Source organism: Terriglobia bacterium (assembly GCA_020073495.1).
Classification (GTDB): Bacteria; Acidobacteriota; Terriglobia; order Terriglobales; family Acidobacteriaceae; genus JAIQFD01.
The window spans coordinates 1-115,343 of the sequence record JAIQFD010000002.1 but is presented as its reverse complement, the minus strand read 5'-3'; the positions used below and the strand labels follow the sequence as shown (position 1 = coordinate 115,343).

The window sequence follows — 115,343 nt, the reverse complement described above, 5'->3', positions numbered from 1 at the left end:
GCCATCGCGCGCGCGCTGGTGAACCGCCCCTCGATCCTGCTGGCCGACGAGCCCACGGGCAATCTCGACAGCCGCACCTCGATCGAGATCATGGACATATTCCAGCGGCTCAACGACGAGCGCGGCATCACCATCGTGCTGGTGACGCACGAGCACGACATCTCGCAGTTCGCCCGCCGCGTCCTCATTTTCCGCGACGGCAAGATCCGCAAGGACGAGCAGGTCCTCGAGCGCCCGCGCGCCGCCGAGGTGCTGAATACCATGCCCACGCTGGAGGATTGATATGGACCTGATGTCCACATTGCGCATCGCGCTGCGCGCCCTGGCGCGCAACAAGATGCGCTCCATCCTGACCATGCTGGGCGTCATCATCGGCGTGGCCGCGGTGATCGCCGTGGTCGGCATCGGCCAGGGCGGCGCGCAGAAGGCCCAGGAGCAGCTCGCCGCCATGGGCTCGAACCTGATCTTCGTTGGTAGCGGCACGGTGACCCGCGGCGGCCTGCACATGGGTCACGGCAACACCAAGACTTTGATCTACTCCGACTTGACCGCAATCCTCAAGGAGTGTCCCGCGGTGAAGAATGCTGCGCCGGGTGTGGGCACCGGGGCGCAAGTGGTCTTCGGCAACGACAATTGGGGAACCCAGATCAGCGGCACCTCGCCGGAGTTCTTCGAGGTCCGCAACTGGGCGGTCGCCCAGGGCACCGAGTTCACCCAGCAGGACGTGGAGATGGCCGCCAACGTCGCCGTGGTCGGCGAAACCGTGCGCAAGAACCTGTTCGGCTCCACCAACGCCCTCGGCCAGACCATCCGCATTAAGGACATGCCCTTCAAGGTGGTCGGCGTGTTGGAATCCAAGGGTATGTCCGCGGCCATGGGCAACGACCAGGATGACGTCGTGATCATCCCCTACACCACCCACCAGAAGAAACTCACCGGCGACACCTGGCTGCGCTACATCATGGTTTCGGCGGTCTCGAAGGAAGGCAGCTACACCGCCGAGCAGCAGATCACCAGCCTGCTGCGCGACCGCCACCGCATCCGCCCCGAACAGGACGACGACTTCTTCGTCCGCAACCTCGCCGACCTGGCCGAGCTTCGCGACCAGCAGAACCGCGTCATGACCTTGCTGCTGCTCTCCATCGCCAGCGTCTCGCTATTGGTGGGCGGCATCGGCATCATGAACATCATGCTGGTATCGGTCACGGAGCGCACGCGGGAGATCGGCATCCGCATGGCCATCGGCGCCACCGAGACCGACGTGCAGAAACAATTCCTGCTTGAGTCAGTGACGCTCAGCCTGCTGGGCGGAACGGTCGGCATCCTGACCGGCGTGGGCGCCACCCAGGTCATCGTCACCGTCTTCGGCTGGCCGGTGCTGGTCTCGCCCGTTGCCATCGGCGTCGCCGTCTTCTTCTCGATGGCGGTCGGTATCTTCTTTGGCTTCTATCCGGCCCGCAAAGCCGCTCGACTCGACCCCATCGAGGCCCTGCGCTACGAGTAAGGAGTCGTTGGTCTTCGGTCGTTCTTCGTTGGCTTCTCTGCTCATCTCTCTGAAACTTTTGCAAGGGATACGTGTCTGATGAGAGGGGGAATCCAGCGTCCGGACCATACATAGATTGCAGCCATGCTGATCAAGAAGCCGTCTGATATCCCGTCGTCCGAGATCACGCCCAGAAGCTCCTACCTGGACCGGCGCAAGTTCATGGCCGGCATGGGAGTCGCGGGGGCGGTGCTGCTGGCCGGGCCGAGGCTGCTCGAGTTCGTATCGCCAGAGTCCGCGCTCGCGGGGACCAAGCTCCCCGGCCTCAAGACCACCATCAAGACCGACGAGAAGCAGACGCCGTACAAGGACCTCACCACCTACAACAATTTCTATGAGTACGGCGTGAACAAGGACGACCCCGCGCGCGAGGCGTACCGCCTGAAGCCACAGCCGTGGAAGGTCTTGGTGGAAGGTTTCGTCAAGAAGCCGCTCGAATACGACATTGACCAGCTCATGAAGATGGCGACGCTGGAAGAGCGCATCTACCGCCACCGCTGCGTCGAAGGCTGGTCCATGGTGATCCCCTGGGTCGGCTACTCGCTGTCGAACTTCATCAAGCAGGTGGAGCCGGCGTCGAAGGCCAAGTACATCGAGTTCGTCACCCTTGCCGATCCCGCTCAGATGCCCGGCGTGCGCCAGGCGGTCCTCGATTGGCCCTACGTAGAGGGTCTGCGCATGGACGAAGCCATGCACCCGCTCGCCCTGCTCTGTTTCGGCCTGTACGGTGAAACGTTGCCCAACCAGAACGGAGCTCCCGTCCGCGTCGTGCTGCCCTGGAAGTACGGATTCAAGAGCTGCAAGTCCATCGTGAAGATCCGCTTTGTGGACCACGAGCCTAAGACCGCGTGGAACAAGGCCGCGCCCAACGAGTACGGCTTTTACTCGAACGTCAACCCGAACGTGGACCATCCGCGCTGGAGCCAGAAGACCGAACGCCGCATCGACGGCAGCGGCTTCTTCGCCTCCATTAAGAAGCGTGAGACGCAGATGTTCAACGGGTACAGCGAGGTCGCCGGCCTGTATAGCGGCATGGACCTGAAAAAATATTATTGAATTGTCATCCCGAGCGAGGACGCGCCGAACCGCGCGCGTCCGAGTCGAGGGACCTGCTTTGATCTCTATGAAACGCGTCCCAATCCTGAAAGTCGCTGTCTTCCTCGCTTGCCTGGGGCCGCTGGTGCGGCTGGTGTGGAAGGGCGTCCAGGGGACGCTGGGCGCCAACCCCATCGAGTTCATCACACGCTCCACTGGCGAGTGGGTCCTGGTCTTCCTGATGGCGACGCTCGCCATCACGCCGCTGCGCAAGCTCACCGGCATCGCCGACCTGATCCGCTTCCGCCGAATGCTCGGCCTGTTCGCTTTCTTCTACGGCGTGCTCCACCTGACGACCTACGTCTGGCTCGACCAGAACTTCAATTTCGCCGGCATGGTGCCGGACGTCTACAAGCGTCCCTTCATCACCGCCGGATTCAGCGCATTTGTCCTCATGCTGCCGCTGGCGTTTACTTCGACGCGCGGCTGGATCGGCCGCCTGGGCGGCAAACGCTGGCAGACGCTTCACCGCTTGATCTATTTCAGCGCCCTGGCGGGCGTGATCCACTTCCTCTGGCTGGTGAAGCGCGTGACCGTCAAGCCGCAGACGTATGCTGTCATCTTCGCCATCCTGATGCTGTCCCGCCTGGCCTTGTGGATCGTGCCGGCCATCGGACGCAGCCGTACGGCGCGTCCCGCTTCGCCGGCCCTGAGCCCGCAGGCCGACTAGCGCGGGCGCATTAGAATAGTGGCCATCGCCGCCACCTCCATCGTCGCCCCGCACGACCAGTTCGCCGCCCTCATCGCCTTTCTGCGCGGCGACGACACCCAGTTCGCTCACGCGGACCTGTCCTTCGCCATTCGCCACGGTCTTGCGCCGCAGCTTTATCGGCGCCTCCCACAGCTTCGCCCCCGCCTCGAAGAACGCTTCCAGCAGAACCTACGGCGCTCGCTGCTGCTGAGTTCGGAGCTGCCTCGCTTGCTCGACGCCCTCCCGCCCGCGCTCGCCTTCAAGGGCCCGGTCCTGGCACAGCGTCTGTACGGCGACGTCGCCGCGCGCGAGTATTGCGATCTCGACCTGCTACTTCGCCCCGACGACATCCCAGCGGCCATCGCCACGCTCGGAAAGATGGGCTTCACCGCCGCGCTGCCGCTGGAGCCCTGGCAGCTCCAGGCGCATCTGCGTTCCGGCTGCGAGTACGCCATGTCGGACGGCCGCATCCATGTCGAACTCCACTGGCAATACGTTCCGCGACAATTCGGCGATGTCTTCGACCTGGATCAACTTTTCGCCCGATCGGCAAAGGTTCGCATCGGCGACCGCGACATACCCGCGCTTTCGCCAGAAGACGATCTACTCATGCTGACGGTCCACGCGACCAAACACGGCTGGAACAAGCTGGCGCACGTCGCGGATATAGCCGCCCTCCTGCGCGCATGCTCAATGGACTGGGACTATGTGAAGGGGGAAGCCTTGGACCGCCGCACCGGCCTGGGATTCTGCATCGCCTGCATGCTTGCGGACTGGTGCGGTGCCCCTTTGCCGGAGGACGTTCGCTCTGTCGCTGCAAACGATCGTGAAACCAAACCTCTGGTGGAAATAGTGAAGCGCAATTTCGAGAACGGCGCTGACCTGGACGAGGATCTCGCCGCCCGGCACCGGTTCATCCGAGCGTCACGCGATACCTCCGCGGAGCGGCTCGCCTACCTGCTGCGCTATGCGTTGATCCCCACGCTGGATGACTGGAATTACGTCCGCCTGCCGTGCGGTCTGCGCTGGCTCTACCCCGCAGCGCGCCTCGTGCGCCTCGCCACAAAATCCTCCACGGTGTCATCCTGAGCGAGCGCGCCCCGTTTTGGGCGCGCGAGTCGAAGGATCGCTACCTAAGAGACAAAGGGCCGGGGGCTCCGCCTCTGTGTTCCTCTGTGTTCGCTGTGTCTAGGTTTTCGTAGCCGCCGCGGTCAACTGATCGGTCTTGACGTTCCGCAGGAACTCCGCCGCCGCCTCCGGCAGCACCGTGTTGATGAACATCCCCGATCCAAGCTCGAACCCTGCGACCCGCGTCAGCCGCGGGATCACGCTCAGGTACCAGTGGTAGTACTTAACGCCGGAGTTCTCGTGCGGCGCGGTGCGGATGGTGTAGTTGAAGTCCGGGTTCTCCAGTCCGACGTACAGCTTCGCCAGGACGGCGCGCAGCACGTGTGCCAGGTCCTCGATCTCGACCGGGTCGATCGCCCCGAAGCTCGCCATGTGCCGCCGCGGATAGATGTAGGTGGCGAACGGCGTCGCCGACGCGAATGGTTCCCCCACCACGAAATGATCGGTCGCCATCACGATGCGCGATTTCTCCGCGATTTCCTCCGCCAGTCCCGAGCAGAACATGCACTCGCCGAACTCGTCGTAGTGGCGCAACGCCTCGTACAGGCGGTAGCGCACCTGGGAGGAGATCACTGGCGTCGCGATCAGCTGCGAGTGCGGGTGCTCCAGGCTGGTGCCGGCGCCGGCGCCGTGGTTCTTGAAAATGGTGACGTTCTCCACGCGCGGGTCCGCGCTGCACTCGTCAAACCTGGATTTGTAGCAGCGGATGATGTCGGCGACCTGGTCGTCGGCCAGCAGCGCCGTGGTCGCCGCGTGGTCCGGCGTCTCCACGATCACATCGTGGATGCCGACCCCGTTCATCGTCCGTCTCGACCGATGCACGTTGAACGTGGGCTGCCCTTCCCGCGACAGCGCCGCGAACTTGTTCGGCACCACCCGGCATCGCCAGGACCCGTTACCGTCGGGCACGTGCATCACCTCCGGCGGCGCCAGCTTCTCGTTCCCCGGGCAGAACGGGCACTTCTCCGAATAGTGCGGCAGCGGCTTGATGTCGCGTTTCACGCACAATTCTTCCGGCCGTTTCGCACGTTCCGTGGCCATGATGACCCATTCTTTGGTGAAGCGGTTCTGCCGTAGCTCGGGCATGGATCCCTCCTTCTTTCCAGCCGCGCAGCATACCAAAATCCCGCCTTGTCGGCGTGTGATTCCGCGCCTGGTGCCGTGTGACGAGGGCGACATCGGCGCCTCGCTCCCCCAATCCGACAACCCCCGAGCGAATCTGTGCTCGTACGCCGGTGTAGAATCCTCTGAAAGCGATGTCAGACCGAGTTCCTGTAGGGATCCTGGGCGCGACCGGAATAGTCGGCCAGCGGCTCATCCAGTTGCTCGAACGCCATCCGTGGTTCGAGGTGAAGTGGCTTGCCGCCTCGGAGCGCTCCGCCGGACAACCATATCGCGATGCCACGCGCTGGCGCCTGAAGACGCCGATGCCGGAGTCCGTCGCCGGCCTGGTGGTTTCCCCGGCCACGCCCGAGGGCGCACCACACATCGTCTTCGCCTCGCTCGACGGCGCCATCGCGCGCGAGCTGGAGCCGCAGTTCGCCGATGCCGGCTGCGCCGTGATCTCCAACTCCAGCGCGATGCGCATGAAGCCGGATGTGCCCCTGGTCATCCCCGAGATCAACCCTGACCACCTTCGCCTGATCGAGGCGCAGTCCTGGCACAAGAAGTCGCGCGGCTTCGTGGTCACCAATTCCAACTGCTCGGCGATGGGCCTGGCGCTGGCACTGGCGCCCATCCAGAAACACTTCGGCCTGGAAAAGGTCTTTGTGGTCACGATGCAGGCGGTGAGCGGCGCGGGATACCCGGGTGTCGCCTCGCTCGACATCCTGGGCAACGTCATCCCCTATATCGCGCAGGAAGAGGAGAAGATGGAGGCCGAGACCCCGAAGATGCTGGGTTCGGTCAACGGAGCCGCCGCCGTCCCCGCCGATTTTGTGATGAGCGCGCAGTGCAACCGCGTGGCCGTCGAGGACGGGCATACGGAATCGGTGTCGGTAAAGTTGAAGCGGCCGGCGACGGCGCAGGAGATCATCGCCGCCTGGAGCGACTTCCGCGGCATCCCGCAGGAGAAGCGCCTGCCCAGCGCGCCCCAGCAGCCCATTGTCTATGATCCTGCTCCCGACCGTCCGCAGCCGCGCTTCGACGCCGACCGCGGCGCGGGCATGGCCATCAGCGTCGGCCGGCTGCGTCCGTGTCCCCTGCTTGATTGGAAATTCACCGTCCTGTCGCACAACACCATTCGCGGCGCGGCCGGTGCGGCCCTGCTCAACGCAGAACTCCTGAAGGCGCAGGGCTACTTCGAATGATCGTGATGAAATTCGGCGGAACGTCCGTGCAGGACGCTGCCGCCATCGAGCGCGCCGCCGAGATCGTGCGCTCGCGCCTCGGCCTGCGCCCGGCGGTGGTGGTCAGCGCGCTGGCGGGGGTAACCGACTCGCTGCTCGCCATGGGCAAGGCGGCCGGCGCCGGCGACCGCGACCTGGCGCTCGACCTCTCCCGCCAGCTCCGCGAGCGCCACTACACCGTCGCCGGCGAAGTGCTGGGGACCGGCGTCTTCACCCAGTTCCACTCCGAGCTGGAATCGCACTTTGACGCGCTCGACGAGCTGCTCCGCGGCATCGCCGCCGTCGGCGAACTCACCGACCGCACCGCCGACAATATCGCTTCCTTCGGCGAGCGCATCTCCAGCAAGATCGCCACCGCGGCCTTCTCGCTGCGCGGGATCGATGCAACGCATGTGGACTCCTCCAAGGTCATCGTCACCGACCAACGCTTTGGCCGGGCGGTCCCCGACTTCGAGGAGACCAACGACCGCCTGCGGCGCGAGGTCAAGCCGTTGATCGAGAAAGGGCGCGTGCCGGTGATGGGCGGCTTCATCGGCGCTACGCCCCAGGGCGCCATCACCACCATCGGGCGCGGCGGCTCGGACTTCTCCGCCGCCATCGTTGGCGCCGGGCTCGACTCGGCGGTCATCGAGATCTGGACCGATGTGGACGGCATGATGACCACCGATCCCAACCTCTGTCCCGGCGCGCGCCGCATCAAGGTCATCAGCTTCGACGAGGCCGCCGAACTCGCCTATTTCGGCGCCAAGGTCCTGCACCCGGCGACTCTACTGCCCGCGGTGCAGAAGAACATCCCGGTGCAGGTGCTGAATTCGCGGAAGCCGAACAATGAGGGCACGCGCATCACTTCGCGCGCGCCCCATTGCCGTAACGTCTTCAAGGCCATCGCCGCCAAGAAGCGCATCACCATCGTGGACGTGGTCGCCACCCGCATGCTGGGCGCGCACGGCTTCCTGAAATCCATCTTCGATGTTTTCGACAAGCACAGTTGTGTGGTGGATGTGGTTTCGACCTCCGAGGTCAGCGTCTCGCTCACCGTGGACTCCAACGAGGCCATCCCCGCCATCGCCGCCGACCTCGACAAGCTGGCCTACGTGAAATACGAGGGCCGCAAGGCGATCGTCTGCCTGGTGGGCGAGAACATCCGCGGCACCTCCGGCATTGCGGCCAAAGTTTTCTCTGCGATTTCCGACATCAACGTGCGTATGATTTCGCAAGGCGCGTCGGAGATCAACATCACCTTCGTGATCGACGAGGACGACGTCCCCGAGGCCGTCCGCCGCCTGCACGACGCCTTCTTCAGCGATCCCGACCCTGAGGTGTTTGAGTGAAGATCTGGGTGCTGGGCAAGGGCAAGACCGGCAGCATGGTCGCCGAGATCGCGAGCGAGCGCGGCCACGACGTACGCGCCCTCGACAGCAAGGAGAACCCGCACGCCTCGGCGCTGACCAAGGAAGCGCTTAAGGGCGTGGACATGGTCATCGACTTCACCACCCCGGACGCGGTGGTGGAGAACATCGAGGCCTGCTGCCGCGCCGGCGCCGACATGGTCGTCGGCACTACCGGCTGGGGAGAGCAGATGACGCACGTCCGCCAGCTGGTGGAGCAGAGCTACATCGCCTTTCTCTTCGCCTCCAATTTTTCCGTGGGCGTGAACGTCTTCTACGACATCGCGCGCGCCGCCGCCGCCGGACTGCAGCACGGCTACACCGCCAAGATCGTCGAGCGCCATCACGCCCAGAAGAAGGATGCGCCCTCCGGCACCGCGGTGAAGATCAAGAAGATCCTGCAGGCGGTCAGCGGCGACGAGGTGGAGATCACCTCCCTGCGCGAGGGCGACATCGTCGGCACCCACGTGATCCTCTTCGACTCTGCATACGACACCATGATGCTCATCCACGACGCCAAGTCCCGCCGCGGCTTCGCCGAGGGCGCCGTCCTGGGCGCCGAGTGGCTCAAGGGCAAGGAAGGCTTTTTCGATTTCAAGGATGTCTGGCAGCAGGTCCCCGCCAAGAAGCGGTAGGGTTCCTTCGTGACCTTCGTGCCTTCCTTTGTGTCCTTATGTATTGAGTTTTTTCTTTCGCACGAACCAGCGGCACCACTGGCAAACACCGTTCCGCCCCGGTGTATCCTAGTAACAGAGCGAAAGTGGCGGAATTGGCAGACGCACCAGACTTAGGATCTGGCGGGGAAACCCGTGGGGGTTCAAATCCCCCCTTTCGCACCAATGGTTTACTGGACCATGGCGGCCGGGGAGCGGCGGATGGTGGCTGTTCCGGTGGCTGTTGGTTCTGACCGTTCCACGCCCGCGCGCAATAGGCGTCGTCCAAACTGGAAGAGGGGCGTTAGAAAGAACCGTGCGCGAAACCAACGGTTTTCGCCCACTGAGCTTCCGCATTGACTCGCCTACCTCGGCAACCTAACATGGGCGGCCAATTGGGGGGGCCTTGGTCGGGCGAATCGTTTCCCACTATCACATCTTGGAGATGCTCGGTGGCGGCGGCATGGGTGTGGTTTACAAGGCCGAAGACACCACGCTGGGACGCTTTGTTGCTTTGAAATTCCTCCCGGAAGAACTTGCCCGGGATCCCCAAGCGCTGGAACGCTTCCGTCGGGAAGCGCGAGCCGCTTCCGCGCTGAACCATTCCAATATCTGCACCATTCATGAGATCGGAGAACACGATGGTCAGCCGTTCATCGTCATGGAGTTTCTCGATGGCAAGACGCTGAAGCATACAATCGCCACCCGGCCGTTGGAACTGGAGCGACTGCTGGAAATCGGCATCGAGGTGGCGAATGCACTGGATGCCGCCCATGCCAAAGGCGTCATCCATCGCGACATCAAGCCTGCGAACATCTTCGTGACCGAGCATGGACACGCCAAGGTTCTAGACTTCGGCCTGGCCAAGGTGATCCAGCCCAGGTTGGAACCGGCAATGGCGGCCGCGGCAGCGACGGCGGTCGGCGAGGAGCACTTGACCAGCCCGGGTACTGCCGTGGGCACTGTGGTCTACATGTCGCCCGAGCAAGTACGGGGCAAGGAGTTGGATGGACGGACAGACCTATTCTCCTTCGGCGTCGTACTTTACGAAATGGCGACAGGAGTCCTGCCCTTCCGAGGCGAGACCTCTGGAGTCATCACCGAGGCGATTCTTAACCGTACGCCGGTGTCTCCTATCCGCCTCAATCCCGATCTGCCGCCCAAGCTCGAAGAGATCATCAACAAGGCTCTGGAGAAAGACCGGAAGCTCCGCTACCAAAACGCCTCAGACTTGCGAGCCGACCTGGCGCGTCTGAAGCGCGACAGTGATTCCGGTCGCACCATCGCGGCTGCCGTGCCCGAGGTTCCGGCGCCAGCACCGCCTATGGAAGTGTTATCCGGATCGACGGGGGCGGTGACACCCGCATCGACCCAGCCTGCGAGCGGCAGCAGTCCGGTTAGCGCAACCGTGACCCCAGCGATCGGTGCCGTCACAACGACCCCTTCTACTGGTACTTCCACCGTCACCACGGCAAGTGGCACCGTTCCGCTGCCTCCTGGGCAGCCCCAGCCAATAGGTCGAAAATGGCTTATTCCCGTTGTCGCTGCGGTTGTCGTGGTTGCCGCCGTGCTTGCCTGGTGGCTTTTGCGCGGCCGCGTGGCCGGTCCCAGCGCAGGGCACAAGGCCCTCGCCGTGCTGTATTTCAATAACCTCTCGCAAGACCGCTCGCTCGACTGGTTGGACCGGGGCCTGACGGAGATGCTCACCACCAATCTGGCACAAGTCCAAGGCCTGGATGTGCTCTCCACCGAGCGTGTGGAAGGCTCGCTCCAGCGCATCGTCGGCAAGAAGGACACCACCATGGACCCGGGGCTCGCGCAGGCGGTGGCGCGCGACGCTGGTGCCGACGCCTTCGTCAGCGGCGCCCTGCTGAAGGTTGGGCCCGCCCAACTCCGTCTTGACGTCCGCGTGCAGGACACCCGTACCGGCCAGATCCTTTTCTCCGACAAGCTGGAAGGGGAAAGCGTTCAAAACATCTTCGGAATGGTGGACTCCCTCACCGCGCGCATCGCTCGCCGTTTTCTGCCCGCCGGTAGTCTGCCCGAGAACGCCCCGGCCATCGAGCAAGCGTCCACTTCCAACATCGAGGCCTACCGTCATTACCAATTGGCACGCGAATACGACCGTCGTTTCCTTGCTGACGACGCCATACGCGAGCTCGAGGAAGCCGTGCGTCTCGATCCCCAGTTTGCATTGTCTTATCTGCTGCTGTCCGGTCAGTACGAGACCGAGGGAGACCTGGCCAAGGCGGACGAGATGGCCCGCAAGGTTGACCAGTTCCAGTCCCGCTTGCCGCGCCGCGAGCAGCTTTTGTTTCAGGTCAACAAGGCCTATCGTTCCCGCGACGGGCAAGCGGTGATTAAGGCTTTCGAATCTGTGGTCGCGGAGTTTCCACGCGATACGGATTCGCGCGCCAACCTGGCTGACTGGTTGCACCAGTTCAATCAGGATGAACGGGCCTTGGGCATCCTTCGAGACGGCCTGGCGGCCGAACCCAAAGACGAAGCCCTACTAAACGAGCTCTGTTACGTGCAGGCCAGGCGGGGCGACCAGGCCGCCGCGCTCGACGCGTGTACTCAGTACAGCGCACTTCGCCCCGGTGATCCCAATCCTTGGGATACTCGTGGCGATGTCCTTCACCGGTTCGGGCGTGATGACGAAGCCGTCGCCGCCTACCGCAAAGCTCTGGAGCTTAAGCCGGACTTTCAGGCTTACGTCGAGTACCTGAAGCTGGCTCTGGTTTACGCTGATCAGGGGAAATATGCGCTGGCGGATGCGGCCTTCCTGGAGTACGCACAGCGCACCACGCCTCTGTCTCGCTTGTACCTGCCCGTGTTCCAGGGGCAGTTCCACCAGATGCGTGGTGATCTCGACGGTGCCTTCGAAAGCTACCACAAAGCGGTCTCGCAGCTCGCTCGTGCGGGCCAATCCCTGGGAGCCGGCGAGGCTCTCTATTCATTCGCCATTCTGGCGACGCTCATGGGCGATAGCTCTGGCGCGCTGTCCTTCGCGCGGCAGCAGAAGCTCTATGGTGAAGAATTGCAGTCCGTGTCGTTCTTGGAAGCGATTCGTGGAGAGCAGGCTGCCTCGGAGCGCAGCCTCCAGCAGTTAGCGACCGAGCATCCCTGGATTGGTCGCCATGCCCTGGAACGCCAGCGCGCCTACAACGACATGGCCGTCGCTCTGGTTCACAGCGACGCCCACGGCGCGCTGGCCGCCATAGCTCGCCTCCCCAACCAACAGGTGGCAGACGTGCTGTTTGCTAACGCGCGCGCGCACTTGCTGTTGAAGGATTATGCCTCCGCCGAGCAGGAGTTTCGACGCGCCTTTACAGAGGGAACTCAGCGAGGCAACTACAGTGATATGCGCCGCCAAGTTCCTCTCGTGGCGCTGCTTTGCCCCTTCTATCTGGGCCAACTGTACGAAGCCACCGGCAAGCGCGACCAAGCCGTGAATGAATATCAATCGTTCCTGTTGCACTTCGAGAGTTCCCATACCCGACTGCCGCAGGTCGCTGAAGCTCGTGCTGCGCTCAAGAGATTGATGCCTTGAAGAAGGCCAGGCCTTTACATCCTCTTCGGCTCTGCTTGCCGAAACCATGTGACTTTCGAAGAGAGGAGACACCCTCTAGCATCCTCTGGGCAAGCAGAAGATTGCAGCAGGGTCGCTGACAGGCTTCTTGCTGTTTTTGTGCAAGAATTTTCATCCTTGCCGGCCCGACAGATTCGCATTCTTACTTCGCCAAAGACATTTCATGAGAACTTGGTTCCGCAGAATCAATGTCTTGACACGAGCTTGTCGTTGTCCTGTATAGTGGCCTCCCGATTTGGCAGTCCGGATGCAATCATTCTTCTCAATCTCTATCCACAGGTTCCCAAGTCTTAGGTTCGCTGACCCACCCCGGAGGGTCCAGATGCGCGCAGTCCGCACGCTGCTTTGCCTGATCTTCAGCTTGGCGTTGTTCGCCGTCAACACAGCCGCCGCCGACTTGCCCACCTCGTCGAAAAGTTCCGCCCCAGCGAAGGCGATGCCACCCAGCGCGAAAAGTGTGGTGCAGAATCTGGGCAGGCTGCCACTCCGCTTCGAGCCGAATCAGGGGCAGACGGATGCGCGGGTGAAATACATGGCGCACGGACCGGGCTACACGCTCTTTCTGACCAAGGACGAGGCGGTGCTCACCCTGGCAAAGCCGATCAAGGGTGAGAAATCCGAGCGACACAGGATCGATCCTGACGATGCCGAGGCGGCTCCGCCGGAATTCGAGACCTCCGTGGTCCGCATGCGCCTGGTCGGCGCCGACCCGGCCGCCACGGTGCAAGCTGCGTCGCCGCAGGCAGGCACGACCAACTACTTCATCGGTAACGACCCCAAGAAGTGGCACACCAAGGTTCCCGGTTACGACCGCGTGTCCTACAGCTCGGTCTATCCCGGGATCGATCTGGTCTTTTACGGCAACCCGCAGCGGCTGGAGTTTGACTTCACCGCCGCTCCCGGCGCCGATCCCAGCAAGATCCAATTGGCCTTCGAGGGCGCGGATACGATCGAGAAATCCGCCTCCGGTGATCTGCTCATCCACGCCGGCAGCCAGACCGTCACCGTGCACAAGCCGTTGGTCTACCAGGCGGACACGAGCAAGCCGATCGACGCACAGTTCGTAGTGCGCGCGGACAACCGGGTCAGCTTCGCGCTGGGCGCGTACGACCGCTCGAGAGCGCTGACCATCGACCCGGTGCTGACGTATTCGACCTATCTGGGCGGCAGCGGGTCCGACATCCCGCTGGGGATCGCGCTGGATGCTCAGGGCGACATCATCATCGCGGGCACCACGATCTCTCCAGATTTCCCCATCCAGAACGCTTTGTATCCTGAACCATTGGGCAACTCCGATATTTTTGTGACCAAGCTCGACCCACTGGGCAGGAAGCTGGTCTACTCCACCTATGTGGGCGGCTCCGGCGCCGATGGAACCTTTTCCAACTTCGGCACAAACATGTTGGCGGTGGACGGCTCCGGCAACGCCTACGTCGCCGGGCTGACGCAGTCGCACGACTTCCCCACGATGGGCCCCATCCAGGCGAACCACGGTGGCGGCGACAACGACGCGTTCGTCTTTGAACTCAGAGCGGACGGGCAAGCGCTGCTGTTCTCCAGCTACTACGGGGGCACCGCCAACGATTATGCGATCGGCATCGCTCTCGACGCGGCCGGCCACATTATCCTGGGCGGAAACACGGACTCAACGGATTTTCCGCTGGTGGGCGCCCTGCAATCCCAACCAGGCGAGGCGGGACTCTACACCCAGACCGACGGCGTGAACTGGAACGCATTCAATAACGGTCTGACGGGAACGGACGTCTGGGCCATCGCCGTGGATCCCACCAACCACGCCACCATCTACGCCGGCGCCAACGGCGGCGGTGTGTACAAGAGCACCGACACGGGGGCGCACTGGACGGCTACTAATACGGGTATCAACACCGGCTTGAGTGTCCGGGCGCTCGCCGTCGATCCCGTCACCCCCACGAACGTTTACGTGGGAACGCTCACCGCATTCTCCCGGAGCACCAATGGCGGGGCGAGTTGGACGACGACGCTCAGCCGCAACATCCGCTCCATCGTCGTGAACCCGGCCTCGCCCAACATTGTGCTGGTCGCTGCCAATGGTGGCGTTTGGCGCAGCACGAATTTCGGGGGCTCGTTCACCCATGTTGCCGGCACGTCGGGCACGTGGTTTTGGCTGGCAGTCGATCCCAGCAATGCCAACCGCGTGTTAGCGGCGGCGGGCGCGGGCGTGTTCGTCAGCACCGACGCCGGGGCTACATGGACATCGCTGGGCAGCGGCTTGCCCACGGCGCAGGTGATCGCCGTCGATCCGTTCTATCCGAATACTCTTTATGCATCCGTGCTCAACGGCACAAACTTGACGCCGAACGGCTTCTACCGGAGCATCGACGGTGGGGCGACGTGGCCGCTGCACAGCCTCGACGGCTCCAACATTACGGACATCAGGCCCTCGCCCACCGTGCCCAACCGGATCTATGCAACGCGCCGCGGCAACTCGGTGGTGAAGAGTACCGACAGCGGCGCAAATTGGTCGTTCGAACTGAGCCAGGCTGGGTTCCGCGGGATGGCGGTGGTGGCGGGCTCGCCCGACATCCTTTATGTCGGCACGACAGCACAGGATGGCTGGGTGGCCAAGCTGGCGGCAGGCGGCGCGGCAGTGCTCTATTCCACCTACATCTCAGGCAACCGCACCGACTCCGTGCTTGGTGTCGCAGCCGATCCGTTCGGGTGTGCGTCGGTGGCCGGGGCGACTCAATCGGACGAGGGCTTGCCGATCGTCAATGCCTATCAGGGCGTCAACCCGAGCGGCAGCTCATGTTTCGTCACCAAGATCAACCCGGCGGGTTCCGCCTACGTCTTCTCCACCTATCTGGGCGGCACGGTGCTGGATCAGTGCTTCGCCGCGACCGCTGATTCCGCCGGAAATGTGTACGTGACCGGGAGCGGAGAATCGCCCGACTTCCCGACAGTGAACGCGGCGCAACCCGGCTTTGGCGGGTTCTTCGACCTGTTCATCACCAAGTTCTCTCCCGGCGGTTCTGTGCTGTACTCCACCTTCTGGGGCGGCTCGGGCGACGAAGACGGACGCAGTTTGTTCGTCGACGCATCCGGAAGCCTGTACTTGACAGGTGACACCGGATCGTCGAATTTTCCGGTCACCGAGAACGCCACCCAGCCGTATCCAGGTTTCAACTCCGAAAGTGGTGGCGAGAATGCGGTCGTGGTCAAGCTGACTTCGAACGGCGCGGTACAGTTCTCCACGTATCTTGGCGGCAGCGGATTCGATAACGGCGATGCGGTCGTAGCCAATGCGACCGGCGACGTCTACGTCGCGGGCCTGGCCACTTCCCAGGATTTCCCGCTGGTCAGCCCCTTCCAATCGGTGGACAACACAGTGGGCGGGGGAACGAACTTCATCAGCAAGATCGCCTTCTTCCCTCCGGCGGTGCTCCTGAGCAGCCACGCCTTGAATTTCGGTCCGGTGATCCAAAACCTCACCAGCCCGCCGCAGATCGTCACGCTCACCAACACCGGTTCCGGGCCGCTGCACATTGAACACCACGCGCTCAGCGGGCCGGTGAACCCGGGCAGCCCGTTCTTCTATACAACCAACTGCGGCGACGTGGTGGCCGCCGGAGCGATGTGTAGCGCCTCGTTCACCTTCACGCCGCCGGGCCTCGGGATCTTCAACGACCAACTGAATATCAGGGATGATGCGCCTGATAGCCCGCAGATCATCACCTTCACCGGCACCGGCATCCCCACCTTCGCGGCGGCGATAGTTACGCCCGCCGCCCTGCACTTTGGGAACGTGGGAGTGAACTTCACCAGCCCAGGTCAGGACGTCACCATTACCAGCACCGGCACCGCGCCGCTGTTGTTCAACAGCTTCACCACCAGCGACCCGCAGTTCGCCATCAGCAACAACACCTGCCCGCCTTCGCTGAATCCGGGGCTCTTCTGCACGGTTACCGTGACCGTGACCCCGGCGGCAACCGGTCCCGTCTCCGGCACGCTGTACATCAGCGACAACGCACCTTACAGTCCGCAGGCCGTGAGCCTGGACGCCAACGGCACCCAGAGCGTCACCGTCACGCAGCCCTTGAGCCCGACCGATCAGAATACTTTCAACTTCCCCGGCACCACGTTCAATTATGGGATCCAGTATCCGCCGGGAACGGATTTCGCCGGTGTGACGGCCGCGGTGACAGCGGCTTTCGTCTCCACCCCCGATTTCCATACCCGCATCGCGCCTTCGTTTCCGGGCGCCCAGTGCATCGTCTACGACGGCAGCAGCGGCAGTTGCACCGTCTTCCAGGTGAAGTGCACGCCCAGCCCCTGCCCCAGCGCTCCGCAGCCGAACATCACCGTCAAGACGGCCTTTGACAGCTCCCAGCCGATCGTCAATCCCGGCTTCCTCCAGGCGCCGTCAGGGACGAACAACTGGCACAACATCTTCACCGCCTTCTACCTGCCCAAGATCGACGGCACCATCAAGGGCAATACAGATCAGTTTTCTGATTTCGTGGTCGTGGACCTCGGACCCGCCCCGGGAGTGCCGGCCGGCACCTTCCTGGGCTTCCTGGCGCCACTGGGGCCGGCCAACGCCCGGGTGTTTTCGCACGGCGCCACCATCCCCATCACGTTCCGGGTCGTTCCTTCGAGCTCGGTTACCTCCCCGCCGAATATCATCTCGGTGCAGTCGTTCGTGACCAATGCCACAGCCAAGCTCACGCTGGTCACCGGCGTGACGCCGGAGCCTGTGCACCTGGCGAACACCCATGGCACGCCGCCCAATATCTTTAAGTACAACTCGGCGCTTCACGCCTACGAGTTTTACCTGGATACGACGGGACTGCCGGCGGGACAGTACCAACTGACCGTGTTCTCGAACTCGTTCCCGGCGCAACAGGTCACGTTCACATTGCAGTAAGCGTTTGCGGCAAGACGAATGGGGGCGCGGTTCCGCGCCCCTGCTTTTTTTCGCGCGGGCAAGCCGATCACATCAACTTGCTCGCGTCTGCGTAGATGCCATTGAGCTCTTGGTCTTTGGCGATGGCGTCCGGGCCCGCATCCGTCTTGATCTCATCGAGCAGCCGGACCGCCTTGCGATAGTGCAGGGCGGCATCGGCCGCGTGGTTCTGCAGCCGCAGCGCCGTCGCGATGCCAAACTCGCTGCGTGCCATCAGGGCGCGGGCTTCGAGCTTCTCCGCCCGCCCGGTGGCGCGCTCCAGTTCCTGCCGCGCTTTCGCATAGTCCTTCGCCGCCAGGTAGGCCTCACCGAGCTCGACCGCGCAGCGCACCGAGAGATATTTCAAACCCATGGTGTCCGCCTCCGGGCCCAGAGATCGTAACGCGGCGATCGCCGCTTGGGGGCGGCCTTCACGAATATCGACATGGGCGAGCCGCACCTTGGCCGCGAGCGCGTGCTCGCGGTCCTTGGCGCGGACGGCGGCTTGCAGCGCTTTTTCGTACGATGAGCGAGCGCCGCGGTTGTCGCCATTCGCCATGGCCATATCGCCTTGCGCGTCGAGCGCGATGGCCGCGGCGGCGTCATTCTGGATCTCGCGGGAGAGCGCCAGCGATTCCTCCAAAGCTCCGCGCGCGTCGCTGCTTCTTCCCACCTCCGCCAGGGCCTCGCCGTAGCCCGCCAGGATCTCCGCCATCCATGGGCTGCGGTCCTTCAAATCGCGGAACGTCTTCAGCGCCTCCTGCTTGGCCTTCAGTGCCGCACCGAAACGGCCCTGGTACCCGAACACCGTCCCTAGGCTGTACGACTCGATGGCCGCGTCGCGTGTATTCCCCGCACTGCGCTGCAGGTCCAGGGCGCGCATATACGACTTCAGCGCCTGGTCGAACTGCCCCATCTTGTTCGCGGTCTCGCCCAAGTTGTGGAGCGTCTCTGCGAGTTCCGGAGCCTTCAGCTTCTCTCTTATCTGAAGCGCCTGCTCGTAATTGGTCCGCGCGTCTTCGTATTCGCCCTTAGCTAGGTAGACGTTGCCGATAGAATCCAGACAGAGAGCCTGCTTTGCCTCATCACTGACCTCTCTCTGCGCCTGCAAGGACTGTTTGTACAGCTTCAGTGCTTGATCGTGTTGACCACGATCTTCATAGAACTGGGCCACATCGATGAGAGTATCCCCAATTCCCTTCCTGTCCCCGATTTCTCGGCGGATCCGCAGTGATTCCTCGTAAGCCTGCTGCGCTTCACGCGCGTGTCCCAGCCGGTTTTGGACTTGTGCAATTTGGTCGAGACTCGCGGCCATTCCCCGCTTCTGACCGATCTTCCGCTTGATCTCCAGCGACTGCTGGTAATTGCTGAGCGCATCTTCGGGCCGGCCCATGAGCTTGTATGCGATCCCCGTCGCTTGGAGAATGTTCGCTTTCTCCTCCTGGTTGTCGAACTGCACCGCCAGATTGAGCGCCTTACTCAAGTAGTCGAGGGACCCTTGGGGATTGCCGCTCTTGATCTCGGTCCGCCCGGTCGCCAGCAGCCCGTCCACATACTTCGGATCCTGCGCCAGCACCCTGCCGTAGTGCAGCTTGGCTTTGTCGAACGCTCCCGTGGACTCGTAGAGGCCGCCGAGCGTGAACTGCACGTCGAGATCGTCGGGCGCGACCTGCGCCAGGTTCTCGTACGCCTGGATCGCCTTGGCGTTGTCGTTGGTGATGCGCGCGTGATTCGCCTGGATGAGATAGCGTTCGCGCTCGTCGAGCTTGTCGCTAAGGTCCACAGCCTTGCGCGAGGCCGTCTCCGCCTCGCTGTCGTAGCCCAGGGCCGACAATGTCTGCGCCAGCTTGGAGTAGGCGAGGGCGAACTCCGGGTCCTCCTTGGTCGCGGCCTCGAAGCGCTCGCGGGCTTTCAGATTGTCGACCTGTCGCGCAAGCTGCAGTCCCTCGTTGAAGTAGCGGACTGCCGACACGGATTTCGACGACGGCGCAAAGACCTTTCCGCGGATCGACTTGGCCGCTTCGCCCGACCCCAGAGTGTCGCGGATCTGCTGTGCCAACTGTCCGACCGCCGCCAGCAGCTCCTTTTCGTTCGGCGCCTCTGCCTTCAGCGTGGTCGAACGGTCCCGCTTGATGTCGCGCAGCGTCGCATCGATACGGATCTGCTCCCCTACTTTGACGAATTGCCCGGAAATAACGGTCTCTGCGCTGCTGAAGTCGGCGAGGCGCCGTGCCGTGGCAGGATCGACACCTTCATCGGTGCGGATCTTCAAGTCTTTTGCGATCTGCTGCAGTCTGTCCTGGGAAACCAGGTGCAATTGTGCCGACTGGCCGACGTCGGTGGTCAGCATGTCCGCCAGGCTTGGGCCCAGCCAGTCGAGCGACCCATCGCTCGAGGCGTTCCGGAACGGCAAGATCGCGACCGACACCACCGGGCCCGACGCCGCCTCCTGGGTGGAGTGCTCTCCGCCACCGGTGATCCGCTTGGCATACTTCATCCCGAACGCCAGCGCGATGCCGAACGCGCTGATCATCATCCACTTCCACGGCTTGGCATGCTTGGCCCCTTCGAGCACGCCCGGCGGCTTGGGTTTGTACACAACCCGTCCACCGCCCCGCCACACGTCCAGGTCGTGCAGGATTTCGGTCGCTTTCTGATATCGGTCCTTGGGATCGCGCTCCAGACACTTGCTGACGATCGCGCTCAGCCCCTCCGGAACGTCCGCGTCCACTTGCGACGCCGGCACCGCCCGTTCCTGGTTGCGCTTCATCAGGCTGGCGATGGCGCTGTCCGCCTTGTAGGGCATCTTGCCCGTGAGCAGTTCGTAGATGATCAGCCCCACCGAGAACAGGTCGGAGCGCGCATCCAGGTCCTTGCCCAGCGCCTGTTCCGGGCTCATGTACTCGATGGTGCCCACCAGGGCGCCGGTCTGGGTCATGCCGGACGACTCCACCGTCCGCGCCAGCCCGAAGTCCATCACCAGGATGCGGCCCTGCGTGTCGCGCATGATGTTCTGCGGCTTCAGGTCGCGGTGGATGACGTTTTCGGCGTGCGCCGACGCCAGTGCGCGGCACACCTGCTGCATGATCTCCACCGCCTCCGCCGGCGGCAGCTTGCCCCGCTCCTTGAGGATGTGGTGCAGGTCCTGGCCTTCGACGAACTCCATGGTGATGAACTTCATCCCCAGGTCTTCGCCCATGTCGTAGATGCGGATGACGTTGCGGTGCGTGATCTGCCGCGCCAGGATCAGCTCCTGCTTGAAGCGTTGCAGGATGGCGGGATTGCCGGCCAGCTCCGGCCGGATGACCTTGAGCGCGACCAGGCGGTCGAGTGCGTTGTCGCGCGCCTTGTAGACGGCGCCCATGCCGCCCTCCCCCAGCACCTGCACGATCTCGTAGCGCCCGGCCAGCACTGCGCCCGGTTTCAAGGTCGGTGGGGGCGCGATGGATGGGTCTAGGGCGCGGGCGGGTGCAGCACCCGCACCGCCGCCCGCCGGTACCAGGGTGGGCGCGTCTGCCGCCGAGCTCGGGATCGGGGTCTGCACCGCCTCGGGGACATACGTCGCGCCATCCGGATCTGGAGGTAGCTTTCTTGGGTCGTCCATGCGTCAACAGGCCGATGCTTCAGGACTCGGCAGGTTCCACCGCGTGTATGCCTGTAGGAAGTCTGCGGACAGTGGCGGAAGTTTGCTTTTCTTTGCGCCGCATGTCAACTGGGAAAACCCGCTCCCGCTCTAGTCCGGGTCGGTTTGCTTCGCAGCGTAAAGTGGTGGCTGTTCGTTTTCAGATTCCGTGCGTCTGGACGCAGCCCTGTGCGCCAAGCGAACCCGTGACTGATGGACCCTGTCACGCCGCGCAATTCCGTGCGTTTGCCTGCGCGACCCAAAATCAGACTTAGGATCTGGCGGGGAAACCCGCGGGGGCTCAAATCCCCCTTTCGCACCACCCCTAGTTCACTCCAAATCTGCAATCTGAAATCCACAATTCTCACCTTCAGATGACTTGCTTATTGCAAGTCATGCTGGTATCGTGTCTCCCAATGTGGGCGGGAAACTTAAGCTAAAACGACGTTCCGGCTGCCCGGTGAGTATCTCCCTCGAGGTATTCGGAGACCGCTGGTCGCTGCTGATCATCCGCGACTTGATGGTGCGCGGCTTCCGGACCTTCAAGGAATTCCAGCAGTCGGGCGAACGGATTGCGACGAATATCCTCTCGGAGCGTCTAAAGAGGCTTGAAGCGGCCGGCATCATCACGGCGGCGGCGGACGTGAAGGACCGGCGAAGGGCTCATTACCGCCTGACTGAAAAAGGCATCGATCTCGCGCCGCTGCTGTTGGACTTGCTTATTTGGGGGGCTCGGCACGAAAACTCGGGAGCAAATTGCGCCCTCATCGAGAAACTCGCGATGGATCGGGAACAGGTGCTCGCGGAAGTCCGGCGGCGCTGGCGGGACAGGGACCCGCTCCCGCTGCTCCCCAGGTCCGGGGGCTGGCAGTGGCCATGATTTGTCCGATGTGGGGCCTGAACTCTCATCCGCGAGCGTGCGCTTGCGCGCTTCCCGGATGGAGCCTGGCGACTCAAAACTCAACCTAGCCGACTCATAGAAGAGAAAAGGAGACAAAGACCATGGAATCCAAACCTACGCACGAACAAGCACAACTCCACCTGCAAGTCTTCGAACAGCGCCGCGAGGCCCGGTTGCGCCAAGCCCGCGACTGGTTCTTCAAGAATTACTTTCCGGAGACCGTAGAGGAGTCCATGAAGATCGCGGCTCCCGGAACGGAGAACGGCACCTTCGTCATGATGGTGCTCAGCTACTGGGAGCAAGCCTGCGCGTTGCTCAACTACGGGCTGCTGCACGAGGACCTGTTCTTCGAGACCAGCGGAGAATTCTTCGGGGTCTTCGAGCGGGTGCGGCCCATCCTGGCCCAAACCCGTCAACAGTGGGTGAGCCAACAGTTCCTCGCGCACACGGAAAAGGCAGCGCAGCGATATGAGACTTGGATCGAGACCCGCTCTCCGGGCCATATCGCCGCTATGCGCCAATTCATGAAGCAATGGCGGGCCCAGGTCGCAAAGGCCGCCTAAACCAACTCACGATCACCAGGGACCGAGCTTGGCTGTCGGGGAGCACGATCGTGCTCCCCGACAGGGCTCGCATATCGCCATCATCTTCGATGCGGGATCCGAAGGCGATTGAGTAAGAGAGGACGGACGCTTCTGCGCCCACTTGAATACTGATGAGAAGGAGAAACACATGAGCGGAGTACGAGTCCTGGTTGGCACGCGCAAGGGCGCATTCATCCTTACGTCGGACGGAAAGCGCGACAAATGGGACATCAGCGGCCCCCTCTTTGCGGGCTGGGAGTTGTACCACCTGAAAGGTTCGCCCGTCGACCCGAACCGTATCTACGCATCTCAGACCAGCGGCTGGTTCGGCCAGATCATCCAGCGCTCCAGCGACGGCGGCAAGACGTGGGAGACGCCCGGAGGCGAAAAGATGCCGGAGCCCGGCGGGCCGCCTGCCGGGCAAAGCAATAAATTCGTCTATGACACATCGAAAGAGACCGGCAAGCCTCTGACCACCCATCAGTTTTACGACGGCACCCAGCACCCGTGGGAGTTCAAGCGCGTTTGGCATCTCGAGCCCTCGCTTACCGACCCCGACACTGTGTATGCCGGTGTCGAGGACGCCGCCATCTTCCGCTCGACAAACGGCGGCACGACCTGGCACGAACTCGCGGGTCTGCGCGGCCACGGCACAGGACCCAAGTGGTCGCCGGGCGCCGGTGGCATGGGCCTGCACACCATAATCCTGGACCCAAGCAATCCCAAGCGGATGTACATCGCCATTTCAGCGGCGGGCGCGTTCCGCACCGACGACGCCGGCGCGACCTGGAAGCCGATCAACCGCGGGCTCCGTTCCCAATACATCCCCGACCCGAACGCCGAGGTCGGCCACTGCGTGCACCGCATCGCCATGCACCGCTCGCGCCCGGGCGTGCTTTTCATGCAGAAGCACTGGGACGTCCTGCGCACCGACGACGCCGGCGACAACTGGCACGAGGTCAGCGGCAACCTGCCCACCGACTTCGGCTTCGTGATCGACGTCCACGCGCACGAGCCCGAGACCATCTACGTGGTCCCCATCAAGAGCGACGGGGAGCACTTCGTGCCCGACGGCAAGCTGCGCGTCTACCGCAGCCGCAAGGGCGGCAACGAGTGGGAGCCGCTGAGCAAGGGACTGCCGCAGCGCGACTGCTACGTGAACGTGCTGCGCGACGCCATGTCCGTCGACACGCTCGATCCCTGCGGCGTCTATTTCGGCACCACCGGCGGGCAGGTGTACGCGTCGGCCAATGGCGGAGACAGTTGGACCGCGATCGTTCGCGACCTTCCCGCCGTGCTCTCCGTCGAGGCCCAGGCGCTGCCATGATCCGGGTCATACTCCCGGCGCACCTGCGGACGCTCGCGAAGGTCGAGGGCGAGGTGAAGCTCGAGGTCGCCGGTCAGATCACGCAACGCTCGGTGCTTGACGCCCTCGAGGCGAAGTACCCCATGCTGCGCGGTACCATCCGCGACCACGTAACCCTGAAACGCAGAGACTTCCTCCGATTCTATGTGTGCGAAGAGGATTGGTCGCTCGAATCGCCGGACACTCCGCTGCCCGAGGTGGTCGCCTCGGGCACGGAGCCCTTTTTGATCATCGGGGCCATTGCCGGCGGGTAGGTGAGCGTCCGCTCTAGTGCCGCTCCGGCAGTACGAACCCCACCCCGCGTTCCTCGTTCGCCGCCTTCGTCGCTTCCACATCGAGGTCGCCGAGAGCGACCTTCTTCGCGTGCCGCTCAGTAAAGATCCAGAGCGTCTGCCCGACGATGCCGTAGTTTTGGATCTCGCTGCGGTGGCCGTCGCGGTAGACCAGGATGGTGGGCGGTTCGGCGCGGGTCGGGCGCGCTTCGACGGGCGGCGAAGGTGGATTGTTGCGCGCGGCCTGCTCTTCCCTGAGCCGATCGACTTCGTCGGTGAGCCTCTCGATCTGCACCCGCAGCGCACTGTCGTCGTAGTTGGCGGCCGGCACTTGCTGCGCCACGGGGTAAGCCTGCATCCCGTAGTCAAAGCTGGGCCAGAAGATGGGCGGCGCCACGAAGAACTGGCTGCGGCAGAAGGGATCGAAGAATGCGCCGTTGAAGCAGCCACTGTTAAGGATGAATCGGTGGCGGTGGAAATTGCGGAACCCACGATTCACGATGATGGGACCATGGCGGGATCCGGGTGACGTTCTGAACCCGAAACCGGCCGGAGCTCCGGCCCTGCGCGGAGCACCCATCATCCGGGTTGCCGGCCCCATGCGAGGGGCCACGTGCACCGGACCTCGCGCGGAAACGCCCCTCATCTGCGCTTCGAGAGTGGGAACCAGGAGCGCGGCGGCCAATACGGCAATGACCACCCGGCGGTGCATATACAAAGTCTAGCGCAATCCAGGGGCCCCGGGCAGCCATTCGTCCCAGCATTCTTCACCCCCGGCGAGTTACACTCTTGCGCGAAGGAATCATGACTATGACCATGCCCCCGCAGCCCAACATCACTCTGAAGAACACGAGCGACTATCGCGAAGGCTATTCCAACAGCGTCCAGATCCGCGTCAGCGTCTGGGACTTCTTCCTGGTCTTCGGCACGCTGCAGCAGCAGACGCCCACCGCGGTCGAGATCACCAATTTCCAGGGTGTCTATCTCAGCCCGCAGCAGGCCAAGGCGCTGCTCACCATCCTGCAGCAGAATGTCGTCAATTACGAGAAGACGTTCGGCGAGATCAAACTCGATCCTCGCCTGGCCCAGCCCGGCGTGGTGAACTGAGGGGATACTTCGGTGCGACGGGATTTGTCGAGAAACTAGAAACGAGAAGCTGGAAACTCTTGCGCGCTCGCTCTCTTCCCCTCGTCTCCACGTTTGCCCTGATCTTCTGCGCGATTTTCCTCGCGCACGCGCCCCTGCTCCGCCTGCCCTACTATTGGGACGAAGCGGGCTACTACGTTCCCGCCGCGCACGACCTCCTCCAGACCGGCGCTCTGATCCCGCACAGCGTCCCCAGCAACGCCCACCCGCCGCTGGTCATGGCCTGGCTGGCCCTCTGGTGGAAGCTTTCCGGCTTCGTACCCGCGGTCACTCGTACTGCGATGCTGCTTCTCGCCGCGCTGGGGCTGACTGCGGTCTTTCGCCTTGCGCACTCCGTCATGAACCCAGGGGTTGCCGTCGCGGCCACCCTCTGCACCGCGCTCTATCCCGTTTTCTTCGCCCAAAGCTCGATGGCCCACGTGGACATAGCCGCAGCCGCGCTCGGCTTGTGGGGCCTGGCCTTCTTCATCGAGGACCGCCGCGTCCCCTGCGTTGCCGCCTTTTCCCTGGCGGTGCTCGCCAAGGAGACTGCTGTCCTCGTTCCGGTCACGCTGGCATTGTGGGAGATCGGCTGGTGGATGGCCGAACGCTTGGGACGCGTTCGCTCCGCCATTGCGCCTCGGCAGCGTGCCGGGTGGGAGTCGCTCGCCTTGCTCCTGGTCCCTTCAGCCGTGCTCTCCGCCTGGTTCGCCTATCACTATCACCGCACCGGCTATGTCTTCGGCAACCCGGAATTCTTCCGCTACAACGTCTCTGCCACGCTTCAGCCCGTTCGTATCCTGCTCGCCACCTTGCGCCGCCTGTGGCAGGTGACCGGATACATGAACCTGTTCGTGCTGACGGTCGCGGGCGCTCTGGCCATGATGCTGCCACCGCTGCCCGAGCCCGCGGCCGCTGTCGGGCCGGTCACGCGTCCCAGGATCCTGCCGCACATCCAGGCCATCTTCGCGCTCGTCGTCCTCGCCCACGTCTTCGCCCTCTCGCTGATCGGAGGCGCGGTGCTGGCGCGCTACATGCTGATGGCCGTCCCCTTGGTCATCATCCTTTGCGTTTCCACGCTGCGCCGCCGCGTGCGTGGATGGCCGGCCATCATCGCTCTGGTCTGCGCAGCTTTTCTGCTGGGACTGTTCGTCAATCCGCCCTACCGCTTCCCCATGGAGGACAACCTCGCCTACCGCGACTACGTCCTGCTGCACAAGTCGGCGGCGGACTTCCTGTCGGCGCATCACGCGACTGCGCGCGTGCTCACCGCCTGGCCGGCGACGAATGAGCTGGAGAAACCGTATCTGGGATACGTGAAATCCGCTGTCCCCGTCGTGCCCGTCGAGGACTTCTCCGCGCCCCAGATCGCGCGCGCCGCCCACGACACTTCCCTGTTCGACGTCGCCTACGTCTTCTCTACGAAGTACGAGGCGCCCTCGCAGCCCGCGCTGCTGCGCTGGTGGGAGCGCACCCAAGAACCGTATTTCGATTATCACCGCGATCTGCCGCCCGGGCTCATCGCGCGCGCACTCCGCGGGCGCATCGTCTGGCAGCAGGAAAGAAAAGGACAGTGGGCAGCCGTGATCGCCCTGGAGCGCGTCGAGAATGCGGAAAAAGAGCGAGGCCCTGGATTCAGGGTCGCGATTTATGATGGGTCAGAGCCGTAGCCCTGGGTTGACGATGGATAGTTTCTGACGAGTGCGCCGGGATTTACTAGCGTCCGCGCCCGCCGCGGAATCCGCCCCGGCCGCCGCCGAAGCCGCCCTCGCGACGGCCACCGCCGCCGCCTCCGCCGCTGCGTTCCAGCCTCGGCCGCGCCTCGTTGACCGTGATCGCGCGTCCGCCCAGTTGCGAGCCGTTCAGGCCCTGGATCGCATTCCCCGCCTCGGTGTCGCCCGCCATTTCCACGAAGCCGAAGCCCCGCGGCTGGCCGGTGTCCCGGTCGCGGATCAGGGTTACCTTGTCCACCTGCCCGTACGCCTCGAACGCAGCCCGCAGTTGTTCCTCATTGACGTTGTAGTCGAGATTGCCAACATAGATGTTCTTCATTTCGATGTTCCTTCCGAGTGTGGGACTGACATTGCGTTCTTTTCGACGAGTCAGGCAGGGCGAGATCGCTTCTCGCGTGTCTATGCAGGTCAGGAATCGAAGCGCAAAGGCGGCACAACACTACCAGTTTTGTACCTGATTGGCAAAATATCCGTGCCCGGTTCGGGAGCCCCGGCTAACCCAGGGCGGTCTAGCGGTCGTCCCCGAGTCACGACGCTGAGATCCCGTTCCTCCATTTCTCCGATCTCCCGCATACAATGAAGCCAATGCCCTCCTGGCTCACCCATCTCAACCGCGAGATCGTCGCTTGCGAGCTCTGCCCGCGCTTGCGCCGGCATTGCGAAAAGGTCGCGCGCGAGAAGCGCCGCGCCTACATGGACTGGGATTACTGGGGTAAGCCCGTGCCGGGCTTCGGCGACCCGGACGCGCGCGTGCTCGTCCTCGGACTCGCTCCCGGCGCCCACGGCTCCAACCGTACCGGACGCCCCTTCACCGGCGACGGCTCCGGCTACTTCCTCTACCGCGTCCTGCACAGCGCTGGCTTCGCCTCCCAACCTGCTGCGACACATAAAGATGATGGGCTGAAGTTAAAGGATCTGTTTATCACCGCGGTGGCCCGCTGCGCTCCTCCCGGCAACAAGCCGACGCCCACGGAGCTGGCCAACTGTGCGCCCTTCCTCGACCGCGAACTTGCCGGCCTGAAGAAGGTCACGGTGGTGGTCGCGCTGGGCAAGATCGCCTTCGACCGCTACCTGGCTGCGCTGAAGCGCGCCGGCGTGCTCAACTCCCGCAGTGGCCTCACCTTCGCCCACGGCGCGCGCTATCGTCTGCCCCACGGCGTGACGCTGCTTTGCTCCTACCATCCGTCCTTGCAGAACACCAATACGGGCAAGCTGACCGAAAAGATGCTGCTCGACGTCTTCCGCGCCGCCGCGCGCATCGCAGCTCGCGGAAAACGTGCGACCACACCGACTGGCGCCGCTCCGCGGTAGCGTTCCCACATGAACCGTTGGCCCGATCCCCCGATCCCGGCGGTCCCGGCGATTCTTCCGGGGTGGCTCACCCGCCAGGATTACAAATCTTTACATTTTCTGCGCAATCTCCGGGTTTACGCCATCAGGAAGGCACATGCTGGAGCTGCTCAGAACCCGGGTCCCGATGTCGGCGGTGGGGGCACGCCTGGTGACGGCGCTCCACGAGGCGGTTTACCTCGGCTCCACGTACTCCTGCCTGTCGCTGCTGGCGGCATGTGTTGCTTCCCTTCTCGAGCTGAACGGGACCACCCGGCTCGGCCGATGAATTCGCCGGTGACTCGTTGATCGGAGGTCTCCGTGGATCTGCTTACCGTCGTAGACCAACTTCTCTCGGCATCTTTTGCCGCCATGGTGCTGATCGTCGTCCTGCTCAGTGCGCTGCTGGTGGTGGACCTCCGCAGCGAGTAGCCCGCGCGATGGGATCCTTTCGCCATTCCAATTCCCCGATCACTCGATCACCCAATCACTCGATCTTGGTTGCGATCCCGCGCGCACTCGGATAAAAAGGTGCTCATGCCCGTCGAATGCTTCACCGCCAGCCGCTTGACCCACGGAAATCTGATTTTCCCCACCCGCATCGAGGTGGACCCGGAACATGTCCTGCGCATCAAGCCCAGGTTGTTCGGCCAGACCGAAGAGAGCATCGCCATCGATAAGGTGGCTTCGGTGCAGATCAGCACCGGGATCTTCTGGTCGAACATCCGCATCGATTCCAGCGGCGGGACAAATCCTATCCTGAGCCACGGCCATACCAAGGCCGACGCCATCCGCATCCGCCAACTCGTCGAGCAGTATCAGAAAGGCCGCTGAGAAGACGCAGAGGCGAGCCGCGACAGATCAGGCCCCCCTCCCCCTCCCCCTCGATATGTCGAAACAAAGGAGTTAGGGGCGGAAATATGTCAGATATGTCAAAGAGCAGTAGCTAGTAGCTGGTAGCTAGTAGCTGGGCGGAAATGCACCCGACACATCCAGAGTAGCACTGTGGAGAGGAAGGTCCGCTGAATGGGGCAGTGGAAAGACGTGTGGAATCAGGGGGTTAGGAGGAGGAAAAATAAAGTTCTTGCAATAGCTGGGAGCTATAAGTATATCCGGAGCCGGCGGTCAAGAAAAGCTCACCACAGGGGCACGGAGCGCGCAGAGAAAAGTCGTCGGCAACACGCCTCACCACGAAGGACACGAAGGCAGGCACGAAGGGCACGAAGGAAATCTCACCACAGAGACGCACTACACGCACAGCAAACGACCGACAACCATTTCACCGCAGAGGGCGCAGAGGACGCGGTAGGAACTAGAAAAATCAAAGATTCAACACAAAGGACACAAGGGCAGGCACGAAGGGCACGAAGAAAATCTCACCACAGAGGCACGGAGCGCACAGAGGAATTCGTGGAATCGGGAGCCCGCGCAGCGGGCGGCGGAAGGGCAGCCCCGGTTTCTAGCCTGCCTTGAGCGAAGCCGAAGGGGCGTTCCCGGCGATTCAGGCGATTCCGGCGATCCCAGGGGCTGCGCCCGTGTGGGGCACCCCCTCACTTGTCTGGGCCTCCCACGATTTGAGGAGGAACTTAAGGCCTAGTGCTTCGTCGCTTCGGGAACGATTGGCGCAGCGGCTTGGCTGGAGTCCTTGCGCTTTTTCGCGTGCTTCGGATACCGATTGCAATCGTGCTTATTGAATGCATCTTGAGTGTCCCGCGAGGGCGTTTTGGCGGCAGCTAGAAAGCTTCGGGACGGGCGTAGCCACCAACAGCCCTTACAGCTCCAGCCGATGAAGCCGGACGATTCCAGCCAGGCCAGCGCCCGCTTGCCCCGTTTGGCGGGCATTTTCTTTTTGGGCATGGGACCATCCTGTCACCTCCCACGACTTCCCGCCACGTCAAACTGCACCACTACCTGGTTTTGCCGTATGCGTAAGCGCCCCTGGGCCACCCGCCGGGCTTCCGCACTAATTTGCTTTCCTGGCGCGCCGTTTTTCAATCCTGAAGAATCCCATGCCCCCGCGCCACAGCTTCCATTCCCCTGACGTGCCGCACTTCGGGCAGGTGATCTCAATCAGTGGCACTGAGGGTTCCATCCCTTTGAAATCAAGCTCGCAAGCCTCGCCGCATTTCTCGCAAATAACGTGCAGGTAATCGCCGCTGGGTACGATCTTGTACATGGCCGGTTGCTGGTATTGCATTTGGCCTCCGTCCGAAGCCCCTCAAACTATTCTAAGCCGGGTCCGAAGCGTTGATTGGATAAGAGCGAAGGCTCCGACGTTACCCTAGCGTGTCTTTGGATTGAGGTCTGAAGACGCTGGGGAAGAAGGAGCCTTCGATGCTGATTATAGGATGCGATTTTCATCCCAGCTGGGAACATATTTGCTGGCTGGACCCGGAGAGCGGGGAGACGGGGGAGCGGAAGCTGGTGCATGGCGACGGCGAGGCGGAACGATTTTACCGGTCGCTGACGGGAGCGGCTCTGATTGGGATGGAAGCGACGGGCAACTGCCACTGGCTGCAGGACCTGCTCACGGAGCTGGGGCACGAGGTGTGGATCGGGGATGCGGCCCAGATCCGGGCCAGCTACGTGCGGAAACAGAAGACCGACCGGCGGGACGCGGCGCACATCCTGAAGCTGCTGGTGGAAGGGCGCTTTCCGCGGTTGTGGGTGCCGGACCGCGCGGCGCGCGACTTGCGGCAGTTGCTGATCCATCGCCACAAGCTGGTGGAGATCCGCGCCCGGGTGAAGAACGGTCTGCAGCACTTGGCGATGAACCAGGGAGTGCAGAAGAAAGGCAGGCTGTGGAGCGAGGCCGGGATGGAGACGCTGCGAGCGCTGCCGCTGGCGCCCTGGGCAGCGCGGCGGCGGGAAGACCTGCTCCGATTGTTGACTTCGTTGGACCAGCAGATCGCACCGCTGGATCGGGCGGTGGCCGAGGCCGCCCAGCAGGACCCGAGCGCCCGTCTGCTGATGACCCAGCCGGGAGTGGGACCGAACACGGCGCTGGCCTTCGTGCTGACCATCGGGGACGTCGCCCGCTTCCCGCGCGGCAAGCAGGTGGCCAGCTACCTGGGACTGATCCCGCGCGAGCACAGTTCGGCGGGGCGGCAGAAGCTGGGAGCGATCAGCAAACAGGGCAACCGCATGACGCGCATGCTGCTGGTGGAGGCGGCGCATACCGCGATTCGCTACGACCCGGAGTTTCGTCGCGACTATCTGCACCGCTGCCACTGCCGCCCGAAACAGGTGGCCAAGGTGGCGGCGGCGCGCAAGTTGGCGGTCAAGCTCTACTGGATGTTGAGAAACAAGAACCCGCATCCGGAGAGCGTTGCCATCGAGAGCAGCCCGCGGGTGGCCCTGGCCGGCGCAAGCTAGGCCGTAGGTGTTGATTGGGCGCTCTCGCATCCCGCACCAGGGCGGGATGTCCGCATAGAAGAATCATGGGCGCAGTCAGGCCCGAATCGATGGTTGGTGCAACGACCGCAGGATGATTCGTAACGTGGAATCTGCCAGACGGCTTCAGACCTCACTCCACGGACGAACAACTCGGTGCTTGCGCACCGAACCGGTTACGTGTCTCTTGACAACGCCTTCGCTCTTATCGAGGGCCACCCGCCACTGTCCAAAAGGCTTGCTCACCGCCCTTGTGAGGTTTAGAACCGACTGGAGGTGGAGGCATGTGGCTTGACCCATGGCTAGAAGCCGACAGAGAAGACTGGCGACAAGCCTCCTATGAGGCGGCAGGCATACTCTTGATACTCGCCGTACCTTGGCTCTTTTTCTGGTTTCTCGCGGGCAGCTGGAGCCGACTTTGCGAAGGGCGTGAGGACGAGGTTCTCCTGGTTGTATCTGTCCAATTGCTGGGTGTCCTCGCTATCTTTCTGAACGAGGTGAAGAAGAAAACGCAAGAAAAGTGGCGGGCCGGGACGAAAGGAAGAGGCCAGGGGCATTTGAATTTCAGGGGGTGATTTGACGAGGGCCGACCACAGACCTCTCGCGCAGCCGGCGGCTGGAAGTAGCCTGCCACAGTCTGCCCTGAGCGGAGTCGAAGGGGCGTTCCCGGCGATTCCGGCGATGTCGGCGATTCCATGGGCTGCGTTCGTGTGGGCCACCTCTCACGTGTCTGGGCCACCCGCCCATCGTTGTTCCGAAAACAGAACAAATTGCTCTTCGTCCTTATCCTCACGAAGTAGGGAGTCTATGAATACGGAAGTCTGCCAATTGGGCTCCGGGACCGCACGTGCAAAGGAGGTGCGCATCGCGCTCAAAGCCTATGGAGAGCCGAGTACCGGAATTTCGGAAGCAGGTCGGGTTTGCGCTTCGACTCGTTGTTGTTCTCGTATTGGGTGCTCTTTGGGTAGCTTACATTTGGTGGTGGCTCGCGGGGGTTGGTCTATTGGTTAGCATAGCTATCCTCATCCTTCACCCGTTCGTTTACCCGGTTCTCTACGTTCTCGTTTGGATCGATCTCGCCTTCAATAACCGACCCGGTCCTGTCCTGCCTGGGTACTGGGACAACTATCCAGATCGGTACTTCAACTGGTGTTGGAGATGCCTAAGATTCGGATTTCCGACACTTCGACGTTGGCTCTTGGAAGGCTTTCATTAGTCAGGCCAACTGAAGCTGGAAGGATGGAGAACGCTTATTCTTGGAAGGACAGGCCACCCGCCCGCCTTCCCTCTTAACGAGGGCCACCACCGGTGCCAGTTCTTTCCTTCACCCTCCTGAGTCGCTAGAATGCCAGCACATGGCTGACACCGGGAACGCGCCAGAAACCCCGACGGAGCACTCCGCGCCTTCTGTGGCAGAAGTCGAATACAGAAGCCTGAATGCATACTTCGAGAAACTCGTAAAGCTGACATACATCGCTATTGGCGTCGTGCTCGCAGCGGTCGGATTGTTGATCTGGAAAAACGTCTCGGAGGTGAAAACGGAAGCAACCGACGCCATCGCCGCAGCAAAGAGCGGCGCAGATCGTCAGATTGCAAAGATTGAGAGCGAGGCGGCTACAATCGCTCGTTCTGAAGCTCAGAAACGCATCGACGAAGCGTTTGAAAAGGGCAACGTGCAGCAATTGATTGAGCGCGCAGCAAAAGAGAAGGTAGGCACCGCCGTTGAGCGCGAAATTAATCAAAATCTTGCCCAGAGGATGAAGATCCTCCAGGATCAAATCACCGAGACGGGCGAAATCTCTAACGCGGGTGCCCGTCTCAGGTTAGGGTTTCGCCCTGCACTCGACACGTTGACTAAGAAGGCGGAGAGTCCGAACCCAGCCGTTCGAGAGTACGCCAAGTCCACCATCAGAATGATAGGGGCCGATTACGAAAATGTCCTCATCGAAGGGGTGCCCTCTGGAGAGGCCCGAAAAAAGATGCTGGATAATTGGATTACCCCAGCGCCAACAACCGTGAAAGGGGTAGTGGAAGTCATCCGCCATTCGGGCAATGCACACGCGGTAGCTGCCGCATTCCTCGCATTGCGAGAATTGACAAATACTCAGTTCCATATCTTTGATCTACCCGCTGTCGAGGATTGGTGTGCCCAACACCGGCCAAAATGCGACTGAGAACCCGGCGGTTGGGCCACCCACACCTCGGAGAGGCCGGGCCAACCGCCGAGTTCTTTTCTCGATTAGCGCTTGACGTCGCAGCCCCCGGCGCGATAATTGACACCTCGTAGCGATAAGCGTAAATCGTTGGCCGTTGCAGCCCCCGACCATGCAGCGCGTCTTGCGTGTGTTAGTCCTCGGTTCCCACGGTCCGCTTCTAGCCCTGGAGGCTGCTCTTGAGAATCAGAGAAATCGAAATCCGCAACTTTCGTTCCTTGCGCCACATAAAGCTAGAAAACCTCGGTGACTTTGTTATTTTCATCGGTCGGAACGGCTCAGGTAAGTCCAACATTCTAGAGGCGTTGGAACTGTTCTTCGCCGACCTAAACCTTACAACCGACGTCGAGAAACAGGCAACTCCAGAGCTGTGGTTTGATAAGCGCACCAACACGCCTATCGATATGCGAGTAGTTCTCGAGGTCGAGAAGGCAGAAGAATGGGATGGGCTAGATCGCATCTTCTCGAAAGAGGTATTGGCCGTCCTCAAGCTGGACACGCCTCCACAGCAGGGCAGAAAACTGACGATTCGAAGACAGATTGTTGGTAAGGTCTGGAAGAATGTCGAAATAACTCTCGAGAATGTGTTCCATTTGGCAGACGGGAAAATCGTTTTCAAGAGAGTCCTCACGAACGTACCTCAGGCAAATCCAGAAGGAACGCCGGCAGTTGTCGGAGTCCAAGTAAGTACCGAGGGGCCACTTGAACCGGAAGCCGCTCAGGCTCTACTCAAGTGTCTTACCACCGAACTGAAGAACCAGTTCAAGATGATTCGCGGCCCCCGTGAATCCACAGAACGTCCTGCAGCCCCGGCACGTGCGGCGATTTTGGACGCGGAAAGCAAGACGTTTTTCACAACCTTGGCCCTTGAGAAGGATCGGGCGAAGGAGGAACTATGGAATGAGTACGCAGACGATTTCGAGAGATTTTCCGGACGTCGCTTGCAAGTGAGGGGAACGGAGATCGAATTCCGCCACCGGGACCTGGCGCTGCCGCTTGAATTTAGCGGGAGCGGTGACCAAGCGTTACTCATCCTCATGCGGCAGTTCCACCAACCCCACAAGTATTTCTACGGCATGGAGGAGCCGGAAACACGTTTACACCACGACTACATACGCAAGCTCTTCAAGTATCTGCGCAGGGTAGCTGGCGACTGGCAAATTTTTGTCGCAACCCATTCTCCAGTCTTCGTGGATAAGGCGTTCCTCAATAACACGTGGCTTACCCGATGCGAGGGAAAGCAAACAAAGGTTGCGCGTCTGGAGAACGACCAGTTACGTGAAGTCCTTTTCGAATTGGGTATCAGACCCAGCGATTTCTTCTTCGCCAATGAAGTGTTGTTTGTTGAGGGCCGGTCGGAAGAGGTATTTATTCCATCGTTAGTGGAAAAAGCTCGTCTGGACTTCACTAACGTTAAGATTATGCCTTTAAGGGGCAAGTCTAAGTCCAAGTATCACCTGAGCGTCTGGTTAGAGGCTGCGAAGGACGCGGGAATTCCAGCATTTCTCTTGCTGGATAAGAATGCTCAGGCCGAAGCCGAAGAAGTAATAAACGCACGTAAAGTTGATCGGGATAATTGCAAGATACTTGATAAGGAAACTTTACGGGCCGCGCGAGACTGCGATATTGAAGACTTGTATCCGAAAGATTTGCTCAAGGCGGCCCTGCAGTCCTTCTACCCGGAAATCAACCTGGAAAAACTCACATTGAACGAAGACGAGCCCGTCGTGTCGAAGATTACGGCTGCACTCAATGGGGATGGGTGGAAGGCGCGAGTGGCTAGCTATGTAGGAGACCGGCTTAAGCCCGAACACATAGAAAACGAATTTCGCGACGTCGTGGGATTTCTTCGCCGCATTCCCGACACCATACAGTAGTGCCGTTCTGTTCCGAAACGTAGGAATCTCGCGCAGGCCTTCGCTCCCCCGTTTGCCCTCCTTCCCTTCCCTCCCTTAAAATCAAGGATTGTCCCACCTTAGGAAGGAACCTCTAGAGTGAGCCCCGAGACCAAAGAACAGAGTTGCGAGCGCGAGATCGCGGTCGAGATCCCCGCCGACATCGTCAAGAAAGAAACCGACGCCACCCTCCTGCAATTCGCCAAGCATGCGCGCCTGCCCGGCTTCCGCCGCGGCAAGGTGCCGGCCAGCGTCATCCGCTCCCGCTTCGCCGAGGACATCAAGTCCGAGGTCGTGGACAAGCTGGTGCCCAAGTATTTCCGCCAGGAGGTGGAGAAGCAGGGCCTGACCGTGGTCTCCCAGCCCAAGGTCACCGACCTCAAGCTGGAAGAAGGCCAGCCGCTGCGCTTCAAGGCCACCTTCGAAGTCCTGCCCCCCATCGAAGTCGCCGGATATAAAGAGGTGCGCGCCGAGAAGCCGGAGATCGCGGTCAGCGACGAAGAGGTCGAAAAATATCTCAAGCAGCTCCAGGAGCAGCACGCCAGCTTCGCGGCCATCGAGGGACGCCCGCTGCAGGACGGCGACTTCGCCCAAGTCTCGCTGGAGAGCCGGCCCAAGGAAGAGACCGAGGACGCCAAGCCCTCCAACCTGGACGACGTCCTGGTGCAGATCGGCGGGGAGAGCACGGTCAAGGAGTTCACGGAGAACCTGCGCGGCGCCAACGCCGGCGACGAGCGCACCTTCGACGTCACCTACGCCCCCGACTTCCAGGACGAGCGCCTGCGCGGCAAGACCATGAGCTACACCGTCCAGGTGAAGGCCATCAAGCAGAAGAACCTGCCCGACATCAACGACGACTTCGCCAAGGAAGTGGGCGAGTTCAAGGACCTGGCCGAGCTGAAGGCAAAGGTCCGCGACCAGATGGAGCACGAGAAGCAGCATCACGCCGAGCACGAAGCCAAGGACAAGCTGATGGACGAGCTGGTGCGGCGCAACGATTTTCCCGTCCCCGAAGCCCTGGTCGAGCGCCAGATCGATCTGCGGCTGGAGCGCGGACTGCGGGCGCTGGCCGCCCAGGGCATGCGTCCCGAGGACATGAAGAAGATGGATTTCACCCGTCTGCGCGCCGGTCAGCGCGAGAACGCGGTGAAGGAAGTGAAGGCCTCGCTCATCCTGGAGCGCATCGCCGACGCGGAGAAGATCGAGGTCTCCGCCGAGGAATTGGAGAAAGAAGTGCAGGCCCTGGCCACTCAGTCCAAGCAGCCGGCGGAAGCGGTCCGCGCTCGTTTGACACGTGATGGAGCGCTGGATAGAATCCGCGATAGGATCCGCAGCGAGAAGACACTCGAGTTCTTGTACAGCAGGCCGGCATGATGCGGCCTGCGTCCGCCCTCCCCCAGCCCTGGAAGTGTGTGGCCGGGGTGTCGGCGAACGAAGTGTAGGCAGTTGAAATGAGGGAGCATATGGCCCTGGTGCCAATGGTCATCGAGCAGACCGCCCGCGGCGAGCGCGCCTACGATATCTATTCGCGGCTGCTGCGGGACAACATCATTTTTCTCGGCACGCCCGTGGATGACCAGATCGCCAACCTGATCATTGCCCAGCTCCTCTTCCTGGAAGCCGAGGACGCGGAAAAAGACATCGCGCTGTACATCAATTCTCCGGGCGGCTCCATCACCTCGGGCATGGCCATTTACGACACCATGCAGTTCATCCGCCCCGACGTCACCACCATCTGCATCGGCCAGGCGGCCTCGATGGCCGCGCTGCTGCTTTGCGCCGGCGCGCCGGGCAAGCGCTATGCGCTGCCCAACTCGCGCATCCTGATCCATCAGCCGTCGATGGGCGGCCTCTCCGGCCAGGCCACCGATATTGATATCCACGCGCGCGAGATCCTCCGCATGCGCGAAATAACGAATCAGTTGATTGCGAAGCACACCGGCCAGCGCCTCGACAAAGTCGAAAAAGACGTCGAGCGCGACTTCATCATGAATGCGCAGCAGAGCAAGGAGTACGGCATCATCGACGACATCATTTACCAACATAAGTGATGAAGACGTGCGGTAAAGGAGTATCCAGGTGAAAACGCGGTCGGGAACGGACGAAACGTTACGCTGCTCGTTTTGCCACAAGAGCCAGGACGCGGTGGCCAAGCTGATCTCGTCGCCCAGCGACTATCCGCGGGCGTACATCTGCGACGAGTGCGTGGCGGTGTGCAACTCGATCCTGGAGGACGACCGGACGGAATCGCACGCGGCGGCGGCGCCCAACCATCTGCCCAAGCCACAAGAGGTCAAGACCTTCCTCGACGAATACGTGATCGGGCAGGAGCAGACCAAGAAGAAGCTGGCGGTCGCGGTCTACAACCACTACAAGCGCATCCACATGAACCGGCAGCGGGCCGGGGAGGTGGAGCTGTCGAAGTCGAACATCATGCTGATCGGGCCGACGGGGACGGGCAAGACGCTGCTGGCGCAGACGCTGGCGCGCATGCTCGACGTCCCGTTCGCCATCGTGGATGCGACCACGCTGACCGAGGCGGGCTACGTCGGCGAGGACGTGGAGAACATCATCCTGAAGCTGCTGCAGGCGGCGGACGGAGACGTGGGGCGGGCGCAGACCGGCATCATCTATATCGACGAGGTGGACAAGATCGGGCGCAAGGACGAGAACCCGTCGATCACGCGCGACGTTTCGGGCGAGGGCGTGCAGCAGGCGCTGCTGAAGATCCTGGAAGGGACGGTGGCCAACGTGCCGCCGCAGGGCGGGCGCAAGCATCCGCACCAGGAATTCACGCCGGTGGACACCACCAACATCCTCTTCATCTGCGGCGGAGCGTTCGTGGGGCTGGAAAAGATCGTGGGGCGGCGGGTGGGCAAGAAGGCCATGGGCTTCCTCAGTCCGGAGCAGGAGGAACAGCAGCCGGCGGCGCAGCAACCGGCGGGGCCGAACAAGCGCGACACCGAACTGCTACAGCAGATCCAGCCGCAGGACCTGATCAAGTTCGGGCTGATCCCGGAGTTCGTGGGACGGCTGCCGGTGGTCGGCATCCTCGACGATCTGGACGACAGCGCGCTGATCGAGATCCTGACGCGTCCGAAGAACGCGATCATCAAGCAGTACCAGCGTCTGTTCGACTTCGAGAACGTGAAGCTGAAGTTCTCGCAGGAGGCGCTGCGTGCCATCTCGCGCGAAGCCATGAACCGCAAGGTGGGGGCGCGCGGACTGCGCATGATCCTGGAAGAACTGATGCTCGACCTGATGTATCACCTGCCCAGCCAGAAGAAGGTGAAAGAGTTCGAGGTCACGAAAGAGATGGTGGAGAAGCGGGACGTCTCCATCGCGATGATGGAAAAAGCTGGCTAGGAGGTAGCCCAGGGTTTTGACCCTGGGGCGCGAGAGAAGCGAGCGATCAGAGGTAGCCCAGAGCTTAAGCCCTGGGTCGCGAGTGAAGCGAGCGATGATGGTAGAGAAGCGGGACGTCTCGATCGCGATGATGGAAAAGGCGGGATAGCGCATAGCGCATAGTACAGAGCGCATAGAGCAGAGAGGCCGTGCCGGGTGGCACGGCCTTCTTGTGTCAATTGCAATCCCGGTGCCTGCCGCGCAGGACCCAAGCTGCAAGTGGTGGGGTGCGCAGTTTTCCGATTGTGAGAACAAGTATGCCGCGCGAATGACCGGCCTACAGCCCCGCTATTTGCCGAGAACCTGTTGAGTCCTAGCCCGCAAAGTCATTGCGTTTGATTGACAAGGAGGGACGAAATGGGTGTGGGGAAACCACATGGTTTCGGACACGCTACGTCTCTGGTTGCCGGGAATCCCGCTTCCTAGAGTCTCCCCTGCTCGACTAGTGAGCCAAGATACACGAGAAAAAAAGCGGCTATGCCGGATTCTTAGATTGGTTCATTTGATTGACGTCCCTTCATGCCGACGTGTTCATCCCCCACGTTGTTATTGATTTTCGAAGGAAGCAATCATAGACTGAGTCGCCAAAGAACGTGGAATCATGTCCGTTAGGAAAACCGCGATGCCCCGCCGGTGGCTCTTGGTTTTCGTCGGTTCGCTCTTGGTCGGGTTTGGGTTCGCTCAGCAATGCCCCCAAGCTCCTGCGCTGTCACCCTCCCACGAGTTGAACCTGTTCAGTGAAGAGCAGGAGATTGATTTCGGCGAGGTTCTCGCCGCAAAGATTTCCTACTCCCTGCACGTCATTGAAGACGATGCCGTCGCCGGCCGCTTGCAGCACATCGGCGACCGCCTCCTGCTCCAGATGCCCCCCACCCGGCTGCGGTTCCGCTTCTATCTAGTGGACAGTCCTGACGCCAACGCCTTCGCCGTCGCTGGAGGTCGCGTCTACGTCACCCGCAAGCTGATCACGGCGGTCCGCTCCGAAGACGAACTTGCTGGCGTCGTCGCCCATGAAATGGGCCATCAACTTGCCCATCACTCCGCCCTCGACTGGAGCCGCATCTTCCACGACATGCTGGGCGTCACCAAGCTTGGCGACCGCTCCGATATCGAAGACAAGTACAACCAGGTGCTCGATGCGTACCGCACCAAGGAGGGCATATTTGCCCAGTCGAATCGCGGGGAGCGCGAGCAGTTGGGCGCCGACCAGGTCGCTGTTTACGCCGTCTCCCGCGCCGGCTACTCGCCGCAGGCCGTCGTGGACTTTTGGGATCGCTTCACCGAGTCCCACGGACGCAAGGGGAGTTGGCTCTCAGATTTTTTCGGCTCCACCCGCCCCGAATCCAAGCGCCTTCGCGAGTTCGTCAAGAACTTGGGCGCTATCCCGGCATCCTGCATCAATGCCACTGGCCATGCCTCCTCGGCTGACTTCGAGCGCTGGCAGGCCGCCGTTCGCAACTACAAGGGCTTCGGCAAGAAGGAATCACTGCACAAGGTAGTGCTGAAGCGCGCGCTCGATCCTGTGCTTCGCGAGGACATCCGGGTCTTTCGATTCAGTCCCGACGGCAAGTACCTTCTCGCCCAGGACAATACCAGCATCTTCGTGCTCACCCGCGACCCGCTCGTCTTCCTGTTTCGCATTGACGCCCTGGACGCTCACGGCGCTCAGTTCAGCCCCGATTCCCGCTATGTCGTCTTCTACACGTCCGGACTGCGCGTCGAGCGGTGGAACATCACCGAACAACGTCTCGACGACGTCGACGAATTGTACGTGTTCAACGGTTGCGTGCAAACCGCGCTTTCGCCCGACGGTCACTACCTCGCCTGCATCCGTCCAAACCGTGATACCTATTTCCCTCTAGACTTCCTGTTACTCGACGTCAAGACCGGCGCCGCCGTCTTCACGAAGAAGAACTATATCGGGCCCGTGAAGTTCGGTTACAACACGTTCTTGAACTACATACTGCTGAAGGGTGGCCGACGGCCGGTTGCGGCCATGGCGTTTTCCCCCGATGGGCGCTACTTCCTGGCCGGCCGTTCCGAAGTGCATCTTTTGCTGGACATGAAGTCTTTCGCTGAAATCGCCGTGCCGGGCCCTCTGCGCAGGATTACTTCGGTCAGCTTCGCTTTTGTCGGGCCCGATCGCATCGTCGGCGCCGACAGCCAGAACCTCGAACACGCCTCGCTCGTTCGCTTCCCCTCGGGTGAGATCATTTCCTCGGACATCCCAATCGGGGGTCGTGCGCTCTACCCGGTCAGCAAAGGTCTTTACGCGATTGTCCGCCCCATGCAAAAGGCACCTGTCGGCCTGATGGACCTGGAGGCCAAGAAGATCTTCATGGCCAGCCGCACCGATGCGCTTGATATCTATGACACCACATTCGTCAACGAGCGCACCAACGGCGAGATCGGCCTATATACCCAGGCGGGACAGAAGCCCACCGCGACCCTGGCCCTGCCGCTCAGCCCGCTTGCGCGTCTGGCCACGGCGGCGGTGGCCCCCAACCTGAATGCAATCGCGCTCAGCGAGCGCTCCCGCGGCTCCGTGTGGGATCTGAACAGTGGTGAGCGACTCTTCTACATTCGCGGCTTTCACGGTGCCTACTTCGACGGTGGCTCGATCTTTCTTGACTTTGCTCCCCCCGATCAATTCGCTTTGCAGCCCCTCAAAGGGCAGAGCGAGAAAGAGGTGCGCAGGCTGGAAGCCGAAAAGCCCGGGGACAGTCTCGCCCGCGCCGACCTCGCCACCCGCTCCATCATCCCCATACGCCAGATGCAGAAGCGCGTTCATGTGCATCAATTCGGCTCAGTCGTGCTCACCTGGACGCCGGAAGACGACGAGAAACCCTTCGATAACATCACCCTTGAGGCAAGAGATTCCCGGACCGATGCGGTTTTGTGGTCGCGCCGGCCAAAGAGTTTTCCCTATATCAACGGCGACGCAGGCAGGGACACAGCGGTGGTGTTCTCCTGGAATCTGGGAACCCGCGGCGCTAAGGAGGAGCTGAAAGACGATCCTGAGGCAAAGGAACTGGTGAAGGCCGTCAAGGAGAGCGAAGGCAGCTACCTGGTCGAGGTTGTGGACCTTCGCTCCGGCAAGCCCCTGGCCAAATTTCCCGTCGAAACCGGGCTTGGTTCATTCTCTGTCCGCCATTCCGCCGCGGCCGGCTCAACCGTCGTCATGCTCGACACGCAGAACCGCGTCCTGCTGTACTCCTTCAAAGGTAAGCGACTAGGCGGGCTATTCGGGGGCGATGCGGTTCTTTCGCCAGACGGGGGGAGCGTCGTCGTAGAGCGCGAGCCGGGGCGTCTTGCGCTCTACGATGTCGTTGGCCTGCGCCAGCGAGATGAGCTTACCTTCGGAGCACGCGTCATCTTCGCCGAATTCACCTCTGACAGCAAGCGTTTGGTCGTACTCACCGACGATCAAACCGTCTTTGTACTCGACGTCGACAAAGCATCGCACTGAGCACCGAATTTCGCATCTTCAAGACAGCGGTGCGGAAACCACTTCTTTTCCGCACACATTGCACAAGGTTCAAGTCCAAGACCTGATGCAGCAGGACATGGCTATTTGCCGTAATGGTAATTGAGACGTTTTCGACACGTAGTCTTCGCCCACTTAAGCAGGCTAGCGCCGCAGGCGCGTAGGAATCTAGCCCCGGGTGTGGTTACGGGCGGAAGACGACGTCGTTGTGCCACCTCAGAGCGTCCGCTGATGGTCGGAGCTGCTCGATGCCGGGCAGATGGATCGGCCGCCCGTGCATGGCGTAGTAATCAGCCCCGTTGTTGAATTCCTGCCTGATGCGCTTGCTCACCTCGACCCGGTACTCCGGCGTGACCGTGATGTAGCCCCGGTCGAAGAGGGTGTGGATGTCCTGGCGAAGAAGCAGGCCGTTGGTGGGAGAGTGGGTGCCGCCCTGAGCGTAGGGCCGTATATGCGCGGCGTCGAGGATGTGCAGGATGTGAGACGAAGAGAGCGCGCAGGACCGGTTGTAGATGTCCGCTACGATGACGCGGAATCCGCCCTGGCCCAGGCGTGGCAGCACGATCTGCGCCTTGCCGAATCTCTCCTCGGCCATGGCGACCGATTCGTCCGGCACGGGTACCGGGTTGGCGAGACGGTTCTGAACCTCGGTCCAGATCTCATTGCCGCGGACTTCGGCGGTGTCGTAGCCCTTCCCCCGCACAATGCTCTGCGCCCAGTCGGAGACGGGAATCCACTCGGGTTCATCAAAGAAGAACGGCTGCTGGAGCAGGATGCAGCCGATCACCTCTTCCGTCGTTCCTGTAGGGGATGAGTTGCGGTATTTCCATACACGGTCGCGCATCTCGTCGAGCGATTGGGTGCCGTTTTTCGTTCCGAAGGCTTCCCAGGCGAAGGACAGGGGCGCAAGGGTGAAGCGACTAAGGAACCCGCCGCCGACTATGTAATTCCTTGGGCTGTGAAGCTTGAAGAGAAGCGGCTCGCCGGTCTCCAGGGCGCGGAACTGGCTGCTGCCCGAGGGCTGCCAGAAATTCACCTCGTCGGGCTTCTGCGCGGAGAGGCAGGTGAACCAGTCGAAGTCGGTGATGGCGACGTAGAAGCGCACCTTGATGGGTCGGAATTGTGCTACTTGGATGGAGAGTAGGCAATGGGAACGATGTGAGAGCTCGAGTCCGGCGGTGAGGGGCCGGGGTACCTCTTTCGCCCCTGAAGGGGCTCTGGTTTTCTTTCGTAGCCTACCCCTCGTTCGGGACTTGCGTCGCGAAGTCAGGGTTAAAACCCTGACCTACCGAGCCCTGATCTACCGAGCCCTGATCTACCTCTGTCGTCCCTCCGGGCTTCGGGACTTCGTCCCTCGTCAGGGCTCCCTCGGCTCTGCTCGGGACAAGTTCCGCCCTGATCTACCTCTGTCGTCCCTCCGGGATTTGGGACTCTCGTCCCTCGTCAGGGCTCCCTCGGCTCTGCTCGGGACAAGTTCCGCCCAGGGCTAGCTGCTTCGTCCCTCCGGGACTCGGAAGATTTTGGGGGGACGCATATTCGTGATGAATCAAGCCATTACGAACCGCGACAACCTGGCGGTACGGATGGTGACAGAGCTTTGCCCCTTGTAGGCAACGAAACCCCGTTTTCGGAAGCGATTCATAAAAAAACTGATTCGGGATCGGGTTGTGCCGACCATTTCCGCCAGCTCTTCCTGATGGATCTTCGGAACGACAGCCTCCGGTTTGCCACCGTTGCCAAAGGCAGCAAGTAAGAGAAGAGCTCGGGCCAGCCGTTTTTCGCTGGAGTGCAAAAGCTGATCCATTGCGACTTCCTGGTAGCGACTGATGCGGGCAAGCAAGTAATCGAGAAAAAATGCCGCAAAGGTCTTTTCCTGTTGAATCACGCGCAACATCTCTTTTCGTTCAATCCTGAGTATCGTGCAATCTGTGAACGCCCTGGCTGACGCCGTGCGCCGGAGCCGAACTGTCGCCAGGCATTCCTTGCCTGCGAAGTCCCCCGGGCCGAGAAAGCCAATCGTGATTTCTTTACCCTGAGAGACTACCGAGAGCTTCACCATGCCGGTCAAGACATAGAAGACAGCATCACCCCGTTTGCCTTGTTCAAAGAGGATCTGTTTTCCGGGTACATATACAATCGTCCTGCCTGCGCCGGCTTTCGAGAGAAAAGTCTTAAGACGAAAGAGCGGTCGTTTATGAGCCTGGCGCAACTGCTGCTCTGTCTGCCGCTCGCTCGCGTCCATGAGGCAGCCATGGATCTCGGCCAGCTCACCCCGCTCGTCGAACGTTCCGGCGGCATTCTCCACGGCGTGGACCAGGCTGCCGTCCTTGCGGAGGAGTTCAGCTTCGTTGTATTCGAGCCGCCCCTTCTTCTTGAGGCGCCCCAGGAATACGTTTCGCGACGCGCGGTCGGGATAGAGTGAGACCAGATCAACTTGCATTGCCTCTTCGACCGAGGCGAAACCGAGCATTCGCGCGAAGGCCGAATTGCAGGTCAGCAACCTTCCATCGGGGCTTGCGACGTAGCTGCCCGCGGGATTCGCCTCAAAAAAGCGCCGGGTTTCCTCCCCGCTTCGGTGCAGCGCATCCTCGGCTTGCTTGCGCTTCGTGATGTCACGAATGTTGCATTGAATGACCCTCGTCCCACCGCTCAATCCATAGACGTTGCTAACAAACTCCACGGCAATGGACCGGCCGTCCTTGGTTTCAAGCGGGAGAGATTCATAGCGGATATATTCCTTGTCTTGCAACTCCAGAAAAGCCAGCTTGCATTCCTTGATGTCTTTGAAGGGCCCGATCTCCCAGAGTGGCAACCCAATAAACTCGTTATACGTGTAGCCCAACAAATTAACCAGGAATGGGTTAACGTCCCTTATCTGTCCTGTCTGCGCGTCGAGAATCAGGATCCCATCTTTGGCGGTTTCGAAGAGGCGACGGTATCTAAGCTCAGAAGCTCGTAGCGCATCGTCCGAGCGCTTGGGTTCCGTTTCTTCCTGCATGGCTTACCTCGTGTAGACTTCCAGGCCCGGGCCCTCTCAACCATCCCCCTCATGCCGCAGACACCACGACAGCCCAGCCAGGCTCGTCATGCCTGCCGGGAAGATACCGGTTGAGCGAATTGGAAACGGCGGAGCGAAGACCCCAGTGGGCTGATAAACTGCCGAGTTTTGGCGAGATCAAAACACTGGCTGTAGAAATACCCTTTACAACTCTTGTCTCGTCTCCCGTTGGGAGAGCGCTCCCCACGGTCAGTATCAAGCTTCGGGCGTGTGAACACTGGTCAAAAGTGATCAACCAACGGAAAGTCAGAGTTTCTCGACTTCGCGCGATTATTCGCAAGCAAACAACGCTGCTTCGCTCGGAGATGACACTGGTGAGGGCTCTTGAAAAGCAGCACGGAAGCGCTGCTCCACCAGTCTCACAGCCGATGGCACTGTCAGGGCGCTGCACGTGTTGAACCAGCTATTCACGTCACCATTTCCGCCCATGAGGAAGGACAATGCTAGGCGCTCATAAATCCGCTTCGCAGTCGAATCCCAGTGGAGCACCGTCCGAACTTAAGTCGTGCCCTTTCCCGCAGCGGCTAAGCGCCGATCACCCTCCCCATCCCGCGCCCGGGGTTCGGGACCGCGTCCCGAATCCAGGGTCGCGAAGCGAGTCAGGGCTACCTCGGCTTTGCTCGGGACAGGTTCCGCCCGGGGCTACCTGAGTCGTCCCTACGGGCTTCGGAGGATTGTGGGGGACGCATGCCCAGCACTTTCCCTTCGGCTGCCCCTTCGACGATGCTCAGGGCTCCCCTTCGCTCCGCTAAGTGTCGGCAAAAACAGGGCAGGCCATGCTGGGCTACGCTAGTCAGCCTTGTTGGTCACGGCCTCAGATTGCGTAATCCGCTGAGCGTCGAACTGCGGATCGGGCCGAGGAGTCCCGACGCTGTGTTCCACATCGAGCAGGGGTAGAAGCGAGACCAGTTGCTGATGGTGGGGATCAGGAGTCCTCCAGAGCTGTACACATACCCACAGGAGTACAGCAATCGCCAACAGTCCGATGGCTAAGGGGGACATCGGCTTCTCCTGAATTCAACGTAGGGCCCAATTGTTACGAGATGATGAACAGATGATGAATTTCACTTTGGCCCAAGAACATCCCAGCAGGCGATTCCGTTCTTGGCTGATTCCACGCTGGCAGCGGCTTTCCGATATTTTCCACACAGTCTTGAGCTGCTAAACAGGCATCGCGCACGCGCTGCGCGAGTGAACCAGAACCTTCTGCACCAATCTTCGTCACCTCCTTGTGGACGGCTGGCAATTGCTTGCTGGCGCGTGGTTTACAGCCGCGAAATTCCAGTTGACGATAGTTTCGCGCTTGGTAAAAGCGTTAGAGACTCGGAAAGGCCTTTGACTCATGCGATCGCAAGGACGGCTCTCGCCCGCTTACCCGCGAAGGCTCCGGACCCAGAACCGGACCCCGATGGTCGTGCCACGCGCGCTATCGAGGAAAGCCTCAGCCAAATCGGTCATCGTCGCCAAGAGTGATGTCCGACGCCGGCACTTAAGCGGCTTGGCGGAACCACGTCCGCAGGTAGCGAGATAGAAGAGACAAGTTCGCTTGTGTTATGAGACCGGCCTACGGAGAGACGGGCGGAGAATCGTAACCTGGCGCGGCACCAGAAATACGCGCACGGGGAGTTCGCCGAACAATTCACCATCGACCTCGGCCAGGCTCTTGCTGCTTCCATGCACGCGCTGCGTGGCAATGCTGGCGGCCTCGGCGGGATGGCAGCGGAGTTCGCGAGTACGAACGACCTCGATGTCACTCAATCGCGCCTGCGAAGAATTCCCAAACACTTGAGATGCGACAAGCTGGAGGCCGTAGTTCAGGAACGCGGTGCGACGCGCGGTCTTAAAGAGCACAACCCGAAGTTGGTCGGCTGGAAGAAGAGCCGGTCCCTTCGGTTCAAGGAAATGTCCGAAGTATCCGATCCGTTCCGCGACAACCTGGGCGACGATTTCCGTGCGGGTCTCACCCGAGGAGAGGTCTTCAAACTGGGCGCAGAACAGCGGGAACGGTTCCCGCGAAAAAATGAGCTGGCGCGCCGATTCCGCGTAGTAGGCAGCGATCCCGAAACGAGCCTTGGCCGATGGACTTAATTCGCAGATCACACGGGCATCTGCGCCAACGCCGACGGCGGCGAGCCAATAGCGACGGTAACCATCAGCCGTTCGCTCGATGCATCCGACCGAGCACGATTGCGGTGCGGAGTGAATTAGGCCCTCAACCAGAAGCTCAACGCTGCGGCGGACGCCCAAATCTCTGGCTAGAAGATTTCCCGATCCGAAGGGAACGATCCCGAGCGATGCTTCGCGGCCGTTTGCCATCAGTGCCTGGAGCACCTCGTTGACCGTGCCATCCCCTCCGCAGGCGAGGACAGTGTCGAAATCAGCCAGGCCATCGAACAGCGCGTCCGGCAGATGGCCGGGGCCTCGCGTGGTCGTGGTGATGGTGTTGACGCCGGCCCTTGTCAACGAGGAGAGCAGGGCGTGAAGCTCGCTGTCGCGACACCTCCACCGCATGCCCGCTAGCGGATTGAAAACGACGAGAGCAGTCTTCATGGTCGAATCGGAGTCTAGCAGCGAGCAGACGCGCAGCGTGAAGAGGAGCTGTCGATCCGAGCCTAGCTGGTCACCTGTGAAGAGGCTGATTCCCAAGGTGAATCGTCACGGGATATTCATCGTGCGTTCACGCGGCTGCAATCGCAATTGCACATAATCTGGTGCATGCAGGCCGTATCGGCAGACACGTTGATCATCAGCGACGTGCATCTGGGTTCGGACCTAAGCCGCGCGCGCGAGGCGCTCCGCCTGATCAAACACTCCTCGTTCCAGCGGCTGATCCTTCTCGGCGACATCTTCGCCGACCTGAACTTCTCGAGGCTGAAAAAGGACCACTGGAGATTCCTGTCGCAGATCCGCAAGCTCTCGAACCCGAAGCGCGGGATCGAGGTGGTGTGGGTGGAAGGCAACCATGACCAAGGGCTGGCGACGCTCATGTCGCATCTGGTGGGGGTGCGCGTGTATCAGGAATATACGTGGACTTTCGCCGGTCTGCGGCACTTGGCGATCCACGGGCACCAGTTCGACCAATTCGCCATCAACAGAGTGCGTCTCAGCCGTTTCGGCACGCTCGTGCACTTGCAGCTGCAGAAGCTGGATTCGGAGAAGAAGCGTTTCAGCCGCTTGCTCGACGGGTTGAACACCCGCTGGCTGCGGCTGTCGGCAAAGGTGTCGAAGGGAGCACTGGAACATGCACGGCGCCGGGGCATCGACCGCATCTTCTGCGGGCACACTCACATCGCGATGGAAGCGGAGCGCGACGGAGTCCGGTACTACAACTCTGGATCGTGGGTTGGCGTGCCGCCGACGTTCATCACCGTGGGAGAGGAAGGAGTGCGAATCCACCAATATGCCGGAATTGACGATCGTGATCCCTGCCAAGAACGAAGCGACGTTGCTGCCAAAGCTGCTGACCTCGCTGACGAAACAGACCTATTTGCAGAACCGGAAGACGAAGGTGTTCGTTGCTGACGCGGGGTCTAGCGACGACACGCCGCAACTGGCAATGACTTTTCGTGGCCGGTTGGAACTCGAGGTCATTCCCGGCGGACTGCCGTCTGTGGGCAGGAACGCTGGCGCCCGTCTGGCTGACGGCGAGTACGTCCTTTTTATCGATGCGGACATGGAGTTTCACGACGCGACGCTGATCGCCCGCGCCGTGGAGATGATGCGCGAGCGTCAACTGCACTGCCTCACGACCAATATCTGGTGTGAGTCGGGCACGGCGCTCGACCAAGCGCTCTATCTGGGCAATAACATCTCGCAGTGGCTCTCACAGTTCGCAAGCCCGTACGCGACCGGGATGTTCATGCTCTTTGACCGGAAGCGGTTCTGGGAGCTGGGCGGGTTCCATGAGCAGGCGCTGTTCGCGGAGGATTACCTGCTGAGCAAGAAGGTGTCCCCGGGACGATTCGCGATCATCCATGGCGGCGCCTACACCACCAACCGGCGGTTCCGCAAAATGGGGCACCTCAAGATGGTCTCGCTGTTCCTTTGGACTGCGCTCAACACGTGGAACGAAAAGCACTTTCTGCGCGACCAGAAGTATTGGGAGGTATGACAGTGGACGCACAAAAGACCATGCGACTGCGAAACACCGTGCCGGTGATCCCGCTCCGAGTTCAAGTAGCGGCCGTCTGCTACCGCCGCCGCGGGCCGGAAATAGAGTTTTTGCTCGTCCGTACCTCCAGCGGCAGATGGATCTTTCCCAAGGGCCACGCGGATGAATCGCTTTCCAAGTGTGAGGCGGCGGCCCGCGAAGCCTGGGAGGAAGCCGGCGCGATAGGAGAGATCGAGCCCCGATGCTTCCAGACCTTCCGGTACTGGAAACAAGATTCCGGCGACGAGATCCTGTTGGTAGAGGCCTACCTGCTCGAGGTGCTCCGGCGCCGCGTTCCGGAGGAGGACTACAGGGCCCCCACGTGGTTCACGCCCTTTGCGGCAATACGTGCGGTCGCCGAAGGCCGAGACACCGAGTCTTCGACGGAACTCGTCGGCGTCATCGACGCTGCATTGAGGAACCTCACGAATACCGAAGCGCAAGAATACGCCCATGCTCGAGCTTCAGCGGCCAGATGGCGGAGAAGCGGAATATCTCGATCGCGATGATGGAGAAGGCGACCAAGCGCCGATCAGCCTCCCCATCCGGCGCCGGGTTTGATGCGGAAGCCGACATGCGGCTTGACGGGTTTTTCGCAGGAGTCTGTCGCCAGCGCCGCTTCCGCCTGGGAAACGCTGTCGAAGAATTGGAACAATGGATCCACGTGCGTCAGCAGGAAGACGGTTTTCACCCGGTCGCTGACCCCGGCCAGCATCAGCTTCCTGCCGTCCTTCTGACGCGACACGTGCGCCCCCAGCAGGCAACCCAGGCCCGCCGAATCGAGGTACGGCACCCCCGCGAGATCCAGAACCAGGACGGGCGATCGCTCGGAGCGAAGCAGAGTCTGGAACTCAAAGAGCGTGGCGATGGTAAGCGGCCCGCTGAGATGGACGACGATGCATCCCTCGCGCGACCCGGCCGAGGTTTGAATCTGCAGCTTCTGATCCGCCATGCGGCGAAGTTTAGTGAGAATCCGAATGGCGATGGTTAAAGGACGATGAATTCGAAGGCCGACACGCTTGCCGGCGGGCGGCCCTGGCGTTACTGGTGCAATCCGGCCCCTTGGAGAAAGGGAGGAAGCGCTCATGCCGAAGAGACACAATGGGCCGACGCGCAGGGAGTTCGTGAAGATCACGGGAGCGGACCGGCGCGGGCGTTTCAGATGAAGATCGTCTTCACAAATTCTCGAACAGGCGAGAGGGACGTGCAATGGACACCGCTGTCGACGTACAGAAAGTGATTCCGGGAACAGCATTATGTGACGAACATCACAGACTTGTTCGCGGCAGGTGGGGCACAAGGGTAGCGATCTATTTCCCGCATTCATCCCAGGGAAGGTCAAACATTCCAAGGATCGAGGGAGGCAGGCGAAGCCGGCCATGAGATTCCGAACAGCAGCCCTTCTCGCAGTTGTTGCGGCTTTGGCGGTGAGCGCGAGTGCGGTGTCAGCGCATTCGGCCCGCGCACTTTCCGGTACGTTCCTCATGGGCGCCAATCCAGGCGCTGCCGAGGACAAGGCTAAAGCCGCAACGCCATCGTCTCAGGCAACGGATTCGGGCCAGTATGTTGGCGTGGCTACCTGCCAGGGGTGCCACGACGAACTGTACAAGGGCTTCGAGGCGTCGCCGCACTGGATGACCACCAAAGAAACCAAGATGACACACGGTGCGCACGGTTGCGAATCGTGCCATGGTCCTGGGCTAGCGCACGTGGAAGGTGGGGGCGATAAGACCAAGATCTTCACCTTCGCAGGGGCCAAGAGCCAAGACATCACCAAGCGCTGCCTGACCTGCCACGAAGCCAAGGTGGAACAGCGGGAGTTCATGCGGTCAACGCACAATGAGAACGGCGTCAGTTGCACGAGCTGCCACTCCATCCACCACACCAAGGCGGAGTACCTGCTGGTGAACAAGCAGCCAGGGCTGTGTTACTCGTGCCACGCGGAACAGAAGGCCGACTTCCAGAAGACGTTCCGCCATCGCGTGAACGAGGGCTTGATCAAGTGCACCGATTGCCACAATGCGCACGGCGCGGTGAGAGATCGCATGGTCCGGTCGGCGCCCAATCAGGACCTCATCTGCACGAAGTGCCACGCGGACAAACGCGGACCGTTCGTCTTCGAGCACGAACCCGTGAGGGTCGAGGGATGCATGGCCTGCCACACCCCGCACTCCTCGGTCTATCCGCGCATGTTGCTCACCGCACGCATCAACACCCTTTGCCTGCAGTGCCATGAGCAAATCCCGACGGGCGTGCATGGCGCGCAGAACCAGTACCGGCAAGTTTGCATCGTTTGCCACATGAGTATTCACGGCTCAAACGTGAGCAATATTTTCTTCAAATAAGGAAGGAGAAGAACCATGGCAAATCGAAATCAAAATCCGCCGCGGCCTCTCCTTCGCGGAGAAGAGCCGTTGGATGGGAGCCGACGTATGAAAAGGAAGCATGCAATCTTTGTCGCCATCCTGATGCTGGCGTCGCCGCTGTTCACCCTGGCGCAGAGCCAAGGGGAAGATGACAAGGGACGTGTTTGGGGCGACTACACCGTGCATCAGTCCATCGAACTCGGCGGCCACATCGCGGACGCCGAAGGCAATCAGCAGACGTACGGCACATTCGTGAACTTGTACAGCGGCCCGCGGATCCTGGGTGCGGATCTGTCCATGCAATCGATCAGCCACCAGGGCCTGCTCTTCGACAACCTGTACGTGAGCAGCTTCGGATTCGGCGGCGATCCGGAAAGCGTGGCCCGCCTGCGGATGCAGAAGAACAAGTGGTACAACTTCGTCGCCCTTTACCGGCGCGATAAGAATTACTTTGATTACAACCTGTTCGCGAATCCGATGAACCTGAATCCGGGCATCGCCACGTGCGGCGTGGGTTGCACGAACGCAATCACCCCGTCGGCACTGCCGTGGTACACGGATAGCCCACACCTGCAGACCACGGCGCGCAACATGGGGGATTTCACCCTGACGCTGCTGCCCGAGTCGGCCATCAGCTTCCGCCTGGGCTATGCCCGCAATGCCACGTACGGAACCGTCGACACCAGCCTGGAGGCCCCCATCCGCACCATCTTGACGGAGGACTCCCAATGGCGGTCCGACCGTTACCAGTTCGGCGTGGACCTGAAGATGCTTCCACGCACCACCATCAGCCTCGACGCATTCTTCGAGCACGACAAGAACGATATCGGCTTCCTGGATGGCAACGTGTTATACGCGTTGGGCAACACGGGTGGACCGCAGGTCGATATTGGCGTTCTGTTACCGCCCCTCGGTGGTACCCTGCCCTCGTGCTTTAACGGACAGACCATCCAGCCGAATAATGTTTTCATAATCAACGCGGGATGCACCGGCGTTCTCCTGAATACCGGCCCAGGCGGCCCCTACTTTAGGCGCGGTAATGTCCGCACCGACATTCCGAGCGGACAGTTTTCGCTGCAGTCGAACTATTTCCGCAATCTGGATATCACCGCCAGCGGCACGTACAGTTCCGCGACTTCCGACTACCTGAACTTCAACGAGTTCATGCATGGCAGTACCGCTACCCTGAACAGCGGTATTCCCAGCACGGATCGTGTCTCGGCCAACGTCGACCTCGGCGTGACCTACCACTTCGGCAAGAACTGGAGCATTTCGGACAAGTTCCGCTGGCTGAACTGGCGTGAACCAGGTGCTTTCACGAACACGGCGTTCAACTGCGTTCTCCCCGCTGGCGCCCTGGGGGCGCCTGCCGGATTTCCAGCCGGCGCTGTGACGCTGACACCACTCCGGAACCCTTGCGTCAGCGACATTCTCACCCTCACAGGCCTGACGACCGCAGGCAACGCGGCTTCTGGAAACTACGAACAAGTAACCGCCTACAGCAGCCTCGTAGGGGAGCGTTCGTACTTCAACACCTTTAAGGTGAACTGGCAGCCGAGCCGTCATTTCAGCGGTTACATCGGATACCGCTACGCAGGGCGGGAGTTGAGGGATGGCAATGCTGCTGTCGGCGGCATCCTCAGCCAGGTGACCACCACGTTTGCAAACGATGGAAGCGGTGCGGTTCCGCCGATTTCCTCGGTTGTGACCAATAGCGGCACCGTGGACGGCGAAAGAATCAACCAGCACACAGCCCTGATGGGCGTCGTTGTCCGGCCCGTGGACGCATGGCGGATCAATGGCGATGTGGAATTACAGGATGCCGACAACTCCTTCGTCCTCCTCAATCCGCGTCACCAGCAACGGGCGCGGGTTTACAGCACCTTCAAGGTGAATCGCCGGGTCAGCATCAATGGGGGCCTGCATTTCGTCGAGAGCCGCAACGCCTTTGCCCAATCTGATACCGTGGCAGGCACAAACAACCCCCTGTTCCCGACCGGGGTCGTGCCGGTCTATGGACACAAGGACCATTGGCGCTACTACACACTCGGGACCACGATGAACCCCAACTCGAAGCTCACCTTCGACTTTGGATGGACTTACCTGGACCAGGACATCAAGGCGGCGACCTGCATGCCGGTACCAGCCAACGCGTTTCCCGGCCTTACCCCTCCGAGTGTCTGTGCTAACGGCAACACCGCTCGGGCGCTTGTTCTGGCTTATCAGGAGACCACGAATTCCGCCTACACAAACATTTCCTACCAACCGGTCAAACGCCTCACTCTGAGCGCAGGCTATGAATTCACTGGCGACAACGGGAAGACCGATTGGCTGCGGATCGATACTGGCATGCCGCTCCTCGTGGTGGGGGACATTTACGGCAACTCACCCCCGCTTGCAGGCAACCCGATCACCCCATGTCCAGGAGCGGCCGTAGCCGCGGGCTGCGTCTTCCCCGGTCCGTTCCCGGATCAGCCTCTCGGTCCTCAAGCCATCAACTGGCACAAGGCTCATTTAGGCGTTGCCATTGATGTCGCCAAGGGAGTCCAGTTCAAGGGCCTGTGGGATTACTACGACTACAACTCGAAAGACCATCCCGATAGCTTAGTACTGCTAAGGGTAACCACTCTTCGCGATTTCCACGCCAATGTGGGAACTGTTTCGTTGAAGTACAGCTTCTAATTCCGCTTGGGAGAACCAAGGTGCGGGGCGGCCGCGAGGCCGCCCCGAGATTTTTTCTATTCCGCATACATGGGACCGAGTTTAAGGCCAAACCCTGATGCAGGCGGAGACGACGACGTGCGGTTGCGAGCGAGGGCGAGGGTCGTGTAATCTCGCTGTAGTGGGGATGACCAGCCGGTTTCCAGAGGCAAGAATCAAGTACCTAATCGGCCTGTGACTGTGGTAATGAAGGGCAAGAGGCACGGCGGGGAGCAGTGTTTTAGAATCAGGGTTGAGGGGTCTTAAAAAGGGAGCCCAGTGAGCACACGGGAAAAATTCGACCAACGGAAGCTGCCGATGATGCCCATCCGGGACGTCATCATCTTTCCATTCATGATGACGCCGTTCGTGGTGGGCCGGGAGTCGAGCGTGCGGGCGCTGGAAGAGGCGCTGGCCGCCGACAAGAAGATCTTCCTGGCGACGCAGCACGACGCCACGGTGGACGAGCCCAAGCCCAACGAGATCTTCCAGGTGGGCACAGTCGTCAACATCGTGCAGTCGCTGAAGCTGCCCGACGGCAACATCAAGGTGCTGGTCGAGGGCATCGAGCGCGGCAAGATCCTGCAGGTGACCGAGGTCGACGGGTACATGCAGGCGACGGTGCGCACGGCAAAGTACGAGCTGCAGATGACGCCGGCGGTCGAGACCGCGATGCAGCGCGTCACTTCCCTGTTCGAGCAGTACGTCAAGCTCTGCCAGTCGCTCAACTACGAGACCATGATCGCCGCGGTCAAGATGGAAGACGCGGCCAAGCTCACCGATACCATCGCGGCCAATCTCCAGCTCTCCATCGAGGAGAAGCAGGAGCTGCTGGAGATCTTCGATCCCATCGAGCGGCTGAACCGCATCGCCGACGTGCTGGACATCGAGATCGAGAAGCTGAACATGGACCGCACCATCCAGTCGCGGGTGAAGCGGCAGATGGAACGGGCGCAAAAAGAGTACTACCTGAACGAGAAGATCAAGGCCATCCAGAAGGAACTGGGACGCGGCGAGAAGAGTGAATGGGACGAGCTCAAGAAGAAGGTGGACGCCGCGGGAATGCCCAAGGACGTCCACGACAAGGCGATGCAGGAGCTGAAGAAGCTGGAAGCCATGCCGCCGATGTCGGCCGAGAGCACGGTTTCGCGCAACTACCTGGATTGGCTGCTGGCCGTGCCGTGGAAGAAGAAGTCGAAAGAGATCCGCTCCATCGAGCGCGCCGAGAAGGTGCTGAACGAAGATCATTATGGGCTGGAAAAGATCAAGGAGCGCATCCTCGAGTTCCTGGCGGTGCGGCAACTGGTGAAGAACCCGAAGGGGTCGATCCTGTGCTTCGTGGGGCCTCCGGGCGTGGGCAAGACGTCGCTGGGGATGTCGATCGCCAAGGCGACCGGGCGCAAGTTCGTGCGCATGTCGCTGGGCGGGGTGCGCGACGAGGCGGAGATCCGCGGGCACCGGCGCACCTACATCGGGGCGCTGCCGGGGCAGATCATCCAGATGATGAAGAAGGCCGGCACCAAGAACCCGGTATTCATGCTGGATGAGGTGGACAAGATGAGCATGGACTTCCGCGGCGACCCGTCGGCGGCGCTGCTGGAAGTGCTCGATCCGGAGCAGAATTTCATGTTCGTGGACCACTACCTGGACGTGGAATACGACCTGAGCCAGGTGTTCTTCATCGCGACGGCGAACGTGATCCATACCGTCCCGCCGGCGCTGCAGGACCGCATGGAGGTCCTGCGCCTGCACGGCTACACGGAGCAGGAGAAGATCGAGATCGCGAAGCAGTTCCTGGTGAAGAAGCAGCGGTTGCAGGCGGGTCTGACGGAGAAGAACATCAGCTTCAACGAGGACGCGATCACGGGGATCATCCGGGGGTACACGCGGGAAGCGGGCGTGCGCAACCTGGAACGCGAGATCGGCAACGTCTCCCGCAAGGTGGCCCGCAAGGTGGTGAAGGAAGGCGCGAGCTATAACATCGCGATCAGCGGGGAGAATATCGGCGAGTTCCTGGGCGTAACCAAGTTCCGCGACACGCTGGTGCACGAAAAGAACGAGGTCGGGCTGGTCACAGGGCTGGCGTGGACCGAGGTGGGCGGGTCGATCCTGAGCACCGAGGTCACGATCGTGGACGGCAAGGGCAAGCTGCTGCTCACCGGCAAACTGGGCGACGTGATGCAGGAGTCCGCGCAGGCGGCGATGAGCTACATCCGGTCACGGGCGGCGCGGCTGGGCGTGCCCCGGGAGTTCTACCGCAACGTGGACATCCACATCCATGTGCCCGAGGGAGCGATCCCCAAGGACGGGCCGTCGGCCGGCATCACCATGGGCACGGCGATCGCCAGCGCGCTCAGCGGCATCCCGGTGCGGCGCGACGTGGCCATGACGGGAGAGATCACGCTGCGGGGCAAGGTGCTGCCCATCGGCGGACTCAAGGAAAAACTGCTGGCGGCGCATCGCGCGGGGGTGTTCGAGGTGATCCTGCCGCGCGACAACGAGAAGGACGTGGCCGAGGTGCCGGAGAACCTGCGCAGCGCCATGAAGCTGCACTTCGTGGACAACATGGACGAGGTGCTGCGGGTGGCGCTGGAAAGCCCGCTGCCGAAGGAAGTCAGCGAGCCGGTGCCGCCGATCGTGGATACGACGGGACCGCAGCCGAGCACACATCAGTAGTACTCAGTACTCGGTACTCAGAAGGGCCTGCTGAAGAGCGGGCCCTTCGTACTTTCTACCCACCCTAGCCAAAACCGGGCTAGGGTGGGGCACCCGCGGAGCAGCGGGTATACTTGAGCGAACGTGCGGATCCTGACCAAGTACATCCTGCGCGAGGTGCTGTGGCATGCACTGATCGGCGCGGGTGTGTTCACGTTCGTCATCTTCATGCGCGACGTGGGCCGGCTGATGGAGCTGGTGGTGCGCAACAGCGCGCCCGTGCCCAGCGTGGCGGAGATCTTCGCCTTCACGCTGCCGACGGCGCTGACGGTCACCATCCCGATGGGCGTGCTGGTGGGGATCCTGATCGGGCTGAGCCGGCTGGCGGCCGACAGCGAGGTCACGGCGATGCGGGCGAGCGGCATCGGAGTGAGCCTGTTCGTGCGGGTGATCGCGCTGTTCGCTATCGCGGCGTGGATGATCGCGCTGGTGAACCAGGTGTGGGTGGCGCCGTGGTCGGCGCGCAAGCTGGCCGACCTGCAGAACCGGCTGAAAGGCTCGCAGGCCTCGTTCGAGGTCCAGCCGCGGGTCTTCTACGAGAATTTCGAGAACTACGTGCTGTACGTGCAGGACGTTCAGGCGGCGTCGGGAGCCGCCATCTGGAAGGGCATCTTCCTGGCGGACATCTCGACCCCATCGGCCCCGAAGATCACTCTGGCGGAAGAGGGCGTAGTGGTGAGCGAATCGCCCAACCGATTGCGCCTGCGCCTGAAGAACGGATCGCAACATGAGAGCGTGCCGCGCAATCCCCAGCAGTACTCGATCACGACCTTCAGCGACACCAACATCCCGATCACGCTGCCGGAGCCAGAGTCGGGCCAGAAGCTGCAATACGGGCTGAGGCCGATCCCGGAATTGACCTCGGCGGAGCTTTTTCACCATTCCCGCAGCATGTTCCCGGAAGCGCGGCGGTTCTTGACCATCGAACTGCAACGGCGGCTGGCGCTGCCGACGGCGTGCCTGGTGCTGGCCATGGTGGGGATCCCGTTGGGACTGTCGGCAAAGAAGGGCGGCAAGAGCGCGGGATTCGTGCTGACCATCCTGCTGGTGTTCCTGTATTACTTCGCGTCGCTGGGCGGCGTGGCGCTGGCGCGGCAGGGCAAGCTGCCGCCGACGCTGGGCGCGTGGCTGGCCAACCTCGCATTCGCGGTGGGCGGGATCTTCCTGCTGTGGCGGGTAGACCGGATGCCCATCGAGATCGGTTCCCTGCGGGGCCTGTGGGCGCGCCTGCTGCAAAGGATGCAGCGCCGGACCGATACCGCGGCCGGGGCGTTCGAGCGCGCTGCTTCGCGGCGGCGGGTGTTCAGCGCGCACTTCCCGCAGATCCTCGACGACTACATCCTGCGCGACTTCCTGACGTTCGTGGCGATGGTGCTAGCGATGTTCCTGGTGCTGACGATCGTGTTCTCGTTCTTCGAGCTGCTGGGGGACATCATCCGGAACCGCGTGCCGCTGGTGACCGTGGGCGAGTATTTGCTGAACGTGTTGCCGTCCATGGTGTACTTGATGATGCCGATGAGCGTGCTCATCGCAGTGCTGGTCACCTTCGGGCTGATGCAGAAATCGAACGAGATCACGGCGATGAAGGCGACGGGTATCAGCATCTACCGGGCGGCGCTGCCGGTGCTGGTGTTCGCGGCGGTGCTGCCGGTGGGGCTGTTCTTCTTCGACCAGTTCTACCTGCCCCACGCCAACAAGCGTCAGGACGCGCTGTGGAACCAGATCAAAGGCAGGCCGGCGCAGACCTACCTGCGTCCGGACCGCAAGTGGATCTTCGGGCAGCACTCGACCATCTATTACTACGAGCTGTTCGACGCGAACGCCAACCAGTTCGGGGGCATCTCGGCGTTCGAGTTCGATCCCCGGACGTTCGAGCTGACCAAGCGGGTGTACGCGCGCGAGGCGCACTGGGGAGCGAACATCGACAAGTGGATCTTCGAGCAGGGCTGGACGCGCAGCTTCCATGGGCCGGCGATCGAGGAGTTCCGCAGGTTCGACGCCCGGACCTTCGACGAGATGGACGAGCCGCCGACCTACTTCAAGAAAGAAGTGAAGCAGTCGTCGGAGATGAACTACGACGAGCTGAACCGCTACATCCAGGACCTGCAGCAGAGCGGGTTCGAGACGGTACGCCTGCGGGTGCAGTTGCACAAGAAGTTCGCGTTCCCCATCATCACGTTCGTCATGGCGCTGCTGGCACTTCCCTTCGCGCTGGGGCTGGGCAGGCGCGGGGCACTCACCGGTGTGGCCATGGGGATCGGCATCGCCATCGTGTACTGGGTCGGCGCAAGCCTGTTTGAGGCGCTGGGGAACGTCAATCAGCTACCCCCGGCGCTGGCTGCGTGGTCACCGGATGTGATCTTTGCCATGGCGGGCGGGTACCTGCTGCTGAAGGTGCCCACCTAAACGATCGGGGGATCGCCGGGAGCTGGAGATCGCCGGGATCGGAAGAAGATTCTCTTTTGTAACTGCCTCCCTGATCCGGTCATCTAAGCAGATCGAGGAAGGTCCGGGAAATCCGACAAAATGCTGAAATCGATGGGACCGCTGAAGCCGTACCTGTGGAGATACCGCTGGGGATATGTGGCGGGCACGCTCTGCGTGCTGCTGAACAACGGCATCTGGATCCTGTTCCCGCAGGTGATCAAGCGGGCAGTGGACAGCCTGAACACCGAGGTGACCCGGGAGAAGCTGCTCACCTATTCCCTGCTGCTGGTCGGGGTGGCGCTGGCCAAGGGCATCTTCCAGTTCCTGACGCGGTGGGTGGTGATCGGGATCTCGCGGGAGATCGAGTACGACCTGCGCAACGACCTGTTCAAGCACCTGGAATCGCTCTCGTATTCCTACTACCAGCGGACGCGCACGGGCGACATCATGGCGCGCGCCACCAACGACCTGAACGCGGTACGCATGCTGCTGGGCCCCGCCATCATGTACTCGGCGAACACCATTGTGTTCACGGCGGGGGCGCTGTTCTTCATGTGGGCCCTCAGCCCGAAGCTGACGCTGTGGGCGTTCGCGCCGCTGCCGGTGGTATCGGTCGTGGTGCAGTACTTCGGACGACAGATCCACGAAAAGTTCGAGCGGATCCAGGCCATGTTCTCCGACATCTCGGCGCGCGCGCAGGAGAATTTCTCCGGCGTGAGGGTGGTGCGCGCGTACGTGCAGGAGAACTCCGAGATCAGCGCGTTCGAGGCGGCCAACCGCGAGTACGTGAACCGCAGCCTGCCGCTGATCCGCTTGATGGGCATGCTTTGGCCCACGCTGGAAACCATGCTGGGTCTGGCGTTCATCCTGGTGTTCTGGCTGGGCGGACGGCAGACGGTGATGGGGCGAATGACGGTCGGCGGGTTCGCCGCCTATCTGACCTACATGATGCAACTGACCTGGCCGATCATCGCGCTGGGCTGGGTGATCAACATTTTCCAGCGGGGCACGGCGTCGTTGGGGCGCATCAACGAGATCCTGACGGAGCAGCCGGAGATCGTGGACGAGTCTGGGGGACCGGGGGCGTTCGCCCTGCAAGAGATCCACGGGCAAATCGAGTTCCGAAACCTGAATTTCTCGTACAACGGGACGCCGGTGCTGCGCGACATCAACCTGACGATCCCGGAGGGCAGCAGCCTGGCGGTGGTGGGACCGACGGGGTCGGGCAAGAGCACCCTGGTGAGCCTGATCCCGCGCATCTATGACGCGGCGCAGGGTTCGGTCCTGATCGACGGGCGGCGCATCCGCGAGATCCCGCTGGAAACGCTGCGGCGCAAGATCGGGTTCGTGCCGCAGGAGACTTTCCTGTTCAGCGCCACGGTGCGGGAGAACATCGCGTTCGGCACGGAAGAAGCCAGCGAAGAACAAGTGCGGGCGGCCGCGGAGGCAGCCAACATCGCGGCGGATATCGAGGGCTTCCCGGAGAAGTACGACACCATGGTGGGGGAGCGTGGTATCACGCTGTCCGGCGGGCAGAAGCAACGCGCGGCGATCGCGCGGGCGCTGGTCCGCGATCCCAGGATCCTGGTGCTCGATGACGCGCTGTCGAGCGTGGACACCTACACCGAGGAAAAGATCCTGAACCAACTGCGGGAGATCATGCGCGGGCGAACGACGATCTTCATCTCGCACCGCGTTTCCACGGTGCGCAATGCGGACCGCATCGCGGTGCTGCACGGCGGCCGCATCGTCGAATACGGCACGCACGACGAGCTGCTGGCGCGCAATGGGTACTACACCGAACTCTATAACAAGCAACTACTCGAGGAAGAGCTGGAAATCGTGTGATTGAGGAATCGGGTAATTGGGTAATCGGGCTTGTGGTCGTGAGCTCAATTACCCAATTACCCGATTTTCCAATTACCCGATGAAACGTGTGGTCACCCCCGAACTGCTGGACGCGGAAGCCTGGACGGCCCCAGAGCTGGGCACGGCCCTGGCGGACCTGGAGCTCATCAACCGCTGGTTCGGCGGGGTGGGGACGATGGCGTACATGCTGGAGCGCGTCGCCCGGGAGACTGGAGCGAGCGAGCTGAGAATGCTCGATGTCGGCGGAGCCGGCGGGCACCTGGCGCGCGACGCGGCGGCACGACTGGCGCCGCTCGGAATCACGCTCCGGGTCACGGTCGCGGACCGGGCACCATCCCACTTGAACCATGAGTGCCCCGGCGTAGCCGGTGATGCTACAGCGCTTCCCTTCCGTAGTGAGAGCTTCGACGTGGTGGGATGCTCGCTGCTGGCGCACCACCTCGATCCGTCCCAAGTCAAAGAATTCGTGCAGGAGGGTCTGCGGGTCTGCCGACGAGCGGTGCTGATCAACGACCTGCGGCGCAGCCCGGTGCACCTGGCGCTGGTGTACGCAGGGTTTCCGCTGTTCCGCAGCCCGCTGACGAGGAATGACGGGCCGGCGTCGGTGCGCGCGGCGTACACACCCGAGGAGATCCGCGAACTGCTGAAGGATGTGCTGGGGCGGGTGGAGATCAGGAATCACTACCTTTACCGAATGGGAGTGATCGTTTGGAAATCGCCGGGATCGCCGTAATCGCCGGGATTTTATGAGCAAGTACGACATTATCGTGGTTGGTGGAGGGCCGGCGGGGACGGCGGCGGCGATCACTGCGGCGCGCGCCGGCCAACACGTGCTGCTGCTGGAGCGCGGGCGGCTGCCGCGTCAGAAAGTCTGTGGCGAGTTCGTGTCGGCAGAGGGCGTGGAAACGCTGCGGGAACTCGATCCGGAGACGGCGGAGCGGTTGCTGGATGGAGCGCCAAGGATCCGGCTGGCGCGGTTGTTCGTGGATACACAAACGGTCGCGGTGCCGGTGGAGCCGGAAGCGGCGAGCATCACGCGCTACGCTCTGGATCATGCCCTGTGGAGCGCGGCGGAGGCGGCGGGAGCGGAATGCCGGCAGGAGATCGAAGCGCAAGCCGTCGAAGGCGAGGGTCCGTATCGAGTCACGGTTGTGACAGCCGAGGGCGGCTGTCCCCCACAGGAGTTGGAGGCGACCGCACTCATCGACGCGAGCGGAAGGTGGTCGCGATTGCGAAGAGGCAGCGGCACACTGCCACAGCCGACGGGCAGGCGGCGCTGCATCGGGCTGAAGGCTCATTTCGCGACGGGCGAGCTGGGCGTAACCGCACCACCGTCTGTGGATCTCTATTTTTTCGAAGGTGGCTACTGCGGGGTGCAGCCGGTCAGCGAAGGGCGGATGAACGCGTGTGCCATGGTGCGCGCGGACCGGGCGTCGAGCCTGGCGGAGGTGTTTGCACTGCATCCGGCGCTTGCGGAGCGGAGCCGGGGATGGCGCGCGGTGGGTGAAGCGGTGGCCACGTCGCCGCTGGTGTTCGAGCGGCCGCGACCGGTGCGGGACCAGGTGCTGTGCGCGGGAGATGCCGCCGGATTCGTGGATCCCTTCATCGGGGATGGCATCACGCTGGCGCTGCGCAGCGGACGGCTTGCGGCCGAAGCCGCGGTGCGAGGCGATGTGGAGTGGTATGCGCGGGAATATCGAGCGAGATTGCAGCCAGTGTTCGGGAACGCCTCATGGTTGCGGTGGGTGATGGACCTGCCGCGGCTATTGAGGAAGCCCATCGTAGCGGCGATGAGATCGCCGGGCGTGGGGCGGGCGTTGGTACGAAGCACGAGGGCGCGGTAGACGCCCTGACGGGCGTCTCCGCAGGAAACTCTGCCTAGCGGACGACGAGGACTTCGCGGACGTTGTCGCGAGCGAGGAAGAACTTCAGGGACGCGAACCCGCGGAAGAGGTTCTCGATGTTGCGGTTATTGAAGACGCGCTGCAGGCGGAAGCGGGGGCCAAGATGAAGCTCGAGGGTGTCTTTGCCGGTGAGCTGGTAGCGATAGCAGGGCGCGTCGGGCCCGGCATCCCGGGTATGGAAATAGGCCAGCAGGATGCCGCCGGGCTTCATCACCGAATGGAAGCGCTCCACCATGGGTTTGACGAAGGCCTCGGGCATGTAATCCGGGATGTCCCAACACAAGACGGCGTCGAAGAGTTCCTTCTCGAAGACCAGGTTCTCGGCCAGGAAGCGGGGCACGTCGTACATCGGCTTGCCGTTCTCGGTGGCGATGATGAGTGAGGGATCGCCGGAGGCGGTGAGCACGTCCTCGGTGTAGACCTTGTGGCCCAAGCCGGTGAGACGCGCAATATTGACCGGAGAAGTGGTGCCCAGGTCGAGGATGCGCAGGCCTTCCTGCCCCGCGATGGCACGGGTGAATTCGTTCAGCCCACTGGAGCGGCGCGAGAAGACTTCGGCAACCTCGACGGCCGGAGCTTCGGCCTCCGGCGAGCCGCGAAACAGGCGGAAGATCGAGTGTGTAACGGAACCCATGACTTCAGTACTCGGTACTCAGCACTCGGCGCTCAGTCAAGTCCCGGGAATTCAGTACTTTTTCTCGAGCAGGGACGACTGAGAGGTGCCCGCCGATCCTGTGCTTGAACTGGACGATGAGGAAGCCGCCGCAGAGAACGAAGCAGCGGCGGCCATGGCCATCTCGCGCTTGGTCTCGGACTTGGTCTCAGGCTTGGAGGCTTCCTTCTGAATGTCGATGGCGCCCTTGAAGAAGGCACCGTCCTCGATGATGATGCGCTGGGTGGAGATGTCGCCGACGAGCACGGCGGACTTTTTCAGTTCCACGCGCTCGGTGCCGCGGACGTTGCCGTCCACCTTGCCGTGGACCACGATATCGCGGGCATGGACATTGGCGCGAACGCGGCCGTGGGGCCCAACGATCAAGCTGTGATCGCGGAGCTCGATGCTGCCTTCGACTTCGCCATCGAGATAGAGATCCTCGCTGCCGGAGAGTTCGCCTTTCACGAGAACCGACTTCCCGATATGAGCCACGTCAGCCTTGAAGTTATCGATCGGCTTGGGCGCTTCCATGGGACGAACCTCCTTGGACGGTGTGAATGCCGAAGGAAATGGCTGCGGGGCCGTTGGCGCCGGCGGCTTGACTTCCTCTTTATGAGTTTTCCACATAGGCGAGGCCCTCCACGACGCATCGTGAGCCACACAGTTCCGGAAGCTGCGCACAAAAGTTGCGTTGCAAAGTACCGAAACAGAATAGCTTGTGCAGACTATACCCGACGGCATGGCGGCGGGCAATCGGGTTTTTCGCGGAGTGTGGTATCTGGAAGCACCAAAGTCCGTGCAGTAACTTACTGGTAAACGTCCCTGCGAATCTAACCTGGAGAAATGAAGACGGCAATCATAGGTGGAGTGAACGGGAAGTGAATAGTTGGTCCAGAATTCGATCTGGTGAAGCGCTCGCGAGGAGGTGAGCATACAGGAAAAAAGCGGGCATTTCGCTGTTCCGGCGCGGGCCGATGCGCAGCCCACAGATCGAAGCACGGTGCCTGCTGTTGGATGGATGATTGCAAGATGAATACTAACTGCTAACGAATAATGGCGTTTAGTAGCCTAACTTCTTTGGAATCAGAGCGGTGCCCAACTCCGAATCGACCACCAAGTGCTCAAAAAGCAACAGCAAGACGGAGCGCCGTCGTCTAATCTATGAAAGCCATGAACCCTGGGACCCAAAATGTGCGTGCGCTGGGGTGCGCGCTCCTGGCGACAGCGATGTGCGTCACGGCGCGGGCGCAGGATCAACCGGCCAAGCCGGCTGCCGGTGCGGCGAATAATCGCCCACGAACAACTCTAGCCAGCGAAAAGCCGCTGACGGCGCCAGAGGCGCAGGCGCTGGTGCGCAATGCGATCGATCGACAGATGGAGGCCGACGAAAAGGGTGGCGGACCGTCGTTCCGGTACATCCTGAAAGAGAATGGCAAGCGCGGGATCCTGACGAAGGAGATGATCGAAACCAAGGACGGGATCATCGCGCGGTTGATGGCGATCAACGACCGCCCGCTGACCGCAGAGGAACGCAAGGCCGACGATGAGCGGCTCAACAAACTGATGAGGGATCCCCAGGCCCGCCAGCAAAAGGCCAAGCAGCAGCAAGAGGACGACAAGCGCACACGCAAGATGGTGCGCGCCCTGCCGGACGCCTTCGTCTATGAGTTCGAAGGCAGAGAGGAAGGGCCGCGCGGCCCCGTGGTCCGGCTGAGCTTCAAACCGAACCCGGATTACGATCCTCCGTCGCGGGAGCTGCAGGTGTACCAAGGGATGGCAGGCCACATGCTCATCGATCCGCGGGCGGGGCGGCTGGTGGAGATCGACGCCAAGCTGTTCCGCGACGTGAATTTCGGGTGGGGCATCCTGGGACACCTGGAGAAGGGAGGAGAGTTCATGGTGCACCAGTCCGATGTGACCGGGAACGAGGACTGGCAGATCACCGCGATGCGCCTGCGATTCGATGGCAAGGTGCTGATCTTCAAGCCGATCCACATCCGCGACGATGATACGGCGACGAACTTCCGCGTGGTTCCCAATGACCTGAACTTCGCGCAGGGTTTGGAACTGCTGAAGAAGCAGGATGCGGCAATAGCGGGACAGAAATAGCTGGTGATCGGCAGCTGGTGACGCCCGGCGAATCTGCCGGGCGTTACGTTCAGTGGGCTCAGGTGCAGTCGGAGCCGGCGCGGAAAGTCTCCTTGCGCACGGTCAGCTTTTCGATGAGTTCGGTCTTGACGCGGTAGCCGAGGCCGGGGGACTCGGGGACGCGGATGAGACCGTCGGGGGTGACTTCGACCTCGGGATCGATGATGTCTTCCTTCCAGTAGCGCTTCGAGGCCGACACATCGCCGGGCAGGCGGAAGTTCTCAAGGGTGGAGAGCGCGATGTTGAGGGCGCGGCCGACGCCAGACTCGAGCATGCCGCCGCACCAGTTGGCGGTGTTGCGGTTGCGGCAGACGTCGTGGACGCGAACGGCTTCGGTCAATCCGCCCACTCTTCCCTGCTTGATATTGATGATGCGGCATGCGCCGAGGTCGGCGGCGGTGTCGGCGTCGCGCGCGTGATGGATGGATTCGTCGAGGCAGAGCGCGGTCCGGAGCTGCTTCTGAAGGCGCGCGTGGAAAAAGATGTCGTCGTTCCACAGGGGCTGCTCGATCATGAGCAGCCGGAACTGGTCGAATTTCTTCAGGTGTTCGACCTGGTCGAGCGTATACGCCGAGTTGGCGTCGCAGCTGAGCACAATGTCGGGCCAGCGCGAGCGGATGCGCTCGAGCACGGTGATGTCCCACCCGGGCTTCACTTTCACCTTGATGCGACGGTAGCCGGCGGCGAGTTCGATGGCGATCTTGTCCAGAAGATGCTCGACCGAATCCTGGATGCCGATGGAAACGCCGCACTCGATCTGTCGGCGCGTGCCGCCGAGCAGGCGCCAGAGCGGCTGGCCCGCCTGGAGAGAAAATGCGTGCCAGAGTGCGGCTTCGACTGCGGCCTTGGCCATGCGGTGGCCCCGAACGTGAGTGAAGAGCGAGACGCAGTCGGAGGGGCGTTCCAGGGGTCTGCCGACGGTGGCCGGGGCGAGAAACTGGGAGATCACGTACCACGCGGTCTCGGTGGACTCTTCGTTGTAGAACGGACCCTCGCCGGCGACGCATTCGCCCCAGCCGTCGACGCTCTCGCAGTGCGCGGTGACCAGCAGGATGCGGCGCTCGGAGGTTCGCCCGAAGCTCGTCTCGAAGAAATGGACGAGCGGCATGCGGATCTCGCGGAGCGTGAGGGCTTCGATCTTCATGGTCTAGGGTTCCGAAGCGTAGGACCAATCTTCATCCCAGCGCGCCAGCAGATAGGTGCCGTCGCCGCGCTTGGTGCGCCGGAAGCCGAGGACGACGAGCCCGTCGCGGAAGGCGGCGAGAAACTTCTCGCGGTTGCGCGCCTGGATGTCGCGCGCCTTGTCCCGGGTCTCGGGCTTCGACTTCCACGTGTAGATGTCGGCAGGCACGGAAACGGTATGCACGGGCACGACCGGCGGATGAGCGCCGGTCGCGATCAGCTTCTCGACCCACTGCGAACGCACCCACCATTCGGCAACCAGGCGGTCGGTGGGCAAGCCGCCCCACAGGGGAGATGTGGCGACGCCATACTGGTTGATGTTGTAGCGCCGGGCGATCGCGCCCAGGCGTTCCAGGTTGAGGAAAGCGTTCTTGATCTCCAGCGGGTCGAAGGTCCACTCGATGAGGTCGAAGCCGCGCATGAGGGCGTCGTCGCGCTGCGCCATCTTGATGCGGCGGCCGATGCCGGTGTTGCGGTGGTCCTCGCGGACCGCAAGCATGTGCGAATGCAGGTACTGGTGTCCGCCGCGGCTCCCGGGAATGGCCAAAGCGAATCCGATGAGCCGGCTCTGCTCGAAGGCGCCGATGACCTGGCCTCCGATCTTGCTGGCGACCACGAACATGCGCAGGGGCACGACCTCGATGTCGTCGAAGCCCCAGACTTCTTTCTGCAGGACGACGCAGGCCTCGAACTCCTCGACCGCATGGCAGTGGCGGATGGAGAGCTCGCTCATGTGCGGTGCGGTTCCTGCTGCTTGGACCTTTGCCACAAGGATTCCATCTCGTCCATCGAGGCCTGCTGCGGGGAGCGGCCCGACTTGCGGAGCTCCTCCTCCAGCCACTGAAAGCGGCGTTTGAACTTGCGGTTGGTCTTGCGCAGGGCAGACTCAGGATCGAGCGACAGGTAGCGCGCGATGTTGACCAGCACGAAGAACATGTCGCCGACCTCGTCTTCCATGCGGGAGCGCAGATCCTCGGGGATGGCGACGCCGCGCGCGCCAGCCACGCCGCGAAGCTGCGGCCGCGGCCCCGGGGGCGGCAGCTTGGCTACCTCGCAGCGCAGTTCGCCGGTCTCTTCCCCCAGCTTCTCGAAGAGTCCCTCGATGTTCGGCCAATCGAAGCCGGCGTGAGCGGCGCGAGAGCTGAGCTTGTAGGACTCGAGCAGTGCGGGGATGGCCGAGGAGATGCCGGCCAGCACGGATCTCGATTCGTCTCCGGGTTTCGCGGCCTTGCCTCCGCCGGCAGCCAAACGCTTCTTCTTCTCCTCCGCCTTGAGCGCCTCCCAGTTGCGCAGGACGTCGGAGGAAGTCTCGGCTTTCACATCGCCGAAGACGTGCGGGTGCCGGTCCACGAGCTTGTTGGAGAGCCGGTCCAGGACATCGTCGATGGAAAAGCGTTTTTCTTCCTGCGCCATCTCCGCGTAGAAAAGCACCTGGAGCAGCAGGTCGCCGAGCTCGCCCGTGAGCTCGTCCCAGTCGCGGTGGTCGATGGCTTCGAGGACTTCGTAGGTCTCCTCGAGGGTGTAGGGCTTGATGGAATCGAAGGTCTGTTCGCGGTCCCAGGGACAGCCACCCGGGGCGCGAAGGCGGGCCATGATGCCGACCGCCCGTTCGAATTTTTCACCGGTGGACATGCGGAAAAGATTTAAACACAGTTGACGGTCCGCAGTCGTCCCCTTTCCCCCCATCAGCCGCCGCGGAGCGTTGCGCTGAGAAGTCTCGTATCGTCGGAGATGATCCCGTCCACTCCCCACTCCGCAAGCTGGAGCATCTCCCTTTCGTGATTCACGGTCCAGACCAGGACCTTGCGCCCGGCGGAGTGAATGTCGTCCACGAGTTCGCGCGAGACGAGGCGGTGCTGCGGCAGGACGTATTGCACGTCGAGCGCGGCCCAGCGCATGAGTCCCTCCCCATGCTCGAAGAGGAAGCCGCGAGGAGTGAGCGGATCGCGGGCGCGCAGGACGTCGAGCACATCGGGCAGGAACGATGAGACCACGTAATCCCGCAGCTTGTGCTCGCGCCGGGCGGTGATCACGGCGTCTTCCAACTGCGGGACCTTCAGCTCGAGGTCAAGAAAGGCGCGGCCGGCATAGCGTGACACAACATCTTCCAGGCAGGCGACGGAGCTCACCGCCGACTGGATGTCGGCGTAGGTGCTTTCGGCGACCGTAAGGTGATGGAGCTTGGGGTCGTGGCAGAGGATCGACCGTGCGTCGCCGGTGCGCCGGAGGTCGAATTCGAAGCCATCACAGCCGTGGGTTAGGGCGAGATCGAAGGCCTGGAGGGTGTTCTCCGGGGCGTAACGCCGCGCGCCACGATGGCCAAGGAGGAGAGGGCGAGGCATGACCGCTAGTCGAGGTCGATGTCGCGGATGAACTTCTCGTCAGGAGTTTCTTTTGCCTTCTTGACCGCCTCCTGGAATTTCTTTTCCAGCAGGTTGGCCTTGTTTTTCTCGGCGTCCACGGCCTGACGGAAAAGAGATTCCTTGCGGCTGTCCTGCTCGTGCATGGCCTTGGCGGCGGCATCGAGGTCGGCAAACATCTTCACGCGCGGAGGCGGGGTGTGAGAGATGACCGCCTGGTCGGAAGCGTCCACCTTCAGCACGGCACTACAGCAGGGACAAGTGACGTCGAACTGTTTGGCGCCCTTCGCCATAGCGGAATCATACCAGTTCTCCGTTCACAGCTGTCAGAGGTAGACGATCTGATGGTCCGGACAGGAGGTCTGGGCGGCGTCGTAAAGGCGGAGCAGGAGCTGAGTGCTGTGGCGGGCGAGGTAGGAGATGCCGGCGACCTCGCGCTCCTGCAGATTCTTATTGGGATGCAGCGCCGCGCTCAGTTCGGAGGCGTGGCGAGCCTGGTCCTCGCCACGGCGGAGCTGGGCGCGGGCGGCGCGCTCGCGCAGGCGCTCGATCTGGTAGCGCATCTTGGACGCGGCCGTGGCAGCGGCGTCCAGCAAGGTCTTATCCACGCGCTCCAGAACTGCGTTGAGCTGGAGCAGCGAATCGTCCACAGACTTGGATACCTGGCCGAAGGTCGCATTCAAATCCTCGGGCAAGGTGTGTTCGGCCAGAAGGACGCGCAGGTGCTCGTCGCCGTGGAAGGTGTCGGTGACCTTGATCTGGTAGCGGTCCAGCAGGCGCTTGATGCGGGCCTCGACCAAGGTGGCGGCAAAGCGCGGCAGGATGGGCGTAACACGCCCCAGTAGTTCCTCGTAGACCACCGCCGCTTGGGCGAAATACGCGACTTCGGCCGGGCCACCGACGTAGGCCAGCGTCGGGAGCAGGTAATCCTGCACCACCGGGCGCAGCAGAACGTTGGCGCTGAACTCCTGGGGTGCGGCGGCGATGCGCGCCACCAGCTCCGATTCCGACAGCTTTTCGCCGACGATTTCGAACTTTCCGTTGGCGCGATGGACGGGAAAGCGGCCGCCGTCCTGCTGCGCGAATAGCAGGGTGGATTCGGAAGTGACATGGACCTGGACGTGATAGCCGGCGGATTCGAGCAGCTGGTTGCGACGAAAGAGGGCTTCATCGAGGTCGGCAGCCCCGACCGCCGCGGCCCGGTACACCGAGGCCGCCACCTGGCGAAGTTCGGGGTCGGAGGCATCGAGCAGTACCACGCCGGAATGCTTGAACAGCCGGGAGAAGAGTGTGCCGAAGGCGCTGCCGAAGGTCTCGCCGGCACGGTAACTCTGGCGCAGAAAATCGGCGGCCTCGGAATCGCCCAGTGCCTGCGCGGCTTCGGCGGCGAGAGACTCCATGTCGGCGCCGAAACGGATGGATCCGACCGGCGCATTTTCGGTCCCTCGCGCCGACGTGAAGAATCGCTTCAGGGAGTTGTCGGCCGCAAACAGCGTGACGTGGTTGACCTCTTCGAGATCGTGGTCTTCCGTGGCCAGCCAGAAAACCGGGACACAGTCCACTCCGCCCTGGGAGAACTCTGTGGCAAGCTTGACGGCGGTCAGGGCCTTGTACAGAGAAAAAAGCGGTCCGCCGAAGAGCGTGACCTGCTGCCCGGTGACGATGACCGAGGCCCCCGAGCGCAGGCGGGCAATGTTGTCGAGGGTCTCCTGGGAGGCGCCCCAGGCGCGGTTCTGCCGGTCGAGGATGGCGGCGACACGCTCACGTCGCTGCTGGTCGTAGCGGATGCGTCCGGCTTCTTCTGATATCCAGGAGCGATCGAATGGCGGGCGCGGATAGAAAGAGCGCGTTCTCTCGAAGTGATTCAGGTAGTCCGCGAATAATGCGGTGGTATGCGGGATCGCGGAACACGGTAAACACTCCGATGACATCCATTCTCCTGGGACCGCCAATTCTACCGGCAAGGGGGTTGGATGTGGTTTTGACGTGCGGGATGCAATTTTGGGAAGCAGTCTTCAGTCGGCTGTCCGCCGTGATCCATGACCTTCCCTGAGTCTTGCGCCACTGGAAGCATCTCTGTAACCGATTGACTCCCACGCAGATACGGTCTACCGTGGAAGTAGATCTTTGACTCGCTGCAAGGGCCCGAGAGGCCCTGTTGTGGCCAGTCCCGACCACCCCGACCGGGGTGCCAAGTGGGGGCGTCACGGCTTCGACGGAAGAGCTTGCGGCTGAGAGGCATGCCGGGGTGCACACACCCGAAATCGCGTGCAAAACAACAATTGCCAACACTGAACTGGCATACGCTGCTTAATTAGTTAAGTAGCCGTCCTCCGCGGCTTCGTCCGCGGGCTGCGGAAGGGCGTCGCACAGCGGGCTGGCTCTGAGTCCTACGTCTGGGGGCTTGGGGCGAGACTTTCAGGCTAGCCAATCGCGTTTCTTGTCCGTTTCTGAGCGCGAGAGGCGAATGTTTCCGGCAACGGAAGCGGGAACGGACTAAGCATGTAGGCTCTTTGCCAGTGACCCTTTCGGACGCGGGTTCAACTCCCGCCGCCTCCACCAATCTTCGCCTTATGAGTAATGCGGATTGAGGTCCTTCGCCGAACTTCGTTCCGGCTCAGGATTTCGCCTGCGGGCTCCCGCCTCGCCTGCGGCTCGGCTCACGCCCGCAAAACGGCTCAAGTTCAACTCCCGCCGCCTCCACCATGTAAGTAATTTATTATCAATGTTGACAGCTCTCTTCTTCCGCCGAGCTCAGGCAAGGTCGTAGCGGTCAAGGTTCATCACCTTGTTCCACGCAGCCACGAAGTCCTTCACAAACGCCTTCTTCGAGTCGTCACATGCGTAGACTTCCGCGATTGCCCGCAGCTGCGAGTTCGAACCGAACACAAGGTCGACACGCGTGCCGGTCCACTTGATTTTGCCCGTCGCGCGATCGCGCCCCTCATACACGCCTTCGGATGTAGAGGACGGCTCCCACTTCGTATTCATGTCGAGCAGGTTGAGGAAGAAATCATTCGTCAGCGTCTCGGGCCGGTTGGTGAAGACGCCGTGTTTGGAATGCCCGAAGTTAGCATTCAGGGCGCGCAGGCCACCGATGAGAACCGTCATCTCGGGGGCAGTCAGCGTCAGCAACTGCGCCCGATCCACCAGCAGCTCCTCCGCCGGCATTTGGTGTCCGTTCCGGAGGTAGTTGCGGAACCCGTCCGCGGTCGGCTCCAGTACAGCGAATGAGTCCACGTCGGTCTGCTTCTGCGAAGCATCCGTGCGCCCCGGCGAGAAGGGAATCTTCACCTTGTGCCCGGCCCTTTTCGCAGCTTCCTCGACAGCTGCGCAGCCGCCCAGCACGATCAGGTCGGCAAGCGAGACCTTCTTCCCGCCGGACTGCGAGCTGTTGAACTCCTTTTGGATCGCGCCCAGCGTCTTGAGAGCCTTCGCCAGTACGACCGGCTGGTTTGCTTCCCAATCCTTTTGCGGAGCCAGGCGAATGCGTGCCCCGTTCGCCCCGCCGCGCTTGTCGGAGCCGCGGAACGTCGCCGCCGACGCCCAGGCAGTGGTGACCAGTTGGGAGATCGACAGTCCGGATTTGAGGATCTTGGCCTTCAGAGCAGCGATGTCCCGCTCCCCGATCAATTTATGATCCACTCCGGGAACAGGGTCTTGCCAGAGCTGGGGCTCCTTCGGAACGAGCGGGCCAAGGTACCGCGAGATCGGGCCCATGTCGCGGTGCGTCAGCTTGAACCACGCTCGCGCGAACGCGTCTGCGAACTGATCCGGATTCTCGTAGAAGCGCCGTGAGATCTTTTCGTAAGCAGGGTCGAACCGCAAGGAGAGATCAGTGGTCAGCATGGATGGCGCGTGACGCTTGGATGGATGGTGCGCATCCGGCACCGTACCGGCGCCTGCGCCATTCTTCGGTCTCCACTGATGTGCACCGGCCGGGCTCTTGGTCAGTTCCCATTCGTAGCCGAACAGGTTCGCGAAGAAGTCGTTGCTCCACTTCGTAGGCGTCGTGGTCCAAATGACTTCCAGGCCGCTGCCGATCGCGTCACCCCCTTTGCCCGTGCCAAACTTGCTCTTCCAGCCGAGGCCCTGCTCCTCGATGCTGGCGGCTTCCGGCACTGGGCCCACCAGTGACGCGTCGCCAGCGCCGTGGGTCTTGCCGAACGTGTGCCCGCCGGCAATGAGCGCAACGGTCTCCTCGTCATTCATCGCCATGCGGGCGAACGTCTCTCGGATATCCCGTGCTGCGGCAACTGGATCCGGCTTTCCATCGGGCCCTTCCGGATTGACGTAAATCAGGCCCATCTGAACCGCGCCGAGAGGATTCGCCAGATCACGATCGCCGCTGTAGCGCTCGTCCGCCAGCCACTTGCCTTCCGGGCCCCAGTAAATGTCCTCTTCGGGCTCCCAGACGTCCTCGCGCCCGCCGCCGAAACCGAAGGTCTTGAACCTCATCGACTGCAATGCCACGTTACCGGCGAGAATCATGAGGTCGGCCCAGGAGATTTTCCGGCCGTATTTCTGCTTGATCGGCCAGAGCAACCGGCGCGCCTTATCGAGGTTCACATTGTCCGGCCAGCTATTCAGGGGCGCAAAACGTTGTGTGCCAGAGCCTGCCCCGCCGCGGCCGTCGCCGATGCGGTACGTACCCGCGCTGTGCCACGCCATACGAATGAAAAGTGGTCCATAGTGGCCGAAGTCGGCCGGCCACCAATCCTGCGAGTCCGTCATCAAGGCATGCAGGTCCTTGATCACAGCATTCAGGTCGAGGCTCTTGAATTCTTCCGCGTAGTTGAACCCCTTGTCCATAGGATCGGACAGGGGGGAGTGCTGGTGCAGGATTTTCAGGTTCAGCTGATTCGGCCACCAGTCCGCATTCGTCGCGGCCGCATGTCTGCGAGCGCCGCCCATTACCGGGCACTTGGATTCGGTTGACATGTTTTGCTCCTGCTTGGCGAGTTCTTTTTCCATGAGTTCATCCTCCTTCGTACTAGCCCAAAAGGACTGCGATGAAATAAAAAACCATCCAGGCTTTCCCATTCGCGCAATCGCCGGCCGCGCTTTGCCGACGCGGGCCATTCATCGGGTATCCACGCGCCTGCGACACTTTACGGGAAGCGTGTTGCGGAGCGCGCACTTCGTGCAGAGTCCCCGGAAAATGAGTTCGCATTCGCGAAGAATCCGCTTACCGAGAGAGCGCGAGGCAGGCCTGGGCACGTCGTACCACTCGATGTCCTCAACATTGCCGCAGCGGTCGCAGATGAAGTGGTGATGCCGCATGCCTTTCGCATCGAATCGCGCGGCGCGGCCCTCGACGGCCACTTCACGCACCAAACCCGCCTGCACCAGGTCCCGCAGATTGTTATAAGTCGTGGCCCTTGAAGAGCGCGGATCCACGCGATTCACGGCTTCGAAGATTTCCGCAGCCGTGGAATGCCTGTTGTTTTCCATCAAGAATGCCATCACGGCGTAGCGCTGCGGAGTGCACCGCAACCCGCTGCCTCGCAAGGACCTTTTAATCGCCTCGGCGTCCATGAATGATTTAGATTCTATCTAATGTGCAATTTTGTCAAGACTCAGGACTTTTGGTTGACCTGCCCCCGGAGAATTAGTCCACGGGGAATGTGACTTCTCGATGTCGGATGACCCGCCCAGGGCCAGAGGAGGAATCCTGAGGCAGAGTGGTTCAGCGAAGAACAGATCTCGATGTGACGGAACGGAAATCTCGCGTACTTAATACGTACCAGATATCCTCGTATCCCGCGTTTCAAGAGATTGCAGCGTGCTTAGTTTTCAATAAGCTGCTTATTTGCAACACGGCTGCACAATTCAACTCCCGCCGCCTCCACCAATCTTCGTCTTATGAGTAATGCGGATTGCGATCCTTCGGCCGAGCTTCGGTCGGCGTACAGGATTTCGCCCCTCGACTCCGCTCAGGAGAGCGGTGCGATCCTCTTGGCGTTGGGGGTCAAAGGAATTGCCACGGGCATGGTCGCCTCCGGCCTCCAGAAAGGATTGTCGAGGCCGGCGGGCGGTTCCGGTGGCTTGGGAACATCCGGCAGAGCCACGATCCTCTTCGCATCCGACGCCGCAGCATTCCGCTGTGAGGGAGGATGGCAAAAGCAGGGAGCGTCGTCGTCGTAATCGGTATGGCAGAACGGACAGAACATGGCGTCTCCTAGGAAGAGAAAACTACTTCTCCTTCTTACCCGCCACAGAGCGCAATGAGAAACTCAAAATTTGGATGAGAGCTATCGGAAGAACCGAAGCGAACTGGTTCACGTCTGAGAAAACCGGAAACGTACAATCGGTTGCTAGTACGATGGGGGTTCCCGTCGCCAGAAAGGCCCCGCCCACGCCGGGTGGAGGACTGGACGGGAGAAAGCTGGGCAAGATCGGTGAAACGAACCGGACGAAAGACAAAAGAACGAACGCTGGAGCCTGCTCTCGCGAGCAAGCGCGTAGCGGTGATCGGCACAGGCAAGATCGGGAGCATCCTGCTGCAAGCCCTACTGCAAAAGGGCCTGCCCGCGGGACGCGTGCGGGCCTCCGTGCAGCATGCGGAGAGCGCGCGGAGCCGCAGCCGGTCCCTGGGCATCGCGGTGGGAACGGACAATCGTGAAGCGGTCCGGAACGCCGACATCATCCTGATCTGCGTGAAACCTCCGGCCGTCGGTCCGGTGCTGGAAGAGATCGCTCCGGTGGTGACCAAGAAACAGTTCGTCATTTCGGTGGCGGCATCGGTACCGACCAGCTACATGCAAGCGCGCCTGCCCGCCGGCGTGCCGGTGGTGCGCGCCATGCCGAATACGCCGTGCATGGTGGGGTGCGGGATGACGGGCATCTGCAAAGGAGCGAACGCCAACCAGTCCCACCTGGAGATCGCGCGTCATCTGTTCGAAACGGTGGGCAGGACGGTGTTCGTCGACGAGAAGCACATGGACGCGGTGACCGGCCTCTCGGCGAGTGGCCCCGCGTTCGTGTACATCATCCTGGAATCACTCGCCGAGGCCGGCGTGAAGGTGGGCCTGCCGCGAGACATCGCGACGCTGATGGCGGCGCAGACGGCCATGGGGGCCTCCCAGGTCGTGCTGCAGACCGGCGACCATCCGGCTCTGCTCAAGGACGCGGTCACGACGCCCGCCGGCTGCACCATCGATGGCATCCTCGAACTCGAGGAGGGCAAGCTGCGCGTCACCTTGATCAAGGCGGTGGTCAAAGCGGCGGAGCGGGCCAAGGAATTGATGTTTGCGGAATAGCCCCTGCGCGTGCCGGAGCGGCGTGCTCCGGCACTCCGGGCGTCGCTCCTGATTTTTCGATAGCTCCAATCGAAAATTTACGCGTACGCCTGGTCGTCGATCCCGCGTATATTGCCCTTTCACATGTCACACGTTGGCCAGAACACGGTAGGGGTACTGCTGCTTATCGGCGTAAGCGTAGTACTGCTTATTACCCCCGTTCTGGCCGGCAGGACTTGAGCTAAGTAAAGCAAGAAGCTTAAGCCCACCGCCAGAAGCAAATGGCGAGTGGGCTTTTTCATTTTTCATAGAACGATTAGGAGTCTTCATGGCAACGCGGCAGCCGGCCCCCCAGCCGAATTTCTTCGGTGAACCGCGCGACTTTTCGTCCCTAGCGGCGACGTCGGAACCGTCCAAGCGACCACCGCAGGCGAGCTTGTTCGGCGGACCGCGCGAGACCCAGAGCGGACCGCTGCGCAAACAGCGCAGCGGCGCAGTGACCGACGGGGCCAGCCGGGCGCCGGCGCGCGCCATGCTGAAGGGTGCAGGCTTCACCGACGCAGATCTGCAACGCCCCATCGTCGGCATCGCCAACACCTGGATCGAGATCGGCCCCTGCAATCATCACCTGCGGCAACTCGCGGAATACGTCAAGCAGGGCATTCGCAGCGCCGGCGGCACGCCGATGGAATTCAACACCGTGTCCATCTCCGACGGGATCACGATGGGCACGGAAGGCATGCGGACCTCGCTGGTGAGCCGCGAGGTGATCGCAGATTCGATCGAACTGGTGGCGCGCGGCAATCTCTTTGACGCCCTGATCGTCCTAGTGGGATGCGACAAAACCATCCCGGCGGCGGTCATGGCCCTGGTGCGCGTGAACGTGCCCGGCCTAGTGCTGTACGGAGGCTCGATCGCGCCGGGGAGCTTTGAGGGCCACGCCGTCACCATCCAGGACGTGTTCGAGGCGGTCGGCGCTCACGCCAAGGGGCAGATGAGCGACGCGCAGCTGGCGGCGCTGGAGAACAGTGCCTGTCCCGGGGCCGGCGCCTGCGGCGGCCAGTTCACCGCCAACACCATGGCTACCGCCTGCGAGTTCCTCGGTATCGCGCCCATGGGGGCCTCCAGCGTGCCCGCGACAGACCACAACAAGGCCGGTGCCGCGTGGAAAGCGGGTGCGATGCTGATGCAGCTCTACTCCCGCGATCTCCGGCCCCGCGAGATCATCACCCGCGAATCGATCGAGAACGCCATCGCCAGCGTCGCCGCCACGGGCGGCTCCACCAACGCCGTGTTGCATCTTCTGGCGATCGCGCGGGAGGCCGGCGTCTCCCTCAGCATCGACGACTTTGACCGCATCAGCGCCCGGGTACCTCTGCTCGCCGATCTAAAGCCAGGCGGCAGGTTCGTGGCCACCGATCTGTACCAGGCGGGGGGCACGCGCCTGGTGGCGCAGCGGCTGCGGCAGGCTGGCCTGCTGCACCACGACGCCATGACGGTGACGGGACGAAGCATTGGAGAAGAGGCTGGCGAGGCGCAGGAAACGGCTGGGCAAGAGGTGGTGCGCCCGTTGCAGCGTCCGCTCAAGACCAGTGGCGGCATCGTGATCCTGAAGGGCAATCTCGCGCCGGAAGGCTGCGTGGTGAAGGTCGCCGGACACAACCTCCTGCAATATCGGGGGCCGGCCCGCGTGTTCGACAGCGAGGAGCAAGCCTTCGCCGCGGTGCAGAGCGGCGGCATCCGCGCCGGCGACGTGGTGGTCATCCGGTACGAGGGGCCGCGGGGCGGACCAGGCATGCGCGAGATGCTTGCGGTCACAGCCGCGATCAGCGGTGCGGGGCTCGGTGACTCGGTGGCGCTGATCACGGATGGGCGGTTCTCCGGGGCGACGCACGGACTGATGGCAGGCCACGTCGCTCCAGAGGCCGCGTGTGGAGGTCCGATCGCCGCGCTGCGCGACCGCGACATGATCGTGTTCGACATACCGCGCCGGGAGTTGCGCGTGGAGCTGTCGCAGGACGAGATGAAGGCGCGGCTGGCGGGCTGGAGCGCGCCCCAGCCGCGTTACGCCAGCGGCGTGCTGGCCAAGTACGCGCGGCTGGTGTCGTCGGCGGCGCAGGGAGCGGTGACGGAGTAGCGAAAGGAAGCAGAGATGAAGAAGACAGGCGCGGAGATCATATGGGATTGCCTGGTGCGCGAGGGCGTGACGCACGTGTTCGGCTACCCCGGCGGAGCCATCCTGCCGACCTACGATGCGATCTGGAAATATCCGATCCACCACGTGCTGGTGCGTCACGAGCAGGGCGCGACCCATATGGCCGACGGATACGCGCGCGCCAGCGGAGGGGTCGGAGTCGCGATCGCGACTTCGGGCCCGGGAGCCACCAACATGGTGACCGGCATCGCCACCGCCATGCTGGATTCCTCCCCCATCGTGTGCATCACAGGCCAGGTGGGCAGCAAGCTGATCGGCTCCGACGCATTCCAGGAGATCGACATCACGGGCATCACGCTGCCCATCACCAAGCACAACGCACTGGTGACGCGCCCTGATGAGGTCGCGCGCACCCTGCGGGAGGCGTTCCATATCGCGCGTGCGGGCCGTCCGGGCCCGGTGCTCGTGGACATCACGAAGGACGCGCAGCAGGGCTCGTGCGAATTCGATTGGGAGCAGGCAGTACCGCAGCTGCCCGGTTTCCGGCCTTCTCTGGGTTGCGACCCGGCGGAATACGACAAGGCACTCGAGCTGATCAACCGTGCCAAGCGCCCGCTGATCCTGGCCGGTCACGGCATCATGCTCTCGGGCGCGACCCAGGCGCTCCGGCAGTTCGTCGAGAAAGCCAATGTCCCGGTGGCCATGACCCTGCTGGGGATCGGATGTCTTCCTGCACAGCACCCGCTGAATCTCGGAATGATGGGCATGCACGGCGAAGCCTGGGTCAACCACGCGATCCAGGAGGCGGACCTTCTGATCGCGCTGGGCATGCGCTTTGACGATCGCGTGACCGGGAACCTGAAGACCTACGCTCGTCATGCGGCCAAGATCCACGTCGAGATCGACCGCGCCGAGATCAACAAGAACGTCAAAGTGGATGTCGCCCTGGTGGCTGACGTCGGCGAGGTGCTGGAGCACCTGGCGGCGCAAGCGGAACCTGGCGACCGGTCTGACTGGCTGGCCCACATCGCGGAGATCAAGGGCGACTCGGCGGTGCGGGACATCCAGAACCTGCCGGACAGCGGGCACCTGTATGCCGCCCACGTCATCAACGACCTGTGGCGCGAGACCAAGGGCCACGCGCTGGTCGTCTCCGACGTCGGCCAGCACCAGATGTGGGAGGCGCAGTACTACCACCACGCGGAACCGCGCTCGCTGATCACCTCCGGGGGACTGGGCACCATGGGCTTTGCCCTGCCGGCCGCCATCGGCGCCAAGTTCGCGCGGCCGGACGCGGAGGTCTGGGTGGTGGTCGGGGACGGCGGTTTCCAGATGACCATGGCGGAGCTGGCGACCATCGGCCAGGAAGGCCTGGACATCAACATCGCGCTCATCAACAACGGCTATCTGGGCATGGTGCGGCAGTGGCAGGAGTTCTTTTACGACGGCCGCTATCACGCCACGCCGTTGCGCAATCCGGATTTCGTGAAGCTGACCGAGTCTTTCGGCCTGCGCGCCATGTCGGTCCGGGAACGCTCGCAGGTCGGCCCAGCGGTGCAGGAGGCGCGGAGACACCGCGGCGCGTGCCTGATCGAGTTCCACGTGGAGAAGGAAGACACGGTCTACCCGATGGTTCCGGCGGGCGCGGACCTGCACGAGATGATCCGGCGGCCCGCACCGCAGCAGCAGGCCGCAGCCGCAGGGAAATGAGGAGACGATGCTGAACACGTTCGTCGTGTACGTCGAAAACAAGCCAGGAGTCCTGAACCGAGTTGCGTCGCTCTTCCGCAGGCGGGCATTCAATATCGAATCGCTCACCGTCGGCCACACCGAGCAGCCCGGCGTGTCGCGCATGACCATCACCGTGGAGGCCGATGTGCACGCGGCGCAGCGCATCGAGGCGTACCTCTACAAGCTGGTCAACGTGCTGCACGTGCAGAACGTGAACGGGTTGCCGGCCATCTTCCGGGACCTGGCCATGATCAAGGTCGCGGCCGACGAACACAGCCGCACCCACCTGATGCAGTTGGTGACGGTGTTCCGGGCGCGCGTCGTAGATGTGGCCCCGGAGTCCATGGTCATCGAGATCACGGGGACCGAAGACAAGATCGACGGCCTGCTCGAGGTGCTGCGGCCGTACGGCGTGCTGGAGATGGTGCGCACCGGAAGGGTCGGGATGTTACGAGGACCGAAATCGTACTTTTCGGCCACCAGCCAGACACAGGCCACGACGACGACAGCCGAGCAGTCGGAAGACGTCCAGTGTTCGGTCTAAACACGCACTGACTCGAGCGGCAGGCGAACAGTGACGACGAAAGCGAGGAAGACGCTCATGGCAACCATGTATTACGACGATGCGGCGGATCTCGAGCTCATTCGCAAGAAGAAAGTGGCCATCATCGGCTATGGGTCGCAGGGGCACGCCCACGCTCTGAATCTGAAGGACAGCGAAGTGGCGGTACGCGTGGGCCTGCACGATGCGAGCCGCTCTCGCAAGGCCGCCGAGACAGCCGGATTGACCGTCTGCGGCGTGGGACCGGCGGCGGCGTGGGCCGACGTGATCATGCTGCTCGTCCCCGACACCGCCCAGCCGGAGCTCTACCGCCATTGCGTCGCGCCCCAACTCAAGGCGGGCAAGATGCTGATGTTCGCCCACGGCTTCAACATCCGCTTCAAGACCATTGAGCCGCCGAAGGATGTCGACGTGACCATGATCGCGCCTAAGGCGCCCGGGCACCGCGTGCGCGAACTTTATCAAGAGGGCGGCGGAACGCCGGCGCTGCTCGCCGTGCACCAGGACGCGACCGGCCAGGCCAAGGCCCTCGCCCTGTCTTACGCCAAAGCGCTCGGAGTGACCCGGGCGGGCGTCATCGAAACCACCTTCACCGAGGAGACGGAAACCGACCTGTTCGGTGAGCAGACGGTCTTGTGCGGAGGCGTCAGCGCGCTGGTCAAGGCGGGGTTCGAAACCCTGGTCGAGGCCGGGTACCAGCCGGAGATCGCCTACTTCGAATGCCTGCACGAACTGAAGCTGATCGTGGACCTGATGTACCGCGGGGGGCTGAACTACATGCGGTACTCGGTCAGCGACACGGCGGAACACGGCGACTACACCGGAGGCCCGCGCATCATCACCGAGGAAACCCGCCGTGAGATGCGGAAGATCCTGGCCGAGATCAAGGACGGTACCTACGCGAAAAAGTGGATCGCCGAGAACCAGAACGGCCGCCCGTGGTTCAAGGCGACCCGCAGCCGCGAACAGGACCAACTGCTGGAGAAGGTGGGCGCCGAATTGCGGAAGATGATGCCCTTCCTCGATGCGGTGAACGTAAGACCAGATCTACAGGGGTGAGGAGAGTCATGAGTCAGACGTCACAATTCGTTTGGATGAACGGCAAGCTGGTGCCGTTCGAAGAGGCCACTCTGCATTTCATGACACCGGGACTGCACTATGGGATCGGCGTCTTCGAGGGGATCCGCTGCTACCAGACCAGCGACGGGCCGGCGATCTTCCGCCTGGGAGACCATCTCGAGCGCCTGCTGCAATCGGCGCGCGTGCTGGGCTTCATCGAGTTGCCCTTCTCGCTCTCCGAGCTGACCGAAGCGACCAAGATGGTGGTGGCGGCGAATGGCTTCGCCGAGTGCTACATCCGGCCATTGATCTATCTGGCCGAAGGCGGGTGGAACCTCAGCGTGGACTGCGGGGTCCCGCACGTCGGCGTGGCGGTTTGGAAGTGGGAAAGCTATCTGGGCGAGGAGGCGCTTCAGCAAGGGGTGCGCGCCAACACGGCCTCGTTCACGCGGCACCACCCGAACGCCTCCATGACCAAGGCGAAGATCGCCGGCAACTACGTCAACTCGGTGCTGGCCAAAACGGAGTCGCGGCGGCTGGGTTTCGACGAAGCCATCATGCTCGACCCGCACGGGTACGTCGCCGAGTGTACCGGCGAAAATCTTTTCCTGGCGCGGAACGGCGTCCTCTACACGCCGCCAACCGCCGCCATCCTCGATGGGATCACGCGCGACACACTGCTGGCGCTGGCACGCGACCTCGATGTCACCGTCATCGAGGAACACATCTCCCGCGACCGGCTCTACACCGCGGACGAAGTGTTCGTGTGCGGCACTGCGGCGGAAGTGATCGCCTTGCGTGAGATCGACTTCCGTCCGATCGGCGCGGGCCGCACTGGTCCGATTTGCCGGAAATTGCAGCAGGGGTTCCGCGAGGTGACCCGGGGCCATCATCCCCGCTCCGCCGATTGGCTCGAACACGTGTCCGTGACGGAAGTGGGATACGGGCACGGGGTCTGAGTCCCACTTTGGTACTCACGGGGAACCGAATCCACGACGCGCCGTCGGAGTTCCGCTGCGGTGCGCAATAACAATTTCTAATCGAGGCGATAAGTAGTTTTGATTTCCTTGAGGTCGGCGCTGACGGTTAGAGTGGCACGCTGGGCCCTGTCTCGCACCGCGGAGCCGGGCAAGTAATCATGCACAAATATCTGATTCCGGGATTGATATCCGTTCTCCTTCTGTCATGCACACCGGGCCTTAGGGCACAGACCCCGGCCGATACGGGAGCCGGAACATCTGCTGCAGCGGCCGCGGACGCGCAAACCGCGCGCATCGCGAAACTGGAGCTGCAAACCGTCGAGGCCAAGAGTTCCGCCGACAACGCCTGGATGCTGATGAGTTCTGCCCTGGTGCTGATGATGACGGGCCCCGGCCTGGCACTGTTCTACGGCGGCCTGGTGCGGAAAAAGAACGTTCTCGCCACCATGATGCAGAGCTTCGCCCTGATGGCCCTGGTCACCATCCTGTGGGCCCTGATCGGCTACAGTTTGGCGTTCGGAGGCGGCACCAGCTTCGTGGGGGGCCTGCACCACGTCTTTCTGCGCGGCGTAGGGGCCCAACCCGACCCGGACTACGCGGCCACCATCCCGCAGCAGACCTTCATGGTGTACCAGCTGATGTTCGCCATCATCACGCCGGCGCTGATCACCGGCGCCTTCGCGGAGCGCATGAAATTCAGCGCCATGGTCCTGTTCATGGTGCTGTGGTCGTTCCTGGTCTACGATCCGATGGCGCACATGGTCTGGGGCAAGGGAGGACTGCTGAACGCAGCGCTGGGTGGCCGCTTCCCTACACTCGACTTCGCGGGCGGGACGGTGGTGCACGTCACCTCGGGCGTATCGGCGCTGGTGTGCGCGCTCTACCTGGGCCGGCGCATCGGCTATCCCAAGGACGCGATGCCGCCGCACAGCGTGGTGCTGAGTTTCATCGGGGCGTGCCTGCTGTGGGTGGGCTGGTTCGGTTTTAACGCGGGCAGCGCACTGGGAGCCGGCAGCCTGGCGACCAGCGCCTTCGTAGCTACCCATTTTGCCGCCGCCGCGGCGGTGGTGGGATGGTGCGGCGCAGAATGGGTGCGCAACGGGAAGCCGAGCACACTGGGAGCGATCTCCGGAGCTGTGGCCGGCCTGGTGGCCATCACCCCGGCCGCAGGATTCGTCGGCCCCATGCCGGCTCTGGCGATCGGACTGATCGCCGGCGTCTCTTGCTACACAATGGTCGCAAAGGTAAAAGCAAAGTTCGGCTACGACGACTCGCTGGATGCCTTCGGCGTCCATGGAGCCGGAGGGACGATCGGAGCATTGCTGACCGGGGTCTTCGCCGCAAGCGCCGTGAATCCGGTCTTCAAGGATGCGCAAGGAAGAACGCTGGCTTCGGGGCTGCTGGAGGGCAACGCACACCAATTGCTGAACCAACTGGTAGGCGTGGCGATCGCGTGGGTCCTCGCCGTGGTGGGCACGCTGGTCATCCTGAAGATCGTCGAAATGACCGTCGGCCTGCGCGTTCCGGAGGAACACGAGATCCAGGGACTGGACCTCTCGCAGCACGGAGAAGAGGGTTACTACTGGGAGATGCCGGCGTGACCAAGATCGAAGCCATCATCCAGAGCTTCAAGCTCGACGCCGTAAAGAGCGCCCTGCACGAGATCGGGGTCGAAGGCATGACCGTGCTGGAGGCGCGCGGTCACGGGCGGCAGAAGGGCCACACCGAGTTCTACCGCGGCCGGGAGTACACCGTCGACCTGATCCCCAAGATCAAGCTGGAAATGGTGCTGGCGGACGAAATGGTGGAGAAGGCGGTGCAAGCCATCATCACCGCGGCCCGCAGCGGCAAGATCGGCGACGGCAAAATCTTCATTTCCCGCGTCGATGACGCCATCCGCATCCGCAACGAGGAGCGCGGCGAGGGCGCCCTGTAGCGCAGCAGAAAAGACGCCGCATGGCGACGGCATCCTCATTGAGCGGCGAATTGCGGGACCTGTACACCCAGGAATCGGCGCGGATCCAGCAAAGCTTCCTGTCCACCGGCGATGGCCGGGCTGCGCTGGAGCAGCGGACAGCCCTGGTCGAGGGCATCGCGATCCGGCTCTGGAAAGAGATCATTTCGCCCGAACCGAGCGGGCCGCGTAATTTTGCCCTCGTGGCCCTGGGCGGATTCGGACGAGGCTGGCTCTTCCCTCACTCCGACATCGACCTTCTCTTCCTGCACGCCGAGCGGGACACCGAAGAGGCCTTCAAGGACAGGATCCGGCGCTTCTCGCAGGAACTGTGGGACCTGCGCCTGAGACTGAGTCCCACCACGCGCACGTTGTCGGAGTGCGACCGCTTCGATACGAACAACGTCGAGTTCACGATTTCCCTGCTCGACTGCCGATACATCGGCGGGGATCCGCAACTCTACAAGCGCCTGCACGATGAGCTGATTCCCAAGCTGGTCATGCGGGAATCGCAGACCCTGGTGCAAGGCCTGGCGGAAGTCACGCGCGCTCGTCACGCCAAGTTCGGCAACACGATCTTCCACCTGGAACCCAACCTCAAAGAGACACCGGGAGGCCTGCGCGACTACAACGTGGCCTGCTGGCTCGCCTTGATCTCGGCCATCCACAAGCTACGAGAATGGCCGGAGGCGAAGTCGCTGTTGCCGGAGCGGGTGCGCAAACAATTCGATGCGGCGCTGGAATTCCTGTTCTCGGTCCGCTGCTTTCTGCATTTTCGCCACGGGCGTGACGACAACACCCTGACTTGGGAGGCCCAGGATGAGGCGGCGGCCCGCACAATCGGGGCTCCGGGGGGTGCATCGCTGAGCGCTGCGGACTGGATGAAAATCTATTTCGGCCATGCCCGATCAATCCACCGTGTCTCGACGCAATTGCTGGAGGAGATCCCGGCCGCATGGTCTTCGCTGCACCGGCAGTTCCAGAACTGGCGGTCGCGCCTGTCGAATGCGGACTTCTCCGTGGTGGATGGATTGATCTACCTGCGGCAGCCGTCCGCATTGCAGAACCCGGACCTTCTGCTGCGCACCTTCCATTTCCTGGCCCACCACGGGCTGAAGCTGAGCGCGACCACAGAGCAACGGATCGAGCAAGTGCTGCCCTCGCTGGCGGCGACACCCCCGCGCGGCGCCGAGCTCTGGCTGCATCTGTGGGAGATCCTGGTCCAGCCGCACGCCGCCGACGCACTTCGAGCCATGCACTCGTTGCGGCTGCTGACCCTGCTCCTGCCGGAATTGGAGGCCATCGATTGCCTGGTGGTGCGTGACTTTCACCACCGGTTCACGGTGGACGAGCATTCCTTCCTTGCCATCGAGAACCTGCACCGGTTGCGCCAATCGCAGACCGAGTGGGAGCGAGGCTACCGGGAGATCCTGGACGAACTCGTCCAACCGGAGCTGCTCTACCTGGCCTTCCTGCTGCACGACACCGGCAAGAGCGTGCCCAGCGGGAACCATGTCGTGAGCAGCCTGGAGATCGCGGAACGGTGCCTGAACCGGCTAGACCTGGACCGCCAGGACCAAGAAACGGTCCGCTTTCTGATCGGCAGTCACCTGGAGGTGTCGGAGACGCTGCGCCGGGACATCTTCGATCCGGGGACGATCCACGCCTTCGCGGAAAAGGTCGGCACGCCGGAGCGTCTGAAGATGTTGTGCTTACTCACCTACGCCGACATCAAGGCAGTGAACCCCGATGCCCTGACACCCTGGAAGGCGGAGAACATCTGGCAACTTTACATTGCCACCGTGAACCACTTGAACCGCACCCTCGACGAGCGGCTCCATGCCGACGGCGATGGCGAGCACGTGGCGCGTCTGCACAGCCTGGCGCCGGCTTCGAGCAAGAAACTCAAGACTTTCCTGGAAGGTCTGCCGAAGCGGTATCTCGAATCCTACCCCGCCCAGGAGGTGCTGCAACATCTCAAGATGGCGGGGCTCCTCAGCCAGGACTCCATCCAGCTCGACCTCAAACGCGGGCGCCACTGGTATGAACTGACGCTGGTGACGAAAGACCGTCCTTTTCTTTTCGCCTCGGTGTCCGGCGTGCTCGCCGCCTGGGGCATGAACATCGTCAAGGCCAATGCCTTTTCCAACCAGGCCGGGACCGTGGTGGACACTTTCTATTTCACGGACCGGTTCCGGACGCTGGAACTGAACCTGCCCGAATGGGATCGGTTCAAGCGCGACATCGCCGCGATCCTGAGGGGAGAGGCTGACCTGCAGCGCATGTTAAAGGACCGCCTGCGCGCGGAGAAGAACCTGCCCGCCAAGGTCCGGGTGCCGACTCGGATCGATTTCGACGATCGATGCTCATCCAGCAGCACGCTGGCGCAAGTGATCGCGCAGGATCGGCCGGGCCTGTTGCACCGGATCAGCTCCTGCTTTTCCCGTCAGAACTGCAATATCGAGATCGCATTGATCGACACGGAAGGACAGACCGCGATCGACGTCTTTTACCTTACATCGGCGAACGGCAAGCTCACCCGCGAGCAGCAGAAGCGCCTGGAAACTGCCCTTCTGAACGAGCTGGAAGACCCGAAAAGCCTCTGACCAAGAGAGCCTCGAGCCCCAGTGCGGTGTGAGCCGTCGACCTCACATCGAAACTCCAAGCCCTGAGAGATGGCGGCATTGCTGCAATCCGGGTGTGTTCTCTGGCTATATAATCGCGCTCGTAAGTTTGGATTGGGCGCACGAGCTGCATTCGGAGGTGCTGCTATGGCGAAAGGGAAACAGTTCACGATCGAGGTGGAAAATCGGCCAGGTACGGTGGCAGAGGTTGCGAGGATCCTGGGAGATGCCAAGGTCAATATCCTCGCCCTCCTGGGCATGGCGCACGGAGCCCAAGGCAGCGTCTACGTGGTCGTCGATAACGCCAGGAAGGCCAAGAGCGCTCTCGACCAGGCGCGGTGCAGGTACTCCGAGACGACTGTCGATCGGGTGGAGTTGCCCAACAAGCCGGGCGCATTAGCCAGGTACCTGGAGACGCTGGCGCGGAAAGGTGTCAACCTCGGCTCGATCTTCGCCACGACTTCGAAGGGCGCGAAAAAGGCAACTGTCGTGCTTGCGGCGGAAGCTACAGGAGTGTAAACGGCAGCCGCGAGCTGGAAGTACGCCGCACCGGCAACAGGGAAAACCTCGTCCGACGCCCCGGCTGGCCTGCCGGGCGACGAACCCTGGCGAAAGGGGCAAACGACGGACTTGCGGAGCAGACCTCTTCGTACTATTATTACAGCCCCTCCCCGAACAGGTTCCGAGCCCAAATGGCAACACTGGCAACGTCCGAGGCAGTCGCACCCGTCCTGCCGGCAGGGTGTTCGGAGATGCTGCGCCTGCGGGAGCAGGCCAGGCAGTTCCAGGAGAAGTTGCGCACCAGTCGTCAGAAGGCGCGGGAGCATGAAAAACAAGACCGCCGGACCGACCGCCGCGGCAGCCATTCCAATGATTTCGAGCTGTTCCTGCAACGCAAACTCCTGAAGACGTCCCTGATGATCGCCAGGCATATCGCCGAGCACCGCTGCGAAGAGCTAGGGATAGCCAGCTAGCACGGAGCCAGGGGGCAGGAAGCACGCTCGCGGACCTCAGATTTCCCTTCCCGCAAACATAAAACGCCCGCTATTGCGGGCGCTTTAGCGTCCCCAGGAGGGAGTGCTGGTCTTATGCTGTAGCTTGTTCCGCGAAGGAACTGATGGCCTTCTCCTCGCTGTCGAACACTTCGAATACGGTGACCAACTTCGTGATCTGGAGCTGATCGCGGACGCGCTGGGTGAGGTTGGCGAGCTTGATCTCTCCGCCGCCAGCGCGCGCCGAAGTGTAAAGCCCGACCAGGGTCCCGAGACCTCCGCTGTCGATGTAGCTGACGCCGCCCAGGTTCAGCACGATCTGGTGGACAGTGGCCAGCATTTCCTTGACGCGCTCACGCAGATCCGCTGCCTCCTCGCCGAAGACGATCCTTCCCGAGCAGTACACGACGGTGACGCCGTTGACGTTCTTGACCGACAACTTCAGAGCCATAACGTCCTCCCAAGGCGCGAGTAGCGATCCATTGTGGCCGCAAGCCTACCCCTGTTACAGGCCCGTTTGCAAGTAAGAACGGGGCTTGGGAGCGACTACCCGCCCGGTTGCAGGCAATCCTTCCAAGCGGTTGGGCGGATCGGCAGGATAATGGGTGGGACCCCAAATGGCCTACTGGGACCCAGATACTCCAGACCGCCTGGTGACCGTCGCCGAGTACGACAATCTCCACCAGGCGATCACCGGCCGCATGCTGCTGGAAGCGGCGGGGATCGAGGCGTTCATCGCCGACGAGAACCTGGCCCGCATCGCCGGGCCACTCCATCTCGTTTTCGGCGGGCGGGTCCGGCTGCAGGTGCTGGAGTCGGAAGCCGAGGATGCGCTGCGCGTGTTGAACACGCCCGCCCCCGACCTTGCCTCCGGTCCCGAATAGCGCGGGCGGCACACGGTATAATCGGACTTCTCCATGAGCTACCAGGTCCTGGCACGCAAGTACCGTCCGCAGACGTTCTCCGAGGTCATCGGGCAGGACCACGTCACCCGCACCCTGAAACACGCCATCGAGCAGGGCCGGATCGCGCACGGCTACATCTTCAGCGGACATCGGGGGATCGGGAAGACCACGATCGCACGCATCGTGGCCATGGCGCTGAACTGCCGCTCCACCAGCAAGCCGACGCCGGAACCCTGCGGGGTGTGCGACTCCTGCATGGAAATCCGCGCGGGCAACGCGGTGGATGTGGTCGAGATCGACGCGGCGACCAACCGCGGCATCGACGAGATCCGGGAACTGCGCGATGCTACGCGCTACCGGCCGGCGCGCGACCGCTACAAGATCTGGATCCTGGACGAGGCCCACCAGATCACCGATGCCGCCTTCAATGCGCTGTTAAAGACCCTGGAGGAGCCGCCCGGCCACGTCATCTTCATGATGGCGACCACGCAGCCGGAGGACATCCCCCAAACCATCCGCTCGCGCTGCCAGCATTTCTCGTTCCACGCGGTGAAATTCGAGGAGATCGTGCGCCAGCTGCGCGAGATCGGGAACAAGGAAGGGGTCAAGGCCGATGACGACGCGCTGGCCATGCTGGCCGAGGCCGGCGACGGCTCCATGCGGGACGCACTTTCCATCATGGATCAGGCCATCGCCTGCTGCGGCACGACGCTGGGTGCGGACGTGGTGCGCGACCTGGTCGGTGCGGTGCCCTCCGAGATCCTGGAGCAGGTGATGCAGGCGGTGGCTCGCAACTCCAGCGAAGAGGCACTGCGGCTGGTGGACAAGCTGGTCACCGAGGGGCACAATCCGACTCACTTCGCGCGGCAGATGGTGCGCTTCGTGCGCAACGCCACGGTGGCGAAGATCGCCGGCGGCGAATCTTCCCTGCTGCAAATCTCATCGGACGAGCGCGCGCGCGTGACGCGTGTCGCCGGACTCTTCAGCGAAGAGGACCTGGCGCGATTCTTGCAGATCCTGCTGCGCACGCACAGCGAGCTCGGTTACAAGCAGGAACAGCGCTTTCACCTGGAGCTGGGCCTGTTGAAGATGGTGCACGCGCAGCGGCTGTTGCCCATCGAGGAGATCCTGAGCGGGGTGGCGAATCCGGCGCCTGCGAAGAGTAGCGGTAGAGACGTTGCGAACAACGTCGCTCCTCGGGCTACGCCCACGGCGACTCCTGCACGGCCGGGAGCGGCCGCGCCCCGTGGCCCGTCGCCGTTCGAGGCGGACCGCGCGCGGAAGGGCACTGCGCCGAAACCGGAGATGTCGGCCGATGCGCCGCCGTACAGCCGGACGGCAACAGCAATCGCTATCGCCGCTGATCCGGCCCCTGCGCCTGCGGTGCCGCCGGCGCCCGCGTCCACCGACGTGCGTTCGGCAGTCATCGGAGCGCTGGAGAACGCAAAACAACAGGGCGTGGCCACGATGCTCGCGGGCGGTGAGTGGAGTACCGAGGGCGCCGAGGTAGTGGTCAAAGTCTCGGCCGGCGCGAGATTCGTAGACATGGCGATGAATGCGGAGGCCAAGCGGATCGCCAACGCCGCCGCAACCGCTGCACTTTCACGCCCGATGAAGGTGCGCGTGGCTCCCGGGCAGGCGGTCCCCGAAGCGGCTCCGCCCCGGCCCTCGAACGGAGGCCCCGGTGCACGCTCGCGCGCGGCCGAGGACCCGGTCGTGCGCCGCATGCGGGAGAAGTTTGGCGCGGAGATCCGCACCGTGATCGACCATAAAGAAAAGGGCCGCTAGCCGCTTGCGAGGAGTTTGGAATGGGTGGATTTGATCCGAGAAAACTTCAAGAAATGATGTCGCAGGCCCGGAAGCAGGCCGAGCAGTTGCAGGAGAAGATGCGCCGGACCATTGTGGACGCCTCGGCCGGTGGCGGCTCGGTAACGGTGAAGATGAACGGCAACAAACAGGTGCTCTCCATCACCATCGATCCCGAGGCGGTGAAATCCGGCGACGTCGAAATGCTCCAGGACCTGGTCGTCGCGGCGGTCAACGAAGCCGGGCGGAAGGTGGACGACGCGATGCACTCCAGCCTGGGCGGAATGCTGGGCGGGCTGCAGGGGCTGCTCTGATATGTCCAAGTTTGCCGAGCCGATGGCTCGACTCATCGAAGAGCTGAAGAAGCTGCCGGGGGTGGGGTCGAAGAGCGCGCAGCGGCTTGCCTTCCACATCCTGCGCTCGGGGGAAGCGGACGCGGAGGCGCTGGCCGGTGCCATCCGCGACGTCAAGGAAAAGCTCCACCTCTGCTCGGTGTGCAACAACATCACCGACGTCGATCCCTGCAGCTACTGCTCGAGTGCCACGCGCAACCAGCGTCTGGTGTGCGTGGTCGAGGAACCCACCAACATCGCGGCGATCGAAAAGACGCGCCACTTCAACGGCGTGTACCACGTGCTGCACGGCTCCATCTCGCCGTTGCAGGGCGTGGGTCCGGAGCAGCTCCGCATCTCCAACCTGATGAAGCGCATCGACCACGGCGAGGTGGATGAGGTCATCGTCGCCACCAACCCCACGGTCGAAGGAGAGGCCACCGCGGTCTACCTTTCGAAAGCGATCCGGCGACCGAACGTGAAGGTCACACGTATCGCCATGGGCATCCCCGTCGGCAGCGACATCGAGTACGCCGACGAGGTCACGATGCTGAAGGCGATGGAGGGCAGGCGGGAGATCTAGTCGTCAGTTGATGTCGTCACGTGATAGCCCCTCAGCCGGGGCTTTCCCACCGGCTGTGTACTGACGGCTGCTACTTCCCTGCCTGGCTCCCCACCAACTTTTCGATGTCGGCGCGCTCCTTGGGAACATCGGCGGCCTGCAGCCTTGCTACCTCGAGCGGCCGCTCTTCAGTGCGTCCTCGATCGTCTCGATATCGACCAGGCCATGGCAGCCGTAGAGCGCCGGAAGCACGAGTTTGGCCGGATGAGTGCGTCGCATCTCGGCGACCCGCAAAGTGCCGGACCTGTACGCCGGGAGATACATGCGGCCGAGGAGGGGGTGCCGTCCCCATGCCCCGGACAGCTTGTCGGCGCGCTCTTCGGTCACGAGGAAATCCCGCCGCAGCGTGGCTGCGACTTCGTCGCGCTGCCGCCCCTCGCCCCAGGTCAGATAGGACGACTGGTTCTTCGCGTCGTCCTGAAGCAGCGCCAACAGCACTCCGATCTGAAGATCGTCATCGGGCAACTGTTCGACCTCGTTCACTCCATACGCGATCAGGATCGCGTTGTTGGCGACGCCCTCGAACAAAGTCGCGGCACGCGTGTTCATAGTGAGCACGGTGGCTTCGAATCCGGCGAGCCCGCGCACGTACAGATTTTGCAGGTAGGCGAAGGTCGTCACGTGTCCGGGTACGACCTCGTGGCTGACGAGCTGCTGGAACTCCGGGACCGAGATGTGAAGGGAGGCATTGATCTCGTAGGTCGCTTCGTACTTGGGGCTGCCGTCCGCATTGCGCGCCCGGCCGATGTAATTCATCGAGCCGGAGAACCAGGCCTCCTTGATGGGCAGGAACTCGATGTTGGCCCGCGGTGCACGCCAGAGCTCTGGGGGAAGATGGGGCAGCAGGTTGACTTCGCTGAGGCGATCGAACTGCGCGATCACTGCCGTGCTGAGCGCTCGCACCGACGCCATGGGGACGAAACGCTCGCGCCGCCACTCGTCCACGGCAGCCAGCAATGCGTTGGGCCCCAAAGTTTTGTAACCCGCGCGCCCCAGCAATTCGGCGACCCTCTCCCGCTTCCGCTCGGGCTTCGAGGGTTCCGGCGCCCGGCCTGTCGAGGCATGGACACACTCCTCATAAGGGACAGGAGCGCCCTTGCCCAGGATCTCCATGGCGAGTTCCCACATGGTCTCCACGCAGATCGCCAGACCCAGCAAGTAGCCCCCGCGCAGCCCGCCGGCCTTCCCTGCTTCGTTCCTGATCCCGGCGACGGCCGCGGGAATATCGACCTGGCGCAGGTAGTCGTTGACTGCGTCCCGGTCGAGGCTCTTCCCCGTGATGCCGCCGCTGGCCCGCAGGCGCGCAGCGGCCGGATGGGTGTATGCGACGGGCAGAGGCTCGTTGGAAAACCACGAGTCAGCAATGAACCGTCCGGCTCCGGACGGACACATGACGTCGCCGCCCCAGAGCGTGTCTATCCCAAGAATGGCGTCGGCGACGAACTTTCCCGCCTGGTCCATAGCACCGGATCCCTTCTCTACCTGCAAACCTCTTACTTGCTCCATTGCAGTCCCTTCTTTCTCTTGAGCGATCCAAACCAGACGTACACGCAGAGTCCCACGAACAACACAGCCGAGACAGTCTGCGACACCGGCTCGGAGGAATAGAACGGCGTGCGGATCAGATCTTCACGATACGCCGGAAGCAGGCGAAGGGCCGCGCCCAGTACGCCTCCGAGGGCACCTCCCGCCATCAGCCCCGAAGCGATGATCACGCCGCGCTCGCGGATCGACTTGCCCTGCTCGCCACCGCTCTGCTCCGCACGCTTGTTCAGGAAGTGCGACAGAAAGCCTCCCACCAGCGCCGGCGTGTTCAGCTCGAGCGGAAGGTACATTCCGAGAGCGAAGATCAGCGACGGCTGTCCGAGCATTTCCAGCATGACGGCGATCATGGCGCCCGTTCCGAACAATAGATACGCGACCGGCTGGTGGCTCATGAAGCCTTCCACCAGCGCTTTCATGATCGACGCCTGCGGGGAAGCCAGCACCGGGCGGATATCGCCGCCAAGCGCTTCGCCGAATTGGAAGGTGCGGGCCAGCATCACGATGGTCAGGCCGGCGGCGATGGCGGCCGCGACCACGGCGGCGAATTTTATCTTCTCCTGCGCCGCCGGCGTCGAGCCCAGCCAGTAGCCGGTCTTCAGGTCCGTGATCGCCTGTCCCGAAACCGCCAATGCCGTGCACACGATACCCGCAATGGCCATGACAAAGAACATGCCCGTCGTTCCTGAGACGCCGAAGCGCAACAACACCACCGACGAGATGATAATTGTGAGCATGGTCATCCCGGAGACTGGATTGCGGGCGACGGTCGCGATCGCGTTCGCGGCCACCGAGGTGAAGAAGAAGGAGAAAATCAGCGTAAGGGCCAACCCGATGCCCACCACCGTCCACGAAACCGGCAGATGTCCCAGGAAAGCTGCGACGCCCAGGGCGCTGAGCACGATCCCCAGCAGGATGCCGATCATGGATACGTCGCGGTCGGTGCGTTCCGGCGCCGCAGCTTCTCCATGCTGGAAGACGCGCAGCGCGATCCCGAGCGATCCGGCAACGATCCGCAGCGATTTGATGATGCCGAAGATGCCGGCCGTGGCGATGGCGCCCACGCCGATGAAGCGCACGTAGCTGCGGTAGATCTGCACCGCCGTCATTTTCGAGATGGGGATGGCAGCGGGATACACCGCCGAATCCAGGTGACTGCCGATGAACCAGATCACCGGCACCAGCACGAAGTTGGACAGCACGCCGCCCGCGCACAGGATCATGGAACTCCGCAGGCCCATGACGTAGCCAAGCCCGAGGATGAATCCGATGGCGTCGAAGCTGAACACCATGCGGGCGCGCTCATTCAGCGCGCGGATCACAGGCACGAATTGGAAGTCCACGTACTCCTTCCACACCTGGAAGGTGGTAACGAAGAAATCGTAGACGCCGGCGATGGCCGTGGCTTGCAAGAGCAGTTTCGCCTGTGCCCCGCCCCTCTCCCCCGTGACCAGCACCTCGGTGATCGCGGTTGCCTCGGGATAGGGGAGATGACCGTGCATGTCGCGCACGAAGTAGCGCCGCAGCGGAATCAGGAAGAGGACACCCAGACAGCCGCCTGCAACACAGATGAAGATGGTCTGCAGGGGATGTGGATCGAGCTTGAGGATATACAGCGCCGGGAGAGTGAAGATGGCGCCTGCCACCACCGATCCCGCAATGCCGCCCAGCCCGGTCACGATCACGTTCTCGAGCACGCTGGAACGCCGCTTGTACATACGCGCCAGGCCGATCGTCAGGATGGAGATCGGGATAGCGGATTCCATGACCTGCCCGACCTTGAGGCCGGAGTAGGCCGACGCCACGGTGAAGATCACGCAGAGCACAATGCCCCAGGCGATCGATCGCGTGGTGAGTTCCGGCAGCCGGGCTGCGGGTGGAACAAGCGGCTGGTACGACTCTCCGGGCTTCAGCGGTTCGTACGCATTTGCGGGAAGCGATGTCGTCTCGGCATCAACCGCGACGGATGGTCGCACTTCCGGGTTCCGTTCGGTGGGTGGTGGTGCGATGGTGGACACGCGAGGACCTCCGTCCTGCAGGGGGAGCGGTGGCAACCCTAGAGGATAGGAAGCCTTCGCACCGCTCACAGTGATGTGTGTCACACGCACAGCGGGCATCTCGCGAACCGCGGAGCCGCCGGATGGTTCGGACAGCCGAGTTGGGCGGCTCACGGAAAAGTCTGTCGTTACAGTGCTCCGACACAAGGTTGCCTCGATTATTTGCGAGACCTTACCTCGCGACACGCGGGTTTTCTTGCCATCGGGGTCCCTATCTCCAGAGACAGAGTCCAACCCATCCGAAACAAGAAGACCCAGAATCGCTCGATTGTGCGCGGAACTTCTTCTTGAAACAATGGCGGGGACGGCGGGACCGGAACCCGCGGTCACTGCCGGTCCATGGCCGCTCCCAGCCAAGTCGTCCTTACCGGTCCTTCGCGCGGGGTGCGTTGCGCGCTCCTGCTGATCGGTGGCACCGCCGTGACGGCACAGATCGTGCTGCTCCGGGAGCTCCTCTCACTCTTCCAAGGCAATGAGTTTTCCATCGGGGTGATGCTGGCCGTCTGGCTGCTGGGGACGGCATTCGGAAGCGGGCTGCTCGGCCGCCTGACATCCGGCATGAAACGCGACCGCCAGTTCGTGGCGGGGTTACAGGTGGTGTCCGCGGCGGCCCTGGCGCTGGCTATCTGTGTCGTCCGCTACAGCAGGGTCGTCGTGCCCGCCGTCCCCGGCGAGGTGCTCGGCCCGGGACGCATGTTCCTGACCTCCGTCGTCGCCCTGGGAATTTTCTGTCCGATCTCCGGACTGCTTTTCACCGTCGCCAGCCGCTGGTACATGCAGGAGATCGCAGCCTCGCCCGCGGCCGCCACTGGCTATGCCTACATGCTGGAATCGCTGGGCGCCGCAGGCGGCGGAGTGCTCGCCAGCTTCGTGTTGCTTCCCTACCTTTCCACCTTCCAGATCGCGGTTCTGGTGGCAGCCGCTAGCCTACTGGTCGCGGTGTGGATCGCGACCGGACCGCGGCCTGCACTCACGCTGACTTTGCTCCTCCTGCTGTGCTCTGCCCTGGCCTGGAGATCGACGCCTGGTTGGGAGGCGGCTTCCCTATCCCGCCAGTGGCCCGGGTTGCAGCTGGTGGAAGCCGTGACTTCGAGATACGGTAACCTGGCCGTGCTCGACGCCGGCGGGACGCGCAGCGTGGCCCAGAGCGGGGTCATCCTGTTCACCTCCGCTGACCTGGAGGCCGCGGAGGAGGCAGTCCACTTCGCGCTGCTGCAACATCCCGATCCGCGCGCGGTACTGCTGGTGGGTGGAGGTGTGAACGGGAGCGCGATGCAGGTCATGCAGCATCCCTCGGTGGAGCGGTTGGACTATGTCGAACTCGACCCGCGGATCGTTGCACTCGCCGAGCGCCATTTCCCGGCCGAGTGGGCGCGCATCCGGCAGGATCCGCGCATCCATGTCCATGCCCTCGATGGCCGCGCCTTCCTGCGCACCACCAGGCAGAAGTTCGACGTGATCATCCTTAATCTCCCGGAGCCGCGGACCGCCCAGTTGAACCGTTTCTACACGCGCGAGTTCTTCGGCGAAGCCTCCGCCGCGCTGAATCCAGGCGGAGTGCTCGGTTTCCAGCTGCCCGCTGCGGAGAACTACCTCAACCCTGTCCGCGCTGCATTTTTCCAGTGCATCCAGCAGACGCTGCGCCAGAGCTTCGCCGAGGTGCGGATCATTCCCGGGGATACGCTTCACTTCCTCGCTTCGAACCAGCCGGGACGTCTGACCACCGATGCGCGCCTGCTGGCCCAGCGCATCCAGGAGCGGCATCTGCGGACGGCGTACGTCCGCGATTACTTCCTTTCCTTCCGGCTGACGGCCGAGCGCATCGCAGATATGGACCAGCAGACCGCGCCGCTGCCCGGCACGCCGGCGAATCGTGATTTCGCTCCCGTGGCCTACTACCTGGACGTGGCGGCGTGGAGCACCCACTTCGACCGCTCCTACGCGACGCCCTTCTCCGCTCTCACACACGTCGGATTCGCTTCCCTGGTGGCGGCCCTGGCCGGCGCAACCGCGTTCTGCATGGCCGTTCTGGCGGTGCTCCCACGCTCGCGCCGCGTCGCGGCCGGCGCCGCCCTCTGCGTCGCCACCATGGGCATGACCATGCTGGCCTTGGAAGTGTTCCTCCTGCTGGGATTCCAGGCAGTCTACGGCTATGTCTTCCACCAATTGGCGGTGATCATCGCGGGATTCATGCTGGGCCTGGCGGCGGGGACGTGGCTGGCCCGGCGCGGACATCCCCTGACCCAGGCATCGATGCTCCGCCGTGCCATCGTGATCCAGTTGGCGGCCGCGGCGATTTCGCTCGTGCTATGGGCCGCTCTGTTCGGGCTGGCGGAGGTCCGCGACCCGCGGTATCTGCCGCTGATCACTCAGGCGGCATTTCCCCTGATGGCCGCAGTGTGCGGGCTCGTTGGCGGCAGCCAGTTTCCCCTCGCCAGCGGGTCGTTCTTTCTCTCCACCGACGGCCGCAACGCGGGCGCCCTCTATGCCGTGGACCTGGTGGGTTCCTGCGTGGGCGCGCTGGGTGTGAGCGTGTTCCTCCTTCCCGTCTTCGGGTTGGGCCGGACCGCCGTCCTCATCGCCCTGTCCAACATAAGTGCGGCGGCGGTTGCGGCTAGCGCTCTCGGCGCTGCTGGTCGGCGTCACTGAAGACCAGCGCCGTGAACACGAAGATGTCGGTGCCGCTGTCCTTCCAGGCATCCGCGTCCAGGCCGGCCTTGTGGCAGCACTTTTCGAGGAAGGTGTGGCGGTCCCACTTCTGCTCGATCGGGACCTGTGGCAGCAGAAGACCTTCGTTGCGCCCCCGCCGGACCAGCAAGCCGTGCTCGCCCACCCGAACCTCGCGGACATCGAGAACGCGGCGGAAGGGAGAAATCACGGACACTTCGAATTCGAGATCGTTGAACTCGGCCGCCGAGACGGGAGGAAACCGCGGGTCCTGCAATGCTGCGTAGACGGCGACATCACGGACCGTCACGTACAACGGCTTCTGCGCCACTGTAGCGCCGATACATCCCCGCAATTCGCCTCGGCGCTTGAGCGTCACGAATGCGCCGCGCTCCTGTAAGAGCGCATCGGATTTCGGCGTCGGAGGCTCATAGCGCTTCCGCTCGAGCACCGCCGCCCGCACCGCTTGCCGGGCGATGTTCAGCAGCTCGGCGCGCTCCTGCGCGGTGAGCGAGAACTTCTCCGCAGTGCCGGCGTGCGCTGCCCGGGTGAAAGCGATCGCGGCATACCCGACCACACGTCCCTTGTCCCCACTCGTATCGCCGCTGGTGGCGTACTTGAGCACCTGCGCATGGTTGGCGCCGAGTTTCTCGGCCGCGATCATCGCGGCGATGATCGGTCCGCCTCCACACGCTTCCCAGACCCGCGCATCGATGTTGCGGGAAAGCGCGCGGTAGTCCCACTCCTCGAGCGCCTTGAGCATCTTGCGGTCCATCTGCGCCGCGTCCTGCTGCGGGTGATAGTGGGAAAGGTCTGAGCTGGCCACGATGAGAGTTTCCGGCCCATGGATCAGCTTGGCGAGGGCCAAGCCGAGGGAGCGGTCCTGGTCGAAGCTCTGGTCGCCCATCACCAGCGGCACGAGGGTGAACTCCCCGAGGACTCTCTGCAGGAACGGCAACTCGACTTCCAGCGCATGCTCGCCGCCGTGCGCCGCCGGCGCATGTCCGCGGCTGGAGATCTGCACCACGGGTGTGGCCTTCGCCAGTTCCTTCACGAATTGTTTGTCCACCGGGATCTCGCCCAGGGGCGTGCGGTACGCGTCGCCATCGTAAGCAGCGACGAAGGGGAAGGATTCATAGTGGGATGGGGCGATGACCACCACACGGCTGATCTTGCGTCCCTTCAGCTGCGCGTAGCTGTAGGCGGCGACGGGTCCGGAAAAGGGGTATCCGGCATGCGGCGCCACCATGGCCAGGATGGGCTCCGCCGTGGCTGGCTGGTCCACTCGCGCCAAAAAGCCATCCACCATCGCCGTGAGCGCCTTTGGATCGGCGGGATAGAAGCTGCCCGCAACCGCCGGCGGACGCACCGTCGGTGCATCCGGCGCAAGTGCTGCCAAGAAAATGAGAGATATGACTGTATAGGAGATGAGCTTGAGCGCTTTCATAAAATGCCTCCGCTCGCTAGGTGCTCCACACCCCCGGGATCGCGCGCTTGCAGTACCTGCACTTCCCTTTGTCCAGGTTCACCTGCGTCGCCGTGAAACCCATGCGCTCGATCAGGAGCTTGCGGCAGCCCGGACAGTACGTGTTCTCCCCCGGGTGGCCCGGGACATTTCCCACGTAAGCGTACTGCAATCCTTCGGCATCGGCGATGGACTTGGCGCGTTCCAGCGTCGCCAGCGGCGTGGGCGGCAGGTTGGTCAGCAGGTAGAGCGGGCGAAAGCGCGTGAAATGGATGGGGACATCGGCGCCGACCTCTTTCTTGATCCACTGGGAGACGCCGCGGAATTCGGCGTCGCTGTCATTCAGCGTCGGCACCACCAGGTACACGATCTCCAGCCAGCGCCCGGACTTGCGCACGTTGACGATGCTGTCCAGTACGGGGCGCAGTTCGCCCCGCACCACTTCGTGGTAATACTTCTCCGAGTACGACTTGAGGTCGATCTTGATGGCGTCCACCGCGTCGCACATGGCGTGCAGCGGCTCGCGCTGGATGAACCCGTTCGACACCACCACGCTCTTGAGCCCGGCGCGCCGGCCCGTTTTCGCCGCGTCGATCACGTACTCGGAAAAAACAACTGGCTCGCTGTAGGTGTACGCGAGCACGCCGCATTGGCTGCGCCGCGCGTTGTCGGCCAGGTCGTCAGGAGGCAGGTAGAGGCCGCGGAGCTGTTCCGGACGCGCCTGCGAGATCTCCCAGTTCTGGCAGAACTTGCAGTTCACGTTGCAGCCGCCGGTGGCGATGGAGAACGCCATCGCCCCGGGCAGGAAGTGGAAGAACGGCTTCTTTTCGATGGGGTCCACGTGCGCCGCCACCACCCGCGAGTGGACCAGCGTGAAGTACTTGCCTTTGCGGTTCTCGCGCACGCGGCAGTATCCACGCTCGCCTTCAGGGACCTCGCACTGCCGCGGGCACAGTTTGCAACGCACCAGGTTTCCCGGAAGCTTTTCGTAGAAACGCGCCTCGCGCACGAAGCGGTCGTCCTCCCCGGCAGCCGGGGTGGGGAGCGCGAACGATCGCTCGCGCAGTGCGGCTCCTACCAGCGCGATCATGCACGGCGCCGCGGCCGCTTTCAGAAACGTGCGCCGGTCGAACGACACGTCCGCGAACCGGTCGGCCGGCAGCACGTCCGACTGCTCTACGGCGATTTCGTTGGCTGAAACGATCGAGGGCATCAGACTCCCCTCTGCCAGTCCTTGCTACCACGGCAGACGGCTTCGGGTCAGTGATGTATGAGCGGCACCGATGTGCGGGAGAATGAAGCTTCGCTTCTGAGCCAGAAATGAATGGCGGGGACGACGGGACTCGAACCCGCGACCTCTGCCGTGACAGGGCAGCGTTCTAACCAACTGAACTACGTCCCCGCGATATGCGGTGAGAGCAAAAACTGGTGGGCAGTGAAGGACTCGAACCTTCGGCCTCCTGCTTGTAAGGCAGGCGCTCTAACCAGCTGAGCTAACCGCCCGGAGAAAGCCTCTCATCCGAGTCAGGACTCTCGCTCCACAAAAAGTATACGCGGGCGTATCCAGAGCGGTCAAACACTCGGCCACTCGCGGCCAGCAGGGGGCGGACTGGTACACTCGGGGCGTCCGCAGGCCGGTGCTCAACGCCGGCCGAGTCGCGATGGCGGATTCGTGAATCCCGCCCCAACGAACGCCATCCAATAACGTCCATGATGTTGAGGTAGAGGTCCTTCGACTCGCGCCGCAAAAGATACGGCGCTCGCTCAGGATGACGCCCAAGTGAAGATCGGGATCACGTGTTATCCGACCTACGGCGGCAGTGGCGTGGTGGCCACCGAGCTGGGCATGGAACTGGCCCAGCGCGGGCACGAAGTGCACTTCATCACCTACTCCCAGCCCTTCCGCCTGCAAGTGGAGATGGAGAACATCCATTTTCACCAGGTGGACGTGTCGATGTACCCGCTGTTCGAGTACCCGCCCTACGACCTGGCGCTGGCGACGCGCATGGGCGAGGTGGCGGAGATGTACGATCTCGACCTTTTGCACGTGCATTACGCCATCCCGCACTCGGTGAGCGCGCTGCTGGCCCGGCAGATGCTGGAATCGCGCGGCCGCAAGCTTCCCTTCGTCACCACCTTGCACGGTACGGACATCACGCTGGTCGGCGTGGACCGGTCCTACCTGCCCATCACCAAGTATTCCATCGAGAAGAGTGACGGCGTGACCGCGATCTCAAAGTACCTGCGGGAGAAGACGCAGCAGGTGTTCGAGATCGAGAACACGATCGAAGTGATCTATAACTTCGTGAACTGCGACATCTACCGGCGCGACCCGGGCGCGGGGCAGCGGCGGGCGCAGTTCGCCGACCCGCAGGAGCGCCTCCTGGTCCACCTGTCGAATTTCCGGCCGGTGAAGCGGCTGCTGGACGTCATCGAGATCTTCGACCGCGTCCAGAAGCAGGTTCCGTCCAAGTTGCTGCTGATGGGCGATGGCCCAGACCGCGCGGCCGCGGAGTGGCTGGTGCGGCGCAAGGGCATCCAGGAGCGTGTCTTCTTCCTGGGCAAGCAGGACCGGGTGCACGAGAAGCTGGCCATCTCGGACCTGATGCTGCTGCCCAGCCAGCTCGAGTCCTTCGGGCTGGCGGCGCTGGAGGCGATGGCGTCGGAAGTGCCTGCGATCGCCACCCGCGTCGGCGGCGTGCCCGAGGTCATCGAGCATGAGCGCACCGGCTTCCTCGGTGAGGTCGGCGACGTGGACACCATGGCGCGCTGGGCGGTCGAATTGCTGTCGGACGAGAAGAAGCTCACGGAGATGGGCCAGCGGGCGCGCAGCGCGGCGCAGTCGCGCTTCTGCTCCACCAAGATCATTCCGCAATACGAGCAGTTCTACGAGCGCGTGCTGGCGCGCTCCTCGTAAAGCCGGCGGGTAGTGTCGTCGGTGTCCACCGACTGCAGGATCGGCAGGGTGAGGGTGATCAGCGTGCCCTCGCCATTGCGGCTCTGCACCGTCATCTTCGCATTCTCGCCATACAGGACCTTCAGGCGCTCGGCGACATTGGCCATGCCGATGCCGCTGCCCGCTACCCCGAGGTCCGTCGCTTCTTCGCTGATGCCGACCCCATCGTCCTCCACTTGGATCACGAGTTGGCCTTCGGCCACGCGGCTGCGCAGAGTGATGCTCCCGCCCTCGATCTTGGGCGAGAGGCCGTGCTTGATGGAATTCTCCACCAGCGGCTGGAGCAGCATGCTGGGAACGGCAAAATCGAGCGTATCCGGCTGCAGCTCCTTGATGACGCGCAGCTTGTCTCGCCCGAATCGCACCACCTCGATGTCGAGGTAGTCGTCGATGAACTCCATCTCGTCGCGGAGCTGGACGAACGAGTCGGCCTTGCGCAGGATGCGGCGCAGGATGTTGGCCAGCTTCACGATGAGCACGCGCGCCATCTCGGGATCGAAGCGCACCAGCGAGGCGACCGAGTTCAGCGTGTTGAAGAGGAAGTGCGGGTTGATCTGGCTCTGCAGGGCCTCCATGCGCGCCTGCAGCAGCAGGAGCTCCTGGTCCTCCAGCTTCTTCTCGATGCGCGTGTTGTTCCAGATCTTCAGCGGGATGGCGACCGACGCCACGGTGACCGCGTACAGGCCCAGGGCGCTCAGCCAGCCGGTGGGCGGGATATAGAACAGCCGTCCGTGAAAGGCGCGGCCCAGTTCCACGCGCAGGAAATGCAACAGGACGATATAGAGAAAGAACGAGATCTGCCAGTCCAGCCGCAGATGATGGACGTTGCGGCGGATCCAGCGATAGATGCTCAGATCCATGAAGGGAGTGAACGACCAGATGTCTTCCTTGTTGGCCGTGAGGCGGCGCAGTACGCCCGCAAAGTACCCGGCGACCATGTAAAAAGGCATGCTGGCGAACTCACCCTGCAACATCGAAGGCAGGGAGAGCAGGATGCCACCGACCACGCCGGCGCCCCGCCCTCCGATCACTCCGATCAGGACCGCGCTCTCCAGGGCCAAGTCGGCGGCGATGAAATTGCGCACGCTCATGCGCACCACCACGCCCAGAGCGAAGGGGACGGCGATGAACAGCGCCAGGTGGATGGCCTGGGTGGCGTTGCGCTCCTCGCGGTAGAGCAGCGACTTGAAGTAGCGGGAGCGGGACAGGGCGCTGGCCACGGCGGCCGCCACCCCGAGGCGAACCAGCAGCGAAACGGAGATAAGGCGCGGATCCACGAAGGCATAAATCTAGCACGGGGAGCGTGCCGCGGCGCGAACTGCTGTGACCTGCGTCACACGGCGACGCATCCCTGCCGATATAATGAATGCGTGGCTTCTTACGAGCTGAAAAAGGTGGCCGAGGCCGATTTCCCCACGCGGTGGGGGCACTTCCGCATCATGGGCTTCGAGGGGCAGGGGCTGATGGACCGCCGCACCGAGACCGCGGTGGCGCTGGTCCTGGGCGATATCCACAAGAAGGCGCCACTGGTGCGGATCCATTCCCAGTGCCTTACCGGAGACGTCTTCGGCTCGCTGCGCTGCGACTGCCGGCAGCAACTGGAGCTTTCTCTGGAAATGATCGCCAAGGCCGGGAGCGGGGTGCTCGTGTACGAGCAGCAGGAAGGCCGCGGCATCGGGCTGATGGCGAAGTTGCAGGCCTACGCGCTCCAGGACCAGGGCATGGACACGGTCGAGGCCAACGAGAAGCTGGGCTTCAAGTCCGACCTGCGGGAATTCACCTTGCCGGGCGAGGTCTTGAAAGCGCTCGGGCTGAAGGAGATCCGGCTGCTCTCCAATAACCCCGACAAAGTGAAGGCCGTGGAGAAGGCGGGGATCAAGATCATCGAGCGGGTCCCCTGCGAGGTCGAGGCGCAGCCGCACGCCAAGAAGTACCTCGAAACCAAGAGGAAGAAGATGGGGCATCTGTTCACGGCCCGGTAGTCGCCCGTCGGCGGTCGTCGCTGGTCAGCAAAGGCGCTCTGAATCGAGCGCTTTTTCTTTTGCGCAACAGCAAAGATCATTTCAGGATCTTGCGAAGGGCGGAGCGGTTGCGGACCGGGAGAGTGTCGAGCGCGGAGCGCGCCAGGGCAAGGTAGATGTCGCGCGCGCCCGGCACCTTCTTCAGCGCGCGAAGGTGGCGGCGAACGGTCTCCACGTCGGCGCGCACGATGGGACCGGAAAAAGCACGAGCCGCCCCGCCCCGGAAGTAATTCTCAAGCGTCTGGCGCAGGAGCGGTTGCATGATCCTGGGGATGGACCTGCGCGGAAGGCCAGCTGCCTGCCCGACCTGCTCGGCCATCGCCAGCGAGGCGATCAGCAGGGGCGAGGAGAACGACCCCATGGCGTGATAAAGGGTCTTCCCTTCTTTCGCGATATCGAACACCGAACCGCCGAGGTCGCGCGCGATCCGTCGGGCTACGCGCACCGCAGCCGGGTCGCCCTCGACCGCGAACGAGATCCCCGACAGCGAGGGGCTGGAGCGGCCGACAAACGTCATCATGGGATGCAGCGACGCGACGGCAGCACCGCGCCGGCGGAGTGGCGTCAGCAGGTCGCTGGTAAGGGCGCCGCTGGAGTGCAGCGCGATTCGCCCGTTCCATTTCGCGGCCAGTTCCGCCGCGGTCGAGGCGATCGCGTCATCCGTCACGCAGATCCAGAGAATGTCGCCCGGGATCGCGTCTTGGCGGCTGAGAACGCGGGCCTGGACTTGCCGCGCCAGGACACGGGCCCGGCGGCGCGACTCTGCGCGGTTGCGCGCCACGACTGTCGTCACGCGATACCCTGCGCCTTGGAGCGCGCGAGCAAGAGCCCGGGCAAGGTTGCCGGCGCCGACGAGCGCGATGGTGGGCTTCGCCACGCGGGGAGGATATCAGTCGGTCCTCGGCAGCGGTAGGGGTCCTTCGACTCGCGTCGCAAACCCAGCCGCGCTCGCTCAGGATGACACCATCCAATATATTGATCGGATGGCAACGAAGAAGAGTCCTGCAAAGGTCCGGGTAATCTCGTCGAAGACGGTGTTCCACGGGCCGGTGTTCTCCGTGACCGTGGACGAGGTGGTGGAGCCAAGCGGGGTACGCGCGCGGCGCGACGCGGTACGCCACCCCGGATCGATCGTCGTGCTGGTGGTGGACGACACCAGGAAAGAGCCGCGGGTGCTGCTGCTCCGCCAGTATCGTTATCCGGCGAACGACCGCCTGTGGGAGCTGTCGGCGGGGCGCATCGACGCCGGCGAAAGTGAACTCGCGGCCGCCAAGCGGGAACTCCTGGAAGAAACCGGATTCATCGCGAAGCATTGGAAGCACCTGTTCACTTACTACTCATCGCCCGGGTTCATGGACGAGACCATGGCGATCTACGAGGCCAGCGGTCTGACCCCGGGTAAAGCGCAGCCCGAGGAAGACGAAGTCATCCAAAAGCGCTTCTTCCCTCTCCGCCAGGCGTTGGGGATGATCGCGTCGGGCAAGATTTGTGACGGAAAGACGATCGTAGGGCTGTTATGGCTAGAGCGGGGATGGCGCACACGCCGCCGCTCCCGTCCCTAGGCGAGCGATTCGAAAGTCACCTTCTGCACTCCTAAGCCCCGGCGGCGACGCCGGGCTTTCTGCTAGACGGTCGTGGGCCCAGAAGGCGCCGGTATAGAATTCCAATCGCAGATGCCGACATTCGATAACAAGTACATCGCCAACATCCTCTCCGAAGCCGCGGACCTGATGGAGGTCGCGAACGACGACCCGTTCCGCATCCGCTCGTACCGGCGCGCGGCCGAGGCCATCGAAGGCCTGCCACAGCAGGTCTCGGAGATCTGGCAGGAGCCGAAGAAGTTGTTGGAGATCCCGGGAATCGGCAAAGGCATGGTGGCGAACATCCAGGAGATCTTCTCGAACCAGGGCAAGCTCAAGCTGCACCAGGAGTTATTGGAGAAGTACCACCCGAGCATGCTGGAGCTGCTGAAGATCTCGGGGCTGGGGCCGAAGACGATTGCGCTCATTTGGGATGCGTTCCAGGTGTGCGATGTGGCGGGGGTAGAGAAGCTGGCGAAAGAAGGCAAGCTGCGCGGCCTGCCACGCCTGAGCGAGAAGATCGAGCAGAAGATCCTGCGCGCCATCGAGCAGTACCGGAAGGTCTCGGGCCGGTTCCATATCGACGTGGCGGACGAGGTTGCGCAGAAGCTGGTGGCGCAGCTCAAGGGGATGCCGGGCGTGGACAAGGTGACGCCCGCGGGATCGCTGCGGCGGGGGCGCGAGACGGTCGGCGACCTCGACGTCCTGGTCACCGGCAAGTGCGGCGAGAACGAGAAACAGCGCGACGCCGTCATCGCCAAGATCCTTGAATTGCCGGGGATCATGGAAGTGCTGGCCAAGGGCGAAAACAAGGTCAGCTTCAAGCTGCGCACCGGAATGCAGGTGGATGTGCGCATCCTGGCCCCCGCGTCGTTCGGCGCGGCCCTGCTGTACTTCACCGGCTCGAAGAACCACAACGTGGCCCTGCGCCAGCGCGCGCTCAAGCTGGGCTACACGCTGAATGAGTACAGCCTGGCGCGCCTGAAGACCGAGAAACCCGTCGCCAGCAAGACCGAAGAGGAGATCTACGCCAAGCTGGGACTCGACTACATCCCTCCGGAACTCAGGGAAGACAGCGGGGAGATCGAGGCGGCGGAAGAGCATGATATCCCGGACCTGGTCACGATCGAGGACCTGCGTGGCGACGTGCACATGCACACCGTGGAGACCGACGGCCGTAACACCATCGAGGAGATGGCCGAGGCGGCGCGGGAGCGCGGATACAAGTACATGGCCATCACCGACCACACCAAGAACCTGGCCATGACCAACGGGCTCGACGACAAGCGCGCGGAAAAGCACATCAAGCGCATCCACGAGGCGGCGAAGAAGTTCGAGGGCATCAAGATCCTTGCCGGGATCGAGGTGGATATCCTGGCGGACGGCGAACTCGACCTCTCCGATTCTGTCCTGGAGCAGATGGACCTGGTCATCGCCAGCGTGCATTCGCACTTCAGCCAGGAGCCGGCGAAGATGACCGAGCGCATCCTGCGCGCGATCGAGAACAAGAACGTCTCGGCGCTGGGCCACCCGACCGGGCGGCTGCTGCTGCGCCGCGAGGCCTACGAGTTCGATATCGACGCCGTGCTGAAGACAGCCGCGAAGAAAAGGGTCGCGATGGAATTGAATTCGTTTCCCGACCGGCTCGACCTGAACGACCGCCACCTGCGCATGGCGAAAGAGCGCGGGGTGAAGATCGTCATCAACACGGACTCGCACCACACCTCGCACATGGAGAAAATCAAGTACGGCGTATTGCAGGCGCGTCGTGCGTGGCTGACCAAGGAGGACATCTTGAACACGCTGCCTCCTGACAAGTTCGCAAAGGCGATGAAGCATGCCTGGTAGCAAGAACTCGCGCTGGGCCTCCGGCGTTGCAACGTGGAAACCCGATGCGCCGGGTCGGAGCATCACAGTGAACGAAGGAGCGCCGCATGCCTGAGAACGCGCCCAAGCCCACTCCAAAAGCCCCGCCCGATGCCGGCCACGTACCCATGACCGAGGAGTTTGACAGCGCCAAGTGGACCCTGCCGCCGATCGTGCCCGTGGCCATCGGACTGGCGATCGTAGCCGTCGTGCTGGGCACGATCCTGCTCGGCGGTCGCCCCAAGCCGGGCGGTTCGGGGACCATCGCCGGCGTGTACGCGGTGGACCAGAAGGGTCAGGCGGGTGTGCTGGTTGTGGTGCAGGTGCACATCAGCAACCTTGGCGAGCGGCTGATGTGGATCAAGAGCGCCTCGGTCACGATCGACACCGCCCAGGGCAACTGGACGGACGATGCGGCGGCTCCCATGGACTTCAACCGATACTTTCAGGCCTACCCGGAACTGAAACAATATGAAAAGCCTCCGCTCGCCGCGGAGATGAAGATCCCGCCCGGCGGACAGGTGGACGGAATGCTGCTGGTAGGCTTTCCACCGCCGCCCCCGCCGAACGCGACCACGCCCCAGCCGAATTTCACCAAAGCGGACTTCGACAAGCGCAGGGGCCTCACCGTCAACATCGAGCTCTACGACCGCAAGCCGCTCGTGTTGACGGAAAAGCGCTAGCGCTTCCTATTGGTGCTTCTGCAGGAAGCGCAGGCGCTTGTGCGGCTGGGCCTCGGGGCGTACGTCGTCGTACTTGAGCACGCTGATGGAGCCGTCCACCTCCAGCACCCCCAGTGAAACGTCCGTGATGTGAGCGATTCCGTGTTCCCGCAGCGCTCGCTCCACTTCGTCCATGGTGACGTGCTCCCGCGCCATGTGCGACGCGATCAGCTCGCCGTTGTGGATCAGCAAGGTCGGTGACCCCTGCACGAACTTGCGGAACCGGCGGTTGAATCCAGCTAGGTCGGCGACCACGTAGTTCATGACCAGCAGAGTACCCGCTGCCACGACGCCTCCGACCAGCGACGTGTCGGGGCCGGTCATGGCGTTCTGTACGGCGTTCGACAGCAGCAGCAACAGCGTCAGGTCGAAGGGCGTCATCTGGCCCACTTCCCTCTTGCCGCTCAGGCGGACGCCGGCGAGGACGAACAGGTAGATGGCCCCTGTGCGGACCAGGATCTCGATGGCGGTGTGCAGATTGGTTGTCATGGCTGTGGCGGAGATTTTAGCCACAGACGAGGCGCCGCCGCAGAGAAAAGAAAAGCGCGGCCGGATTAGGCCGCGCCACGTGATTCGCGCCGATCGTCAGTTCGCCTTGGGAGCCTGGGCCGACTTCGGAGTCGACAGATAGCCCGTGACTTTGTCCTTCTCCACCGTGAACACCACCAGTTCGTACAGCGTGCGGTCCTTGCCGGTGTAGAACTGCAACGGCTCGGCGACGGTGCGGTCCTTCTTCTCGATGGTTTTGTCGTCGGCCAGCACGTTCAGCGTGAACTTGCTCTTCTTCTGGTCCGTCTTCTTAAGCTCGAGGCTGACGGTGGAGACCGGCTGGCGCTTCTTCTTGGTGAGAGTGAACTCGAAGTAATTGCGGTCGCCACGGTGCTTGAGGTACTCGAGCTCGTCGCGGGTGTGCGCGATCAGGCCGCTCTGCTGGCCGAGGTCGCCAATGGTACGCTCCAGCTTGGCCTTGGTGGCTTCCAGGTCAGCCTTGGTCGAGGCCACGTCGGTCTTCACCCCGCCGACCTCCGACTTCACGCCCTCGACCTGGCCGGTGACCTGCCCGATCTGCTCCTTCTGCTCCTTCGCCAGGCGCGCTTCGGCGGCTTTCTGCGACTTCTGCAGCTCCTTTGTCTTTTCCGTCAACTGCTGTTCGGTCATGCCGACCTTGTCGGCCACGGCGCCGATGGAGGCCTTTAAGGCCGCTTGGTTCTGGGTGAGCTTCTTCTCAAGCTCCTGCTGGGCGGCAGCCGTCGCTCCCTGCTTGTCTTCCAGGGTGCCGATGCGCCCGCGCATGTCGAACATCAGATAGAGCGAAAAGAGGACGTAGATCCCCGCGATGGCGAGCAGGACATACTTGATTGTGTTGTTTTCGCCGTCCTGGGGCACGGGAGCCCCGGCGTCGTGATCGGACATAAGGCCTCGCTAAGAAGGAATAGTTGCTCGGTTCATTGTTCCAGCAGAGCTGCAGTTAGTCAAACTCACGCCGCTACTTCGCAGCGCGATAGACGCCGAGCACCTTGACGAAGTCGGAGATCTCGGCCAGATGGCGGAGGGCATTGCGCGCGGGCTGGTCGTCGCCGCGCAGGAAATCGACGAAGAAAACGTACTGCCAGGGCTTGCCGCGGACAGGGCGGGATTCGATGCGGCTCAGCGAGATGTCGCGCAGCGCGAAGACGCTGAGCGCCTTGAACAGCGCCCCGGCTATGTTCTTCACCGAGAAGGCGATCGACGTCTTGCCCGCGCCCGGCAGCAGGCGTCGGGAACGGCGGACCAAGAAAAAGCGCGTGAAGTTCTTCTTGTCGTCTTCGATGCCGGCGCGCACGATGCGCGCGCCATAGACGGCCGCGGCCTGGCGCCCGGCGATGCCCGCGGCGTCGCGCAGCCCGGCCGCAACCACGTGTTTCACGCTGCCCGCGGTGTCATAGAACGGCACCGGCTGGATGCGGGGATGGCGGGCCAGGAATTCGCGGCACTGCGCCAGCGCTACGGGATGAGAAAACACGCGCCGCACTTCGACGAGCTTCACCCCCGGTGCGGCGATCAGGTTGTGCTCGATGCGAAGCAGGGACTCGCACTCGATCCAGAGATCGTGTGCCAGCAGCAGGTCGAAATGCTCGGCCACCGCGCCGGCAAGAGAGTTCTCGATGGGGATCACGGCGGCCCCGGCGCGGCCACGCTTCACCGCTTCGAATACCTCCGGCGAAGTGGCGCAAGGCAGAACCGTGCACCCCGGCAGCATGCGCTTGGCAGCCTGGTGGCTGAAGGAACCGAGTTCTCCCTGGATGGCGACTTTCATCGAGGCATCTCATCGTACCTCACTGGGAGGACATCGTTGTCGGCTGATTCTGGAACGCTGCTCGACGGGTTGGTCTTCCGCGCGGTCATGGCAGGCGATTCGAGCGCGCGGCCTCCAGCGGCTTGCCCATGAGCAGAGCGTCCAGACTGTCCAGGTAGTAGCGCGGGATGGTTTTCAGGACCGAGTAACCGTGGCGCTTGTAGAAGCGGATGGCGGACTCGTTGTCCACCGCGGTCTCGAGCAGGACGGCACCGCAGCCGGAGGCGCGCAGACGCTGCTCGCCGGCGCGCAGCAGTTCCGAGCCGATCCCCGCGCGCCGCGCCCGGGGCAGCACGTCGATGGTGATGATGTGTCCGGCGCCCCGGCTCGAACTCTCCGCCACCAGAAAGCCGGCGATGCCTGCCTCATCTTCCTTCACCAGAGTGAATGCGCCCCGGCGCTTCATGTAATGGCGAAGCTCTGCCTGGGAGTAGGAGATCCCATCGATGAAGCACTCCTGGTCGATGCGCCAGAGTGTCTGGAAGTCGGCGGCGGTGGCGTTGCGGATCAAGAGAAGTGCTCAGTACCCGGTACTCAGTTGTACCTCATTTCGTAACCGCGAAGCAGCGGGAGACAAGCGCGCCGCTGGAATTGCCGGCAGATCACTGGGTGCTGAGTACCGAGTACTGAGTACTTCTTCTTACGCCACGGTTCGCTTGAGCTGTCCGCAGGCCGCAAAGATGTCGCGGCCGCGTGGCCGCCGGATGAAGGTCGGAACTCCCGCCTTGATCAGGACCTGCTGGAACGCGTGGACCCGCTGCTCCGACGGAGTGGAGAACTCTATCCCAGGCCCTGGATTCAAGGCGATCAGGTTCACCTTGGCGCGGATGCCGCGGAGCAGAGCGGCGACCTCGCGGGCGTTCTCGACCGAATCGTTGACCTCATCGAGCAGCACGTACTCGAAGGTCAGGCGCTCGCGCCCGCGCAGGGGAAATTCACGCGCCGCGGCCATCAGCCTCTCCAGGTCCCACTTGCGGTTGATGGGCATCAGGCGCGAGCGCACCTCGTCATTGGAGCCGTTGAGCGAGATGGCCAGCTTGGGACGCACCTCCTCCCGGCCCAAGTCCTGGATGCGGGGCACGATCCCCGAGGTCGAGACGGTCATGCGCTGGGGGGAGATGCCGACGCCTTCAGCGAGCAGGCGCACCGCCTTCATGAAAGCGTCGTAGTTGAGAAACGGTTCTCCCTGGCCCATGAAGACCAGGTTGATGCGGTCACGCTCGGGGCTGACGTTCTTGTCCTGCAACACCGTCGTCACCTGGCCGACGATCTCGCCCGCGGTAAGGTTGCGCTTCACGCCGAGCAGTGCCGTGAGGCAGAACCTGCAATCGACCGCGCATCCGATCTGGCTGGAGATGCAGATGGTCGCCCGGTTCCGGTTCGGTGCCGCTGCTTCCAGGTCCGCGGCCGCTTCGCTTCCGTCGCCAGCTTCGCCTTCGTCGCCTTCCGGCATCCACACCGTCTCCACGCTCTGGCCGTCGGAGAAGGCAATCAGGTAGCGGATGGTGCCGTCGACCGACTCAAAGTCCTTCTCGATGCGGGGCCGTCCGAGCTGGTACCCTTGCTGGACAAGCTGGCTACGGACCGCCTGCGGCAGAGTCGTGATCTCAGCGAGGTCGCTCACCCGCCGACGATAGATGGCGTCGAACAACTGCCGGCCCCGGTAGGCGGGTTGGCCGGCGTTCTCCACGATCCCTGTAAGTTCTTGAAGAGTAAGACCCAAGAGTTCGATGTGTCCCGCCTCGTGCATGCATGCAATGAGCTGATTCTACTTGGCGAGTATGGAATTTGAAACCTGGGCACCGCACCCGGCTGCGGTCTTTGGGTGGGCCATAACCAATTGGGAATAAAAGAGTAATGTTTTCCGCACCAAGGATTATGGTGTGTCAGAATGGCTTAGCGGGGGTTTTGGCCAAGGGAACCATGGTAGAAGAATTGCGCAACATCCGGCGAGAACTTCTCCCCAGCGGGCTGACGATCCTGACTGAGGAGATGCAGCACATTCGCTCCATCTCCATCGGGATCTGGATCAAGACCGGCTCCCGTCATGAAGACGCCGAAGCGAACGGCATTTCGCATTTCGTCGAACACATGGTCTTCAAAGGAACGGAGACCCGTACCGCCGAGGACATCGCCCGCCAGGTCGACTCCATCGGCGGCAACATGGACGCCTTCACCGCCAAGGAGTGCATCTGCTTCACGGTAAAAGTACTGGACGAGCACTTACCGATCGCGCTGGATGTGCTCAGCGACCTGGTGCTGCACCCCGTCTTCGACGTCAAGGACATCGTCCGCGAACGCGGCGTGATCATGGAAGAGATCAAGATGGACGAGGACAGCCCCGATTATCTCGTCCACGAGATCTTCACCCAGAATTTCTGGAGGGACCATCCGCTGGGCAAGCCCATCTTGGGCACCAAGGAGACGGTGCGCAGGTTCGAGCAGCCTCTGGTCCTCGATTTCTATCGCCAACGCTTCACGCCGGGGAACTTGATCGTCAGCGCAGCCGGCAACGTGAACCACGAAAAGTTCGTGGAGTTGGTGGCGAAGAAATTCCAGCACCTGAAGCCGGTCAAGAACGGTTTCCGCGAGGCGCCGCCGCAGATCTCGCCGCGCATCGTCCTGCGCAACAAGAAGTCGCTGGAGCAGGTGCAGATCTGCGTTGGTGTACCAGCGTATCCCATCGCGCACGACAAGCGCTATCCCTCCTACATCCTGAATACTTTGCTCGGCGGAGGCATGAGTTCGCGGCTAAAGCCAGCTTGCCGTCCCCGAATGGGGCCAATTCTCGGCGTGGTTGAACTACTCCTACATGGTTGCCTCCGCCCGTCTGCCCGTGGTCGGGGGCTTGTTTCTCCGAGAGGACGCTTCCGCCTTGCTCAATTCCAATGCGCGCACCTGGGTTTCGCAGGACCAGCGCCACACCGCGCACGGACAGATCCGCTATC

Annotated in this window: 91 protein-coding genes, 3 tRNA genes, 1 other RNA gene and 1 pseudogene (1 of these 96 running past the window's edge); 61 read left to right on the top strand and 35 right to left on the bottom strand. The window is 62.6% G+C overall.

Annotation, left to right across the window (positions count from 1 at the left end; all coding sequences use genetic code 11):
- The 5 genes from LAN37_04275 to LAN37_04255 all read left to right on the top strand — a co-directional run.
- Positions 1–282: the 3' end of an ABC transporter ATP-binding protein gene (locus LAN37_04275; GenBank protein ID MBZ5646422.1), read on the top strand. 507 nt of this gene lie to the left of the window's left edge; 282 of the gene's 789 nt are visible here — the last part of the coding sequence; its start codon lies off the left edge, out of view; it ends in the stop codon at positions 280–282.
- A 1-nt stretch (position 283) separates the two neighbouring features.
- Positions 284–1,504, top strand: a complete 1,221-nt coding sequence (locus tag LAN37_04270; GenBank protein ID MBZ5646421.1) for an ABC transporter permease — start codon at positions 284–286, stop codon at positions 1,502–1,504.
- 123 nt (positions 1,505–1,627) lie between these two features.
- Positions 1,628–2,599, top strand: a complete 972-nt coding sequence (gene msrP / locus LAN37_04265) for a protein-methionine-sulfoxide reductase catalytic subunit MsrP (protein MBZ5646420.1) — start codon at positions 1,628–1,630, stop codon at positions 2,597–2,599.
- Positions 2,600–2,666: 67 nt separating this feature from the next.
- Positions 2,667–3,308, top strand: a complete 642-nt coding sequence (locus LAN37_04260) for a sulfoxide reductase heme-binding subunit YedZ (GenBank protein MBZ5646419.1) — start codon at positions 2,667–2,669, stop codon at positions 3,306–3,308.
- Between the two features lie 18 nt (positions 3,309–3,326).
- Positions 3,327–4,418: a nucleotidyltransferase family protein gene (locus LAN37_04255; GenBank protein MBZ5646418.1), complete on the top strand. Its 1,092-nt coding sequence runs from the start codon at positions 3,327–3,329 to the stop codon at positions 4,416–4,418.
- Between the two features lie 99 nt (positions 4,419–4,517).
- On the opposite strand, the gene galT is transcribed toward LAN37_04255, so the two are convergent.
- Complete coding sequence (gene galT, locus LAN37_04250; GenBank protein MBZ5646417.1) at positions 4,518–5,543, bottom strand: galactose-1-phosphate uridylyltransferase; 1,026 nt, start codon at positions 5,541–5,543, stop codon at positions 4,518–4,520.
- A 170-nt stretch (positions 5,544–5,713) separates the two neighbouring features.
- Between galT and asd the strand changes: the two genes are divergently transcribed.
- The 6 genes from asd to LAN37_04220 all read left to right on the top strand — a co-directional run bounded on the left by asd (position 5,714) and on the right by LAN37_04220 (position 17,344).
- Complete coding sequence (gene asd, locus LAN37_04245; protein MBZ5646416.1) at positions 5,714–6,766, top strand: aspartate-semialdehyde dehydrogenase; 1,053 nt, start codon at positions 5,714–5,716, stop codon at positions 6,764–6,766.
- Positions 6,763–8,136, top strand: coding sequence for a lysine-sensitive aspartokinase 3 (lysC, locus tag LAN37_04240; protein ID MBZ5646415.1), 1,374 nt, complete (start codon positions 6,763–6,765; stop codon positions 8,134–8,136). Before asd ends, lysC begins: the two co-directional genes overlap by 4 nt.
- Positions 8,133–8,828 (top strand): 4-hydroxy-tetrahydrodipicolinate reductase, encoded by a 696-nt coding sequence (locus LAN37_04235; GenBank protein MBZ5646414.1) that lies wholly within the window; start codon positions 8,133–8,135, stop codon positions 8,826–8,828. Before lysC ends, LAN37_04235 begins: the two co-directional genes overlap by 4 nt.
- Before the next feature lie 119 nt (positions 8,829–8,947).
- Positions 8,948–9,032: transfer RNA gene (locus LAN37_04230), tRNA-Leu, on the top strand.
- A gap of 220 nt (positions 9,033–9,252) precedes the next feature.
- A complete protein-coding gene (locus LAN37_04225) occupies positions 9,253–12,399 on the top strand; it encodes a protein kinase (GenBank protein MBZ5646413.1) in 3,147 nt (1,048 codons plus the stop codon).
- A 361-nt stretch (positions 12,400–12,760) separates the two neighbouring features.
- Positions 12,761–17,344, top strand: a complete 4,584-nt coding sequence (locus LAN37_04220; protein ID MBZ5646412.1) for a choice-of-anchor D domain-containing protein — start codon at positions 12,761–12,763, stop codon at positions 17,342–17,344.
- A 67-nt stretch (positions 17,345–17,411) separates the two neighbouring features.
- Here the strand turns inward: LAN37_04220 and LAN37_04215 are convergent, their stop codons facing one another.
- Positions 17,412–20,966, bottom strand: a complete 3,555-nt coding sequence (locus tag LAN37_04215; GenBank protein ID MBZ5646411.1) for a tetratricopeptide repeat protein — start codon at positions 20,964–20,966, stop codon at positions 17,412–17,414.
- 538 nt (positions 20,967–21,504) lie between these two features.
- On the opposite strand from LAN37_04215, the gene LAN37_04210 reads away from it, so the two are divergent.
- The 4 genes from LAN37_04210 to LAN37_04195 all read left to right on the top strand — a co-directional run bounded on the left by LAN37_04210 (position 21,505) and on the right by LAN37_04195 (position 24,089).
- Complete coding sequence (locus tag LAN37_04210) at positions 21,505–21,864, top strand: winged helix-turn-helix transcriptional regulator (GenBank protein ID MBZ5646410.1); 360 nt, start codon at positions 21,505–21,507, stop codon at positions 21,862–21,864.
- Positions 21,865–21,986: 122 nt separating this feature from the next.
- Positions 21,987–22,448 (top strand): hypothetical protein, encoded by a 462-nt coding sequence (locus LAN37_04205; protein ID MBZ5646409.1) that lies wholly within the window; start codon positions 21,987–21,989, stop codon positions 22,446–22,448.
- A gap of 169 nt (positions 22,449–22,617) precedes the next feature.
- Entirely contained in the window at positions 22,618–23,796 is a 1,179-nt protein-coding gene (locus tag LAN37_04200) for an exo-alpha-sialidase (protein MBZ5646408.1), read from the top strand.
- Positions 23,793–24,089, top strand: a complete 297-nt coding sequence (locus LAN37_04195; GenBank protein MBZ5646407.1) for a MoaD/ThiS family protein — start codon at positions 23,793–23,795, stop codon at positions 24,087–24,089. Before LAN37_04200 ends, LAN37_04195 begins: the two co-directional genes overlap by 4 nt.
- A 13-nt stretch (positions 24,090–24,102) precedes the next feature.
- Here LAN37_04195 and LAN37_04190 read toward each other — a convergent pair whose 3' ends face one another.
- Entirely contained in the window at positions 24,103–24,819 is a 717-nt protein-coding gene (locus LAN37_04190) for a hypothetical protein (protein ID MBZ5646406.1), read from the bottom strand.
- A 98-nt stretch (positions 24,820–24,917) separates the two neighbouring features.
- On the opposite strand from LAN37_04190, the gene LAN37_04185 reads away from it, so the two are divergent.
- Entirely contained in the window at positions 24,918–25,214 is a 297-nt protein-coding gene (locus LAN37_04185) for a DUF3467 domain-containing protein (protein MBZ5646405.1), read from the top strand.
- Between the two features lie 98 nt (positions 25,215–25,312).
- Entirely contained in the window at positions 25,313–26,902 is a 1,590-nt protein-coding gene (locus LAN37_04180; protein ID MBZ5646404.1) for a glycosyltransferase family 39 protein, read from the top strand.
- A 46-nt stretch (positions 26,903–26,948) separates the two neighbouring features.
- On the opposite strand, the gene LAN37_04175 is transcribed toward LAN37_04180, so the two are convergent.
- Positions 26,949–27,284: an RNA-binding protein gene (locus LAN37_04175; protein MBZ5646403.1), complete on the bottom strand. Its 336-nt coding sequence runs from the start codon at positions 27,282–27,284 to the stop codon at positions 26,949–26,951.
- Positions 27,285–27,550: 266 nt separating this feature from the next.
- Here LAN37_04175 and LAN37_04170 point away from each other — a divergent pair, with 266 nt between their 5' ends.
- The 3 genes from LAN37_04170 (at position 27,551) to LAN37_04160 (ending at position 29,128) form a co-directional block, all read left to right on the top strand.
- Positions 27,551–28,276, top strand: coding sequence for a uracil-DNA glycosylase (locus LAN37_04170; GenBank protein MBZ5646402.1), 726 nt, complete (start codon positions 27,551–27,553; stop codon positions 28,274–28,276).
- Positions 28,277–28,412: 136 nt separating this feature from the next.
- Positions 28,413–28,583: a hypothetical protein gene (locus tag LAN37_04165; GenBank protein ID MBZ5646401.1), complete on the top strand. Its 171-nt coding sequence runs from the start codon at positions 28,413–28,415 to the stop codon at positions 28,581–28,583.
- Between the two features lie 248 nt (positions 28,584–28,831).
- Positions 28,832–29,128: a hypothetical protein gene (locus LAN37_04160; protein ID MBZ5646400.1), complete on the top strand. Its 297-nt coding sequence runs from the start codon at positions 28,832–28,834 to the stop codon at positions 29,126–29,128.
- Between the two features lie 759 nt (positions 29,129–29,887).
- Here the strand turns inward: LAN37_04160 and LAN37_04155 are convergent.
- Both LAN37_04155 and LAN37_04150 read right to left on the bottom strand, forming a co-directional pair.
- Complete coding sequence (locus LAN37_04155) at positions 29,888–30,151, bottom strand: hypothetical protein (protein MBZ5646399.1); 264 nt, start codon at positions 30,149–30,151, stop codon at positions 29,888–29,890.
- Positions 30,152–30,257: 106 nt separating this feature from the next.
- Positions 30,258–30,491: a hypothetical protein gene (locus LAN37_04150; protein ID MBZ5646398.1), complete on the bottom strand. Its 234-nt coding sequence runs from the start codon at positions 30,489–30,491 to the stop codon at positions 30,258–30,260.
- Positions 30,492–30,628: 137 nt separating this feature from the next.
- On the opposite strand from LAN37_04150, the gene LAN37_04145 reads away from it, so the two are divergent.
- From LAN37_04145 to LAN37_04115, 7 genes are all read left to right on the top strand, one after another.
- A complete protein-coding gene (locus LAN37_04145; protein ID MBZ5646397.1) occupies positions 30,629–31,669 on the top strand; it encodes an IS110 family transposase in 1,041 nt (346 codons plus the stop codon).
- 1,373 nt (positions 31,670–33,042) lie between these two features.
- On the top strand, positions 33,043–33,861 hold the full coding sequence (locus LAN37_04140; GenBank protein MBZ5646396.1) for a hypothetical protein: 819 nt from the start codon (positions 33,043–33,045) through the stop codon (positions 33,859–33,861).
- 218 nt (positions 33,862–34,079) lie between these two features.
- Positions 34,080–35,777 (top strand): AAA family ATPase, encoded by a 1,698-nt coding sequence (locus LAN37_04135; GenBank protein ID MBZ5646395.1) that lies wholly within the window; start codon positions 34,080–34,082, stop codon positions 35,775–35,777.
- Positions 35,778–35,894: 117 nt separating this feature from the next.
- Positions 35,895–37,169: a trigger factor gene (tig, locus tag LAN37_04130; protein MBZ5646394.1), complete on the top strand. Its 1,275-nt coding sequence runs from the start codon at positions 35,895–35,897 to the stop codon at positions 37,167–37,169.
- 89 nt (positions 37,170–37,258) lie between these two features.
- The gene (gene clpP / locus LAN37_04125) at positions 37,259–37,846 is read left to right on the top strand and encodes an ATP-dependent Clp endopeptidase proteolytic subunit ClpP (GenBank protein MBZ5646393.1); all 588 of its coding nucleotides are present in this window, start codon (positions 37,259–37,261) and stop codon (positions 37,844–37,846) included.
- 28 nt (positions 37,847–37,874) lie between these two features.
- The gene (gene clpX / locus LAN37_04120) at positions 37,875–39,161 is read left to right on the top strand and encodes an ATP-dependent Clp protease ATP-binding subunit ClpX (protein MBZ5646392.1); all 1,287 of its coding nucleotides are present in this window, start codon (positions 37,875–37,877) and stop codon (positions 39,159–39,161) included.
- Between the two features lie 661 nt (positions 39,162–39,822).
- Positions 39,823–42,669 carry a M48 family metalloprotease gene (locus tag LAN37_04115; GenBank protein MBZ5646391.1) on the top strand — a complete coding sequence of 949 codons (2,847 nt, stop codon included), beginning with the start codon at positions 39,823–39,825 and terminating at the stop codon, positions 42,667–42,669.
- A 202-nt stretch (positions 42,670–42,871) separates the two neighbouring features.
- Here LAN37_04115 and LAN37_04110 read toward each other — a convergent pair whose 3' ends face one another.
- The 3 genes from LAN37_04110 to LAN37_04100 all read right to left on the bottom strand — a co-directional run bounded on the left by LAN37_04110 (position 42,872) and on the right by LAN37_04100 (position 48,295).
- On the bottom strand, positions 42,872–43,792 hold the full coding sequence (locus LAN37_04110) for an HNH endonuclease (protein MBZ5646390.1): 921 nt from the start codon (positions 43,790–43,792) through the stop codon (positions 42,872–42,874).
- A 441-nt stretch (positions 43,793–44,233) separates the two neighbouring features.
- Positions 44,234–45,685: a PAS domain S-box protein gene (locus LAN37_04105; GenBank protein MBZ5646389.1), complete on the bottom strand. Its 1,452-nt coding sequence runs from the start codon at positions 45,683–45,685 to the stop codon at positions 44,234–44,236.
- A gap of 1,611 nt (positions 45,686–47,296) precedes the next feature.
- Positions 47,297–48,295 carry a hypothetical protein gene (locus LAN37_04100; GenBank protein MBZ5646388.1) on the bottom strand — a complete coding sequence of 333 codons (999 nt, stop codon included), beginning with the start codon at positions 48,293–48,295 and terminating at the stop codon, positions 47,297–47,299.
- A 165-nt stretch (positions 48,296–48,460) separates the two neighbouring features.
- Between LAN37_04100 and LAN37_04095 the strand changes: the two are divergent.
- From LAN37_04095 to LAN37_04085, 3 genes and pseudogenes are all read left to right on the top strand, one after another.
- A pseudogene (locus LAN37_04095) lies at positions 48,461–49,147 on the top strand (UDP-2,3-diacylglucosamine diphosphatase).
- A complete protein-coding gene (locus tag LAN37_04090; protein ID MBZ5646387.1) occupies positions 49,146–49,856 on the top strand; it encodes a glycosyltransferase in 711 nt (236 codons plus the stop codon). Before LAN37_04095 ends, LAN37_04090 begins: the two are co-directional and overlap by 2 nt.
- Positions 49,853–50,404, top strand: coding sequence for an NUDIX domain-containing protein (locus tag LAN37_04085; protein ID MBZ5646386.1), 552 nt, complete (start codon positions 49,853–49,855; stop codon positions 50,402–50,404). Before LAN37_04090 ends, LAN37_04085 begins: the two co-directional genes overlap by 4 nt.
- A gap of 23 nt (positions 50,405–50,427) precedes the next feature.
- Here LAN37_04085 and LAN37_04080 read toward each other — a convergent pair whose 3' ends face one another.
- Positions 50,428–50,847: an STAS domain-containing protein gene (locus LAN37_04080; protein ID MBZ5646385.1), complete on the bottom strand. Its 420-nt coding sequence runs from the start codon at positions 50,845–50,847 to the stop codon at positions 50,428–50,430.
- 619 nt (positions 50,848–51,466) lie between these two features.
- Here LAN37_04080 and LAN37_04075 point away from each other — a divergent pair.
- The 7 genes from LAN37_04075 to LAN37_04045 all read left to right on the top strand — a co-directional run bounded on the left by LAN37_04075 (position 51,467) and on the right by LAN37_04045 (position 63,816).
- Positions 51,467–52,240: a DmsE family decaheme c-type cytochrome gene (locus LAN37_04075; GenBank protein MBZ5646384.1), complete on the top strand. Its 774-nt coding sequence runs from the start codon at positions 51,467–51,469 to the stop codon at positions 52,238–52,240.
- 87 nt (positions 52,241–52,327) lie between these two features.
- Positions 52,328–54,943 carry a hypothetical protein gene (locus tag LAN37_04070; GenBank protein MBZ5646383.1) on the top strand — a complete coding sequence of 872 codons (2,616 nt, stop codon included), beginning with the start codon at positions 52,328–52,330 and terminating at the stop codon, positions 54,941–54,943.
- A 297-nt stretch (positions 54,944–55,240) separates the two neighbouring features.
- Complete coding sequence (gene lon, locus LAN37_04065; protein MBZ5646382.1) at positions 55,241–57,637, top strand: endopeptidase La; 2,397 nt, start codon at positions 55,241–55,243, stop codon at positions 57,635–57,637.
- Positions 57,638–57,760: 123 nt separating this feature from the next.
- Positions 57,761–60,082, top strand: a complete 2,322-nt coding sequence (lptG, locus tag LAN37_04060) for an LPS export ABC transporter permease LptG (GenBank protein MBZ5646381.1) — start codon at positions 57,761–57,763, stop codon at positions 60,080–60,082.
- Positions 60,083–60,202: 120 nt separating this feature from the next.
- The gene (locus LAN37_04055) at positions 60,203–61,951 is read left to right on the top strand and encodes an ABC transporter ATP-binding protein/permease (GenBank protein ID MBZ5646380.1); all 1,749 of its coding nucleotides are present in this window, start codon (positions 60,203–60,205) and stop codon (positions 61,949–61,951) included.
- Between the two features lie 79 nt (positions 61,952–62,030).
- Positions 62,031–62,705: a methyltransferase domain-containing protein gene (locus tag LAN37_04050; protein ID MBZ5646379.1), complete on the top strand. Its 675-nt coding sequence runs from the start codon at positions 62,031–62,033 to the stop codon at positions 62,703–62,705.
- Positions 62,706–62,718: 13 nt separating this feature from the next.
- A complete protein-coding gene (locus tag LAN37_04045) occupies positions 62,719–63,816 on the top strand; it encodes an NAD(P)/FAD-dependent oxidoreductase (GenBank protein ID MBZ5646378.1) in 1,098 nt (365 codons plus the stop codon).
- Positions 63,817–63,850: 34 nt separating this feature from the next.
- On the opposite strand, the gene LAN37_04040 is transcribed toward LAN37_04045, so the two are convergent.
- On the bottom strand, positions 63,851–64,510 hold the full coding sequence (locus LAN37_04040; GenBank protein ID MBZ5646377.1) for a class I SAM-dependent methyltransferase: 660 nt from the start codon (positions 64,508–64,510) through the stop codon (positions 63,851–63,853).
- 51 nt (positions 64,511–64,561) lie between these two features.
- Positions 64,562–65,062, bottom strand: coding sequence for a polymer-forming cytoskeletal protein (locus LAN37_04035; GenBank protein ID MBZ5646376.1), 501 nt, complete (start codon positions 65,060–65,062; stop codon positions 64,562–64,564).
- 639 nt (positions 65,063–65,701) lie between these two features.
- On the opposite strand from LAN37_04035, the gene LAN37_04030 reads away from it, so the two are divergent.
- The gene (locus tag LAN37_04030) at positions 65,702–66,640 is read left to right on the top strand and encodes a hypothetical protein (protein ID MBZ5646375.1); all 939 of its coding nucleotides are present in this window, start codon (positions 65,702–65,704) and stop codon (positions 66,638–66,640) included.
- A gap of 58 nt (positions 66,641–66,698) precedes the next feature.
- Here LAN37_04030 and menC read toward each other — a convergent pair whose 3' ends face one another.
- The 6 genes from menC to bshC are packed head-to-tail and all read right to left on the bottom strand — an operon-like array spanning position 66,699 to position 72,152.
- On the bottom strand, positions 66,699–67,823 hold the full coding sequence (gene menC / locus LAN37_04025; GenBank protein ID MBZ5646374.1) for an o-succinylbenzoate synthase: 1,125 nt from the start codon (positions 67,821–67,823) through the stop codon (positions 66,699–66,701).
- 3 nt (positions 67,824–67,826) lie between these two features.
- Positions 67,827–68,594, bottom strand: a complete 768-nt coding sequence (locus LAN37_04020; protein MBZ5646373.1) for a GNAT family N-acetyltransferase — start codon at positions 68,592–68,594, stop codon at positions 67,827–67,829.
- A complete protein-coding gene (mazG, locus tag LAN37_04015) occupies positions 68,591–69,493 on the bottom strand; it encodes a nucleoside triphosphate pyrophosphohydrolase (GenBank protein ID MBZ5646372.1) in 903 nt (300 codons plus the stop codon). Before mazG ends, LAN37_04020 begins: the two co-directional genes overlap by 4 nt.
- A gap of 53 nt (positions 69,494–69,546) precedes the next feature.
- Complete coding sequence (locus LAN37_04010) at positions 69,547–70,203, bottom strand: glycerophosphodiester phosphodiesterase (protein MBZ5646371.1); 657 nt, start codon at positions 70,201–70,203, stop codon at positions 69,547–69,549.
- A 5-nt stretch (positions 70,204–70,208) separates the two neighbouring features.
- Positions 70,209–70,514 (bottom strand): hypothetical protein, encoded by a 306-nt coding sequence (locus LAN37_04005; protein ID MBZ5646370.1) that lies wholly within the window; start codon positions 70,512–70,514, stop codon positions 70,209–70,211.
- A 33-nt stretch (positions 70,515–70,547) separates the two neighbouring features.
- Positions 70,548–72,152 (bottom strand): bacillithiol biosynthesis cysteine-adding enzyme BshC, encoded by a 1,605-nt coding sequence (gene bshC / locus LAN37_04000; protein ID MBZ5646369.1) that lies wholly within the window; start codon positions 72,150–72,152, stop codon positions 70,548–70,550.
- Between the two features lie 266 nt (positions 72,153–72,418).
- Here bshC and ssrA point away from each other — a divergent pair.
- Positions 72,419–72,783, top strand: a transfer-messenger RNA (tmRNA) gene (ssrA, locus tag LAN37_03995).
- Between the two features lie 192 nt (positions 72,784–72,975).
- Here the strand turns inward: ssrA and katG are convergent.
- The 3 genes from katG to LAN37_03980 all read right to left on the bottom strand — a co-directional run bounded on the left by katG (position 72,976) and on the right by LAN37_03980 (position 76,394).
- Complete coding sequence (gene katG / locus LAN37_03990) at positions 72,976–75,162, bottom strand: catalase/peroxidase HPI (GenBank protein ID MBZ5646368.1); 2,187 nt, start codon at positions 75,160–75,162, stop codon at positions 72,976–72,978.
- A gap of 141 nt (positions 75,163–75,303) precedes the next feature.
- Entirely contained in the window at positions 75,304–75,759 is a 456-nt protein-coding gene (locus tag LAN37_03985; GenBank protein ID MBZ5646367.1) for a transcriptional repressor, read from the bottom strand.
- Between the two features lie 398 nt (positions 75,760–76,157).
- Positions 76,158–76,394 (bottom strand): hypothetical protein, encoded by a 237-nt coding sequence (locus LAN37_03980; GenBank protein MBZ5646366.1) that lies wholly within the window; start codon positions 76,392–76,394, stop codon positions 76,158–76,160.
- Between the two features lie 264 nt (positions 76,395–76,658).
- Here LAN37_03980 and proC point away from each other — a divergent pair, with 264 nt between their 5' ends.
- From proC to LAN37_03925, 11 genes are all read left to right on the top strand, one after another.
- Complete coding sequence (gene proC, locus LAN37_03975; GenBank protein ID MBZ5646365.1) at positions 76,659–77,483, top strand: pyrroline-5-carboxylate reductase; 825 nt, start codon at positions 76,659–76,661, stop codon at positions 77,481–77,483.
- 307 nt (positions 77,484–77,790) lie between these two features.
- Positions 77,791–79,599, top strand: a complete 1,809-nt coding sequence (ilvD, locus tag LAN37_03970; protein ID MBZ5646364.1) for a dihydroxy-acid dehydratase — start codon at positions 77,791–77,793, stop codon at positions 79,597–79,599.
- Positions 79,600–79,614: 15 nt separating this feature from the next.
- Positions 79,615–81,327 (top strand): biosynthetic-type acetolactate synthase large subunit, encoded by a 1,713-nt coding sequence (gene ilvB, locus LAN37_03965; protein MBZ5646363.1) that lies wholly within the window; start codon positions 79,615–79,617, stop codon positions 81,325–81,327.
- A gap of 7 nt (positions 81,328–81,334) precedes the next feature.
- The gene (gene ilvN, locus LAN37_03960; protein MBZ5646362.1) at positions 81,335–81,892 is read left to right on the top strand and encodes an acetolactate synthase small subunit; all 558 of its coding nucleotides are present in this window, start codon (positions 81,335–81,337) and stop codon (positions 81,890–81,892) included.
- Positions 81,893–81,949: 57 nt separating this feature from the next.
- Positions 81,950–82,969 carry a ketol-acid reductoisomerase gene (gene ilvC / locus LAN37_03955; protein MBZ5646361.1) on the top strand — a complete coding sequence of 340 codons (1,020 nt, stop codon included), beginning with the start codon at positions 81,950–81,952 and terminating at the stop codon, positions 82,967–82,969.
- Positions 82,970–82,977: 8 nt separating this feature from the next.
- The gene (locus LAN37_03950) at positions 82,978–83,928 is read left to right on the top strand and encodes a branched-chain amino acid transaminase (GenBank protein ID MBZ5646360.1); all 951 of its coding nucleotides are present in this window, start codon (positions 82,978–82,980) and stop codon (positions 83,926–83,928) included.
- Between the two features lie 179 nt (positions 83,929–84,107).
- Positions 84,108–85,550 (top strand): ammonium transporter, encoded by a 1,443-nt coding sequence (locus LAN37_03945; protein ID MBZ5646359.1) that lies wholly within the window; start codon positions 84,108–84,110, stop codon positions 85,548–85,550.
- A complete protein-coding gene (locus tag LAN37_03940; GenBank protein ID MBZ5646358.1) occupies positions 85,547–85,885 on the top strand; it encodes a P-II family nitrogen regulator in 339 nt (112 codons plus the stop codon). The genes LAN37_03945 and LAN37_03940 overlap by 4 nt, the downstream gene beginning before the upstream one ends.
- A 20-nt stretch (positions 85,886–85,905) precedes the next feature.
- The gene (gene glnD / locus LAN37_03935) at positions 85,906–88,509 is read left to right on the top strand and encodes a [protein-PII] uridylyltransferase (protein MBZ5646357.1); all 2,604 of its coding nucleotides are present in this window, start codon (positions 85,906–85,908) and stop codon (positions 88,507–88,509) included.
- Positions 88,510–88,674: 165 nt separating this feature from the next.
- Positions 88,675–89,046, top strand: a complete 372-nt coding sequence (locus LAN37_03930; GenBank protein MBZ5646356.1) for an ACT domain-containing protein — start codon at positions 88,675–88,677, stop codon at positions 89,044–89,046.
- A gap of 173 nt (positions 89,047–89,219) precedes the next feature.
- Positions 89,220–89,501 (top strand): hypothetical protein, encoded by a 282-nt coding sequence (locus LAN37_03925; GenBank protein MBZ5646355.1) that lies wholly within the window; start codon positions 89,220–89,222, stop codon positions 89,499–89,501.
- Between the two features lie 112 nt (positions 89,502–89,613).
- On the opposite strand, the gene LAN37_03920 is transcribed toward LAN37_03925, so the two are convergent.
- Positions 89,614–89,970 carry an STAS domain-containing protein gene (locus tag LAN37_03920; protein MBZ5646354.1) on the bottom strand — a complete coding sequence of 119 codons (357 nt, stop codon included), beginning with the start codon at positions 89,968–89,970 and terminating at the stop codon, positions 89,614–89,616.
- Positions 89,971–90,124: 154 nt separating this feature from the next.
- On the opposite strand from LAN37_03920, the gene LAN37_03915 reads away from it, so the two are divergent.
- The 4 genes from LAN37_03915 to recR are packed head-to-tail and all read left to right on the top strand — an operon-like array spanning position 90,125 to position 93,145.
- Complete coding sequence (locus LAN37_03915) at positions 90,125–90,403, top strand: DUF2007 domain-containing protein (protein MBZ5646353.1); 279 nt, start codon at positions 90,125–90,127, stop codon at positions 90,401–90,403.
- Between the two features lie 33 nt (positions 90,404–90,436).
- Entirely contained in the window at positions 90,437–92,212 is a 1,776-nt protein-coding gene (gene dnaX / locus LAN37_03910) for a DNA polymerase III subunit gamma/tau (protein ID MBZ5646352.1), read from the top strand.
- A 20-nt stretch (positions 92,213–92,232) separates the two neighbouring features.
- Positions 92,233–92,544, top strand: coding sequence for a YbaB/EbfC family nucleoid-associated protein (locus LAN37_03905; protein ID MBZ5646351.1), 312 nt, complete (start codon positions 92,233–92,235; stop codon positions 92,542–92,544).
- Position 92,545: 1 nt separating this feature from the next.
- Entirely contained in the window at positions 92,546–93,145 is a 600-nt protein-coding gene (gene recR, locus LAN37_03900) for a recombination mediator RecR (GenBank protein ID MBZ5646350.1), read from the top strand.
- Between the two features lie 147 nt (positions 93,146–93,292).
- Here the strand turns inward: recR and LAN37_03895 are convergent, their stop codons facing one another.
- Positions 93,293–94,645 carry a hypothetical protein gene (locus LAN37_03895; protein ID MBZ5646349.1) on the bottom strand — a complete coding sequence of 451 codons (1,353 nt, stop codon included), beginning with the start codon at positions 94,643–94,645 and terminating at the stop codon, positions 93,293–93,295.
- A 32-nt stretch (positions 94,646–94,677) separates the two neighbouring features.
- On the bottom strand, positions 94,678–96,843 hold the full coding sequence (locus LAN37_03890) for an oligopeptide transporter, OPT family (GenBank protein MBZ5646348.1): 2,166 nt from the start codon (positions 96,841–96,843) through the stop codon (positions 94,678–94,680).
- Positions 96,844–97,122: 279 nt separating this feature from the next.
- Here LAN37_03890 and LAN37_03885 point away from each other — a divergent pair, with 279 nt between their 5' ends.
- Positions 97,123–99,432 (top strand): fused MFS/spermidine synthase, encoded by a 2,310-nt coding sequence (locus tag LAN37_03885; GenBank protein MBZ5646347.1) that lies wholly within the window; start codon positions 97,123–97,125, stop codon positions 99,430–99,432.
- Here LAN37_03885 and amrB read toward each other — a convergent pair.
- From amrB to LAN37_03865, 4 genes are all read right to left on the bottom strand, one after another.
- On the bottom strand, positions 99,398–100,897 hold the full coding sequence (gene amrB / locus LAN37_03880; GenBank protein ID MBZ5646346.1) for an AmmeMemoRadiSam system protein B: 1,500 nt from the start codon (positions 100,895–100,897) through the stop codon (positions 99,398–99,400). The genes LAN37_03885 and amrB overlap by 35 nt on opposite strands.
- A gap of 16 nt (positions 100,898–100,913) precedes the next feature.
- Positions 100,914–102,128, bottom strand: a complete 1,215-nt coding sequence (gene amrS / locus LAN37_03875) for an AmmeMemoRadiSam system radical SAM enzyme (protein MBZ5646345.1) — start codon at positions 102,126–102,128, stop codon at positions 100,914–100,916.
- A 112-nt stretch (positions 102,129–102,240) separates the two neighbouring features.
- Positions 102,241–102,317, bottom strand: a tRNA-Asp gene (locus LAN37_03870).
- A 24-nt stretch (positions 102,318–102,341) separates the two neighbouring features.
- Positions 102,342–102,418, bottom strand: a tRNA-Val gene (locus LAN37_03865).
- Between the two features lie 277 nt (positions 102,419–102,695).
- Here LAN37_03865 and bshA point away from each other — a divergent pair.
- The gene (gene bshA / locus LAN37_03860) at positions 102,696–103,832 is read left to right on the top strand and encodes an N-acetyl-alpha-D-glucosaminyl L-malate synthase BshA (protein ID MBZ5646344.1); all 1,137 of its coding nucleotides are present in this window, start codon (positions 102,696–102,698) and stop codon (positions 103,830–103,832) included.
- Here bshA and LAN37_03855 read toward each other — a convergent pair.
- Positions 103,802–105,148, bottom strand: coding sequence for a histidine kinase (locus LAN37_03855; protein MBZ5646343.1), 1,347 nt, complete (start codon positions 105,146–105,148; stop codon positions 103,802–103,804). The genes bshA and LAN37_03855 overlap by 31 nt on opposite strands.
- A 93-nt stretch (positions 105,149–105,241) precedes the next feature.
- Here LAN37_03855 and ribA point away from each other — a divergent pair, with 93 nt between their 5' ends.
- On the top strand, positions 105,242–105,853 hold the full coding sequence (gene ribA / locus LAN37_03850; GenBank protein ID MBZ5646342.1) for a GTP cyclohydrolase II: 612 nt from the start codon (positions 105,242–105,244) through the stop codon (positions 105,851–105,853).
- Between the two features lie 76 nt (positions 105,854–105,929).
- On the opposite strand, the gene LAN37_03845 is transcribed toward ribA, so the two are convergent.
- Positions 105,930–106,769 (bottom strand): DUF2520 domain-containing protein, encoded by an 840-nt coding sequence (locus tag LAN37_03845; GenBank protein ID MBZ5646341.1) that lies wholly within the window; start codon positions 106,767–106,769, stop codon positions 105,930–105,932.
- Positions 106,770–106,875: 106 nt separating this feature from the next.
- Here LAN37_03845 and LAN37_03840 point away from each other — a divergent pair, with 106 nt between their 5' ends.
- The 3 genes from LAN37_03840 (at position 106,876) to LAN37_03830 (ending at position 110,021) form a co-directional block, all read left to right on the top strand.
- On the top strand, positions 106,876–107,454 hold the full coding sequence (locus LAN37_03840) for an NUDIX hydrolase (GenBank protein MBZ5646340.1): 579 nt from the start codon (positions 106,876–106,878) through the stop codon (positions 107,452–107,454).
- Positions 107,455–107,565: 111 nt separating this feature from the next.
- A complete protein-coding gene (polX, locus tag LAN37_03835) occupies positions 107,566–109,320 on the top strand; it encodes a DNA polymerase/3'-5' exonuclease PolX (GenBank protein MBZ5646339.1) in 1,755 nt (584 codons plus the stop codon).
- An 86-nt stretch (positions 109,321–109,406) separates the two neighbouring features.
- Positions 109,407–110,021 carry a hypothetical protein gene (locus LAN37_03830; GenBank protein ID MBZ5646338.1) on the top strand — a complete coding sequence of 205 codons (615 nt, stop codon included), beginning with the start codon at positions 109,407–109,409 and terminating at the stop codon, positions 110,019–110,021.
- Between the two features lie 6 nt (positions 110,022–110,027).
- Here LAN37_03830 and LAN37_03825 read toward each other — a convergent pair whose 3' ends face one another.
- From LAN37_03825 to rlmN, 5 genes are all read right to left on the bottom strand, one after another.
- Positions 110,028–110,549, bottom strand: coding sequence for a DUF421 domain-containing protein (locus LAN37_03825; GenBank protein ID MBZ5646337.1), 522 nt, complete (start codon positions 110,547–110,549; stop codon positions 110,028–110,030).
- A 96-nt stretch (positions 110,550–110,645) separates the two neighbouring features.
- Entirely contained in the window at positions 110,646–111,473 is an 828-nt protein-coding gene (locus LAN37_03820; protein MBZ5646336.1) for a hypothetical protein, read from the bottom strand.
- 73 nt (positions 111,474–111,546) lie between these two features.
- Positions 111,547–112,356 carry a prephenate dehydratase gene (gene pheA, locus LAN37_03815; GenBank protein MBZ5646335.1) on the bottom strand — a complete coding sequence of 270 codons (810 nt, stop codon included), beginning with the start codon at positions 112,354–112,356 and terminating at the stop codon, positions 111,547–111,549.
- An 85-nt stretch (positions 112,357–112,441) separates the two neighbouring features.
- Positions 112,442–112,906, bottom strand: coding sequence for a GNAT family N-acetyltransferase (locus LAN37_03810; protein ID MBZ5646334.1), 465 nt, complete (start codon positions 112,904–112,906; stop codon positions 112,442–112,444).
- 129 nt (positions 112,907–113,035) lie between these two features.
- Entirely contained in the window at positions 113,036–114,145 is a 1,110-nt protein-coding gene (rlmN, locus tag LAN37_03805; GenBank protein ID MBZ5646333.1) for a 23S rRNA (adenine(2503)-C(2))-methyltransferase RlmN, read from the bottom strand.
- Positions 114,146–114,318: 173 nt separating this feature from the next.
- Here rlmN and LAN37_03800 point away from each other — a divergent pair.
- The coding region (locus LAN37_03800) for an insulinase family protein (GenBank protein ID MBZ5646332.1) at positions 114,319–115,343 on the top strand (1,025 nt) is incomplete at its 3' end.

Excerpts from the sequence above, each read along its gene's own strand:
- LAN37_04270 (MBZ5646421.1), top strand. The coding sequence starts at position 284 with ATGGACCTGATGTCCACATTGCGCATCGCGCTGCGCGCCCTGGCGCGC.
- msrP (MBZ5646420.1), top strand. The coding sequence starts at position 1,628 with ATGCTGATCAAGAAGCCGTCTGATATCCCGTCGTCCGAGATCACGCCC.
- LAN37_04260 (MBZ5646419.1), top strand. The coding sequence starts at position 2,667 with ATGAAACGCGTCCCAATCCTGAAAGTCGCTGTCTTCCTCGCTTGCCTG.
- galT (MBZ5646417.1), bottom strand. The coding sequence starts at position 5,543 with ATGCCCGAGCTACGGCAGAACCGCTTCACCAAAGAATGGGTCATCATG.
- asd (MBZ5646416.1), top strand. The coding sequence starts at position 5,714 with ATGTCAGACCGAGTTCCTGTAGGGATCCTGGGCGCGACCGGAATAGTC.
- lysC (MBZ5646415.1), top strand. The coding sequence starts at position 6,763 with ATGATCGTGATGAAATTCGGCGGAACGTCCGTGCAGGACGCTGCCGCC.
- LAN37_04220 (MBZ5646412.1), top strand. The coding sequence starts at position 12,761 with ATGCGCGCAGTCCGCACGCTGCTTTGCCTGATCTTCAGCTTGGCGTTG.
- LAN37_04215 (MBZ5646411.1), bottom strand. The coding sequence starts at position 20,966 with ATGGACGACCCAAGAAAGCTACCTCCAGATCCGGATGGCGCGACGTAT.
- LAN37_04210 (MBZ5646410.1), top strand. The coding sequence starts at position 21,505 with ATGGTGCGCGGCTTCCGGACCTTCAAGGAATTCCAGCAGTCGGGCGAA.
- LAN37_04205 (MBZ5646409.1), top strand. The coding sequence starts at position 21,987 with ATGGAATCCAAACCTACGCACGAACAAGCACAACTCCACCTGCAAGTC.
- LAN37_04200 (MBZ5646408.1), top strand. The coding sequence starts at position 22,618 with ATGAGCGGAGTACGAGTCCTGGTTGGCACGCGCAAGGGCGCATTCATC.
- LAN37_04195 (MBZ5646407.1), top strand. The coding sequence starts at position 23,793 with ATGATCCGGGTCATACTCCCGGCGCACCTGCGGACGCTCGCGAAGGTC.
- LAN37_04190 (MBZ5646406.1), bottom strand. The coding sequence starts at position 24,819 with ATGCACCGCCGGGTGGTCATTGCCGTATTGGCCGCCGCGCTCCTGGTT.
- LAN37_04185 (MBZ5646405.1), top strand. The coding sequence starts at position 24,918 with ATGACCATGCCCCCGCAGCCCAACATCACTCTGAAGAACACGAGCGAC.
- LAN37_04175 (MBZ5646403.1), bottom strand. The coding sequence starts at position 27,284 with ATGAAGAACATCTATGTTGGCAATCTCGACTACAACGTCAATGAGGAA.
- LAN37_04170 (MBZ5646402.1), top strand. The coding sequence starts at position 27,551 with ATGCCCTCCTGGCTCACCCATCTCAACCGCGAGATCGTCGCTTGCGAG.
- LAN37_04165 (MBZ5646401.1), top strand. The coding sequence starts at position 28,413 with ATGCTGGAGCTGCTCAGAACCCGGGTCCCGATGTCGGCGGTGGGGGCA.
- LAN37_04160 (MBZ5646400.1), top strand. The coding sequence starts at position 28,832 with ATGCCCGTCGAATGCTTCACCGCCAGCCGCTTGACCCACGGAAATCTG.
- LAN37_04155 (MBZ5646399.1), bottom strand. The coding sequence starts at position 30,151 with ATGCCCAAAAAGAAAATGCCCGCCAAACGGGGCAAGCGGGCGCTGGCC.
- LAN37_04150 (MBZ5646398.1), bottom strand. The coding sequence starts at position 30,491 with ATGCAATACCAGCAACCGGCCATGTACAAGATCGTACCCAGCGGCGAT.
- LAN37_04145 (MBZ5646397.1), top strand. The coding sequence starts at position 30,629 with ATGCTGATTATAGGATGCGATTTTCATCCCAGCTGGGAACATATTTGC.
- LAN37_04140 (MBZ5646396.1), top strand. The coding sequence starts at position 33,043 with ATGGCTGACACCGGGAACGCGCCAGAAACCCCGACGGAGCACTCCGCG.
- clpP (MBZ5646393.1), top strand. The coding sequence starts at position 37,259 with ATGGCCCTGGTGCCAATGGTCATCGAGCAGACCGCCCGCGGCGAGCGC.
- LAN37_04115 (MBZ5646391.1), top strand. The coding sequence starts at position 39,823 with ATGCCCCGCCGGTGGCTCTTGGTTTTCGTCGGTTCGCTCTTGGTCGGG.
- LAN37_04105 (MBZ5646389.1), bottom strand. The coding sequence starts at position 45,685 with ATGCAGGAAGAAACGGAACCCAAGCGCTCGGACGATGCGCTACGAGCT.
- LAN37_04100 (MBZ5646388.1), bottom strand. The coding sequence starts at position 48,295 with ATGAAGACTGCTCTCGTCGTTTTCAATCCGCTAGCGGGCATGCGGTGG.
- LAN37_04090 (MBZ5646387.1), top strand. The coding sequence starts at position 49,146 with ATGCCGGAATTGACGATCGTGATCCCTGCCAAGAACGAAGCGACGTTG.
- LAN37_04085 (MBZ5646386.1), top strand. The coding sequence starts at position 49,853 with ATGACAGTGGACGCACAAAAGACCATGCGACTGCGAAACACCGTGCCG.
- LAN37_04080 (MBZ5646385.1), bottom strand. The coding sequence starts at position 50,847 with ATGGCGGATCAGAAGCTGCAGATTCAAACCTCGGCCGGGTCGCGCGAG.
- LAN37_04070 (MBZ5646383.1), top strand. The coding sequence starts at position 52,328 with ATGAAAAGGAAGCATGCAATCTTTGTCGCCATCCTGATGCTGGCGTCG.
- LAN37_04055 (MBZ5646380.1), top strand. The coding sequence starts at position 60,203 with ATGCTGAAATCGATGGGACCGCTGAAGCCGTACCTGTGGAGATACCGC.
- LAN37_04050 (MBZ5646379.1), top strand. The coding sequence starts at position 62,031 with ATGAAACGTGTGGTCACCCCCGAACTGCTGGACGCGGAAGCCTGGACG.
- LAN37_04045 (MBZ5646378.1), top strand. The coding sequence starts at position 62,719 with ATGAGCAAGTACGACATTATCGTGGTTGGTGGAGGGCCGGCGGGGACG.
- LAN37_04040 (MBZ5646377.1), bottom strand. The coding sequence starts at position 64,510 with ATGGGTTCCGTTACACACTCGATCTTCCGCCTGTTTCGCGGCTCGCCG.
- LAN37_04035 (MBZ5646376.1), bottom strand. The coding sequence starts at position 65,062 with ATGGAAGCGCCCAAGCCGATCGATAACTTCAAGGCTGACGTGGCTCAT.
- LAN37_04030 (MBZ5646375.1), top strand. The coding sequence starts at position 65,702 with ATGAACCCTGGGACCCAAAATGTGCGTGCGCTGGGGTGCGCGCTCCTG.
- menC (MBZ5646374.1), bottom strand. The coding sequence starts at position 67,823 with ATGAAGATCGAAGCCCTCACGCTCCGCGAGATCCGCATGCCGCTCGTC.
- LAN37_04020 (MBZ5646373.1), bottom strand. The coding sequence starts at position 68,594 with ATGAGCGAGCTCTCCATCCGCCACTGCCATGCGGTCGAGGAGTTCGAG.
- mazG (MBZ5646372.1), bottom strand. The coding sequence starts at position 69,493 with ATGTCCACCGGTGAAAAATTCGAACGGGCGGTCGGCATCATGGCCCGC.
- LAN37_04010 (MBZ5646371.1), bottom strand. The coding sequence starts at position 70,203 with ATGCCTCGCCCTCTCCTCCTTGGCCATCGTGGCGCGCGGCGTTACGCC.
- LAN37_04005 (MBZ5646370.1), bottom strand. The coding sequence starts at position 70,514 with ATGGCGAAGGGCGCCAAACAGTTCGACGTCACTTGTCCCTGCTGTAGT.
- bshC (MBZ5646369.1), bottom strand. The coding sequence starts at position 72,152 with ATGTCATCGGAGTGTTTACCGTGTTCCGCGATCCCGCATACCACCGCA.
- katG (MBZ5646368.1), bottom strand. The coding sequence starts at position 75,162 with ATGTCAACCGAATCCAAGTGCCCGGTAATGGGCGGCGCTCGCAGACAT.
- LAN37_03985 (MBZ5646367.1), bottom strand. The coding sequence starts at position 75,759 with ATGGACGCCGAGGCGATTAAAAGGTCCTTGCGAGGCAGCGGGTTGCGG.
- LAN37_03980 (MBZ5646366.1), bottom strand. The coding sequence starts at position 76,394 with ATGTTCTGTCCGTTCTGCCATACCGATTACGACGACGACGCTCCCTGC.
- ilvD (MBZ5646364.1), top strand. The coding sequence starts at position 77,791 with ATGGCAACGCGGCAGCCGGCCCCCCAGCCGAATTTCTTCGGTGAACCG.
- ilvB (MBZ5646363.1), top strand. The coding sequence starts at position 79,615 with ATGAAGAAGACAGGCGCGGAGATCATATGGGATTGCCTGGTGCGCGAG.
- ilvN (MBZ5646362.1), top strand. The coding sequence starts at position 81,335 with ATGCTGAACACGTTCGTCGTGTACGTCGAAAACAAGCCAGGAGTCCTG.
- ilvC (MBZ5646361.1), top strand. The coding sequence starts at position 81,950 with ATGGCAACCATGTATTACGACGATGCGGCGGATCTCGAGCTCATTCGC.
- LAN37_03950 (MBZ5646360.1), top strand. The coding sequence starts at position 82,978 with ATGAGTCAGACGTCACAATTCGTTTGGATGAACGGCAAGCTGGTGCCG.
- LAN37_03945 (MBZ5646359.1), top strand. The coding sequence starts at position 84,108 with ATGCACAAATATCTGATTCCGGGATTGATATCCGTTCTCCTTCTGTCA.
- glnD (MBZ5646357.1), top strand. The coding sequence starts at position 85,906 with ATGGCGACGGCATCCTCATTGAGCGGCGAATTGCGGGACCTGTACACC.
- LAN37_03930 (MBZ5646356.1), top strand. The coding sequence starts at position 88,675 with ATGGCGAAAGGGAAACAGTTCACGATCGAGGTGGAAAATCGGCCAGGT.
- LAN37_03925 (MBZ5646355.1), top strand. The coding sequence starts at position 89,220 with ATGGCAACACTGGCAACGTCCGAGGCAGTCGCACCCGTCCTGCCGGCA.
- LAN37_03920 (MBZ5646354.1), bottom strand. The coding sequence starts at position 89,970 with ATGGCTCTGAAGTTGTCGGTCAAGAACGTCAACGGCGTCACCGTCGTG.
- dnaX (MBZ5646352.1), top strand. The coding sequence starts at position 90,437 with ATGAGCTACCAGGTCCTGGCACGCAAGTACCGTCCGCAGACGTTCTCC.
- LAN37_03905 (MBZ5646351.1), top strand. The coding sequence starts at position 92,233 with ATGGGTGGATTTGATCCGAGAAAACTTCAAGAAATGATGTCGCAGGCC.
- recR (MBZ5646350.1), top strand. The coding sequence starts at position 92,546 with ATGTCCAAGTTTGCCGAGCCGATGGCTCGACTCATCGAAGAGCTGAAG.
- LAN37_03895 (MBZ5646349.1), bottom strand. The coding sequence starts at position 94,645 with ATGGACCAGGCGGGAAAGTTCGTCGCCGACGCCATTCTTGGGATAGAC.
- LAN37_03890 (MBZ5646348.1), bottom strand. The coding sequence starts at position 96,843 with ATGCCCGCTGTGCGTGTGACACACATCACTGTGAGCGGTGCGAAGGCT.
- LAN37_03885 (MBZ5646347.1), top strand. The coding sequence starts at position 97,123 with ATGGCCGCTCCCAGCCAAGTCGTCCTTACCGGTCCTTCGCGCGGGGTG.
- amrB (MBZ5646346.1), bottom strand. The coding sequence starts at position 100,897 with ATGAAAGCGCTCAAGCTCATCTCCTATACAGTCATATCTCTCATTTTC.
- amrS (MBZ5646345.1), bottom strand. The coding sequence starts at position 102,128 with ATGCCCTCGATCGTTTCAGCCAACGAAATCGCCGTAGAGCAGTCGGAC.
- LAN37_03840 (MBZ5646340.1), top strand. The coding sequence starts at position 106,876 with ATGGCAACGAAGAAGAGTCCTGCAAAGGTCCGGGTAATCTCGTCGAAG.
- polX (MBZ5646339.1), top strand. The coding sequence starts at position 107,566 with ATGCCGACATTCGATAACAAGTACATCGCCAACATCCTCTCCGAAGCC.
- LAN37_03830 (MBZ5646338.1), top strand. The coding sequence starts at position 109,407 with ATGCCTGAGAACGCGCCCAAGCCCACTCCAAAAGCCCCGCCCGATGCC.
- LAN37_03825 (MBZ5646337.1), bottom strand. The coding sequence starts at position 110,549 with ATGACAACCAATCTGCACACCGCCATCGAGATCCTGGTCCGCACAGGG.
- LAN37_03820 (MBZ5646336.1), bottom strand. The coding sequence starts at position 111,473 with ATGTCCGATCACGACGCCGGGGCTCCCGTGCCCCAGGACGGCGAAAAC.
- pheA (MBZ5646335.1), bottom strand. The coding sequence starts at position 112,356 with ATGAAAGTCGCCATCCAGGGAGAACTCGGTTCCTTCAGCCACCAGGCT.
- rlmN (MBZ5646333.1), bottom strand. The coding sequence starts at position 114,145 with ATGCACGAGGCGGGACACATCGAACTCTTGGGTCTTACTCTTCAAGAA.